This is a genomic window from Vibrio vulnificus CMCP6, from assembly GCF_000039765.1.
GTDB classification, from domain to species: Bacteria; Pseudomonadota; Gammaproteobacteria; order Enterobacterales; family Vibrionaceae; genus Vibrio; species Vibrio vulnificus_B.
Genome location: NC_004459.3, coordinates 1,672,215 through 1,787,557 on the forward strand (window position 1 = coordinate 1,672,215; position 115,343 = coordinate 1,787,557).

The window sequence follows — 115,343 nt, forward strand, 5'->3', positions numbered from 1 at the left end:
AAGACGGTGAAATTACCTTCGTTAGACGTGGCGGCGGCGGTAAGTTTGTAACTTACATGCCGGTATACGATCAGAAATTGCTGGACGACCTGATCAACCAAAACGTTAAAGTACAAGGTACGCCTCCAGAAGAGCAAAGCTTGCTCGGTACTATCTTTATTTCTTGGTTCCCAATGATTCTACTCATTGGTGTGTGGATATTCTTCATGCGTCAAATGCAAGGTGGCGGTGGCAAAGGTGCCATGTCATTTGGTAAGAGCAAAGCTCGCATGATGAGTGAAGAGCAGATCAAAACGACGTTTGGTGATGTCGCAGGTTGTGACGAAGCCAAAGAAGACGTTAAAGAGCTAGTGGATTATCTACGTGACCCAAGTCGTTTCCAAAAGCTGGGTGGTAAGATTCCAACTGGTGTTTTGATGGTAGGTCCTCCAGGTACGGGTAAAACCTTATTGGCAAAAGCCATTGCTGGTGAGGCGAAGGTGCCATTTTTCACTATCTCTGGTTCTGACTTCGTTGAAATGTTTGTTGGTGTTGGTGCTTCGCGTGTTCGTGATATGTTCGAACAGGCCAAAAAAGCCTCACCATGCATCATCTTCATTGATGAAATCGATGCCGTAGGTCGCCAGCGTGGTGCAGGTGTTGGTGGTGGTCATGATGAACGTGAGCAAACACTAAACCAAATGCTAGTAGAAATGGATGGTTTCGAAGGTAACGAAGGCATTATCGTTATTGCGGCAACCAACCGTCCAGATGTTTTGGATCCTGCACTACTGCGTCCTGGTCGTTTTGACCGTCAAGTTGTGGTCGGTCTGCCGGATGTACGTGGTCGTGAACAGATCCTGAAAGTGCATATGCGTAAAGTACCGCTAGCCGGTGACGTTGAGCCTTCTCTTATTGCGCGTGGTACACCTGGTTTCTCGGGTGCTGATTTAGCCAACCTAGTTAACGAAGCGGCGCTATTTGCTGCGCGTGGTAATAAACGCAACGTCTCTATGGTTGAATTTGAACTGGCAAAAGACAAAATCATGATGGGTGCAGAACGTCGCTCTATGGTGATGTCTGAAGAAATCAAAGAGTCAACGGCATACCATGAAGCGGGCCATGCGATCGTTGGTCGCCTTGTGCCTGAGCATGATCCTGTTTACAAAGTGTCGATTATTCCTCGCGGGCGTGCACTTGGTGTAACCATGTACTTGCCAGAGCAAGACCGAGTCAGTATGTCTCGTCAGCACTTAGAGTCTATGATTTCAAGCCTATATGGCGGTCGTTTAGCTGAAGAACTGATTTACGGTGTAGATCGTGTATCAACAGGGGCTTCAAACGATATCGAACGTGCAACTGATATTGCTCGTAAGATGGTGACACAATGGGGCTTCTCTGAAAAACTTGGTCCGATGCTTTATGCGGAGGAAGAAGGTGAAGTTTTCTTAGGACGTAGTGTGACACAAACTAAACATATGTCAGACGACACCGCAAAACTGATTGATGATGAAGTTCGTAAGTTGATTGACCGCAACTATGAGCGTGCAAGACAAATCCTAATCGATAACATGGATATCATGCACGCAATGAAAGATGCGTTAATGAAATACGAAACCATCGATGCTGGTCAAATTGATGATCTGATGGCTCGCAAAGAGACCATTCGTGAACCAGCGGGTTGGGGTGATCAAGCGGCGACGGAGAAAACGGAAAAATCAGAAGCAAAAGCTGAAGAGAAAACCGCAGAGCCGGAAGTGACTGCTCAGTCTCAACCAGATGAAGTTCAGCAGCCTACTGACAAAAAAGATGCAGAATAGGTTTTAATTAATAAGGAAACCCCGAGGCAACTCGGGGTTTTTGTATTTCTACTATGATTCTACGTTCCCAAAAAAAATCCTTAGATCTTTCATTCCCTGTTGTGATGGGAATTCTTAATGTCACACCTGACTCGTTTTCCGATGGAGGCCAATTTAATGCGCTTGATGCGGCATTGGCCCAAGCCGAGCGAATGATTGCTGCCGGTGTGAGTATCATTGATGTCGGTGGTGAGTCAACACGTCCAGGTGCGCCAGAAGTCTCATTGGAAGAAGAGTTGAAGCGCGTTATTCCTGCAATTCAAGCCATTCGGCAAAAGCACGATGTTTGGATCTCTATTGATACCAGCAAAGCGGAAGTGATGAAGCAAGCCATTGAAGCCGGTGCGGATCTCATTAATGATGTTCGCGCATTGAAGGAGCCAGGGGCCTTGGCAGTTGCCGCGAAAGCCCAAGTTCCGATTTGTCTGATGCACATGCAAGGCCAACCTCGAAGCATGCAGCATAACCCAAGCTATCAAGATGTATTAAAAGAGGTCAGCGAATTTTTGGAAGAGCGTGTTGCAGCCTGTGAAGAAGCCGGTATTGCAAAAGAGCTGCTTATTCTTGACCCTGGGTTTGGTTTTGGCAAAACCATCGAACACAATTATCATCTGTTAGCGCATTTAGAGGCATTTCATCAATTAGGTTTGCCGATTTTGGCGGGCATGTCTCGTAAATCGATGGTTTTTAAATTACTGAACAAAAAGCCTGCAGAGTGCATGGTGGCTAGTGTAACATGTGCGACGATTGCTGCTATGAAAGGCGCTCAGATCATTCGCGTTCATGATGTCGAAGAAACCGTTGAAGCGATGCGAGTCATTCAAATGATGCATAAAAATATCTGAGTAAAAAAGAATATAAGAAGGAATAAACATGTCGGATAAAAGACGTTATTTTGGTACAGATGGTGTTCGTGGGAAAGTAGGTCAGTATCCTATTACTCCCGACTTTGTACTAAAACTTGGCTGGGCTGCAGGTCGTGTATTAGCGAAGCAAGGAACGAAAAAAGTTATTATCGGCAAAGATACGCGTATTTCAGGCTATATGCTTGAGTCTGCTTTAGAGGCGGGGCTTGCGGCTGCGGGTTTAAAGGCGACTTTTACTGGGCCGATGCCAACACCTGCTGTGGCGTACTTGACACAAACATTCCGTGCTGAAGCTGGTATCGTGATCTCTGCTTCTCACAATCCATACTATGACAATGGCATTAAATTTTTCTCTTCTGAAGGGACAAAATTACCCGATGATATTGAGTTAGCTATTGAAGCTGAGTTGGATAAAGAAATCGAATGCGTAGAGTCTGCAGAATTAGGTAAAGCGACACGTCTCAACGACGCGGCTGGTCGTTATATTGAATTTTGTAAAAGTACGTTCCCTTCAGAGTTGAGCCTAGCAAAACTTAAAATCGTTGTAGATTGTGCCAATGGTGCAACGTATCACATTGCGCCAAATGTGTTTACTGAACTGGGTGCCGATGTTATTGCTATGGGCGTAACGCCAAACGGCACCAATATTAACCATGAAGTAGGCGCAACCGATGTACGCGCTCTACAACAACGTGTTGTTGAAGAGCAAGCGGATTTAGGATTGGCGTTTGACGGTGATGGTGACCGAATTATCATGGTCGATCACTTAGGTAATAAAGTCGACGGCGACCAAATTGCCTATATTATTGCGCGAGATGCATTGCGTCGTGGTGAACTTAAAGGGGGCGTAGTGGGCACCCTTATGACTAACCTTGGTATGGAAAATGGCCTCAAGCAACTGGGTATTCCATTTGTACGCGCTGCGGTTGGCGATCGCTATGTGATGGAAAAACTGTTAGAGAAAGGTTGGAAGATCGGCGCTGAAAACTCTGGACACGTAATTCTGCTGGATAAAGTAACTACTGGCGATGCCATTGTTGCCGCATTGCAGGTGTTGGCATCTGTTGTGGGCAGTGAACTATCACTAAATGAGCTTTCAAAAGGCATGACACTTTACCCACAAGTGCTCGAAAACGTGCGCTTTGCTGGACAAGGTAATCCACTAGAAGCCGAAGCCGTTAAAAAAACCGTGGAAGACGTTGAAGCCGATTTGGGCAGTAAAGGCCGAGTTCTGTTGCGTAAATCAGGCACCGAGCCATTAATTCGTGTGATGGTAGAAGGCGAAGATGGTGAACTTGTACAAAACAGTGCACTTAAAATAGCACAAGCAGTGAAAGACAACTGCTAAATTATCACAAGCTTATCTTCTAGGATGTGAAAGGAGCTACTTTGAAAGTAGCTCTTTTTTTCGGTTAAAATTGATATTTTGCCCCTTTTTTAACCGTTCAGTGCATTGTGTTCTTTTTTTTGTATTTTTCGCTTGTCATGAATGACACCTTTCGTTAGTATTGCTCGGCCTTCAGTTAGGAGGATGCTAGCCTTGTTCTTGCTTGCGTAACGCAAGTCAGAGAATGGCGCTGGCTCAACAATTTGGAACATAGGTGGAAAAATGTTTAGCGTTCTACTTGTGATTTACCTGTTGGCAGCGCTTGGTGTAATTGGCCTTGTGTTGATTCAGCAAGGTAAAGGCGCAGATATGGGAGCCTCGTTCGGTGCGGGCGCATCAAACACTGTTTTTGGTGCCAGCGGCTCAGGTAATTTCCTTACCCGAACAACTGCTATTTTAGCAACAGTATTTTTTATCGTGAGCTTAACGCTTGGTCGCATGTCGACTCATAAAGCAGAGTCTCAATGGGTTGACCCAACACAAGGTCAAGTTGTTGAACAAGTTCAAGATAACGTGAGTGAAGCTCCTGCTAAGTCAGATGAGATTCCTCAATAAGCGAAAGCTTTAAAATTGCCGAGATGGTGAAATTGGTAGACACACTAGCATGAGGTGCTAGCGCCTATGGTGTGAGGGTTCGAGTCCCTCTCTCGGCACCATTGATTTTACAAACTTGTAAATAACTGTGTTGAGCGTATAATGCTCAGCTAGTCGGACGCGGGGTGGAGCAGCTTGGTAGCTCGTCGGGCTCATAACCCGAAGGTCGTCGGTTCAAATCCGGCCCCCGCAACCAATTTTCGATTGGATGCAAGTTTGGTAGTGCTAACCACACTACAAGTTAAGCAACATCGGTTGTTTAACGTATCAGGGTCCAGCAACAAAAAACCCCGACTAATCGGGGTTTTTTGTTATCTGTACTTCTCGCTGGTGCGAGTTTTGTACAGATAGTGCTTGGTTTTTATATTGGGCTCTGAGCCCTTTTTTTATTTCTGGAGTGGTTTGAATGACTGGTTTAGAAAGACAACTGACAGAGATGCTTGAATCGGCAGTCGTTGCATCTGGTTATGAGTTAGTTGGATTAGAATTTATTCGTGCGGGTGAACACTCGACATTGCGTATTTACATCGATCATGAAAATGGCATTACCGTTGAAGACTGTGCAGAAGTAAGTCATCAAGTAAGTGCTGTGCTTGATGTTGAAGATCCAATTTCAGTGGCGTATAGCCTAGAAGTTTCTTCACCAGGTTTGGACAGACCACTTTTTAAACCTGCACATTATGAGCAGTTTATTGGTCAAGAAGTCAACGTTGTATTGAAAATGGCTGTAGCCAACCGTCGTAAATGGAAAGGTGAAATCCATTCTGTTGATGGTGAGGCCATTACACTGACGGTTGATGGTCAGCAAGAAGAATTCGCTTTGAGCAACATTTCCAAAGCTAACCTTATCCCTAAATTTTAGTTCCTGAACAAGTTTTCAGATTAGAGGCTAATTAAATGAGTAAAGAAATTTTAGCGGTAGCAGAAGCGGTATCGAACGAGAAAGCGGTACCTCGTGAGCGTATCTTTGAAGCTTTGGAGATTGCTTTAGCGACTTCGACTAAGAAAAAATACGAAATCGAAATCGATGTGCGTGTTGCTATCGACCGCAAAACAGGCGAATTCGTCACATTCCGTCGTTGGTTGGTGGTTGATGAAGTAGAAAACCCAACGAAAGAAATTTCGTTCGAAGCTGCTAACTACGACGATGAATCTGTTCAGCTTGGTGATTTCATTGAAGAAGAGATCGAGTCAGTAACGTTTGACCGTATCACTACTCAAACAGCAAAACAGGTTATTGTACAAAAAGTTCGCGAAGCAGAGCGTGCACAAATCGTTGAGCAGTTTATTGATAACGAAGGTGACCTAGTTACTGGTGTTGTGAAAAAAGTAAACCGTGAAACAGTTGTTCTTGATCTAGGTAACAACGCGGAAGCGGTCATTCTGCGCGATGACCAACTACCTCGTGAAAACTTCCGTCCGGGTGACCGTGTACGTGGTCTTCTATATAAAGTTGCACCAGAAGCACGTGGCTTCCAATTGTTCATCACACGTTCGAAGCCTGAAATGCTTGCTGAACTATTCCGCGTTGAAGTTCCTGAAATCGCTGAAGAAATCATTGAGCTTAAAGGCGCTGCACGTGATCCAGGTTCTCGTGCCAAAATCGCAGTGAAAACCAATGACAGACGTATTGATCCTGTTGGTGCGTGTGTAGGCATGCGTGGTGCACGTGTTCAAGCGGTGTCTGGTGAGCTTGGTGGCGAGCGTATTGACATTGTGCTTTGGGACGATAACCCAGCTCAGTTCGTTATCAACGCGATGGCGCCAGCGGATGTTGCATCCATCATCGTTGATGAAGATGCCCACTCAATGGATATTGCTGTTGAAGCGGGTAACTTGGCGCAAGCTATCGGCCGTAATGGTCAGAACGTACGTCTAGCGTCTCAACTAACGGGTTGGGAACTGAACGTAATGACGGTTGAAGATCTGCAGAAGAAACATGCAGAAGAGTCTCAAGCGTCAATCGACAACTTTATGAAATATCTAGATATCGAAGAAGACTTCGCTCAGCTGCTTGTTGAAGAAGGTTTCTCAACACTAGAAGAAGTCGCATACGTACCAGTAAACGAGCTATTAGAAGTTGAAGGTCTGGATGAAGATCTTATCGAAGAGCTACGTAGCCGTGCGAAAGATGCACTAACCACGATCGCATTAGCTCGTGAAGAGTCATTCGAGGGTGTTGAGCCAGCAGAAGATCTACTAAATCTAGAAGGTCTTGAGCGTGAAATGGCATTCAAATTGGCTGCGAAAGGTGTTGCATCACTAGAAGATCTAGCAGACCAAGGCATCGATGATTTAGAAGGTATCGACGGTCTAACAGAAGAGCGTGCAGGTCAGTTGATCATGGCAGCACGTAATATCTGTTGGTTCGGAGAAGAAGCATAATATTCAGCAAGGGGAGGAAGCGGCATGACACAACTTACAGTTAAAGCACTGAGTGAAGAAATTGGTACGCCAGTTGACCGCTTATTAGAGCAACTTGCTGATGCTGGCATGAAAAAATCGAGTTCAGATCAAGTTTCAGATGAAGAGAAGCAAAAACTGCTGACGCATCTGAAAAAAGAGCACGGCGACACCTCTGGTGACGCCGAACCAACTCGTTTGACTCTACAGCGTAAAACACGCAGCACGCTAAGTGTTAATGCTGGCGGTGGTAAGAGTAAAGATGTTCAGATTGAAGTGCGCAAAAAGCGTACCTACGTAAAACGTAGTGCAATCGAAGACGAAGCAAAACGCGAAGCTGAAGAAGCGGCGCAACGTGAAGCTGAAGAAGCAGCAAAACGTGCAGCCGAAGAAGCGGCGAAACGTGAAGCTGAAGAAGCAGCGAAACGTGAAGCTGAAGAAAAAGCGAAACGTGAAGCTGAAGAAGCCGCAAAACGTGAAGCTGAGAAGTCGGTTGATCGTGATGCAGAAGAGAAAGCGAAACGTGATGCTGAAGGTAAAGCAAAACGTGACGCTGAAGAAAAAGTTAAGCAAGAAGCAGCGCGAAAAGAGGCCGAAGAGCTAAAACGTCGTCAGGAAGAAGAAGCTAAGCGTAAGGCTGAAGAGGAAAGTCAGCGCAAGCTTGAAGAAGCTCGCGAGATGGCTGAAAAGAATAAAGAGCGTTGGTCTGCTGCAGAAGAGAATAAGGGTGATATGGAAGATACAGATTACCATGTAACGACTTCACAATATGCACGTGAAGCCGAAGATGAAGCAGATCGTAAAGAAGAAGAAGCTCGTCGCCGTAAGAAGAAGACCAAATCTTCTGCTAAAGCGAGCGAAAATGACGAACGTGGCGGTCCACGTGTACAACGTGGTGGAAAGGGTGGCCGTAAAGGCAAACTTTCTAAGCCTAAGTCAATGCAACACGGTTTTGATAAGAGCGCAGTTGTTGCGAAATCAGACGTTGTGATTGGTGAGACGATCGTTGTTTCTGAACTTGCGAACAAAATGTCGGTTAAAGCGACCGAAGTTATCAAGATCATGATGAAGATGGGCGCTATGGCAACCATCAACCAAGTTATTGACCAAGAAACAGCGCAGCTTGTTGCTGAGGAAATGGGTCACAAAGTTGTTCTACGCAAAGAAAACGAGCTTGAAGAAGCGGTACTTTCTGATCGTGACAACATGTTTGAAGCGGTACCTCGTGCTCCTGTCGTAACCATCATGGGCCACGTAGACCACGGTAAAACGTCAACGCTTGACTACATTCGTCGTACTCACGTTGCCTCTGGTGAAGCGGGCGGTATTACGCAGCACATCGGTGCATACCACGTTGAAACTGAGAACGGCATGATCACCTTCCTGGATACTCCTGGACACGCGGCGTTTACCGCAATGCGTGCTCGTGGTGCTCAAGCGACGGATATCGTTGTTCTTGTTGTTGCGGCAGACGATGGTGTAATGCCACAAACTGTAGAAGCAATTCAGCACGCGAAAGCGGCTGGTGTTCCACTGATTGTTGCAGTGAACAAGATCGATAAAGAAGAAGCAAACCCAGACAACGTTAAGAACGAGCTATCTCAGTACAACGTAATGCCTGAAGAGTGGGGCGGTGAGAACATGTTTGTTCACATCTCTGCGAAACAAGGTACTAACATTGATCAACTACTTGAGACAATCCTTCTTCAAGCTGAAGTTCTAGAACTAACAGCAGTGAAAGACGGTATGGCTTCTGGTGTGGTTGTTGAATCTCGCCTTGATAAAGGTCGTGGTCCGGTTGCAACTGTACTTGTTCAATCTGGTACGCTACGCAAAGGTGATATCGTTCTATGTGGCCAAGAGTATGGCCGTGTACGTGCGATGCGTGACGAAATCGGTAACGAAGTTAACGAAGCTGGCCCATCAATCCCTGTAGAGATCCTAGGTCTTTCTGGCGTTCCAGCTGCGGGTGATGAAGCGACTGTTGTTCGTGATGAGCGTAAAGCACGTGAAGTAGCTAACTACCGTGCAGGTAAGTTCCGCGAAGTGAAACTGGCTCGTCAGCAGAAGTCTAAACTAGAGAACATGTTCTCTAACATGGCGGCTGGTGATGTTGCAGAACTTAACATCGTACTGAAAGCTGACGTACAAGGCTCTGTTGAAGCTATCGCAGACTCACTAACAAAACTTTCAACTGAAGAAGTGAAAGTGAACATTGTGGGCTCTGGTGTTGGTGGTATCACAGAAACTGACGCAGTACTTGCTGAAGCGTCTAACGCAATCATCCTGGGCTTTAACGTTCGTGCTGATGCCTCTGCGCGTCGAGCTATCGAAGCGGCAAGCATTGATCTACGTTACTACTCAATCATTTACCAATTGATCGACGAAGTGAAACAAGCGATGAGCGGTATGCTTGCGCCTGAATTCAAACAAGAGATCATTGGTCTTGCTGAAGTTCGTGACGTGTTTAAGTCACCTAAGCTGGGCGCAATCGCAGGCTGTATGGTTACTGAAGGTCTGATCAAGCGTAACGCACCTATCCGTGTACTTCGTGATAACGTTGTAATCTACGAAGGTGAGCTTGAGTCACTACGTCGCTTTAAAGACGACGTTGCAGAAGTTAAGAATGGCTACGAGTGTGGTATCGGCGTTAAGAACTACAATGATGTTCGCGTTGGTGACCAAATCGAAGTATTCGAAACAATTGAGATCAAGCGTACGATCGATTAATTGACTAAAATTGCCGATAACTGGCAATTGTAGGTTGTTGAATACGCCATGGGGGGTTGGGATATCCACCCCCCATTCTTTCTATATAAGAGAAAAGATATGTCAAAAGATTTTAGCCGCACGCAGCGTGTTTCACAGCAGCTGCAAAAAGAACTTGCGATGATCCTGCAACGTGAAGTTCGTGATTCTCGTTTGGGTATGGTGACGATTTCCGATGTGGAAGTGTCACGTGACCTCGCTTATGCGAAAGTCTTTGTTACCTTCCTATGTGTTGGCGAACAAACACCTGAATCTTGTCTAGCCGCGCTACGTGAGCATGAAGTACATATTCGTATGATGCTAGGTAAACGCATCCGTCTTCGTTTGACGCCTGAAGTTCGCTTCTATTACGACAACACTTTGGTTGAAGGTATGCGCATGTCAAACCTTGTCACCGAAGTGGTCAACAAAGACAAAATCAAGCAAAAAGATGCAGGTCGTGAGGACGAAGAGTAATGGCTCGTCGTCGTAAAGGTCGCCCGATTGATGGTGTTATCTTATTAGATAAACCAACAGGAATGTCATCTAACGATGCTTTGCAAAAAGTAAAACGTCTTTACTTCGCTGAAAAAGCCGGCCATACAGGCGCGCTTGACCCTTTGGCGACGGGTATGTTGCCAATCTGCCTTGGTGAAGCGACAAAGTTTTCTCAGTTCTTGCTCGACTCAGATAAACGCTATCGAGTGATTGCCAAGCTAGGTGAGCGCACCGACACTTCAGATTCTGACGGCGACGTAGTGGAAACGCGCCCTGTTAACGTGACGCTTGAGACCCTAGAAGCGTGTATTGAGAAATTCCGTGGCGAATCTGATCAAGTCCCCTCGATGTTCTCAGCATTGAAATATCAAGGTAAGCCTTTATATGAATATGCACGTAAAGGCATTGAGGTGCCACGTGAGTCTCGTAAGATAACCGTCTATGAGATCACTCTTCACCGCTTTGAAGGTGAGGAAGTGGAAATGGAAGTGCATTGCTCAAAAGGTACTTACATTCGCACAATCGTCGACGATCTAGGTGAAATGCTTGGCTGTGGTGCCCACGTAACCATGCTACGTCGTACAGGTGTTGCAAAATACCCTTATGAAAACATGGTGACCTTAGAGCAGCTTAATGAATTGGTTGATAACGCCAATCGTGATGGTGTTGCACCACGTGAGGTGTTGGATCCACTGCTGATGCCGATGGATACCGCAGTTGAAGATTTGCCAGAAGTGAATCTGATCGCGGATCTAGCCGATATGGTGATGCATGGCCAAGCTGTTCAAGTCTTGGGTGCGCCTACAGAAGGCCAACTCAGACTGACCATGGGTGAAGAAAGACGCTTTATCGGTGTCGGTGAAATGAATCGCGATGGGAAAATTGCACCAAAACGTTTGGTGGTTTTTCGCGACGAAGAGTAGCGAAACAGAGCATAAATAAAAATACCGGCACAGAGGCTAATGCCGATCAGTTAAGAGATAAATGATCGGTTGAACGATCCTGCAGATGGCTTATAAAGGCTCTAAGTTTCTAAAACTTTGAGCCTTTTATTTTGCAATTAACTACAGCCCTAACACTCGCCAATCGTTATGCCCCCAATACTGAACAACTTGGAAAACTCAGTGACATTCTTTGCCCTGATTTCATCAACCAATGCTTAGAAGCTTCTGGTGTGGCCACTATTCGTAAACGTCGTATCCCTCTCGACATGGCCGTTTGGGCGGTCGTTGCTATGTCGCTTTACCGACAAGAGCCTTTGTGGTCAATTGTCTCCAAAGCGCAATTAATGTTGCCCGGGAAGCGAAGTCTGGTTGCCCCTAGTGCTATCGTTCAAGCGAGACAACGGCTCGGGGCTGATGCAATGAAAGAAGTATTTCATCAAAGCCAGAGCTTATGGAATGAAACAGCTGACCATCCGACTTGGTGTGGATTAAAACTCCTCGCTGTCGATGGCGTGGTATGGCGAACGCCAGACACTAAGGAAAACCGTGATGCGTTTCAATCTGCGTCAAATCAGAATGGTGAAGGTAGCTTTCCTCAGGTGCGTATGGTTTGCCAGATGGAGTTGACCAGTCACATGCTGGTCGCCAGTGCTTTCGCGAGTTACAAAACCAATGAGATGATATTGGCGGAACAGTTGATTGAAACAACACCAGACTACAGCCTCACAATGTTCGACAGAGGTTTTTACTCTCTTAGCCTTCTTCATCGTTGGGCAAATACAGGTAATGAAAGGCATTGGCTAATGCCAATGCGCAAGAATACCCAATTTACTGAAGTTAGAAAGCTGGGTCGCAATGATCGGATTGTCGAACTCAAGACAACGCCTCAAGCGAGAAAGAAGTCCCTGTCACTACCTGAAACCATCGAAGTTCGCCTGATAAAGAAAACTATCAAAGGGAAAGAAGTGAGTATCTTGACCTCGATGACTGATCATCGTCGTTATCCGCCAGCGGAAATAGCAGAGCTTTACAGTCATAGATGGGAAATCGAAGTGGGATATCGTGAAATGAAGTCTTCACTTCTGAACAACGAGTTCACACTGAGAAGCAAGAAGCCAGAGATGGTAAAACAAGAACTATGGGGCTTATTACTTAGCTATAACATTATTAGATATCAGATGGTTAACATGGCTAAAGCTGTGCCAGGCATCTACCCCAACCAACTGAGCTTCACAACGTGTGCTCACTCTATCATTCACGTAATTTTGGGGTTCTGGTTGGAGTCAGCGGGAACAATCCCTAAGCGCATTACTCACTTGCAAGAGGAGGCGATACACCATGTCTTGTCCATTAAACGAGAAGAGCGGATATATCCGAGAGCAATAAAACCAAAGGCAAAGAAATACCCCAATAAAAAAAGCCAGTCAGCTTAACTGACTGGCATTAGGCACAGAGGCCGGTATTTTTGTATTGCTCAAAGGGAGAATATTCCCTATAATTCGCGCTCCTCGTGTCGGCTGAATCAGAGATTGGCTGGCACAAATATTAACCTACTCTTATTAGGAGAGAATTATGTCTCTGAATGCAGAAACTAAAGCAGCAATCGTTGCTGATTACGCACGTGGCGAAGGCGACACTGGTTCACCAGAAGTACAAGTAGCACTACTAACTGCTTCTATCAACCACCTACAAGGTCACTTCCAAGCGCACAAAGGCGATCACCACAGCCGTCGTGGTCTTCTACGCATGGTTTCTCGTCGTCGTAAGCTTCTAGACTACCTAAAAGGTAAAGATCTAGCTCGCTACCAAGACCTAATCAAACGTCTAGGCCTACGTCGCTAATTAGTGACTGCATAGCACAGTTTGTCGAAAAAGGGGCTATATGCCCCTTTTTTGTATCTGCAAATCACCATCACCTTCATCGCTTTTTTCTCTCTTTACCGTTTTTGTTTCTTCATTTTATATTGTTTCTTCTGACATTAGCGTTCCGCCAATTTCCTAACTGACTCGCAGAGCGGAAACCTCACAGTGCAAAACGCTCAGAATCTTATTGTTGATGTTTTACACACCAATATGTTGTGTGCAAAATTTCGGCAATTCTGTAATGCCGTCAATGAGATACAAGATCATGTCAAAACCTGCAGCCACGATAGGTCATAATCATCTTTGTCCCAAAAAGACTGGGAAGATTCCTCACGTTGGAGGGCCGATCACGACAGGTTCAAGTAATGTCATGATCAACGGTGTGCCAGCAGCAAGAAAGGGAGATTCCATGGTTTGTGTGGGGCCTCCTGATAGCATAAAACAAGGCTCATCTTCCGTATTCATTAATGGTAAGCCAGCGGCTCGAATGTTTGACGCTACCAATCATGGCGGTGTCATTATTGGCGGTAGCCCTAATGTGTTTATTGGTGATGCTGGGTGCTATCCTGACTCACAAGACTCTGCAGTTGCAAGTAGCGACTCTCGTCCGCAAAGCAATGAAGATAAACAAGTAGCGCCACCAACAAAGCAAAGTAATTCTCTCTCAAACGAGCCTCAAGCTTCACCCTCATCTACGTCACATACGCCAGCGAATGGTTCCTCGACATCATCGGCTGTAGATAGCAATACCGTATATCCGGGTCTGTCGACAGATCAGAATCGTGAGCCGAAAACATTTTCCATTGTTCCTATTCGTTATGCGATTGATATGGAAAGGCAGACGCCTGAATCGGTACTAGGCCGCGGGCCTCTGTCAATATCGACACCCTACGTGCTACGTCAGTTGCGCGATGGATGGCTTTATATTTATGACGACCTCACTCAAGAGATAACGGAGTATAAAGTAGAAGGCGCATCACTTACTGGCGATGCAAACATCTATCTCGAAGGCACAACCCTGCATATCGCTTTCTCATTAATACAATGGACAAAGCGTATTGTTGATACCCTCAAACAAGATTCGAGTTTAAGACATCGATGGATGCGTCGAGTGGTTTGTATTGAAGGAGAACAGTGGCATGTTGGTGATGAATTGACGCTCGAACATGTTTCGGATATGGATACGTGTCCACACGATTTTATAATGAGCTCGGTTTCATTACGAGAGCCGCCTAAAGTAGATTCAGGAGATGAGGTAGAGAGTAACCCGACAGCAGACGCTATTATGAGTCAGCTCGTAACCAGCAAACCCACTTTTTCCGCAGGTGAGTGGCTAGGAAATGCTCAGGGGGACGTAACATTAGTTGTGGCGTTGGATGATGTGCTTTCTGATGTACTTGATCTCACTATCCCATTAAATGTGCCAATTATTGAAAACCTTTCAATAACGAAAGATGAAGACGAATTTCATAAGCTTGAGATGGCACGTATCGCGCGAAGTTTGGCGCGAGTGCAAGTGCCTGAATCGAAGTGGAGTTCAAACATCAATAAATCAACCTATCCTTATTTTGAAGCTGATTTACATGCCTATTTTAAGGAGCGCGAGGCGGATGTTACTGAATTAGTCGCAAAGCAACAAAAACAAAGTTATGTGAGCCTGAATACTAAGGAGCACTCTACACACGGCTCCAAAGGGCTAAAAATATTACGAGAACGCTGGGACTATGTGCCAGATGAACTTGATCATAAGCTCTGGTTTGAAAGACGAAAATACGTCGATGAAGTCAATTGGAAAAAACTGGATCGATTCAGTAACGAGATGGAATCCAAGTTGGGAGAGGCAGAGACGAAGATCGACCTCTATATGCGTGAGTTATACTCAGGCTTACAGGGGGCTGACGTCGTTGACCCTATGCGTTATGGCATAGATATCTACACACAAGAGGGTATGAATCACTACATTGTCCTCACCCATGAAATCTTTACCACCATGCAACTAGCGGTGCAAAACCGTGAACGAGAACTTAAAAAGTTAAATGAGTTTTTAGCGGGACGAAATATTCTCTCCTTTGCCCCCTATGGCGGCAGTGAATCCCTTAGCTTTGCGGTAACGCGAGAGCTGGATAATACCGAATCAATAAATCTAGTTCCCCACTATACCAATATCGTTGGGGCATTTGATAAATTAAAAGATCTGATGCAACACGGTACAGGACGCGATGCGATATGGGTGCGAGAACTAACCGAAGAAGCTCGTGCAGTACTCGATATATTGGGCAAAACTTTGAAAGGAGAGCTGAGTGACTATTTGAACCATTTGTTGCTCTATATCTATCCTGATCGTTTATCGAGTCCTCCCCTGCTGTTTGAAATAAAAAGGGCCATTTGGTGGTGTCGGATCAAACAGGAAGTACCGAGATTTAATGATGACTATATCAATGGAACGCAACGATTTCGGAAAGAGTTTAAGCAGTTGGTTAAAGAACTCTCTGATGAATATTACAAACTCGACAAGCACACAATATGGCCGGTCCGAAAATACAACCAGTATAAAAAACTGAGAACATCGTTACTTGAAAAATTGGTGGAACATCCGGACTTGATCTCTATTCGTGCCGACGAAAGTTTTCGCCAAAGTCGCAAGGCCTTACACGCGCGTTATATGCAGTTGGTTGGAGGAAAGTTTACACAAGCGAGCACTGCTTATAGCTCAGTTGGTGGTAACGCGGCATTAACGGTACTGCTCAATAGTATTAACTTAAATATGCTTAGTGGAACGCTAGGTGATACTGGAAAAGGCTCTGATGTACATAGCAAAGCACTTCAAGATGTTGGAATTGGACTGATGTGGCTAATTTCCGCTTCTGGAGATCTCACAAAAAATCTTGTTGGGTCGTATTTGTCTAAGTCAATATCTGATATGAAGACAAAAACAGTCATGGAAATTGCCTCTGCAAAAAGTATAAAGATTAGAGGGATAAGTGCCAATCGGATTTTTGTTTCTGCTCTTGTTACAGGGGCGATGTTTGGTGCTATAGCGTCGGCTTGGGAAATATACAAAAATAATCGTTTATTTCTACAATCAAACAATATATATGAGAAGGGGCTTTTACTACTTATTTCTTCTTCATATCTAGCTCAATTTGGTGTTTATATGGCAGTTTATATACGTGCTTCTATTTTAAACATAGCAGTTGGAAATTTACTTTTACCGTGGATGGTGACTGTCGGTGGATGGGTTGCAATAAGCACTGTATTTATTCAAATTTTATATGAAATCAGCAAAAAAAATGAAATTGAAAAGTGGCTATCTGAATCTACGTGGGGAAAGAGTAATGCTAAATGGAGCAAGGAGAAAGAGCTATTAGAGTACAAAAAAATAGCGTTGAAACCAATAGTAGAAATCAAAGAACAAGCTAGCGTGTTCCCTTATGGGATGGAAAAAACAACACCAAGTAGTGAAGGTTATTATCATGCGTCAACTACCAAAATGGCTGTTAATAGCCCGTTGTGTCGCTATGTATGCCGATTTTACGTTCCAGATCCAGAGCAAGGCATTGTTCTGACCATATTAAATAATGCGATTTTTATTCAAAAAAGTGGAAAATGGGAGCAGGAAGAAGGCCAATATTTCTATGAGATAGCGATGGAAAGTCGTACTGGTTTACGAGTAAATGTGACTTATGCTAGTGATGAAAGTGATATATGTTATCTAGTTTCAGGAAAAGGGGAAGGGCAATGTTCAGTTTCTTTCAATGATGGACGAGAAGTGAATGGTGATACATATCAAATTATAGGGCGTAAATAATGTCGATTTTTTACTCATTGGATGAGCAGGCGATAAAGCAAGAGATTGCTTATAAAAAAGAAAGGCTCTCTACAGAAGATATATTATTTTCTTGGGTTTGTACGCCTAAGAGATTTTTTGTTGAGGAGGTTTTTGTTTTTTCTATGATTATATTTCCATCCTTAATTTTTTTCTTTTCAGCTTCAAGTTGGGATGGGGTATTTTTTGCGTTTTTTATTACTGTATTCATGATTTTGTTTGGACTCTATATGAGATTTACTGTTTTTCAACCTAAAACGTATTGTTATGAACTCACTAAAGTCGGTATTCGGTATACCATAGAAGAGAATGTACATGAGAACTTTTACAAGTTTTCTCGCGCTGGAGGTAAATTAGCGGCTTTTGTCAGTGTTATTGCGGTTATATTTTTAGGGCCACTTGCATTAGCGGGAGCGGGTGCGGGGTTACTTCACGCGAGAGCTATGTCTAATCATAGAAAAAGGACAGAATACGAGGAGTATATTATTCCGAATAGTTTTCGTGTTAGGTATCAACATAGTCGCCAGCAGGTCGCATTAAACCCTAGGTTTGAGTTGGAAATGCAGGAAATAGGAGTATGGGAGATGACATCACCTCCGGGTATACATATAGACAAATCTGATCTTTATAAGTTGTTTTATTATCTTAAAAAAGAGTTTGACGTGATTGATATAAAAGAGGTCAATAGCTTTAAAGAACTTAAACTTGAATATTTAAATTAAACGATATGTTTTTTATAGTCTACATTCCTCGGTCGGACTCTAGGTTTTTATGGACATGGATGAGATGGTTTTTTACTCATTGGATGAGCTGGCGATAAAGCAAGAGATTGCTTATAAAAAAGAAAATCTTCCTACAGCAGATGTATTGTTTTCTTGGGTTTGTACGCCCAAAAGATTGTTTTTTGAGGAGTTGCATGTTTTATTGATGATTGTTGTACCTCCATTGTTGTTTATTCTTCAAATGGAAGAAGATGACAATTTTATTTATGCATTTATTTTTTTTGTAATTTTCTTTTTATTTGGGCTTTATTATAGGTTTACCATTTTTCAACCTAAAACATACAGCTATGAACTCACTAAAGTAGGCATTCGATATACCATAGAAGAGAATGTACATGAAAACTTTTACAAGTTCTCTCGCGCTGGAGGTAAATTAGCGGCTTTTGTCAGTGTTATTGCGGTTATATTTTTAGGGCCACTTGCATTAGCGGGAGCGGGTGCGGGGTTGCTTCACGCGAGAGCCATGTCTAATCATAGAAAAAGAACAGAGTACGAGACTCATATTATGCCAAATAGTTTTCGTGTCCGATATCATCGTGCTCGGCAGGAAGTCGCTATCAATCCAAGGCATGAGAAAGAAATGATGAGTATAGGTATATACAGTTTTGGAACTCGAGAAGACATTCACATTTCACCTGATAAATTGTATCAGTTACTCTTCTATCTAAAAAAAGAATTTGACGTAATTGATATCAAAGAGGCTAAGACACATAAGGAACTAAACAGAGAGTATCTCAATTAGACAAAATTATCTAGGTATATCTGAAAATGGATTTTTACTCATTGGATGAGCAGGCGATAAAGCAAGAGATTGCTTATAAAAAAGAAAATCTTCCTACAGAAGATATATTATTTTCTTGGGTTTGTACGCCTAAGAGATTGTTTGGTGAGGAAGTTCTAGTTTTTGGTATGATGATCATACCTTCGCTAATCGTTGCCTTATTAGTGCCACCAACTATTGAAGATTTTGTAGTGTGGTTTGGTATTACTGTAGTTATGGTTTTACTTGGCCTCTATTTGAGGTTTACTGAGTTTCAACCTAAAACGTATTGTTATGAACTCACTAAGGTCGGTATTCGGTATACCATAGAAGAGAATGTACATGAGAACTTTTACAAGTTTTCTCGCGCTGGAGGTAAATTAGCGGCTTTTGTCAGTGTTATTGCGGTTATATTTTTAGGGCCACTTGCATTAGCGGGAGCGGGAGCGGGAGCGGGAGCGGGAGCGGGTGCGGGGTTACTTCACGCGAGAGCTATGTCTAATCATAGAAAAAGGACAGAATACGAGGAGTATATTATTCCGAATAGTTTTCGTGTTAGGTATCAACATAGTCGCCAGCAGGTCGCATTAAACCCTAGGTTTGAGTTGGAAATGCAGGAAATAGGAGTATGGGAGATGACATCACCTCCGGGTATACATATAGACAAATCTGATCTTTATAAGTTGTTTTATTATCTTAAAAAAGAGTTTGACGTGATTGATATAAAAGAAGTCAATAGCTTTAAAGAACTTAAACTTGAATATTTAAATTAAACGATATGTTTTTTATAGTCTACATTCCTCGGTCGGATTCTAAGTTTTTATGGACATGGATGAGATGGATTTTTACTCATTGGATGAGCAGGCGATAAAGCAAGAGATTGCTTATAAAAAAGAAAGACTCCCTATAGAAGATATATTATTTTCTTGGGTTTGTACGCCTAAGAGATTGTTTGGTGAGGAAGTTCTAGTTTTTGGTATGATGATCATACCTTCGCTAATCGTTGCCTTATTAGTGCCACCAACTATTGAAGATTTTGTAGTTTGGTTTGGTATTACTATTGTTATGGTTTTACTTGGTCTCTATTTGAGGTTTACTGAGTTTCAACCTAAAACGTATTGTTACGAACTCACTAAAGTCGGTATTCGGTATACAATAGAAGAGAATGTACATGAGAACTTTTACAAGTTTTCTCGCGCTGGAGGTAAATTAGCGGCTTTTGTCAGTGTTATTGCGGTTATATTTTTAGGGCCACTTGCATTAGCGGGAGCTGGAGCGGGATTACTTCACGCGAGAGCTATGTCTAATCATAGGAAAAGAAAAGAATACGAAAGACATATTATGCCAGATAGTTTTCGGGTTAGATACCTTCGTGAACGTCAACAGATTGCTTTTAATCCAAGATTTGAGAGAGAAATGCGTTCAATTGGTATATGGGAGTACTCATCACCACTGGATATTTATATAGATGAATCATTTTTATATAAACTGTTTTATTATCTTAAAAAGGACTTTAATGTTATTGATATTAAAGATGCTACTGATTATATCGAACTAAAAGCAGATTTTTTAGACTAATTATATATTTTAAAGGAAATTTTCCAGATGGATTTTTACTCATTGGATGAACGGGCCATTAAGCGAGAGATTGATTATAAGAATGAAGAGATATCCAAAGCTGATGTGTTTTTTTCGTTGGTGACACTTCTGTGCCTGAAGCCAGAGTTACGTCGATATCCGAATATTGATGACTCATGAAATTATGTATCTTTGACGCCTGACCCATCATTTAGTTGGCAAGTCGCTCGTTTTTTAGTCTCCTACTTTGCTAGTTTTCTCAATGATGTCCGACAATCTTGACCTACCGAATAGCGTGTAGGTATGAAGTGGTTTATACTACCCAGCGTCTCAACCTTCACTGTTGAGCATTTACACCTCAATACATTGCCGTCAGTCTGTCGACCAATAGGTCGCGACTATTCCAAATAGCTTGCTTTCAGGCTCTTTGCACTAGTCGCGATATGCAATGTTTTGAGACCTAATACCAACGTCCGAATTTATTTTCGGCAACAAGGAATAATAATGTTCGAAAAACCAGTTGTTAAAACGTTCCAGTACGGTAACCACACGGTTACTCTAGAAACTGGCGTTATCGCACGTCAAGCAACCGCTGCTGTTATGGTTACTATGGACGACACTGCAGTATTTGTTTCTGTTGTCGGTAAGAAAGAAGCAGTTCCAGGTCAGGACTTCTTCCCTCTAACCGTAAACTACCAAGAGCGTACTTACGCTGCAGGTAAAATCCCAGGTGGTTTCTTCAAGCGTGAAGGCCGTCCTTCTGAAGGTGAAACGCTGACTGCTCGTCTAATCGACCGCCCAATTCGTCCTCTATTCCCTGAGGGTTTTAATAACGAAGTACAAGTTATCGCAACGGTAGTGTCTGTTAACCCAGACGTACAGCCAGATATCCCAACAATGATTGGTACCTCTGCAGCGCTTGCTATTTCTGGTATCCCATTCAACGGTCCTATCGGCGCGGCACGTGTTGGTCACATTGACGGTCAACTTGTACTAAACCCAAGCAACACTGAACTAAACGCATCTCGTCTAGATCTTGTTGTTGCGGGTACTGAATCTGCAGTGCTAATGGTTGAGTCAGAAGCTGACAACCTTACTGAAGAAGAAATGCTATCTGCAGTGGTATTTGGTCACGACCAACAACAAGCAGTGATCAAAGCAATCAACGAATTCGCAGCAGAAGTTGCGACGCCATCTTGGAACTGGGTTGCTCCTGAAGCGAACACAGCTCTTAACGAGAAAGTGGCGGATCTAGCAGAAGCGAAACTTGTTGAAGCTTACAAAATTACTGAAAAGATGGCTCGTTACGACCGTATCCATGAGATTGCGGCAGAGGTTAATGCAGTTATCCTTGCTGAAGATCCAGAAGCAGATGCAAAAGAAATTCACACTATCTTCCACGATCTTGAGAAGACGGTTGTGCGTCGTAGCATCATTGCTGGCAACCCACGTATCGATGGCCGTGAAAAAGACATGGTTCGTGCACTAGATGTACGTACTGGCGTTCTTCCACGTACTCACGGTTCTTCACTATTCACTCGTGGTGAGACTCAGGCGCTAGTAACGGCGACGCTAGGTACTCAACGTGATGCGCAAATCATCGACGAGCTAACGGGTGAGAAGAAAGATTACTTCCTACTGCACTACAACTTCCCTCCATACTGTGTAGGCGAAACGGGTTTTGTCGGTTCTCCGAAGCGTCGTGAAATCGGTCACGGTAAACTTGCGAAGCGTGGTATTGCTGCAGTAATGCCATCAATTGATGAGTTCCCATACACAGTACGTGTTGTTTCGGAAATCACAGAATCTAACGGTTCATCTTCAATGGCTTCTGTATGTGGTACTTCTCTAGCGCTTATGGACGCTGGTGTGCCAATCAAGGCTTCTGTTGCTGGTATCGCAATGGGTCTGGTTAAAGAAGGCGACGATTTTGTTGTTCTTTCAGATATCCTTGGTGACGAAGACCACCTAGGCGACATGGACTTTAAAGTTGCGGGTACTTCTACTGGTATCACTGCACTTCAAATGGACATCAAGATCGAAGGTATTACGAAAGAGATCATGCAAATTGCGCTTAACCAAGCTCAAGGCGCGCGTAAGCACATCCTATCTGTGATGGATCAAGCTATCTCTGGTGCTCGTGACGATATCTCTGAGTTCGCTCCTCGCATCCACACGATGAAGATCAGCGCAGACAAGATCAAAGACGTTATCGGTAAAGGTGGCGCAGTGATCCGTGCTCTAACTGAAGAGACAGGCACAACCATCGAAATCGAAGATGACGGTACTATCAAGATTGCAGCAACAGAAGGTGCGGCAGCGAAAGAAGCGATCCGTCGTATTCAAGAGATCACCGCTGAAGTTGAAGTGGGCGTAATCTACACAGGTAAAGTAGCTCGCCTAGCTGATTTTGGTGCGTTCGTAACGATTCTTCCAGGTAAAGATGGTCTTGTTCACATTTCTCAAATCGCTGACAAGCGTGTAGAGAAAGTGTCTGACTACCTAACTGAAGGTCAAGAAGTTCAAGTTAAAGTACTTGAAATCGACCGCCAAGGCCGCGTTCGTCTAAGCATGAAAGAAGCGGTAGAAAAGCCAGTTGAAGCAGAAGCGCCAGCGGCAGAAGAAGAGTAATCTTCACGTTGACACATACTTGTCTAGGGCTTTTCTCGCTTAAAAGCCTGAAAGCATGTTATAAAGGGGAGCATTGAGCTCCCCTTTTTATTTTCGCAGTCTTCACAGGAGTGCCTTTTAGTGAAATGGTTTCAAACCGTTAGTCTGTGTATCGCGTTGGCGACAACAGGCTGTGCATCAACCACCAGTGGCAACAAGAGTCAGTGGGTGTATCCGCCAATGGCAGTGCCATTGCAGGCGAGTGTCCAGCAAGAGGTGCAAATTGCGCGTTTGTCACAATTGCTGCAACGCACCGATCTCAGTGATGAAGTTCGTGCGAAAATGCATTACGAACGTGGTAACTACTATGACAGTGTCGGTTTGCGTGATTTAGCCAGACTCGATTTTAATCAGTCTCTGCAGTTAAACCCTGCACAGCCAGATATCTTCAATTTATTGGGCGTCTATTTCACACAAGTGGGTGAATATGATGCCGCTTACGAAGCATTCGACTCAACGTTAGAGCTAGATCCAAGCAATAGTTATGCGGAGCGCAATCGTGCTATCGCACTCTATTACGGCGGCCGTTTGGATCTGGCAAAAGAAGAGATGCAGAAGCATTATCAAGATGATCCGCAAGATCCGTTTCGTGTCCTTTGGCTCTACATCATTGAATCGGATCTCGATCCTGTTCAGGCCAAGGCGGATTTACTGACTCGCTATCAACAGCGCAGTGAAGAGTGGGGATGGGTGTTGGTTGCGTTAATGGGCGAGCAAGTGTCTGAGGAGCAAGCGTTCAAAGCGATCATTGATGCATCTCGTGAAAACGTGCTACTGGCGCAGCGTTTAACCGAAGTCTATTTCTATCTTGCTAAGCGCTACCAGCAGAAAGGCGACTTTGCCAATGCGATCTCATTGTATAAGTTAGCGATCTCTTTCAATGTTTATGAGTACGTTGAGCATCGCTACGCATTTTTAGAACTTGGGCATATATATCAGCAACTTCAGTCGGAGCGACTGGCTAAGGCACAAGCGAAAAGTACGCCATAGGCGAACAAAAAAACTCACCATTCAAAGCCCTCGACATCGATGATGATCGAGGGTTTCTTTTCTTTCCCGCTTATTCACGGTGGATAAAAATGTCCTCGGCTTGTTTTAGTGGATTGCTAATTTCAATAACAAGATTAAAATAGTTAGCCTTGCTAACTATTTTAATGGTTGAATAATGAGCCTCAGCACCCATCTCGAAAAAATGGAGCGCTTTGCGGCAAAAGTGTGGCGAAAGCACAGCAAAGACGATCCTATCTTGCAGTTGAGTTTTAGTGAATATGACTACCTGAAAGTGATTCAAAATGCGCAAGAACCGATACGCATCACGGATCTTGCGTTGGAAATGGAAGTTTCTAAACCTTCTGCGACCAATATGGTGACTCGTTTAGAGCGAAAAGGATTGGTGAGTCGAACTCATTGTCTGCATGATGCAAGAGTGAAGCGCGTGGCGCTGACAGAGAAAGCGCTGCACTATTTAGCACAGGAAGCGATGGTTTACCGCATATTGGCTGAGCAGGTCGCAGGGCAGTTGAGTGATGAAGAGCAGCAACAACTCGTCTCATTGCTCAGTAAAGCACTTACGTTTTAGTTTCTTATAATCGATGTCGAGCTTTCATTGATGAATACGTCTATTTATCGCCAATTTTGGCGCTATACCATACCGACCATTGCCGCCATGCTTGTGAACGGCTTATATCAAGTGGTGGATGGTATTTTTATTGGCCATTACGTTGGTGCCGCAGGGCTTGCGGGGATTAATGTGGCGTGGCCACTGATTGGCTCTATTTTGGGTATCGGTTTAATGGTGGGAGTAGGGACGGGCGCGCTGGCTTCTATCCGACTTGGTGAGAAGCAACCGCAAAAAGCGCAAGCCGTGTTGTCGACGGGCTTGGTACTGTTGCTGCTGATGAGCCCTGTGGTGTCGATTTTGCTCTGGTGTTTTGCGGATGACTTTCTGCGTTTGCAAGGCGCGCAAGGAGAGGTGTTCCAACTCGGCTTACAGTATCTCGACGTATTGGTGTTTTCTTGCTTGTTCACCTTGGGCTCGATCGCAATGCCGATTTTGCTGCGCAATGATGGTAGTCCCAATTTGGCGACGATGCTGATGGTGTTGGGGGCGATCACCAATATCGTTCTCGACTACCTGTTTATCGGTCTATTGCAGTGGCAGTTAACGGGGGCGGCAATCGCCACAGCATTGGCTCAAATGGTGGTACTACTGGTGGGGCTCAGTTACTTTTTTTCACGCAAAGCCAAACTGCGTTTGTCGAAGCACAATTTCTCGTTTCAATGGCGTTTGTTGCCACAAATTTTCGCTATTGGGACATCAAGCTTCTTTATGTACGCCTATGGCTCCATGATGGTGGCGCTGCACAATAGCTTGTTGCTGAGCTATGGTAGCCCAGTGTTGGTGGGGGCTTATGCGATCCTTGGTTACATCATAGTTGTCTATTATTTGATTGCAGAAGGAATTGCCAATGGTATGCAGCCATTAGCGAGTTTCTATCATGGCGCTGGACACAGTGACAATATCAAAAAGTTACTCAAAATTGCGATGAGCTCTGCGGTGCTGACGGGCATGGTGTTTATTGGTTTATTGAATCTATTCCCTGAGCAAGTGGTGGCGGTATTTAATGCGAACGACGCTGAACTGACTCAGCACACCATTACGGGGATACGACTCCATATGTTTGCCATGTTCTTAGATGGCTTTCTGGTGGTGACAGCGGCCTACTATCAATCGGTGAACCGTGGTGGAAAGGCGTTATTCGTCAGTATTGGCAACATGATGGTGCAACTGCCGTTTCTCTTCATTATGCCTAAATTGCTCGGTATTACTGGGGTTTGGCTGGCTTTCCCATTGTCAAATATTGCACTGACCTTAGTGGTGGCGGTTATGCTATGGCGCGATATCAAGCGAATGCCTAAAAATCAGTGGGTTGAAGCGTAGGTATATGGAAGAACATCGAAGAGTAGGAAAATAGAACGGTAAGATAACAAAGAGGGTGCAAGCCCTCTTTGTTGTTTTAACGGGATAAAGCTAGAGATTTTTCACCTCTAGGCCTGCAATTTGGTGCCAGTAGCCATTGCATTGACGGTCTTCGATTTGACGCGGCTGTGCGCCTTGTTCGTTGGCGCGAAATTGATCGACGGTCGTAAATGTCTCTAACCCTAATGGGCTGACACGCACCACATCCACCAATCCTTGCATGGCAGGGAGATCATTAATCAGGTTGTAGCAGTAACCGGATTGCGTCTGGATGCCATTGAGATTGAATACCGCTTGGCCTTCTTGGCTGTGCACTTGAATGCCCGTTGGGTATTTGATGCAGCAGGTTTCACAATCGTCTTTGGCTTTGTTTTCTGCACGGGCGGTAAAGCAGCGTGCGGAATAGGCGAGCGGCAAATAGCCATGGCTAAAGACTTCTACGTCAAATTGGTTGCGAATGCCCACTTCATCGCATTGGGTTAATACGTTTTGCAGCCATTCACGAGACAGCTCGACAGGCATGCACCAACGAATCATCCCTTGTTTAAGGAACAATTTAAGCGTGTGCGCATTGTATGTGTTGACTGCTGGGCCTACAACAAAGGGAACACGCTTTTCAAACGCCAACTGAATAGCCGATACGTCGTTCGCTTCAATGGCAAAGTCACCATTGTCGATGTACTTTTTCATCACGTTGACTTCGCTTGGGGCTTCGAGCAGTGCCATGGTAGAAAGCACCACTTGCTTGCCTGCACTGGAAAGCTCTTTCGCCAACTCAAACCAGTGCGCGGGTTTCATTTCACGGCGTTTAGAGCAGACCGATTCCCCCAAATAGATGATGTCGGCAGAGCTGTTTTTCGCTTGATGGTAAAAGTCTTCAACGTTCTGTTTGGGCCAGAAGTAAAGTAGCGGACCGAGTGAGTATTTCATCTTGTTTCCTTGAATCCTTATTGCCATTGACGATGATAAGCGCCGAGCGTGGTTTGTGTCCCTTCGGAGACATTCGCCAGTGCGGCATTCCAAGCCTCTTCCACTTGGTAGGCTTGCGGATTCGCTTGGTAACGATCAATCGCCGCACGCCAAGTTCGAGTCACTTGCTCGACATAGGCAGGGCTACGCTGACGGCCTTCGATTTTTACCGAGGCGACATTGGCGGCAAACAGTTCAGGCAGCAACGACAGCGTGTTGAGACTGGTTGGCTCTTCTAGTGCGTGGTAGCGTTTGGATTCCCCCTCTATGTGGGTATCAAAGCGGCCTTTACAGAGAGTCGGATAGCCTGCGTTCTCACCATGACCGTATTTGTCGATCAAAATGTTGTTGAGACGTGACTCTAACCCCGTTGGTGTTTCTTGCCAGCGCACATATTTGGCGGGTGAGCAAGCGCCGACGGTATTGGGAGACTCTCCCGTTAAATAGGAAGACAAGTAGCAGCGGCCTTCTGACATGATGCACAAGCTACCAAAGGCAAAAACCTCCAACTCTACCCCTTGTGGGATATTACGTGACAGTTGCTTCACTTGATGAATCGACAATACGCGCGGTAGTACAACGCGTTTAACATTGAAATTCTGCTGATAAAACTCGACCGCTGCGACATTGGTGGCCGAGGCTTGAACCGATAAATGCAGTTCAAGGTGAGGGTATTTTCGTGCTGCATACTCTAACACAGCGATGTCGGCAACGATCAGAGCATCGATACCCAATGCCGCCGCCATATCGACCGCATTTGTCCAACGCTCAAAGCCATCTGGATGCGCAAACGTGTTCAAGGCGACGTGAATTTTTTTCTGGTGATCGTGGACGTATTGAACCGCTTTCTCGAGTTTTTTCCCGCTGAAGTTCAGTCCAGCGAAATGACGGGCATTTGTATCATCTTTAAAGCCGATATACACCGCATCGGCACCGCAGTCGATGGCGGTTTTCAGAGCAGGAAGATTACCTGCTGGACAAAGGAGTTCCATATGCTCACTACAAATTGAGACGAAAAGGGTGTGGGCATTTTATGAAGGAATATGAATAGCAGAATTGATGTAAGTTAGGTTTGGCGCAATAAATTGAGATTTACCTCTTTTGGAGAGGGGAGAAGGTCAGTTTTTATGGCGACGATTTTGTGCAAATAGTTCTTCTATCTCATGTTTAGGCTGGGGGCGATGGAAATGGAACCCCTGGATCGAGTGACAACGCAAATTCGACAGGAGTGCCGCTTGTTGATGAGTTTCTACCCCTTCGGCCACGACGGTGAGATTGAGAGATTTGCCGAGATTAATGATGTTTTCAATCACCGTGACCTGCTTCGGTAAAACGTCAATGTCATTGATAAACGCGCGGTCGATCTTCAGTTCATCAATCGGGAAGCGGGCTAAATACGCCAGTGAGGAATAACCGGTACCAAAGTCATCGATGGAGAGTGAGAAGCCCAGTTTCTTAATCGCGTTGAGCATCTGAATGGTGTGGTCACTGTCACTCATTACCGCACTTTCAGTCAGCTCGAAAGTGATGCAGTTAGGGTCTAACTCCGTGGTTCTCAGGAGTTTTTCCATAAAGTCGATCAACTGAGGGTTGCCAAATTGCTCTGGCGATAAGTTAATCGCAACGCGACCAGGCAGAATTCCTTGGAGTTTCCAGCGTTTGACCGTGTTGAATACATCCCGCATGACCACACGACCTAAGTGCTCAATCAGGCCTGCTTTTTCAGCGACAGGAATGAAGGCCGCAGGGCTAATGTATCCTTCGACAGGGTGCTTCCAGCGTACTAACGCTTCGGCGCCATTAATGCTGAAGTCACGCGCATTAACTTTCGGCTGGTACCACACTTCAAGGCCATTTTGCTGTAGCGCTTTTTGCAGTTCGATCTCCAACCAAAGGCGCATACGCGCTTCTTTGTTCATCTGGTCATTAAACTTGATGAGACGGTTACGGCCGCGATCTTTGGCTTCGTACATCGCGGTATCGGCATTTTGCAGCAGCACACGTGCATCTTGGCCATCTTCAGGATAACGAACACTGCCGATAGAACAGGCAAGGCGCTTGCTGAAATGGTGTAAATCAAATGGCTGATTAATTAAGGAGATGATGCGCTCAGAGAGCAACTCGGCCATGCGGTTGTTTTCCGGCTCAGGCAAGATGACGCCAAACTCATCGCCCCCGAGATGACCAATCACCGAGTGTTGTGGCAACAGTCGTTTCAGACGAGCTGCCACTTCAAGAATCACTTTGTCACCAATGTGGTGGCCCAGCGAGTCATTGATGTTTTTGAAGTTATCGATATCGAGATAAAACAACAACAAGGGGGTTTGGCTCTTAATCAACTGCTCCAGACGTTTGGTAAAACCGAAGCGGTTGTAGAGCTTCGTCAGGGAATCGATATGAATATCATCGCTGTTTTTCACCGAAAGATGTTTTGGCGTTTCATCAGCGTCTTGGATCAAGATGATTTGAGATTGGTTGCCCAGCACGGTGGTGAAATCTGCATGCAACTGAACGCGGCGCTCAAAGCCACAACGTGCACTGGTCATACAGACAAACGCTTTTTCGGAAAGCAGTGAGCAGAGTTTATGGCTAAACACCATCTTGCTCTTCTCATCCATAAATAATCGACTGAGCTCTTCGCCAAGCAAGTCATGCTGCGAATTGAAACCAAGCAGCCTAGCCGCAGCGGGGTTTGCTGAGAGAATGGTGTCTTCTTCCACCAGCAGTAAACCATCGGGCAGTAGTTGCGTTAAACGAGAAAACTTGGTTTCTGACTCTTCTAGGGATTTGACGAGAATGTGTTTTTCAGAGGTATCAATCGCTTGAAAAAGAAGGTGAGAAATCTGTTCACCATCTTCCACAGGGGACAAACTAAAATGCAAACTGGTTTCAAGATCGGTTTCATCGAGGGTGATTTCGGCCTCAATACTTTCACCGAGCAGAGCTCGGTCGTAGTAAGGCTTTAGCTTTTGGTAAAAGTTGTCACCTAAAATTTGTGCATCATTCATCCCTATTAGCTCTTCCTGAGCTAACCCCGCAACGTCGCAATAACGTTCATTCACCAAGCAATAGTTATGTTGCTTATCAAGAATAGCGAAGAAAAAAGGGCTATTAGAAGTCAGTTTATTAAACCAATGGTGCATTTGCTTGGAAGGCATCAAAGTACTACCCGTCTCCAGAGAGCGTAATTAATCGTCCATGTCATGAAATCGCTGAAACGCAATCACTATAACTGTGATAATAGCGTTATTAAAGGCTTTATCAGTACAAGTGTGACAATATTTCATTCAAGGTCAAAAAAACGTCGCTGATTGTTATTATTTTAAACAACGCGATATGAAATCGTTTTTTGACGCACAACAGTAATTCATCACATGCTATCAACTAAGATAGTCGCATTTATGACAAAGTAACGGAAAATAAGCGTGATAAACAAGATTCGCAGTCAACTAGTTCAAAATGCCGCATCAATTTTGCGATCTCCAGTCCAGTTATTGCCTCAAATTGTACATAAAAAAGTCTTGCTTGAAGGGCTCAAATTGGTCTTCAAAGAAGCTTTAGAAGATGGCGATTTTGAATTTTTGGAAGATAAGTGGTTGAAGGTAGAGGTGAAAGATCTCAAGCTGCATTGGTTCATAAGTTATCAAAATGATCAACTTGTTATTGCCGAACAACCTGTTTCGGAAGATGTGTGCTTCTCAGGCAATTTAAATGACTTAGTGCTGATTGCTGGCAGAAAAGAAGATCCGGATACGCTATTTTTCCAACGTCGTTTGACGATTGAAGGCGACACCGAGCTTGGCCTAGAGGTTAAAAACCTAATGGACAGCGTTGATTTGGAGCAATTGCCAAAAGCCATGCAGTTGGCGCTAAATCAGTTAGCAGATTTTGTTCATAAAGGAGTACAATCGCCTCAAACACAAATTGGGGTAACAAATGCTTATTCGAACTGAAGCACCGGCCGATATATTGGTTATCGATAGTCTGCTAAAACAGGTATTTCCAACAGACGCGGAAGCCAACTTGGTCATGACACTAAGAGAGAATGGTCGTCTGACACTGTCGTTGGTGGCTTGTACTGACGAAGGGGAAGTGGTTGGCCATGTCATGTTTACGCCGATGACGTTGAATGGCGAAGAAAATGGCTGGCAGGGGCTTGCGCCACTGGCGGTCAAAGCGGAATATCAAAAGCAAGGCATCGCCGCATCGTTAGTCAAAGAAGGCTTAACTTCGCTGTTGGAGTTTGGTTATCCAGCGTGTTTTGTCTTGGGTGACCCTCAGTACTATCAGCGTTTTGGTTTTACTGCCGCCAGCGAGATGGGCTTTGAGTGCCAATGGCCAGTGCCAGAAGGTGCGTTTCAAGCGTTTGCCATGGCGGCGGGTGAGTTTGATGCCAAACAAGGGCGAGTGGAATACGCGCCAGAGTTCGCTGCTCTTTGATGGAATCGGCTTTGTTGCTGATTCAATGAATGATCCTTAACTTAGGTGCTCTATCCTAAGTTGAGGTGAATTCCCCAATCTCGTTATTACTTTCTTGGGCTTTTTTGTTAGTATGCCGCGGTATCTTTGAGTAACGAAACGATGACTGAAAACGAAAAGTTGTATTTACAGGAAATGGGTATTTCGCTTTGGCAATTGCATCATCCAGAACGGATGATGGGCTATGAAATGCCAACCTTTTCCCTGCCTGAAGAGTGCCAGTTACTGTTGATCGCACCGAGTTGCCCCATTTCGCAAACGGCACTATTTTTTGAAAAAGTGCTTAAAAGCATGCAACTTGAATTGTCTCAAGCAAGGCACATTACCCCAGAGCAATTAAGCACGCTCGAACCACATTCTTTGCAATGGGTTTGGTTTGCGGGCTGTCCTGTTCAACCTCTTCCTATGGTAGCTAAAGTGCTCCAATCGCCAGAGTTGGCTCAAATTGATGGTCATAATGAGCATCGTCGTGCGCTGTGGCAACAGATCCGTTCTTATGAGTAATCCAATATGAGTTGTATGATCGTTCCTATGTCTCAGGAGCACCTTGAGGCTGTTTACCATATTGAAGGTCGTGCACATTCGCACCCTTGGGCAGAGAGCTTGGTGAAGGATCTCTCCAGTCGCGGTGCGATGCATCGTGTATTGCTGGTGGATGGCGAAGTAGTCGGCTATTTCTATGCACAAAACATCGTTGGCGAGCTCACCTTACTTAACATCGCAGTGTGCCCCAAACAACAAGGCAAAGGCTATGGCCGCCAGTTGTTAGACGCATTTATTGATGAAGGTGAAGCGGCAAACGCGGAAAGTGCGTGGTTAGAAGTGCGTGAGAGCAATGTGAACGCCATTCATCTCTATCAAGAGATGGGTTTTAACGAAGTGGATCGTCGCCGCAATTACTATCCTACTCAGTCAGGGAAGGAAGACGCGATCATTATGAGTTACTTATTTGGTTGCTTTTAACTTTGCTTGAATGACTCTCTTGGTGCTGACGGCTTTCACGTAATTTCTGCGTGATCATCTCCACAGGGAGCGGCTTGCCAAAGAGATACCCCTGAAATTGTTCACAACCGAGTTCGACCAATGTGTTGAACTCTTCTTCTGTTTCTACCCCTTCGGCAATGACTTCTAAACTTAAGCGCTCAGCAATCATAATGATCGTTGAAACAATGGCTTGGTCGCTTTGATCAAGATGCAACTGAGTGACAAAGGAGCGGTCAATTTTCAGTACGTCCACCGCTAGATGTTTGAGATAGCGGAGTGAGGAATAACCGGTGCCAAAGTCATCGATCGAGATTTTGAGATCCAGTTCTTTTAGCTCTGCCATTTTATTGATCGCGCTTTCGACGTTTTCCAATAGCAAGCTCTCAGTGATCTCCAATTCAATATGCTCACCCGTGATATTGGCTTGTTTTAATGCATGAGTGATGTGTTCGACAAAGGCATTTTTAGAGAACTGCAATGGGCTAATGTTGATGGCAAGTCGATGGAACGTTTCAGGCAAAACTTGTTCTTTTTTCCACTGAGCGTATTGAAAACACGCTTGCTCAATAATCCAATCACCAATTTGCAGAATTTGCCCCGTTTCCTCTGCTATGGGCATAAAGACTCCGGGAGGAAGCACGCCTTTTTCTGGATGGTTCCAACGGATGAGGGCTTCCACTCCGATAATTTGTTGCTGTGCGTTGACCTGAGGTTGGTAGTAAAGCTCAAGTTGCCCTTTGTGCAGTGCTTCATGCAGCCCTTTCTCTATCTCCAAAAAAGACTCCACTTGCGCCTGCATTTCTGGTTCATAAAACATGTATTTATTGCGTCCGGCGACTTTGGCGCGATAGAGCGCCGTATCGGCCTGACGGAGCACATCAATGCTCGAGATGCCTTTGTCTGCAAACGTGGAAATACCAATACTGACCGTGCAATACAGTTGGTGATCGTCAATGGAATAAGGGTTTGAGATCAAGGTGAGCAACTGCTTCGCTTTGTTGGCGGCATCTTCTTTATTGAGTTTCGGGATCAAAATGGCGAACTCATCCCCACCAATGCGTGCGGCAATTTCTCCGGGTTGTAGCCATGCTTCTAGGCGTTTCGCAATGGTGCGCATTAAGTTGTCACCAATGGTATGCCCTAGGGAGTCGTTAATGGTTTTGAAACGGTCGAGGTCGAGATAAAACAGTACTCCTGGGTATTGCTCGCTTTGTGACTCTTTAAGGGTTTCATTGAGGCTTTTTAGCAGCAAGCTGCGGTTGGCTAAGCCTGTTAGGGTATCGAAGTAAGCCAATTGGTTGAGCTGACTTTCTGCTGCCGCGCGCGCTTGCCAGAGATTGTGAAATGAAAGCGCGAGTCGACCCAGTTCATCATTGTTGTTACCGGGAGGCAGTTCCAAGGCATTTTTTCGATTTTGCAGCGAATTCACCCAATTAATCAGCGTGATAATGGGCTTTGATAGCTTAAAGTAAAAGAAAAACAACAAGATAGAGGTGAGTAATATATTGCGAAACAGATCGAACAAGACAATTCGAGTTGATTTCTTAATAAAGGCATCGGCGATGCTAGAGCCATCAACCGAGAAACTCAATTCACCAACAATTGCATTGGCGTTGGGTTGATGCAGTTCTGTTTTGTAAAACGGTTGAGCGGGGGTCAGTATTTTAGACAACAGCTGAGTCGTTAGGCTCTGAGAATCAATTTCACGGTGCTTTTGGGTCAGCACGTCTCCAAAATCGTCGACGATTTTTACTCGGTAGATGGCATTGTCCATCATTAGGGTCGAGGCAACCTGCTCGGCGAGCAGATGATTCAGATGATATGCGGCTTGGCTGGCATTGGAATAGTTTTGCAGCAGCTTAAACTGGTAGTGCTCTTCAATACGGCGTTGCTCTTGGTGCAGATCAGCCAAAATGTGGTACAAGCTGAAACACAGTCCCAATACAACGGAAACCAGAAAAACGGTTCTGGCTTGCTTGAAAGCTAATGAATGCACTTTTTTGTTTCTAAGCATACTGATGACCGCAGTGAATTACTCTTTTAGTTATAGACGATATTTACCGTTTGGTTAATTCTCAACCTGAAATTAAGAATCAGTGCTGTTTCTCTAAGTTTGTGTCGAGTGTGCTGTATTATCATTGAGACAGAATGCAAACATCTCGGCTTTTTCGACGAGGAAATGGGATCACTTTGTATGCTTAATGATACTCGAGTAAATATTTATTGAGACGTAATGCGAAATCTTGAAAGGAATTCGAGAGCATTACAACGTCAGTAGTGGGGATGTAGGATGGTGAACCATGATGAACTTGAACGAAAAACCTTTCAACGCTCCCAACGCTTTGCTGGATCCAAACAGCGCACAAAAAGTACTTCAGTTAGTGGTGGTGTTAACGCTACTGACCTTTATTCCTCTCGCAATAAAGAATTTCTACATTGGTCACTGGTATCTTGCACTGCTGATGGTGGCCTTTGAGATCGGTTTTATTATCGAAGTCGTCGGGATTTGTTGCTTAAAACGAAGTGTGATTGGCCATCGTATCCCCCTTGGCTTTTTGTTGGCTTCGATTGTTTGCAGTGTGGCCATTTTTGGCACATTGGCGACCTATTGGGTATTTCCGATCATCATCGCTTTGGTGTTTATCATTCCTCACCATGACGCCATTGTGACTAATGTGCTGATGATTATTGGCTGCACTTGGGCTGCGGCGATGAAGCAAGACCTCGAGATTATGTATCGTTTTGCCATTGCCTTGGCATTTTGCGCTGTCATTGCCCATTTTGCCGTGTGGTTGATTGTTCGGTTACAGAGCAAGCTGCGTTATCTCTCGACACGCGATGTGATGACTGGGGCACTGAATCGACATCAATTGGATCTGTTTTTGCAGCGAGCACTTGATGGTCACAAGCGATACACTGCCTCATCCATTGCAATCATCGATATTGATTTTTTTAAGCAGGTCAATGACCGTTATGGTCATGATGTCGGTGATGAGGTGATCAATTTAGTTGTCGAGACGATTCAGCACAATACGCGGGAAGTGGATCTGCTGTTTCGCTTAGGAGGCGATGAATTTCTGTTGCTGTTTGAAAACACTTCGGCCTCGTCTGCATTGTTGATTGTCAGCCACCTTTGCCAAAAAGTACGTAAGCAAGCCTACCCAAAGCACGCTAGTGTGACGTTGAGTGCAGGTATTGCGGAATGTCTGGAGGGGGATGATGTTGAGTCGTGGTTGAAGCGAGCTGATGTTGCGCTGTATCAGAGCAAAGAGAATGGTCGGGATAGGGTGACGCTTTCCGAGCCGCACAATCTGCATCGTCACACAAAAGAGGAGACTGATTGGCCCTCGTTTAGGCAAACGACAACCGGTGATCATGTCAGTCGTTAGGATCAAAGTTGCCGATTGGTCGAGAATAAGCGAGAATACCGCGCAAAATTGAATCTACTCAGGAATCTGGTTAGTCACCTCACATGACGTGCACCGATTTCCGGCTCAGATAAAACACAGAAGACCAGTTTCATGTCAAATGCTCCTTTTTTAAGCGAAGTGTCTAAACGTAGAACGTTCGCGATCATCTCGCACCCAGATGCGGGTAAAACAACTATCACAGAAAAAGTCCTGCTTTTCGGACGTGCGATTCAAACCGCAGGTACAGTAAAAGGTCGTGGTTCTAGCCAGCACGCTAAGTCTGACTGGATGGAAATGGAAAAAGAACGTGGTATCTCGGTGACAACATCGGTGATGCAGTTCCCGTACAACGATTGCTTAGTGAACCTACTCGATACTCCGGGGCACGAAGACTTCTCGGAAGATACTTACCGTACGCTAACGGCGGTTGACTCGTGTTTGATGGTGATCGACGCCGCGAAAGGTGTTGAGGATCGTACTCGCAAGCTTATGGAAGTCACCCGTCTGCGTGATACGCCGATCGTGACCTTTATGAACAAATTGGACCGTGATATTCGCGATCCGATGGAACTGCTTGATGAAGTCGAGAGCGAGCTGAATATTGCTTGCGCCCCGGTTTCTTGGCCAATCGGTTGTGGTAAAGAGTTCAAAGGCGTTTATCACATCCATCGTGATGAGACCATTTTGTACTCAACGGGTCAGGGACACACGATTCAAGAGCAGCGTATCATCAAAGGTCTTGATAACCCTGATTTGGATGCTGAGGTTGGTGCGGATCTCGCTGAGCAACTGCGTGAAGAGTTGGAACTGGTTCTTGGTGCGTCTCACGAGTTTGATCAAGAGATGTTCCTAAAAGGTGAATTGACTCCGGTATTCTTTGGTACTGCATTGGGTAACTTTGGTGTTGACCACATGCTTGATGGTTTGACAGATTGGGCGCCAGCGCCGCTACCGCGTCAAGCCAATGAACGTGCAGTGGAAGCCACTGAAGACAAGTTCACTGGTTTCGTCTTTAAGATTCAGGCGAACATGGATCCTAAGCACCGCGACCGTATCGCGTTTATGCGTATTGTGTCGGGCACGTATACTCAAGGCATGAAGATGAATCACGTTCGCTTGGGTAAACAAGTGAACATTTCTGATGCCGTGACCTTCATGGCGGGCGATCGTTCTCGCGCGGAAGCTGCGTATGCTGGTGACATCATTGGTTTGCATAACCATGGCACTATCCAGATTGGTGACACCTTTACCCAAGGTGAATCGCTGAAGTTCTCTGGTATTCCAAACTTTGCGCCTGAGCTATTCCGTCGTATTCGTCTGCGCGATCCTCTGAAGCAAAAACAACTACTAAAAGGCCTTGTTCAGCTTTCAGAAGAAGGTGCAGTACAGGTATTCCGTCCTCTGCAGAACAACGATTTGATCGTGGGCGCAGTTGGTGTGCTTCAGTTTGATGTTGTTGTGGCGCGTTTGAAATCTGAATACAACGTAGAAGCGATTTACGAGAGTGTGAACGTAGCGACGGCACGTTGGGTTGAATGTGGTGATGCGAAGAAGCTAGACGAGTTCCAGCGTAAGAACCAAACTAACCTAGCACTGGATGGTGGCGATAACTTAACGTACATTGCCCCAACCATGGTAAACCTCAATCTTGCCAAAGAGCGTTTCCCTGAAGTGGAATTCCGAGCGACTCGTGAACACTAATCACGCTAATGTGCGCGTTTGGTTCGCATAATCTGTTTGCTAAGAGCCCTAAGTTTGTCGCTTAGGGCTCTTTTTTATCTGCGGTAAAAGACGATAATGAAAGGGCAATCATCACAGTAAGGAAGTGCACATGCAATGGTGGCGAAAGTGGTTAAAACGTTATGATAACTGGTGTAAAGAGATGGGATTAACGCCTGAACAAAAGCGCAGTTGTGTTCCGTACAAAAAAGATCCAGCGCGAGAAAAGAAAAGCGATGAAACTGTTTGATACGCATTGCCATCTCGATTTTGACGTTTTCGAACCAGCGCGCTCACAGCATCTTCAAAGAGGGCTTGAGGTCGGTGTAGAACGTTTGTTACTGCCATCCGTTGGTCCCGATAACTGGCAAAAAGTAAAAACACTGGCGCAATGGTCTGCAATGCCATCTGAACAGACTCGGCCTGCAATCTTTTATGCGTTGGGCTTTCATCCCTATTTTTTGACGTTGGATTATCAGCAAAAACAAAGTGCTCTTCTGGCTTTGTTGGACGAGCGTGACACTCGCTGTGTAGCCATCGGGGAATGCGGTTTGGATGATGGGGTTGAACAAGACACGGCATTGCAAGAGCAGGCGTTGAACTACCAGCTCGATTTGGCCAAGCAGTATCAACTGCCGGTTATTTTGCACAATCGACGATGTCACAATCGACTCATTCAATTAGTCAAAGCGGCTCGGCTACCAAAAGGCGGCGTTATCCATGCGTTTTCTGGTAGCTATGAGCAGGGAATGGAGTGGGTACGTTTGGGTTTTTATCTTGGGGTCGGGGGAACCATTACCTACCCCAGAGCGAACAAAACGCGCCAAGCGATCAGTCGACTCCCTTTAGAAAAACTGCTGCTTGAAACCGATGCGCCAGATATGCCGATATTTGGCTTTCAAGGAAAGCTCAATACACCCGCTCAGATTATTCATCCACTAAATGAGTTGGGTTTGTTGCATAATCAAACAAAGCAAACGATTGCCTCTCAAATCTGGAAAAATAGCAATTCTCTGTTCTCTATCTGTGAATGAAATCTAAAAAACTTGTTTAAAGAAAATCTCGTTCGGTATGTTATTGTGAGTTTACTCACAAATGGAGGTGAATTAGCGATGAATCTTATGGGAAAGTGTGAAGGTGGCATTACTTTAATTATTGGGGCATGAGTATAATGGCCCCCGCTTAATAGCTCCATTTTGTAACACGCCAATAAATAACTTAATAAGGAAGTCATAAACTATGAGCCTGTTTATGAGCCTAGTCGGTATGGCAGTATTGCTAGGAATTGCATTACTACTGTCAGATAACCGTAAAGCTATCAATCTTAGAACTGTGGCTGGCGCTTTTGCTATCCAATTCATCATCGGTGGTTTCGTTCTTTACGTACCATGGGGTCGTGATCTACTAGCGGGTTTCTCTGCTGGTGTTCAAAACGTGATCGACTATGGTAAAGACGGTACTGGTTTCTTGTTCGGCAGCCTAGTTAACTTCTCAGTTGACGGTATCGGCTTCATCTTTGCTTTCCAAGTACTACCAACACTGATTTTCTTCTCAGCACTTATCTCTGTACTTTACTACATTGGTGTGATGCAGTGGGTTATCAAGATCCTAGGTGGCGGCCTTCAGAAAGCACTAGGTACTTCTCGTGCCGAGTCAATGTCTGCAGCAGCTAACATCTTCGTTGGTCAAACTGAAGCGCCACTAGTGGTTCGTCCGTTTGTACCAAAAATGACTCAATCTGAGCTATTTGCAGTAATGTGTGGTGGTCTAGCGTCTGTTGCTGGTGGTGTACTAGCAGGTTACGCATCTATGGGTGTACCTCTAGAGTACCTTGTAGCAGCATCATTCATGGCAGCACCTGGTGGTCTACTGTTCGCTAAAATCATCAAACCAGAAGTTGATACTCCAAATGAAAGCTTGGAAGACAACATTGATGGTGGTGACGACAAGCCAGCTAACGTTATCGACGCAGCAGCAGGCGGTGCATCAGTTGGTCTACAACTAGCACTAAACGTTGGTGCAATGCTACTCGCATTCGTTGGTCTAATCGCACTAGTTAACGGCATCCTAGGTGGTGTTGGTGGTTGGTTTGGCATGGAAAACCTAACTCTAGAACTTATTCTAGGTTGGTTGTTCGCGCCGCTAGCATTCCTAATCGGTGTTCCATGGGCTGAAGCAACATTTGCTGGTTCTTTCATCGGTCAAAAACTGGTTGTAAACGAATTCGTAGCTTACCTAAACTTCGTACCTTACGTTGGTGATGCAGCACAAGTTGTTCCAGCAACAGGTCAAGTAATGTCTGAGAAGACTCAAGCAATCATCGCCTTCGCTCTATGTGGTTTCGCAAACCTTTCTTCTATCGCGATTCTACTTGGTGGTCTAGGTAGCCTTGCTCCTGCTCGTCGTCACGACATCGCTCGTATGGGTGTTAAAGCGGTTGCAGCGGGTACGCTATCTAACCTAATGGCAGCGACCATTGCTGGCTTCTTCCTGTCTTTCTAATTTAGTTAAGAGAAAGCATTTATAGACGCCGTTTAAATCCGCCCCGTAGCAAGAGATTGCTGCGGGGCGTTTTCAGTTTTTAGCGCCAGTGAAGGTGACGCATTGAGCAAACGTTCACTTGTGTGAGAGGCTGAGTTTTTTTGAGATACAAACCGTTTGCGCTCTATTTGGCACTACAGTTTTGCGATGAATATCTATAATGTAGTAATCAGACCAGAGGGATTAGGCCTTGCTGAGCCAATCACCTGCTGAATAGATGAGTTTGTAAGGGCAATGAAATGCCCAAACATAACAGAGTTGAATAACAAGGTAGGATGCCTTGCTTAACTTCTGATATGCAAGACACCGCAATCATAGATTGTTGTGCCATAGGCCAAATTGGTACTGTGCGGTGACAGGGATAGCAATTGGTAGTTGTAATGATTACCGAGTCTTCAAGGAACCAAGTCCGTTCATCAATGACTGTTTAGCAAAGACCTTTTTTGCTGTTTTATCGTTGTGATGTGAACAGAAAAAGGGGCTGAGTAGTGAAATTTTTGAATATTGATCGGAGATAGAAATGAGCGATTTGAAAGCAGCAGCGCTACGTGCACTGAAACTTATGGACCTAACAACGCTAAATGACGACGACACTGATGCAAAAGTGATCGCACTTTGTCACGACGCCAAAACGCCTGTAGGTAACACGGCAGCGATTTGTATTTACCCTCGCTTTATTCCTATTGCTAAGAAGACACTTCGTGAGCAAGGTACACCAGAAGTTCGCATTGCAACGGTAACGAACTTCCCATACGGCAATGACGACATCGAAATCGCAGTCGCTGAAACCAAAGCAGCGGTCGCTTACGGTGCCGATGAAGTTGACGTGGTTTTCCCATACCGCGCATTGATGGCTGGTGATGAGAAAGTGGGCTTCGAATTGGTTAAGCAATGTAAAGAAGCATGTGGCGACATTCTTTTGAAAGTCATCATCGAAACCGGCGAACTGAAAGAAGAAGCGTTGATCAAGAAAGCATCGCAAATCTGTATTGAAGCGGGTGCAGACTTTATCAAAACATCAACAGGTAAAGTGCCAGTTAACGCAACGCCAGAATACGCACGCATGATGCTTGAAGTGATTCGTGACATGGGCGTGGCTGAGAAAGTTGGCTTTAAACCTGCTGGTGGTGTACGCACTGCGGAAGACGCAGCGGCTTACCTAGCAATGGCAGATGACATCCTAGGTTCTGAGTGGGCGGATAATATGCACTACCGTTTTGGTGCATCTAGCTTGCTAACCAACCTACTAAATACATTAGAAGTAACAGACCAAGTCGCTGATCCTGCAGCGTACTAATTCTAATAACGTCTGAACGTGGTGTGAGAGCACCACGTTACCTTCTTATCCTACTTTTACCATGGCCCATTGGGCTTGGGAGGCTCTAATGTATTTACCTCAAGAAATTATTCGTAAAAAACGCGACGGCGAAGCGCTGACTGCCGACGAAATTAACTTTTTTATCCAAGGTGTGGCGAACAATACGGTCTCTGAAGGTCAGATTGCCGCGTTCGCGATGACCATCTTTTTCAATGAAATGACGATGCCTGAACGTATTGCCCTAACGTGTGCAATGCGAGATTCTGGCATGGTGATTGATTGGAGTCACATGAACTTTGGTGGCCCAATCGTTGATAAACACTCAACCGGCGGTGTGGGCGATGTGACCTCTCTAATGCTTGGCCCTATGGTGGCAGCATGTGGTGGTTTCGTGCCGATGATCTCGGGTCGTGGCCTGGGCCATACTGGCGGTACGTTAGACAAACTGGAAGCGATTCCTGGCTACAACATCACACCAAGTAACGACGTATTCGGTCAAGTGACCAAAGAAGCAGGTGTAGCGATCATCGGCCAAACGGGCGATCTTGCACCAGCAGACAAACGAGTCTATGCCACTCGTGATATTACGGCGACGGTGGACAACATCTCACTGATCACCGCTTCCATTCTGTCTAAGAAGTTGGCGGCAGGTCTTGAATCTTTAGTGATGGATGTGAAAGTCGGTTCGGGCGCCTTTATGCCGACTTACGAAGCTTCAGAAGAATTGGCGAAATCCATTGTGGCGGTGGCGAATGGCGCGGGCACTAAGACGACGGCGATTTTGACCGACATGAACCAAGTATTGGCTTCTTCTGCGGGTAACGCTGTTGAAGTTCGTGAAGCGGTTCGTTTCCTCAAAGGTGAATATCGTAACCCTCGTTTGCTTGAAGTCACGATGGCGTCATGTGCTGAAATGTTGGTACTTGGTAAATTGGCTGAGAATACCGAAGACGCACGTGCGAAATTGATGGAAGTACTGGATAACGGTAAAGCGGCAGAATGCTTTGGTAAGATGGTCGCAGGTTTAGGTGGTCCGGTTGACTTTATGGACAACTATGACAACTACCTCGATAAAGCTGAAATCATTAAGCCTGTTTACGCCAAAGAGACCGGTGTGGTGTCTGCAATGGATACTCGTGCTATTGGTATGGCTGTGGTGGCGATGGGCGGTGGACGCCGCGTTGCGACAGACAGCATCGATTACGCGGTAGGTTTTGATCAGTTTATCCGTTTGGGCGAAATCGCAAGCAGCGAAAAACCACTGGCGATGATTCACGCTCGTAACGAAGCGCAGTGGCAAGAAGCCGCGAATGCACTACAAGCAGCGATTAAGGTGGGTGGTGAGTACACACCAACACCAGACGTATATCGTCAAATTCGCCAAGAAGATATTTAATGACTATTGGGCCTATTACTGCCATGGGGTGGTAATAGGCCTGAGGAAGAAGCAATGAAAAGAGCATTTATTTTAGTACTAGACTCCTTTGGTATTGGCGCAACCGCAGATGCGAAAGAGTTTGGTGATGTCGGTTCAGATACCCTAGGCCATATTGCTGACCAATGTGAGCAGGGTTTGGCAAACAATGATCAACGCCAAGGGGCTCTTCGTCTGCCAAATCTGTCCAAACTCGGTCTGGCGATGGCGCACAAAGAGTCTACTGGTCGTTTTGCACCAGGATTAGATGCGGATGCAGAAATAATCGGTGCCTACGGTCATGCTGCGGAGCTTTCTTCTGGTAAAGACACACCGTCTGGTCACTGGGAAATTGCTGGCGTCCCTGTTTTGTTTGAATGGGGTTACTTCACTGACAAAGCCAACAGCTTCCCGAAAGAGTTAACGGATCGCATTCTTGCTCGAGCAGGTATTGATGGATTCCTAGGTAACTGCCACGCCTCTGGTACGCAAGTTCTGGATGACCTAGGCGAAGAGCACATGAAGACTGGTCAGCCAATTTTCTACACCTCTGCGGACTCTGTATTCCAAATCGCTTGTCACGAAGAGACATTCGGCCTTGACCGTCTACTTGAGCTTTGCCAAATCGCTCGTGAAGAGCTAGCAGACTACAACATTGGTCGTGTCATTGCGCGCCCGTTCATTGGTCCGGGTAAAGGGCAGTTTGAGCGTACCGGTAACCGTCGAGATCTTTCTGTTGAGCCGCCATCAGCGACCGTCCTACAGAAATTGGCTGAGGAAAAGCAAGGCCAAGTGGTGTCTATTGGTAAGATTGCGGATATCTACGCAAACTGCGGTATCACCAAGAAAGTGAAAGCAACAGGCATTCCTGCGCTGTTTGAAGCGACACTTGAGCAAATTAAACAAGCGGGTGACAACACCATCGTGTTCACCAACTTTGTCGATTTTGACTCTGCTTACGGCCACCGTCGTGATGTTGCGGGTTACGCAGCGGCACTGGAGTACTTCGATGGTCGTATCCACGAAGTGATGGAACTGATGCAAGAAGATGACATCCTGATCCTGACGGCTGATCACGGCTGTGACCCAACGTGGCCAGGTACGGACCACACTCGCGAGCACATTCCGGTGCTAGTCTACGGTCAAAAAGTTCCTGCTGGTTCACTTGGCCGTCGCGAAACGTTCGCGGATATCGGTCAAACTCTAGCGAGCTACTTTGGCACATCGCCAATGGATTACGGCAAAAACTTTTTGTAATCCAGAACTATAATTGAACTTATCGAATAGAGAGCGTGCCTCTCTATTCTTTTGTGATTGAAATACAAGGAAACGAAAACATGGCAACTCCACATATTAATGCTGAAATGGGTGATTTTGCAGATGTTGTACTGATGCCGGGTGACCCGCTACGTGCAAAATACATTGCAGAAACCTTTCTGGAAGACGTGGTTCAGGTTTGTGATGTACGTAATATGTATGGTTTCACTGGTACTTACAAAGGTCGTAAAGTATCGGTAATGGGTCATGGTATGGGTATCCCATCGTGCTCAATTTACGCCACTGAGCTTATCAAAGACTACGGTGTGAAGAAGATCATCCGTGTGGGTAGCTGTGGTGCTGTAAGCACGGACATCAAAGTACGCGATGTTGTGATCGGCATGGGGGCATGTACCGATTCCAAAGTAAACCGCATCCGTTTTAAAGGTCATGACTTTGCGGCGATTGCTGACTACAAAATGGTCAAAGCAGCGGAAGAGGCGGCGAAAGCGCGTGGTATCGATGTGAAAGTGGGTAACCTATTTTCTGCTGAACTGTTCTACACGCCAGATCCAGAAATGTTCGACGTGATGGACAAATACGGCATTGTCGGCGTAGAAATGGAAGCGGCGGGCATCTACGGTGTTGCTGCGGAATACGGCGCAAAAGCGCTGACGATTTGTACGGTTTCTGACCACATCAAGACAGGTGAGCAAACCACATCAGAAGAGCGTCAGAATACCTTCAATGACATGATGATTGTTGCGTTGGATTCTGTATTGCTTGGCGATGCAGAATAATTCGCTTCAAGAAAAGACATAAAAAGAAAGCCTGCACTCGTTGTGCAGGCTTTTTTATGAGGCTTTGGTCGATAAAAACCTTGGTCCATAAAAACCGTGGTCCATTAAGAAGGTTCTTTATGACTAAGCAGTAAGTTTTCGACTTTAGTTTGCGGTTTTTTACGCAAAATCAGAATAAACAGCATGCCACTGACAAAGCTCATCAAAATCATCAAAAACATGTAACGATCAATTTTGCGGTAGTGATGGTCAGAAAATGCCGTGACTTTACCGGTTTCAAACGTGATCCGAATGAAACCCACAATGCTGTTATCGGCAAAAACGGGTTCAACGAGCTGTTGGCGCCCAATGCCTGCTGTGGCAAGGGGGGTATCCAAACCCAGTACTTCTCTCGCAGTGAGTGCTTTGTCACTCGATGCTAAACGCACGCCTTCAGAATCATACACCGTCGCATCAAAAACCAAACGTTCTTTGGCCAGTTGATTCGTTAGCTTGAGCAGCTTCTCTTGGTCTTTTTGTACAATCATTTCGCTGGCAGATAACGCCGCTTGAGAGCTGAGCACTTTGGTTAAGGTTTCCAACTGCTGTGCTTGAATTTTTTCGTTACCTTTACTGATCACTACGCTGTTTTTAATGGTGACAAAAAACATGACACCTAGCAGCAGTAAAGCGATGACTCTTAGGGCATTTCGCAGTGAAAACAGAGACTCTTTCATATCGCGACATGAACTCTTTTAATATCTGAATAAATACAAGTTTGGGGCTTGCCTTTTTAAATTGCAATAGGGTAACGTTTGTGAAGGTTCATAAAGGATTAATACCATGGAAGCGTTAAAAACCTTGCCATTTAGAAGGCACACACAACTGTTAACTCGTTTGCCAGAAACTCGTTTTGCCACGCAATGGGACAAAAGTAAAGCTAACTGGATTGTTTATGCTGAGTATTTAGCGCCCGGACACTTTGAAGATATCGATTTTTTTACGGGGGGCTACAACCCGATTATTGATACTTGGAAAGTGGGCTACTACGAAGTGGCGCTTATGGCAGGAGAACTGACTCCTGAGCATGAAAAGATTCTTCAAGCGCTCCAACTTGATTACGCTTGCTTGACCGATGTGCCCGACCTCTCTAAGCCAGGGCTAATTGTGTTAGACATGGATTCCACAGCAATACAAATAGAGTGTATTGATGAGATCGCCAAACTGGCGGGAGTCGGTGAAGAGGTGGCGGAAGTGACAGAGCGCGCGATGCAAGGTGAGCTCGATTTTGAGCAGAGTCTGCGTCAGCGAGTAGGCAAATTAAAAGGAGCGGACGAGTCCATTCTCGACAGTGTTCGTCAGACATTGCCTTTCATGCCGGATTTGGTGGCATTAATTCACACCTTAAAAGGCTTTGGTTGGAAAACAGCCATTGCGTCAGGTGGCTTTACCTATTTTTCAGACTATTTGAAAGAGACACTGCAGTTGGATCATGCGCAATCGAATCAGTTGGAAATTGTGCAAGGTAAGCTGACTGGAAACGTCTTGGGTGAAGTGGTCTCTGCGCAAACCAAAGCGGATATTTTAATCGAGTTGGCGGAGCAGTTTGAGGTGGAGATGCACAACACCATTGCTGTCGGTGACGGGGCGAATGACTTGGTGATGATGAATGCGGCAGGGCTGGGTATCGCTTATCACGCTAAACCGAAAGTCGAGCAGCAAGCACAAGCGGCAGTGCGTTTTGCAGGGCTCGGCGGAATTTTGTGTATTCTTTCCGGTATTCTCGCCAAGCAACAAAAAATCAGTTGGCAAAGCAAACCGTAACAACTGAAGAATGTTAAATACAAACATGGGCAGAATCGTTCTGCCCATGATTATCTCGAAAGAAAAACTGTCTCAAACCAGCGCCACTGAGTCGCTTAATTTGTCAGTTCAAGTCGTACCAAAATCTCTTCTGTCACTTCCTCTATTTCACAATAGCCAACCAATGTTGCCAGTTCTTTTTCCAGTTTGCTGGCTTGATGCATGCTGAGTTGAGAAAGTTCATTCAGATCTTTTTGTAACAGGGAAGTCATCGGGCTGAAAATCGGTGAGGTGGACAGCCTCAGCACATAAAACTCACCCGACATCTGTGCTTTTTTAATAAATAGGATGCGTTCTTTGACACTATCAAACTCGTTCGTCAGCTTTGTTTGTACGGCTTTGATTTTGTCGCCAAATTTTGCCACTGCGATGTAAATGTCGTGATGGTGTGGTTCTGCCCCTTCAATCCGTTTCGTCGGATTGGCGATTAAGGTATTTGAACGGCCTTTATAGATGGGTTCTAAAGAGAAATTCTCTTTGTGCCCTAGCTTTGCCAATACCATTAAATGCTTTTCTAGGGGGAAGTTAACCCCGATGGCCTTGGTTCTGTAGCCCGATTGCATCTTACTGATGAACACTGGCGTGCTGACCATTTTGGACAGCAAAATGCCGTGCAACGATTCGAGCAGCTCATTACTTGGTAGGATCTCGTTTTGTGGTTTGAGCTTGTCTTGGTTGTGTTCGATGATGCTATTGAAAAACGCAATGGTTTTCATCGTTTGGCTGTTTTCATCAATCACCAGTTGCACTTGCTTGTTGTCTGGGCTGACACGAACCACACGATAAGGAATTTTGTCCAATGGCAGCTTTTTATCGTAGAGCTGCAGTTCATGTAGGTTGATCTCGATCTCTTCAGACGACACCAACTCAAGTGGCGCATCCAAGGTGAGACTCAAGCCTCGCTTGGATAGATCGATCGTCTTGCCTCTCATCGCCAAACCGTCTGCTTTGGTCAGCGTAAGCGGTGATTGAAAACGATAGCGAGGTTCTTTTCTACGAGACTGGGCATCAAAGAAAATCCCTTTTGGGGAGCCGATGATTTTCCGCGTATGACGAAAAGCATTTAAGGTGCTTGATGGCAGTCGAGGCTTTTCGGTAAAGAGATAGTCTGCGCCATTCGAGTTGTCCGCAATTTCTTGCAAAATCCCACAATGCGTTAACCCTGAAGAGGCTTCGGCTAATTCTTGCGAGAAGCTGCCGAGTTGTTGACGTTCGTTTTCACTGAGTTCAAAAATGGAAATACGGAATGCCCGCCAACTGGCTCGTTTTGCGCCAAGATGCCAAAACAGCTGTCTTTGTTCACGTGTGGCCTCGGGCATGAGCATGGAGTAGAAAAAGTTTTTCCCTTCATGTTCGTGAGTAAACGCATAAATAACGTTACTGGCACCTTTGAGCCCCGGTCGCATTAGCATCGACATTCGCTGTGAGTTAAACAGTGAACCAAACACCTGTTGATTTCGTTCATCATGCCAGTATTGCCAAATCGGCATATTGTTTGGCGTGAGCATCGCGAGCTTGAGCTCATCGCCTTGGAAAAACAGCGGTAAGTTACAAGTGTGCTTTAGATAAATATGCTCGTAGCCCCGCGTTCTTGCTCGAATAATTTTGTCTTGGTTATCGTGTCGGGCACGTTTGGCTGAGCTATTTAAAGACTCATCGATCACTCTTGAGACAACATTGGTGTCTGTCAGGCGTAAGCAACGAAGAAATTTAACTGCATCGTTTTCATAAGAATCTTCAACAGCCAAAACACGGTATTCAATCGGCTTATCAACGTGAGCAATTTGCGAGGTTTTGGCCAGTTCACTAAAGGTAATTTGAATCACTTCGCCAAGGCTGTAGTTAAATGCACTCGGTACTTTGAACTTCGCACCAGAAGCGGAAAGATCAACGCTGACGCCGTGGAGCAATTGCCCTTTTGATAACGTAATGTCGACTTGAGAGTGCACTCTGAGCCGCTTTTCTTGGCGTTTGAGATCGTAACCAAGATGGACTGCCTCGGCCTCAAATGGACTGCTGGCATCACTCAGCCCTTGGCTGCTGGCCGGTTGGCCGCCTTTGCCTAAGGCGCGGAAACTGTTGCGTGTGTTAATTAACGCTTCCCAAACGCCTTCGGTATAGCCACCAAATTTGCGCGTGTTTTTGTAGTAAGCATTAAAGGCGACATCATCAAACCAATGTTTGATACCGTCAATTTCGTATTCTCGACAATCGCCCTGTACTCGGCCTCGCAAGTCGATGCTCTTTTTGCAAGGCGCCATCACACGATTTAATTCCATTTTTACCAGTAATTTAGCGGAAGGAGGGTAGCCTTCGGTCAATTGACCAAGGACAAAATCAAAGTCTTCCGCGTGATAAACCGGGATAAGCCTTTCTGCGATTGAGAGAATTTCAGCTTGTTCCATTTTTTCTGTTAAAGTAGCTGCTTATTAAAAGAGTATCGGCAAAGTGTTAATAAACTTAAGTATAACAGCACATTGTTTGAGGTTTAACGGATCAGTGGTCTAACTAGGTCACAAGCTTGAGAATTTGAGGCAGCATGTCGAAAGCAAAACGCGCTTATGTATGTAATGACTGTGGAGCGGATTTTCCGCGTTGGCAAGGGCAATGTAATGCCTGTGGCTCATGGAATACCATTACCGAAGTGAGATTGGCCGCATCGCCAAGCGTTGCGAGAAACGAGCGTTTATCTGGTTATGCGGGCTCTGCGACAGAATCAAAGGTTCAGGTGTTGTCTGAGATTGATTTGCAAGAAGTTCCCCGTTTTTCCAGTGGCTTCAAAGAGCTTGACCGTGTCTTAGGGGGCGGTATTGTCCCTGGAGCGGCGATCTTGATCGGTGGTAACCCTGGTGCGGGTAAATCGACGCTGCTGTTGCAGACTATGTGTCAACTTTCCGCCAACATGAACGCACTCTATGTCACAGGGGAAGAGTCGTTGCAACAAGTTGCGATGCGTGCTTCTCGACTGGGCCTACCGAAAGAGCATTTAAAAATGCTGTCAGAAACCAATGTCGATAAAATTTGCCAAGTGGCTGAGCAAATTCAGCCTAAGATCATGGTTATTGACTCGATTCAGGTGATGCATGTCTCTGATGTTCAATCTTCTCCGGGAAGTGTGGCGCAAGTTCGCGAGTCTGCCACCGCGCTCACTCGTTATGCGAAGCAAAACAATGTGGCGGTATTTATTGTTGGCCACGTGACAAAAGATGGCACTTTGGCGGGGCCGAAAGTGTTGGAGCACATTATTGACTGTTCTGTGCTGCTGGATGGTGATGCAGATAGTCGTTTTCGTACCCTTCGCAGCCATAAAAACCGTTTTGGCGCGGTCAATGAGCTCGGGGTGTTTGCCATGACAGGGCAGGGATTACGTGAGGTGAGTAACCCTTCGGCGATTTTCTTGTCTCGTGGCGAAGAACAAACGTCAGGCAGTTCTGTGATGGTGATTTGGGAAGGCACCCGACCTTTGTTAGTGGAGATCCAAGCACTGGTCGATTACTCACAACTCGCCAACCCAAGACGTGTTGCCGTGGGCCTTGAGCAAAACCGTTTGTCGCTCCTGCTGGCGGTGCTGCATAAGCATGGTGGTTTACAAATGGCCGACCAAGACGTGTTTGTCAACGTTGTTGGTGGTGTGAAAGTAACGGAAACCAGTGCGGATCTAGCGCTTATTATGGCGCTACTGTCCAGTTTTCGAGATAGAGCCTTACCAAAAGATGTGGTGATATTTGGTGAAGTGGGCTTGGCTGGCGAAATTCGCCCTGTCCCCAGTGGCCAAGAACGTTTAAATGAAGCTTTCAAGCATGGCTTTAAGAAAGCCATCGTGCCGTTGGCGAATATGCCTAAAGGTGGGATTCCCGGAATGCAGATCCATGGGGTTAAAAAATTAGCCGATGCTATATCAGCCTTCGATGAATTATGATTTTTGTGAATTGAAGCATGAATTGCGTTGCTTTCTTTGCTGTGTGAAATTAGTCAGTTCTATTGAGATATTGCATAATGTATTTGGAGAATGACGTTTTTATGGATAGAAATGTTACTAAGATATCTTGGACTGTTTTTTTGTTTGTGCTTTTCAACTGTTTCGGCTGCAAAGGAGATGGCTGCCGTCGAGTTGCAGGCTATCCAGTGGTTTCAGGGGCCGCTTAATACCAGCCAGCCTACACCACTTTGGGTATCGCAATCATTGACCCCTGTTGAGGCTTTCAGCCTAACGGGGGGCGATCATGTCAGCTTACTTAACTTTGATGTCAACAAGCTGGGCTTGTATGTCATTGATTTCAGAAATTCCACGTTAATCGGTCGCTATCAACATTATCTTTATGATGCCAATAACCAGTTGGTGGCGTCTTCTCGAGGTGGGATTGACTCTCTTGAATCAGCACATTTCTTTTTGCGTCATGGGCAGGAAGTTCAATTGGCGCCCGGTCGATACTCTCTTGTCACGGCACAACGCTCACAGTTTAATATCGCGCCGCCCACCACATTTGTCATGGAGAAGAGTCTTTATCTCGAGGATATTCGTGTTGGGAATGCGATTACTCTCACTGGCATAGGCATTCTCCTTTCGCTGTTTTTCTATTATCTGGTTTTGTCGATTGCGCGCAAAAACTTGGTCGATTTTAGCTATGCGATGTTTATTCTCGGTAATTTATTGTTTAACAGCACTTCGTTATTGGTTGCTCATCATCTATTAGGTATTCAGTGGTTTGGTGGGGCAAGCTGGCCAATCTTATGCTCAAACATGGCTTACTTGGTGTTTGTCATGCAGTTACTAGAGGTGAAATCGAACGAAACGCCAATGGTTTACTACGTTGGCTGTGGATTGCTCGTTCTGTTTGCGATGTTCTTTAGTGCCTCTTTCTTCTTACCGAATTGGCAAAATGAATTTAATCGCCACGCCGTTGGTCTGTTTATTTCCTTCGGCATGTTTGCCGGTATTCGCATGATTTTCAAAGGGAGCAAAGTTGCTCGTTGGTATGTATTGGCTAACTTAGGCTTCTTTGTCTTGGCGGCGGTTGCTATTTCCCAAGAGCAGATTGCCGGTTTACAAACCATTTATATGTCTCATATCGGCCTTATTGCGGTTGTGGTTGAGGTGATGTTGCTTTCCTGCGTGGTTGCGTATCAAATGACCAGAGTGGAAGAGGAGCGCAATGCCGCTCTTGTTCATGCTCAACAAATGCTAGAGCTGGCAAGTACCGACACCCTGACAGGCCTACCTAATCGGTATGCTTTAGAAAATCGACTGCCTAAAACCAACAAAAATGAAGCGTTTATCTATCTCGACTTAGATGGCTTGAAAATCTGTAACGATCAGTATGGCCATGACATGGGGGACAAGCTGTTGCTGGTCTTCAGCGAGAAAATGAGAAAAATGCTTCCTTCCAACTGCGAGTTATTTAGGATTTCTGGCGATGAGTTTGGCGTTATTTTACCGAATTCTCACTTACAAGAGCTGGTCGATATGGTTCATTTTATTGATAAACAACTTCGTGAAGAGGTGGCGCTGTTTGTTGGTGTCAGCTTTGGCGTGGCCTATTTTAAAGATCATAAGAACTATCGCAAAACGATAGAGGAAGCCGATCACAACATGTATTTGTATAAAAGGAATAAACAATCACATGCGACTTAAACTGATTTTACCAATCCTAGCCACGATGTTAGTACCACTGGCTGCCGCTTTCTTCAAATATCCCGACACACATATTCCCCCTGGTTTTCTTGTTTTTCCCCCTCAATTTATCGTTGAAGAACCGAGCTTTAACCTGATTTATTTCTTGTTGATGCTCGTTGCTGTTGTTTGGGCACTATTAGTGCTGTTTTGGCCAGAGAAGGTGGGATTCAAACGCAATACACAACCGATGCCTTCACCGACTAGAGCCAATTTACCATGGTGGTTTTACATTGGACTGGGTGGAACGGTTTTATTTTGGTGGTTAATGTGGAGCAGAAGTGAAGCGATGTTACCTTGGGTGTACTATGCTTTCACGCCACTTTGGTGGAGCTTTATCATTCTGTTGGATGGTATCGTCTATCGATTTAATGGCGGCCGATCACTGTGCGCAACCAAACCGGGTCTTCTCCTATTTATGGCTGGCGTGTCGTTTTTTGGTTGGATGTATTTTGAGTACTACGATTATTTTGTATTAGAAAACTGGTACTACCCAAATGCAGAAAAAACGTCATTGAGCCGAGAAATGATATTGCTACTCTTTTGTTTCTCTTATACCACTGTGACGCCCGCTATTATGCAGTGGTACACCTTACTTTGTTCCTTTCCTTCCATCAGAAAGCGTTATCGTTTTGGGCCTGTTTGGCATCTCAAGCCGAATTGGCTTATCTACGGTGGATTGGCGTCGATCTTTCTCATGGTGTTCTTCCCGAAATTACTGTTCTGGGCTGTTTGGATTGGTCCGATGGCCGTCATGACCGGGGTACTCGAGCGATATGGCATTTGGAATCCCTTCCACGGCATTTTGACATCGGGTAATTGGACGGCAGCAGCCTTGGTTGGTATGGCTTCATTGATCAATGGCTTCTTCTGGGAAATGTGGAACTTTGGCAGCGCTCACCCAGACACGCAGTTGATCACCAATCCGAACTACTGGGTTTATGACATTCCTTTCGTAAACTTAACTTGGCTCCCTCTACCAACAGAAATGCCTTTGTTGGGCTACATGGGCTATGTGCCTTTTGGCATTCTTGTTTGGCAAGTGCTCATTTGGAGCGGAAAAATTATGGGGATTAATACTGATTTGCGAGAGGTGACTGATTGGTATTTGATTTCGGAGCAGAAGGCTCAATTTGACACTCCTTGTCGAGCGGAGGTCTAGATGAATCCGTTTAATCATGGTTGGACTCCTGACTCTGTTTGGCCTCGCATTCAGCAACAAGTCGAGAGTTGGTGCGACCCAAGCCTGCCTGATTTTGTTCCTCAAGACAAAAGAGTCGCTGTATTTGATTTGGATGGCACGCTTTGGTGCGAAAAACCCGGTATTAATGAACTGGCGTTTTGGCGCTCGGAGTTAACCAATGCTCTGACGCTGCCACAACATCAACAGCATCACCCCAGCATCAGCTCACTAATAAATAGTGTGCAGCCAGCAAGTCAACATGACAATCCAGTATTATTGGCTGAGCAATATGCCTCTTTATTTCGTCGAGTTTTCTCGGATATCACCGTCGAAGCCTATCAGCAGAAGGTGAAAACATGGCTCAGTGAGACGCGGCATCCAAGATTCCAAGTGAGCTATCAACAGCTCTTTTATACCCCAATGCTTGCGTTAATGGATTACTTACGGCGGCATAACTTTCGTTGTGTGATTAATTCAGGCAGTACAACAGCGTTTGTTCAAGCTTGGTGTCAGCCTTGGTTGGCTATTAATGAAGAAGATGTCATCGGTTCACAAATAGGCTTGTTTGATGAACCGCATTCGTTCGTTATTAATATTGGGCCGGAAAAGGTCAAACAGTTGAAAGCAAAATTTGCTATCAAACCATTAATGGCATTTGGCAATACGCTGGGTGATGCGGAACAGCTTCACTATGTATTGGAAGGGGATGATAGAGCGATCGCGTGCTGCATTCATCATGATGACTCAAACCGAGAGTATTCATATGCGTTTGACCCCCTATTTAAACTGGAGCTAAAAACGCGTTTACAGCGAGTGGATATTGTCTCTATTCGAGACCACTGGTGTGAGATTTTTGCGTTTGAAAATCCAGTGAAAAAAGAGAGAATCCCTTTTGCAATCTAGGTCTTGATGGGCTTTACTGAGGTGGAAGAAAATTTTTCTCACCTAATTGCACGCAAGGGTATCAGTCTTGACAGATTGTGATATACTCTGCGCGCACTTTATACCTTATTAACAGAGTAAGACAATGGCAGATTTATCAAAATACAGAAACATTGGTATTTTCGCGCACGTTGACGCGGGTAAAACCACTACCACTGAGCGTATCTTGAAGCTTACTGGTAAAATCCACCGTCTAGGCGAAGTACACGACGGCGCATCAACCATGGACTTCATGGATCAGGAAGCAGAGCGCGGTATCACTATCCAGTCTGCTGCGACTACTTGTTTCTGGAAAGACCACCGTTTTAACGTAATCGACACCCCGGGACACGTTGACTTCACTGTTGAAGTTTACCGTTCTCTTAAAGTTCTTGATGGTGGTATCGGTGTATTCTGTGGTTCTGGCGGCGTTGAGCCTCAGTCAGAAACTAACTGGCGTTACGCGAACGAATCAGAAGTATCTCGTCTGATCTTCGTAAACAAACTAGACCGTATGGGTGCAGACTTCTTCCGCGTTGTTGAGCAAGTGAAGAAAGTACTAGGCGCTAACCCTCTAGTTATGACTCTACCTATCGGCCGTGAAGACGAGTTCGTAGGTGTAGTTGACGTATTGACTCGTCAAGCATTCGTATGGGATGACTCAGGTCTTCCAGAAAACTACGAAATCAAAGAAATCCCAGCAGACATGGTAGATCAAGTTGAAGAATACCGTGAGATGATGATCGAATCTGCTGTTGAGCAAGACGATGAGCTAATGATGGCTTACATGGAAGGCGAAGAGCCATCTATCGAGCAAATCAAAGCTTGTATCCGTAAAGGTACTCGTGATCTAGCGTTCTTCCCAACGTACTGTGGTTCTGCATTCAAAAACAAAGGTATGCAACTTGTACTAGACGCAGTTGTAGATTACCTACCGTCTCCAACAGAAGTTGAGCCTCAACCACTGACTAACCCAGAAACGGGTGAACCAACTGGTGAAGTTGCAACAGTATCTGTTGACGCGCCTCTAAAAGCGCTAGCGTTCAAGATCATGGACGACCGTTTCGGTGCTCTAACCTTCATCCGTATCTACTCAGGTCGTCTGAAGAAAGGTGACACAGTTCTTAACAGTGCAACTGGTAAGACTGAGCGTATCGGCCGTATGGTGGAAATGCACGCAAACGACCGTAACGAACTTGAAGCAGCTCAAGCGGGTGACATCATCGCTGTTGTTGGTATGAAGAACGTTCAAACTGGTCACACTCTATGTGATCCTAAGCATGAATGTACTCTTGAGCCAATGATCTTCCCAGAACCAGTAATCTCTATCGCTGTTAAGCCTAAAGATAAAAACGGTTCTGAGAAAATGGGTATCGCGATCGGTAAAATGGTTGCAGAAGATCCATCATTCCAAGTTGAAACTGACGAAGATTCTGGCGAAACCATCCTTAAAGGTATGGGCGAACTTCACCTAGACATCAAAGTTGACATCCTGAAGCGTACTTACGGCGTTGAGCTAGAAGTAGGTGCTCCACAGGTAGCTTACCGTGAAACTATCACGAAAGCAGTTGAAGACAGCTACACGCACAAGAAGCAGTCTGGTGGTTCTGGTCAGTTCGGTAAGATCGACTACCGCATCAAACCAGGTGAGCCAAACTCTGGCTTCACGTTCAAGTCAACAGTTGTTGGTGGTAACGTACCTAAAGAATTTTGGCCTGCAGTAGAGAAAGGCTTCGAAGGCATGATGCAGAACGGTGTTCTAGCTGGCTTCCCAACGCTAGACGTTGAAGTTGAGCTATTCGACGGTGGTTTCCACGCAGTTGACTCATCTGCAATCGCATTTGAAATCGCAGCGAAAGGCGCATTCCGTCAATCAATGCCTAAAGCAGGTCCTCAGCTTCTTGAGCCAATCATGAAAGTTGACGTGTTCACTCCAGAAGACCACGTTGGTGACGTAATCGGTGACTTGAACCGTCGTCGCGGTATGATCAAGAACCAAGAAATGGGTGCAACTGGCGTTCGCGTTAAAGCAGACGTACCACTTTCAGAAATGTTCGGCTACATCGGTACTCTACGTACAATGACTTCTGGTCGTGGTCAGTTCTCTATGGAGTTCTCTCACTACTCAGCTTGTCCAAGCAACGTAGCAGAGCAAGTAATTGCTGAAGTTAAAGAGCGTAACGCTAAGAAGTAATTCTTAAGTTAACTCAATAACAATAAAACCCGCAGCGTGCCTGGGGGTTTTTCTTTTTTCTTCGCCTTTAATAACTATCAACCTTTAGCAACGGTGTGTCTTTAGTGACGATCAGTTTCTAGTAACGATCAGCGAGTGACCATTAATCTGAACGGTCTCTATTGCTCTTCAACCAGTTCACCGGTAATGGGATAGGTGTCTTGAAAACCTTCAATTTCCATAAGTAGCCACTGATGAAAGAGCTTTACTTTCTTGCGTTGGAAGTAACTCGAAGGGGCACAGATGTAGTAGCTATAGCGGGTTTTCATCGCAATATCTCCGATGCGGACCAGTTTGCCTTCTTGGATATAGCGTGCAGCCAATGAATGTTTGACGAGCGCCACGCCCTGAACGGCAAGAGCGCCTTCCAACACAAAATGAGATCCGTCATATTGAATGGTGGAATGGCCGCCCGTTAAACCTACACTTCTCATAAACGTTTCCCAGTCCATATCAGGCCAAGTATCTTCAATTAAATCCGCTCTCGTAATGTCACTTAAATCGTGCAAGTGATGCTGTTGTGCGTAGATTGGGTGACAGACTGGGTACACGAGATCGTCCATTAACCACTTTGTTTCTATATTGGGGTATTTTCCGCGCCCGTATCGAATACTTAAATCGATCTTGGAGCCTTCAAAGGTGACGAGTTGATTCGTGGGTTCTAGTAGCAGCGAAATCTCATTTTGCTGTTTCTTAAATGCAGTCAGCCTAGGGACTAACCAGTGTTGAGCGAAAGAAGGTAGGGTGGAGACGGAAAGTTGGTTGGGATTAGCATCCGAGCTGATCAAACGGACGCCTTCTTGAAGATGAGCAAACCCTTTTTGAGCTTGCTCGAAAAGCACTTTTCCTTCTGGAGTGAGGGTGACTTTTCGATGTTGTCGGATAAAAAGGGGGATGTTCAATGATTCTTCTAGCTGTCTTATTTGCTGGCTCACTGCAGCCGCAGACACAAATAGTTGTTCAGCTGCGAGTTTAAAACTCCCTGTTTGACATGCAACGTAAAAGTAATAAAGACCTTGCAAAGGTGGCATACGCTCTTTCACTTAAGTTTTCCTTAACTCAATGTCAATTTGTATCGTTTGAGGCTTTGTATTGATAGAGAGATTATTAGCCTTGAAAGACAAACAAAGCAAGGTGAAGTTATGGAATCCAATATCAATCATCACGCATTAACTCAAACATCAGAGTTGAGTTTGATTAAGAAATTATTGAATGAAATCGAGCGTTGGAGGCGCAATCATTCGACGAGATCTCATTTATCTCATCTCTCAGATCATTTGTATAAAGATGTGGGTCTAACAAAAGAGCAGGTACGTGATGAAGTCAAACGGAGCTTTTGGGATTGAGTATTAAGTCGAGGCTGACTCACAGCTTGGTGAGTCAGCTCGATATCAACGGAAGCTTAGGTGTGAATTAGTACAGGTTATTCTTCCCACACCACGAGCTTATCTTTTGGCCAGTTTTGCCCCACTTCGTGGTATTTCTGTTCCAAAACATGTCGTTTGATTTTTAACGTTGGCGTTAGGATGCCATTGTCGATACTCCAAGGGTCTTTAATCATCAACACCCCTTTGATCTGCTCGTGCGATTCGAGTTCCGCGTTCATTTTGGCAATCACACGTTTAGTTGTGCGTTCATAGCGATCGCGATCGAAGTTCGGGAAGTTATGCGGAACCACCAATAAGATTGGCGCTGGCAAGCCGAGGCCAATCAAACACATCATTTCTACTCGGCTGTATTCAAAGAGTTTATTCTCAATAGGGACAGGTGAAACAAACTTGCCTTTGGCCGTTTTAAAGGTGTCTTTCTTACGACCTTGAATGGTGAGATACCCTTCGGCATCCAGTCGACCAATATCGCCAGTGTGTAGCCAGCCTTCTTTATCAAAAGCTTCTTGAGTGGCAATGTCGTTTTTGTAGTATCCAGAAAATAGCCCCTTGCCACGAACCATGATCTCATCATCAGCTGCAATTTTGAGCTCAATACCGGGGCCTGCGTTGCCAACCGAGCCTATTTTGTCGGCTCTAAATGGGTAGTTTAAGGTGCTATAAGCGAACGATTCTGTCATCCCCCAAGCTTCGGTAATGTTCAAGCCAACACTGTGATACCACGCGAGTAAGGCTGGAGAGACTGGAGCAGAGCCACAACCCAGCACTCGGGCTTGATCTAGGCCAAGGCCATCGGCCAACTTCTTCTTAATCAAACCGCTGACAAATGGGATTTTGAGTAGGAAGTTGAGGCGTTTTTGGGGCAGTTTGTCTTGAATACGTTGCTGGAATAAGGTCCATAAGCGTGGTACAGAAATAAACAGTGTTGGACGCTGCATTTTTACGTCTTCGATAAAGGTATCCAAAGATTCAGGGAAGGCGGTAGGTACCCCTCCCATAATGGAAGAACCGAAGATATAGACGCGTTCTGTGATATGTGCCAGTGGCAAATAAGAGAACAATCGATCGTTGGGCTGAATGCCAATATGGTTAATTAACTGCTGAACAGACCATGAAAACGCACCATATGTGAGCATTGCCCCTTTCGGTAGACCGGACGTTCCCGAGGTGTAAACCAGTGACATCAATTTATCGTCGTAGTGCTGTGGCCTGTCGCTGCTCGGCTCCGATTGCAAAATGAGCGTGGTAAATTGGTATTGGCAATGCGGGGAGCTATCGTAGGGGAGAGCAATGCTTTTCACGTCCACCAGATCATCGATCACTTTCTGAGTCGCGGCGGCATCATCAAGTTTGCCGGCAATGAGGATTTTACTTTCACTGTGTGTGATGCAGTATTCAATTGTATCCGCTCCGGCGGTTGGGAAAATCGGTACGCTCACATAGTCACCTAGCATCATGGCTAAGTCACAAATAAACCACTCCGCGCAGTTTTTAGAGATCAGTGCGATTCTATCGCCGGGTTCCGCTCCCAGTTCTTTGAGTGCGGTGACTAAGCGAAGGGCTTTGTCGGCTACTTCTGAATAGGTGAATTCAACAAACTGTCGGTTGATGATCTGTTTTAGATATACCTCATGTGGGCGTTCCTTTGCCCATTTCAGGATCATATCGCTTGGGGTAGGGAGAGCAAGTTGCGGTTTGCTTAACTCGTTAGGTTGAATCATTCTCTAACTCCATGTTATTGGCAAAACAAGTATTATTTTTATGTTAATTTATTGTTAACCATAGCATGCTTTATGCTCATCAGAAATAAAAAAAACCGGATGTGAGACAAGAATTTGAGCTAGTTAGAAAGTCGATATTTCCCTGGACTTACCCCGGTTTTCTTTTTAAATATGCGCGAAAAATACGACACGTCTCGATAACCACATTGATAAGCGATAAAGGCGATTTTCGCATGGCGATCTTCGAGCAACAGCTGTTTGGCTAGATTGATGCGTTTGTTGGACAAGTAATCTCGGAAGCTGAGTCCAATCTCTTTGTGAAACACTTTAGAAAAATAGGTAATAGAGTAGTGGCAAAACGAGGCGGCGTCTTCTTCGCGAATGACATTGCTGATGTTGTTGTCGATGTGATTTAGCAGAGATTGTAACGCTTGGCTAATCATGGGATCGGCGGCTTGTGCAGAAGCGTTGCCACCGAGCTCTACATACCATCGTAGATTCATTCTTGAGATAAGCTGTTTCAACCATTCTTGGGTGTTTTGTAAAGACAGATTGAGATGGTCGAAAACGGCAGAGTGATAGTAAGAGCCCAACTCAATCGGCCGAGAGTGGATTAAAATCAACTTCTTATTGAGATTGATACTGAGTTTTAGCGCCGTCAGCAGTAGCGGGTACTGCTCTTCTGAATGGATGAAAAAAAAGGCAAACTGGGTACTCGGTTCACTGAGAATAGAGACGTCTGTGTCATGTTCAATCAGAGTGAACGTATTGAGAATAAGATCTTTTTCGGTTTTCTCAAGCAGGCGGACTGAGCTTCCCAGCCAATGAGCGGTACGTCTCACTTCCATGCTGATTCCCCCTCAAACTGAAATATGAATATCAAGCAGCTATTGTTTGCATTTCAAAGGGCGAAGAGTGTGTTGTCCCAAATTATCCCTTTGTGCCTCAGTGTGGTCACCTTGGTGGTGCTTTGCAGATTCTGCTCTCATACAAAAAGGTTAGTGCTGCCACAAAAAAGTGCCAACAAAAAAAGTGATCCTTTTGGTTTGTGCAGTGATAGGTGGTTCAAACAAACGCTAACGAACAGTATTTGCCTTTTATTTCATCTACTTTTAGTGATTAGACTTTAGTAGTGGTTGAGCGCTTTCTGCTCTCTAGTGATAGAAGGGCAATGAAGAATTTGCGTAAAGTCGTAAAAAAGTACTAGTAAAAGACAAAAAAGTCCTAACGTCTTTATTTAGCGACCTCTAACTTTAAAGGGCAAGTTCATTGCTTATGGAAGGAGAGACACAATGAGCAATCTATTACACAAAGCAAAAGCGTTTATGCAAGATGAAGAAGGTTTGTCGGTTGTTGAATACGTTGTGGGTGCAGCGTTACTGGTTGTTGCTCTAGGGCTAGTATTCAGTAACTTAGGCACCAATTTACAGAACAAGCTAAACGCGGCAGTCAGCTAATGTCGATCTATGAGCGAGTCTTTGCTCTACGTATGAGATGTTCAGGTTTCATATGTGATGAGGAAGGATTAAGTGTTGTGGAATACGTCGTTGGGGCGGCGCTACTGGTGTTAGCCATAGGGACTCTATTTTCTGGATACGACACTAAGCTAAATAACAAGATCGATGGTGCTCTTAGCTAGTCGCTGACATTCCACTCTAGGGAAGGAGGGGCAGGTGGTCATAAACAGTTTGATATGGTTTTGTTTGCTGGTGGTTGCCGTTTACGACGCCAGAGATAACCGAATACCAAATGCATGGCTTTTGCCCCTGACTCTTCTTGCTTGCTTACATTGGGTGGGCAAGGGGGATTTTAGTCAGCTGTTTTTAGCGATAGGTGCAGGTTCAATCTATTTTGGCAGTGGCTTGGTCCTTTTTTTCCTTAGGGCGATGTCTCCGGGTGATGTAAAGCTTCTTGGCGTAGTGGGTGTAGTGATCGGCTGGGATGCCATGGGCGCAGTTGCCTACTGGATTACACTTTCAGCCGGGCTCGTTGCGCTGTTTTTCATGATGCTTCACTACGCTCAATATCCTGACTCTTTACAGAAATTGGTTGGTCGATATTCGTTTCAAGCAATGTCAGGTCAGGTTCCTTTACTTTCTGTTTATCCATCAGAAGTGGTTGTTCAAGGAAAACTCACCATGCCGTTTGCACCCGCCGTTGTAATTGGGTTAGCGCTGTTTCATTACTTTTAGTATGAGCATATTAAGTAGGGGGCTTTCATGGCAGAACCCACAGCGAAACACAGAGATAAACTGACGCCTCAAGCCGCTCCACCGAAGGTGCCAACCTCATTAAATCAATTGAAAATTCCACCTGTCGTGGTTGAGAATTTGCTGATCAAGCAATTGGCAGCATACCCCAAATCGGACCTACTGACGTTGACGCGTTTGATGGGACTCAACAGCCATATTGTTGATGAAGTGCTGGCTGTTTTAAGAAAAAAATCCCTTGTTGAAGTTTTTCAATCGGATCCCGCTGCGTTTGGGGATACAAGCCATGGAACGCGGATTCTTTATGCTCTATCGGAATCGGGTATGGAAGAAGCGGACGATGCGTTTATTAAAGATGCTTATTTGGGCCCGTGTCCTGTTTCCGTGATGGAATATTCTGAGATGGTTAAAGCGCAAGATGTCCGGGCAAAAATCGTCAATCGAGCCGATGTGGAATACGCGTTTAAAGATGTCCTTGGTGCGCATCGTATGGTCGCTGTATTAGGCCCTGCCATTAATTCAGGTCGAGCGTTGCTCCTCTATGGTGATGCTGGCACAGGAAAAACCTTTGTGGCCACTCGGCTACTTAACTCTTTGAATACATCTGTGTTTATTCCTTACTCCGTCTATGCCGCAGGTAACATTATCAAGGTGTTTACCCCGCAGCATCACAAAAAAGTGGAAGAAGAAGACGCGCAGCAATCCATTGTTTTCAAAGACCAGTTTGATAAGCGCTGGGCGCTGTGTGAGCGACCCAGTATTCAGGTGGGTGGGGAGCTCACCATGGAAATGCTGGAAGTGAACCACTCTCAACACAATCGAGTCTGGATGGCACCCCTGCAAATGATGGCTAATAACGGCATCTTCATTATCGATGACTTGGGCCGTCAACCCATGCCGGTGGCGACACTGCTCAACCGCTGGATTGTGCCGATGGAGTATTTCTACGATTACCTCTCTTTGCCGAATGGCCAACAAATAACCATTCCTTTTATTCTCACGTTGGCGTTTTCGACCAACTTAGATCCAGAAAAAATCAGTGACCCCGCTTTCTTGCGCCGTTTAGGTTACAAGATTCAGTTCCAGCCTCTTATGAAAGATGAGTACCAAGAGCTATGGCAAATCATGGCGCGCGGAAAATCGCTATCACTTGAGCCGGGGTTGTTTGACCGATTAACCGAACTGCATGAGCAACATAGTGTTGGCTACTATCCCTGTTTGCCAAAAGACATAGCGGGTATCAGCCGCGATATTGTTGCTTTTGAAGAGTCAGAGCCCGTGATCACTCGGCAAGTACTAGAAAGGGCTTGGGAAGTTTACTTTACCGCGGATGGTAAAGGCGGAGGTGCACGATGAGTCGTAACCAAATTATTTTACTGTTTTTACTCTCAATTTTATTTGGTTTGGCGGCCGTATTTTTTGCCAAGCAGTGGATGGATAAGCAGCTGACGCCTCAACAAGATGTTGAAGTGGTTGAGCGAGAACCTGTGGTGATTGCGGCCATAGAAATTCCGGCTGGCAGTGTGATTGAGCCGCAGCACCTCACCACAAAACTGTTGGAAAAATCGTGGCGTGAGCTCTCGCAATATACCGATCCTAAAGAGCTGGTGGGGCAAATCGTTGCGGGAGCAATTTACCCTGGTGAAATCATCATAGAGCAGCGTTTGACCGTGCCTGGTGAGGGCTCGACGCTTGCTGCGTTAATTCCAGAGAACAAACGAGCCATTACCATTCGCGTAAATGATGTGATTGGCGTGGCGGGTTTCTTGCTGCCGGGAAACCGTGTTGATGTACTCAATACCGTCTCTTACAGCAAAGGTTCAGCGGTCACTAAAACCGTACTGAAAGATATTAAGGTGTTGGCGGTGGACCAAACGGCCAGAACCAAAGAGAACAAGCCGATCATCGTTCGAGCGGTGACATTGGAAGTCACACCGGATCAGGCGGAAAAACTGTTGAGTGCCAAGAGCAAAGGTGAAATCCAACTCACCTTGCGTAATCCACACGAGCCTGAGGAAAAAGTGGTTCGTCGTTATGTCGCCCCTAGTGTCACCATAATCAAAGGGACGGAGTCATCGAAGATTCAGGTAAAAGAATAAGGTGTGACGCATGAAAATTTTGATTTTAGTCTTTACGTTAGGCGTGCTGAGTGTCTTTACCGCTTACGGAGCGACACAAACGGGGAAAGTGGTCACGGTACCGCATCACAAATCGACGTTTGTTGCGTTGTCAGGTAAAGCAAAACGCGTCTCGCTTGGCGATCCTGAAGTGTTAGACATCGTGATGTTGAAATCCGATGAACTGTTCTTGATCGGTCGTAAGTTAGGCTCAACAAACCTAATGGCATGGGACAGCCGCGGGAACTTAATTGAATCGATCAACATTGAAGTCACACACGATCTCAATAGCCTCAAGCAAAAGCTTTATGAGTTTCTGCCAGAGGAACCGATTCAAGTCCACAGTGCGCAAAATCGCTTAATTTTAAGTGGTATGGTCAGCACTCAAGAAAAAATGAACATCGCTCTGCGTGTGGCAGAAACCTATGCGGCGGGGCAACAAGCGGATGAAGCCACGGCCTCGTTAAACAGTCAGGTAGAAAAAAGTGGCGTGATCAACTTAATGACGATCGGCGGTGCCCAGCAGGTGATGCTAGAAGTGACCGTGGCAGAAGTGCAGCGCAGCTTGGTCAGACGTTTTGACTCTAACTTCCACTTTTTCGAAAACAACGGCAGCTTCTCATGGGGGGCAACTTCCGCTGGCGGCATCATTGATGACATCGGTGGCGGTGTAGGCCCTATCTTCAACGTGCCGGGGATCGACAGCACCGGGTTATTGAGCACCTTCATTGATGGCGACACCCTGTTTACTTTTGCATTAGACATTGCCAAAGAAAATGGCGTGGCCAAAGTATTGGCTGAGCCGAATTTGACGGCGTTAAGTGGCGCGAAAGCGGAGTTTCTTGCTGGTGGTGAGTTCCCGATTCCAGTACCAGACAGCGATGGTGTCACCATTGAATACAAAGAGTATGGGGTGGGATTGAAGTTTGTTCCGACCATCTTGAGTGACAAACGCATCAATCTTAACTTGGCGGTGGACGTGAGTGAAATCGCGGCTTCCAATACGCTGACCTTAAGCCCGGGTGGCACCAATGCCAGCTATTTTATTCCCCCCATCACACGTCGCTCAGCGTCTTCAACCTTAGAGCTTGCGGATGGTCAAACCATCGGTATTGCGGGTCTCTTGAGTGAAAATGTACGCGATGTCAGTAGCAAAATGCCCGGCTTTGGCGATATTCCAGTCTTGGGACAACTCTTTAGTAGCCAAGATTATATTTCCGGTGAAACCGAACTGGTGATTTTGGTGACGCCAAGGCTCGCGAAGCCAATCGACCGTAGCAAAATTACGCTGCCGACCGATGCCTTTGTCGAACCGAGCGATCTGAAATATTACTTACTTGGTGTCGGTGCTTATATCGCAGAATCGCCCACCAACGCGAATGCGGCTGCGCAACCTGAGCCCGAGTTTCTACAAAATGGGCAGGGTGGCACTGAAGGTGAATTTGGTCACAGCCTGTAAGGAGAGAGAGATGAAAACCTATTTTGCACTACTTTTTATGGCTGTCTCTTTTTTAAGTGGCTGTGCAAATGATGCGCCTTTGGGCCAACATGTGGCTAAACTTAAAGCAGAGCAAACCTATAATCCAGACGCAACCCAGGAAAACCTGGACCTTATTCCTTACGGCAGTGGCGATAAAATGGACAGCGCTTATCAGCTTTACCTCGGTAAGAAAACTGAAAGCATGTCGAGTAGTAGTAGCCAAGTTATCAACGGTTTTAAATAACGGCCGTTAAGGATGCATTATGGACATGACCAGACACTGCAAGGGAAAACGTAAGCAACAAGGCTTAGTGCTGGTCTTGGTGACGGTAGCGATGTTGAGTTTTGTCATCATGGCGGCATTGGCGATTGACGTCACTCATCAAGTGGTGAATCGCACCAAATTGCAAAATGCCGTCGATGCGGCGGCCTTAGCTGCGGCCATGGTGGCAGACGCCACTCACGATACTCCCACCGCAACGGCGGCCGCCAAAACAACACTTAACTCCATGCATAGCGCCTCAGGAAACAGTGAGCTGGATATCGACTCGGCCACCTTCAGTATTGATTATTCCAACGACCCTTTGACGTTCCCCGATAGCAGTTTCAACAGTGATGAGGACATTTATGTCCGAATTTCGATTGATGATCTGAGCCTCAGCGAATTTTTTATGCAGGCGCTGGGGTTGAGTAAAACCGTCTCAGCTTCTGCAGTCGCAGGGCCAAGCTCAAGCATTAACACCATTAGTAACGTCGTGCCCATTGGCGTATGCAAAGGCGATGAGAGTGGTGGTATTTACGGTTATAACCCTGCTGAAGTTTATGTGCTTAAAGTGGGGGACTCGACCATGACCACCATGGGATCGGGTAATTACCACTTGCTCGACTTTGGCTCGGGGGCGGACACCGTGAGAGAGGCTTTAGGTGGTGGCTATGAGGGTACCGTACAAATCGGTGGCGATATTGGCACCCAGACTGGTGTGGCAGCAGGTCCGGTGGGGCAAGGCGCGAATACTCGCTTGGGGATCTACCAAGGTGGCGTTTCGAGTAGTGATTACCCCCCCGACTTTATTACCGAACAACCCGATACACCCGCGACGGTCGATACCGATGGCAATGTGGTTTATGACTATGCAACGGATTTGACCTATGCTGAATATAAGCTCAAAACCGAAGCGTGCATTGAAGACAGTAGCTCTGGAGATTGTGAGTCGGGTGGTCAGCCATGGCGACGTATCCTGCCCGTTCCAATGGTGGACTGTACGGGAAAAAGTGGCGGCTCGACGACCTATTCTGTTGTAGAGGTGGGCTGTTTTTTCTTGCTTCAGCAGGTCCCAACAAACAACTCGGGTTTAGGGCAATTGGTGTTTGGTGAGTTTGTTGACTCTTGTGTGGTGGAAAACGGCTCAATTGGCAACACACCGGGAAACCAAGGTGCTTATAAGATCGTCATCTATGAAGATCCAAACAATGGAGATTCGTGAGATGAAAAGAAAGATGAACAACCAAAAAGTGCGTGGGTTTGCCGCGGTCGAAATGGTCGCCACTCTGCCAGTGATTTTGTTGATTCTAGTGGGCGTGGTGGAAGTCGGGCATATGTTTACCCAGTACAACACCCTCGCCAAAGGAGTACAAAATGGTGCTCGTTTTGCTGTCAATGATGTCTATGGAACCATTACCTATGACCAGATTGCCAACGAAGCTGACATTAAAAACATGGTGCTACATGGCCAAGTCTCTGGCGGCAGCTACACCATTTTAGACAACTTAACCGCAGACGATATTACGGTGACCCATAATAGCGGCTATGTCACGGTGACGGCCTCTTACACTTACGTACCATCGTTTAGCAAAATTCCGTACACCAACACGGAATTAGGCATCACGTTCACAGCGTCTTCTGTGATGAGGAGCGGCTTGTGATGCGAGGTAAGGAATGGAAGAAAAAAAATAACCAAGGACTGGCAGTGATTGAACTGACCATTGTCTCAACTGTGTTGATGTTGGTACTGCTGTCAATCTTCTCCGTTGGTTACTACATGTTTTCGATGCAGATGATTAATGAGGCGACACGTAAAGCGGCACGCTTAGCAACGGTTTGCTATGTCACCTCAAGCGCGCACCAAAACATCAAAGACGCCGTCATTGATAGCAGTTTGCCCGGCAATTTCAGTGATCAGCATTTGCTGATTGAGTATCTCGACGCCAATGGCGATGTGGTCAGCGGGGACTTAACCGATAATGATGTTTTTATAACCATAAAATACGTTAGAGCTAGAGTGAGTAACTATCAATTTCAATTTGTTTCAGTTCTTAATTTTTTAGGAAACAACGGCTTAGTGACCATTCCGCAATTTGAAACCACGCTACCTGTCGAGAGTTTAGGGGTGGTGAGACCAACTAAAAACGATTCGGATGGTTCCACAACTGACTGCTAGGGGACGGTATATGGGAGAAGCTGTGAAGCTAAATAGGAACAATGATGAAAGTTTTGCTCGCTTAAAGACCAGTCTACATATCTGGGTGTTGTACAGTAGCGACCGATTTCAGCTTCATATGGGGGCGCAACTCAAGTTGTGCAAAAACCTCAGTTTTGATCTGATTTCAATGCACAACTTCAATGTCTCAGGGCTCACGCACGTGACGCCACCCGATCTTATTTTTGTTGAAACTGGGCCCAATTGGGCACAAAAAGTGCTCTCATTGCAAGAATATGAAGCTCCCAGTGACGATTTCGAAGCCTCGTTGATTGTGTTTGGTGACGAAAGTGACAATGGCGCATTGAAAATTGCTTTGCGTCTGGGCGCGGCTGACTTTGTTTCTGATAAAGCCTTAGTGGGGGACTTCTTCCACCTACTCAAAAATGTTTCCGATGAGAAGTTTTCCAGCCGAGAGCTTGGAGAATTGCACTTATTTATTAACACCAAAGGCGGCTGCGGTGCCTCGACACTGGCCTTGAATACCGCCTTAGAAATAGCCGGTTCGCATCCGGAGAAAGTGCTTCTGCTGGATGTGGACATTCCCTTTGGCGTCATCTCTGAATACCTCAACATTTCACCGCAATACAGCTTAACGGACGTCATCGAGCACTCTAAGGATCTTGACCACGATTCGCTCACCGCCATGGTGACCAAGATGGAGAGTGGTTTGCACGTGTTGGGTTTTTTCCACGAAAACACCGCAGAAGATTTTGATAAAGCGAAGGAAATTGGCCGGTTACTGCCTGTTCTTCGCGAAATTTATCCTTACGTCATTATCGATCTGTCCCGTGGGGTGGATCGGATTTTCTCGGCGGTGGTCGCGCCCGCGACCAAGGTTTTCTTGATTACGCAGCAAAACCTGGCCGCGATTAAGAACACCTCGCGCATCCTGCGCATGTTGACCTTTGAGTATGGTGTTACCCGAGAGCAGATCGAGTTGATTGTTAATCGATACGAGAAACGAGCATCAATCAAATTAAAAGACATTGAGCACACCATCACAGGCATTCCGGTTTTCATGATCCCGAATGATTACCGTGTTGCGATTGAAAGTGCCAATTTAGGGCGACCTTTTGTTGAGAACAAGAAAAACAGTGCGATTACCCGTTCCATTGTCGAGTTTTCTCATCACATCGCGAAACCTGAGGAAGAGAAAAAAAGTTGGCTCAAGAAAATATTTTCTTAGAGAGTGCGAAAATTTAGAAACGAAAGGACAAGGTTATGTTTTTTAAAAGAAAAAATATCAACCCAGAGTTTCAGGAAAAAGCAGCGGCACTAGAAGCGCAACCCAGTTCAACGATCAGTGATGAGGTTATATCTGACATTGAGTCCAATGTGCAGCCAATAGACTCAAACAGAGTCGAGCCGATGCAACAAGACAAAAAACTGCTGGAGCGTCAGGCGAAAGATAAAGCGGTTGAAGAGGCACGTAAACAACTCGAACAAGAGTTGGCGATTAAGCACTACTATCATCAGCGTTTGTTGGAAACATTGGATTTGGGCTTGTTGTCGAGTTTGGAAAAAGAGCGTGCGAAGAAAGATTTGCACGATGCCATCGTCCAGCTCATGGCGGAAGACCAAACCCACCCAATGAGCTCAGAAGGGCGTAAGCGGGTGATCAAGCAGATTGAAGATGAAGTGTTTGGTCTTGGGCCCCTAGAGCCATTACTGCATGACAAAACCGTGTCGGATATTTTGGTTAATGGTCCGAAAAACATCTTTGTCGAACGTCGCGGTAAGTTGGAAAAGACCCCCTATACCTTTTTGGATGATCGCCACTTACGCAACATCATCGACCGCATTGTTAGCCAGGTCGGGCGTCGTATTGATGAAGCCTCGCCCATGGTGGATGCGCGTTTGCTGGATGGTTCGCGAGTCAACGCAATCATTCCACCCTTGGCCCTCGACGGAGCCTCGGTGTCGATTCGTCGCTTTGCGGTCGACAAGCTCACCATGGACAACATGCTCGGCTACAACTCGTTATCGCCACAAATGGCTAAGTTTGTCGAAGCGGCGGTAAAAGGGGAGCTGAACATTCTGATTGCGGGTGGTACGGGCTCTGGGAAAACCACCACCCTCAATATCTTCTCCGGTTTTATCCCTTCCGATGATCGCATTATCACCATTGAAGACTCGGCAGAGCTGCAACTGCAACAACCGCACGTGGTGAGATTGGAAACGCGCCCACCCAACTTGGAAGGCAAAGGCGAAATTACTCAGCGTGATTTGGTGAAAAATGCGCTGCGGATGCGCCCTGATCGCATTGTGCTGGGGGAGGTGCGTGGTGCCGAAGCGGTGGATATGTTGGCGGCGATGAACACTGGTCACGATGGCTCTCTGGCAACCATCCACGCCAATACCCCGCGCGATGCGTTGAGCCGGGTGGAAAACATGTTTGCCATGGCGGGCTGGAATATCTCGACCAAAAACTTGCGTGCGCAGATCGCCTCCGCGATTCACTTAGTGGTGCAAATGGAGCGCCAAGAAGACGGCAAGCGTCGCATGGTGAGTATTCAAGAGATCAACGGCATGGAGGGGGAAATCATCACCATGTCGGAGATTTTCCACTTTAAACGTCAAGGGCTCGATGCCGATGGCAATATCCTTGGTTTTTACACCGCAACGGGAGTGGTGCCGGCTTGCCATGATCAATTAACGAAGCGTGGATTAGATTTGCCCTTCGAACTGTTTAACGAAAGCTTTTCATAGCGGGAGGCAAGCATGGATGACATTACCTATTTCTTCGTCCTGCTCTTTTTTGCTGTTGTCTTTATTTCGCAAGCCCTGATCCTGCCAGCGGCAGGCAGTAAGGCAAAACATAAAGAGCTCTCTCAGCGTTTGAAAGAGACGCAGATGAACTTGGATGAAGAGGCACGTTCTTTACTTCAAGAGCATTACTTAAAAAGCTTATCTCCTTTAGATCGCAGTTTGGTCAAAGTGGCGGCCTTTGCTTCGCTGAAAAAATCCATCGAACTCTCAGGGCTGGACTGGTCTTTGGCGCAGACATTGATGGTCTGTTCCATCATCAGTTTGACCACCATTGTCACTATGGTGATTCTGGCTCAACCTTGGTATCTCGCCGTTGCGGGCGGCTCTGCAATTTGGTTTGCCTTGCAATTCTTCCTGCAAAAACGCATTACCGATCGCCTCAATCGTTTTGAAGAACAATTGCCTGATGCGCTCGATATTATTCGCCGTATGTTGCAAGCCGGTCAGCCTGTGACTCAAGCGTTCAATGAAGTGGGCAACGAGATGGCACCGCCGATCGGCATTGAGTTCAAAAACACCTTCAATCTGCTTAATTACGGCTACGACATGCGTTTGGCCATTATGCAGATGGCGGAACGTACGCCGACGGTGTCGATGCTGGCGTTTTCCAGTGCGGTGTTATTGCAAAAAGAGACGGGTGGGAATCTCTCTGAAAACCTAGAAAAAGTGGGGAAAGTGCTGCGTCAACGCTTCAAATTGACGCGAAAAATCAAAACCATTTCCGCGGAAAGTCGTCTTTCTGCGTGGATTTTGGTGCTCTCTCCCTTTGTACTGTTTGTGGGGTTGATGTTCATTAACCCCGAATACGTGAAGCCCTTGTACCAAGATGAACGGGGGATGGAGCTGGTCACCATGGGGATCGTGAGCCTGTTCTTTGGCGCAATTTGGATTCGCAATATCATCAACTTCGAGGTGTGATATGGACGAGTTATTGGCTTCTTTTGGAGATATACAGTTTAACGAACAGTGGGTGTTGTTGGCACTGATCCTGATCTCCACCAGCTTGTTGGTGGTGACGGTTGCCGTGGTTTTTTCTGGCAACCGAGCGCCAGTGAAGAAAAAACTAGAACAGATCCACAAAGAAGTGTCAGGTAAGGCGCTGAAGAAAAAAAGCCGCAAAGTGGAAAATACTTTGGAGTCGTTAGCGCCGATTGTGGTCGGTAAGGACTCAAAAGAGAAAGAGAGCATCCGTAGCCAGTTGATGCACGCCGGTTTTCACAATCGTGATGCGTTGACGGTGTTCTACGCAATCAAAATCTTTTTTGCGGTGCTGGGTTTTGGCGGCGCGGCGGCGGTGTTCTTTTTATTGCCCGATATGGATAACAGCACGTTGGTGATGGTGGTTGCCGTTGCGGGGGGCTTATACATCCCCAACATCGGTTTGAATCATTTTGTGAAAAAGCGTCAACGTATGATCCGGGCAGGTGTGCCAGATGCGCTGGATTTATTGGTGGTGTGTACGGAATCAGGTTTGGGTTTTAACGCTGCGCTGAGAAAGGTGGCCGATGAGCTGGCCATTTCTCATCCGGAATTTGCCGATGAGTTAGATACGGTTTGCGCCAAAATCAAAGCTGGGGTTGAGATGTCGACGGCGTTTGAAGAGTTGGTAACGCGAACGGGTCTGTCGGAGATCAACGGCTTGGTTAATATGCTCTCTCATGCCTCCAAAATTGGTGGCAGTTTGTCGCAAACTTTACGCGATTACACTGAAGATTTCCGCGACAAGCGCAATCAGGAAGTGGAAGAAATAGCAGCAAAAATCCCGACAAAAATGATTTTTCCACTACTGTTATTTATATGGCCTTGTTTCTTTATTGTCGCCGTTGGGCCTGCGTTGCTATCGCTATCGGATGCGCTGGGGTAAGGGGGAAGGAATGAAAATGACAAAAACGCTATTGGGTTTGCTGGTGGCCATAACACTTTATGGTTGTGCGAGCCAGGAGCCGCAAGGTCCACAGTATGAGCTCAGTTTGTACGATGGTCGGCCGATTGATACGTTGACCTCTGACGTGATGCCTGTGTCTGAAAAAGAGGCGATCACACGCGGTGACGTGGCTCTGCGCAACAATAATAACGACTTAGCGCTGTATGAATACATTCGAGCGCTTTCATTTCCCGATGCACAATATCAAGACAAAACCTTGTACAACATCGGCCGTATTCATGAATCGCGCGGCAATATCGCTTTGGCGGAAAAAGCCTACACCATGGCGGTGGAATACAACCCAGACAATGTAAAAGCGCTGGAGCAATTGGGGGCAATTTACAGCAAACAGGGACGAGTGGATGAAGGAAAAAGCTATTTCTTACGTGCCTTGAATGCGGACCAAGTGCGCTTGAAAAACAGCAAAACCTTGGCGGGTGGTTTGATCATGGTGCAAGACATCAACCAATTAAAAGTGGACAAAGCCTCGCCCGCCATGGCTTACATGGGACTTGGCGTGCTATCCGACGTTGATTCACAACATAAGCTCGCGGAAGCCTATTACCTCAAAGCGCTAGAGATCAAACCTAATTCGATGAAAGGGATGATGAATCTCGGCTATTCCTATTACATGAGTGGCCAGTATGACAAAGCCGAGCGCTACACCTTAGCGGCGCTGGAAAAAGATCCCAATAACCAAAAAGGGCAAAACAACTTAGCTTTGATCTATCTTGGCAAGAATGAAGTGAAGAAAGCGATCAACATTTTCATGCGCAGCATGGGGGCTCCAGAAGCGCTGAACAATGTTGGCTACTTCTTGATTCTGCAAGGCAAACCGGACAAAGCGATTCCCTACTTGCAGCAAGCGATTGATAAAAAACCGTCCTATTACAAGCTGGCGAATGAGAACTTAGAGCGTGCTTTGGCCATGGTTCGTGAAGAGCAAGAAAAAGCGCAAGGTGAGGTCTCGACAACCATGGTGAAGCCTTAGCAAGATGATGTGAGGTTTCACTTCATGCCATAGTGGTTGTCGTCAAGCAACAAAGCGAGCTCAGGCTCGCTTTGTGTTATCTAGAATGCTTGTACCGAGAAACAGCAGTATTTAGAAACAGTAGCATTTAGAAACAGTAGTCTCTAAAAACGTGGCATTCGAAGGAGCCGCATGCCGCAATCACAGCATGCCCAGCGTGGCTCCTGAGAGCATGAAAAATAGCACTAGAGCCAAGATAGGCACTTTGATCTGCTTTTGCAGATAGAAGCCAATGAGAATCAAACCTACATCCAGCCCACTGCTCACGGCGCTGCTAAAGACAGGCTGATACAACGCGGCGACCAGCAAGCCAACCACCGCAGCATTGACGCCTTGCAACGCTCCTGAAACGCGAGGATTAGCGGCTAACTGCTGCCAGTTTTTCAGCACGCCGAGCATCAACAAGAATCCAGGCAAAAACACCGCCAAAGTCGCGACAATCGCGCCAAGAATGGGCGAACTTGGATGCAGTACATAACCAATATAAGTGGCGAAGGTAAACATCGGCCCCGGAACCGCTTGCGCGGCAGCGTAACCAGTTAGAAACGCATCTTGGCTGATTTGCTCTCCCACGATGTTTTGCAGCAAAGGCAGCACCACATGCCCGCCGCCAAATACCAAGCTGCCTGCTTGATAGAATTCGTTGAACAGTCGTACCAACGGCTGAGTAGTGGCGAGTAGCGGTAACAGCAGCAACAGAGCAGCAAAGATCACCAGTGGGGTCAGTGATGGTGTAAAGCTGTGCTCAGTGGCTTTGTTTTCACCTTTGAGTGCAATCACCCCAATCAGCGCCGCGAGGATCAGCACGGCCATTTGCGTGGCGATGCCTGAAAACACCAACAAGGCGACAGCGGTGGCCACGCAGATGCCAACGGTCAGCGGCGAGCGACAAAAGTTTTTATACATCCCCCAAGCCGCATCGGCCACCACCACCACGGCGAGCAGTTTTAAGCCGTGTACGACATTTTGAAACAGTGCGGTGTCGGTCACTTGGCTACTCACCAGCGCTAGTAGTAACATGATCACCACTGAAGGCAGGGTAAAGCCTAAGAATGCCGCGCAAGCGCCGGGCAGACCACCTTTTTTGTAGCCTAAACCAAAGCCGACTTGGCTTGAGCCTGGGCCCGGCAGAAACTGGCTCAGTGCAACCAACTGAGCGTATTCTTCGTCGCTAATCCATTTCAATTTTTCAACAAAGGTGTGGCGGAAATAGCCAATGTGCGCAGCAGGACCGCCAAAGCTGATCCAGCCGAGCCAGAAAAAAGTCTTAAAAATTTGCAGCATGTTGTACATCTCAACAAAAAGGTGAGCTCACTCTACGAAAGAACCTATAATGATTCAAATTGATAGTTTTCATGATTTGTATGAATTGTATGGGATGAAGTGTGGACGAGATTAATTGGAAGAATATCGACCTCAATTTGCTGGTGGTGTTCTCTTATCTATACCGTTATCGCAGTGTCAGCGTGGCGGCGGAAAAAAGCTTTGTCAGCCAATCGGCGATGAGCCACAGTCTCAATCGTCTGCGCGGTTTGTTTGATGATGTGCTGTTTGTCCGTAAGGGCCACAAGATGGAGCCCAGTGAGCGAGCGCATCAGGTTGCGCCGCAAATTCATCAACTGCTCAGCGTGATTTCGGGCGAGTTGTTGGCAAAGCCGCCTTTTTCACCCCAGGCGTTTGACGGTGTGTGCCGCATTGGGATGACGGACTACGCCGAGTTTATTTTCGCCCCCAAGCTGTATGATGCGATTCGCCAGCAAGCCCCCAAAGCGCAGGTCAGCTTTATCAACGTCAATCGTAATAACTACGTCAGTTTGATTGAACAGGAAAAGCTCGATGTGGTGATCGGCTCGATTCCTGTACTGGAAGAGCCATTTGAGGCGCAGCGCTTATACACCGAAAAGCACGTATGTTTGTGCGACCCCCAGCAAGTGGATGTGACGCGGATGAACATCGAACAGTTTGCCGCTATTGAGCAGGCGTTAGTGAGCCCAGATGGTCAGCTCTCCACGCAAGTGGATAAGCTGCTCGCCAGCCAAGGTTTAAGCCGCCGAGTGACGGTGGCCTCGCGCAACTTTCTTACCATCCGCAGCCTGTTATCTCATCGCGCTTTAATTGCTATCGTGCCGGAGAGAATGGCGCTGGCACAAGGCTTTGATGATCGTCTAACCTCGTTTGAACCGCCAATTGAGGTGGCGGATTTTGATATCTCGTTGGTGTGGCATAGCGCCACTGGCAACAGCGAAAAGGGCATGTGGTTACGTGAGGTGATTTGCCAGCAAATCCATTAAGGCTGCCAAGATTTCGCTAAGCAGTTATACCCCAACCAGAATTGCGTTTTGATGATCACCTCGCTGCGGTAAACCGGATAATTGTCCAATCGCTCCAAGGCGCGATAACCGACCGACACACTGCAACCGATAGCGATAATCAGTATCACGCCGTGCGCCCACCATCGGCGTGGTTTGTTGGCTGGCAATGGTAATGAAGCAGACGCAAGCGAGCAACGTGACCAAAACAGTGCGCAAGCGACAACCGCCATCAGTTGACTTAAAGGTGAATCGAGCACCCCAGACACCAAGCTGTACGCGATGCCGCTGAGCAGGCTGACGCCAAGCAACTTAGTACGTAACGAACGCTGCCTGATGGTGAGGTGCAACAGTGAGGCGATCAACGCTAGGTAGCACAGAGCGGACACCACGCCCCAATGCACCAACACGTTGAGAAGAGAGTTGTGTGGCCGACCGTGGTTGACCTCTTCACAGACAAACGCATCCCCGCCCAATCCGGTAAAGGTGAAGATTTGCCAAGAGTGTCGCCACAGCGCTAAGCGTCCAGGGCTGTCTGTTCGAATGTTGAGCCACTCAATCGGCCCACCAAAAATCATGCTGGGAAGTGGGGAAAGCAGCGCGAGTTTCACCAATGCGCCAACCACAGCGCTTTGCCACAACAGTTTCCACCAAATAGAGCGCAGATCTCTGGCGCAAAGCATCAGCAGCGTGAATCCACCCAGTATGGCCACCAGTGGTCCTCGCGCATCGGTTGAAAAACAAATGGCGAAATCGATCGCGAGGATCGCTCTTGGCACCACGCCACGTTTGCCGCGTTTCATCGCTATCGCGGCAAGATAAACGACAGGGAAGATGAGCCAAATATGGATCTGGTTGAGAAAACGCGGGTTAGCAAAGCCAAACAGAGTGAAGTTGTTGACGTTCAACTGGTGCACAATGCGGATCCAAAACGCCAGCGCAATGCTCAAAAACAGAAACGCACTGAGCCAAAGAGTGTATTCAAACCATCGGGCTTGCTGCTTTTTCACCACATCACGCAGTACAAACAGCATCAAAACCAATCCTGCCAAATAAAACCATTGCAAAACAGCGGCCAGTGGATAGCGAGCAAGCCATGTGGCCAGTAAGCTCGAAGCAATAAAAAGACTCAGTAAACCTCGGTGGAGGAGCGTGAGTGAGCACCAATGATCGATGATGCGCTGTCGCTGTTGAGTGGAGAACAGCACGATAAGCGTGGTGATCTGCAACAGAAACAGCACAAACAGGCGTTTGCTGTCGTAAAGCGGAAGCAGATCGTTGCGATCGAGAAACGGATTAAAACTAAACACCACCAATCCTAACAGGAGCAGTGTCAATAAGGCGCGCGTGTAAAATGGCGAAGGTGGCGTCACTCCATAGAGCCCTTTAAAACGATCAGCGATATTTAGAGTCTAGTCTTAGTGACTGGTTTTGCTTGGTTTTTTATAAAAAATGCCCTTGGCTTGGCAGCCAAGGGCATTGTCGCTGGTTGGTTTTAGCTGGCAGTAATACTTATTCAGCAGTAAAGAAATCGTTGTACAGCATGTACAAGTGCGCCGCACTCCAAGAGAAGTTTGGCGCGCCTTGCTGTTCACCCGTGAGCGGGTTGTAGTTCTCACGAATTGGGCCGTCTTGCACTAAGCCGTCAGCATGGTTGAAGAAGGCGCTGGCCATCGCCACCGCATCCTGGCGATAGCCGTATCGCTCCATGCCTTTTAAGCCAAAGTAGAATTGATCGACCCAAACGCGTCCACGCCAGTAAATATCGGGGCCAAATGCCGGGCTAGACAGCGCCGCCGTACCTAATGGCACATAGCTGTTGAACTCTTGCGGATCTTTCATCACTTTCACAACCGCATCGGCGTGAGCTTGGGTTGCAGCGCCATTAAAGAGCGGTGACCAACCTTCCGGCCCTTTGCCACGCTCGACAATGGGTTGGCCTGCACAGCCGTTAGCCAGTGGTTGGTCTTCAATGCGAATGTCGTAAAAGAATCCCGTGCTCTCATCAAACATACAAGTGTTGATGTAGTCAGCAAGCTTGTCTGCTTTGGCGCGAAACGTTTTTGCTTGCTCTGGCTTGCCAAGAAGATCGGCCATTTCCGCCAGATATTGGTTGTCACTGTACATGTAGCTGGCTTGGTCTACCGATTCTTGCAGTAGCGAGTAACCCAGTAAGGTGCCATCTTCCGCGCGGTTTTGCGCGAACTTCACCACCCAATCTGAGCGCTGGCCGCCATTGGCAAGGTAGGTTTCGAGCTGATCTTGGTCGATGAAGCCAAATACCGCCGCATCGTCTCGACCCGACTCCCAAGAGGCCGCCGTTTGTGCTGGGCTTTCAATGCGATCGTAATCGCCTTGCTTGAGCACTTTCTCATACGCCGCTTGGCCAGTGATGGTGGTGGTGCGATCGCCTTTGATGACCTCAAAGTACATCTCTCCAGCGGCGTTATTGTGGGCTTTGTCGCGCGCCGCGCCATACTCAGGTACGCCATTGCCATTGTGGTCTCGATTACGTAGCCACCAATCGTGGTAAGCGACCAGTTTCGGGTACATCTCCTCAAGCCACGCTTTGTCTTGGGTCGTCTTGTACACTTCCATTACCGCCCATGCTGCAAGGCTGGGTTTGGTGTTGCGCTCATTCCAGTTACCGCCATCGCCGCCGCGTTCTGGGCTGAGGTTATACGCCAGCAAATCGGGCACATAGCCAACATCCCAAGGACGAACCGCATCATCGGCTTGTATCTGATAAGCGAACATCGCGCGGATGTTGTTCTTCGCCACATCTGGGTTGAAATGCGCCATGGCGTAGGCTTGTTTCCAGCTATCCCACGGCCAAGTTTGGTTGCCAGAGAACCAACGTGCGGTCACCGATGGCGTCACCGAGTCAAACTTCATCGCCCCAGCAACACCACGCCAGTTGCCGTTCAATGTTTCCATTGCTTTCACCGCCACGCGTTCTTGCTCTGATGTGGCGTGCGGATTGGTTAAACCTTGGGTGAGATACCCTTCCCAACGCTGCTCAGACGCCGAAAGGTACGCTTGTGGATTGGCCAAGATGTCTTGAATCTTCGCTTGTTCCGCTTGATTTTCTTTGGCCGTCAGCACATGAGAGTAGGTGGTGTAAATCTTGGTAGAAGCGTTGATTTTCGCTGTCGAGGTAAATTGGTGACCATTTACTTGAGTGTTCATCTTCACGGACTTGTGGATTTGGTACTCAGACTCACCAGAGGTCAGCAGATCCCAGGTTGAGCGCACTTTGCCAAATGTCACGGTCAATCCGTCATCGGTGGCAACGAGGGTGCGGTGGTAATCTGGGTATTGCTCGTCGATGGTTTTATCGGATTGCGATTTGCCCTCTTTGGCGTGGTATTGCTCCAACAACTGACCATCCCAAACCAGTTCGAGCGGCGAATCCGTGATGATGTGGGTTTCTAGCAATGAGGTGCGATTTGAGACAAAACGCAGCGTCATTTCGACGGTCACCTCATCGGCCGTCAGTTTTTGCACTAACGCGCCCGGAAGGCTGTAGGCTTCCATCGTAAATTCAACTCGCTTGCCTTCTTTAAACACACTCAGGCGGTCAAAGTTATTGGCCATAAAGTTGATGTATTCTTCCGTCAAAAGTGCTGTACCGGGGAAGCCGCCCATGCCTTCTGCATTGTCTGGCAATAGGTGGCCGTGCCATGCGCCCATATCGAAAAATGGATTAAAGCGTTGGTGATCATCAAAGTCGTAATCGCGCATGTATTCAGGAGAACCACTGCGGTCGATCACATTTTTAAACTGCGAAGCACGCAGTGGTGCGCCGGTGATGGTGGTTGAGCAGCCGGCAGTTAGCATCGCCAGAGTCATAGCAGCAATAAGGGGTTTCATCTTCATAGAAAAGTCTCTGATAGGAGAAAAGGGTTAAGCGCCAAAGGGGATTGGCGCTTTTGTTATTTGCGTTATTGAGTTTGCGAGACGGTGTGCTCGGTCTCTTGTTGACGGGTGTTCATCATCTGCTTCTTCTCAAAGCGAGAGATCCACCACCAAGCGAGGCCAGAGAACACCGCGGTCATAAATACGTTGATAAAGAAGGCTCTGACTAAGTCAACCCCGGTTGGGAAGGCCGATGCCGTCATGCTGACAACAAAGATGGCAATCAGCACGGATACGATGCTCATCCCCACTTTGCGCGAACCCATGCGGAAATCTCGTGGGGTATCGTCGAACTTCAAGCGGAAGACAAAGTACGCCACCATGATGAAGATCGGCGGAAGCATTGCCGTTCCTGCGGTGAGGTTGATCGCTTGATTCATCATGTCTTGCACCGACTCCGAACCAAAGCCATTCACCACCAGCATCACGAACACAAAGGCAAACTGCCACCACGCCGCACGGACAGGAACGCCGTGTTCGTTCAGCTCGGTGGTTTTTTCACCGTACACGCCTTTTGGAATTTCGGAGAAGTGAATTTTCACCGGAGCCGCGGTCCACATCATCATTGAGCCAAACATCGCGATGAACAAAATGATGCCAACGAAACGGCCAACCAAAGTTGGCGAGATGCCAAAGTAATTCGCCATGCCAGTGAAAATTTCCACCATGCCGCCAGCGTAAGTGAGGTCTTCACGCGCAACAAACACGTTGACCAAGAGCGAGCCGATGGCGTACATCGCACCGATTACTACACCGGCGATGATGATCACTTTGATAAAGGATTTATGGCCGCCTTTGACGTCGTTAAGGTAAGCGGCTGCGGTTTCCGCACCACCTGCGGCTTGGAAAATCCAACACATGATGCCAAGGGTTGCCCAGTTGATGGTTGGGGTCATCGCTTGTAACGTGATGGGCTCGGCGGGTGTGTGGTCACCACCAAGGGCCATCAGCGCGCCCAATACATAAATGGCAAACAAAGCAAACACGCCATAAGCAACCATTTCAGAGATCTTGCCCAACCAACTCGCGCCTTTGGTAGAGATGTGAGTGGCGAAGGCAAACAATACAATCGAGATGAGTGACGTCACCATGGGTGAGAAGCTGTATTCGTAACCCAACATGGCGTAAGACGCATAGGCAATGACGTTAGGCAGTAAGGAAACAAACCAGAACAGGTTCACAAACCAGTAGAGAAACGAGCCCAAATAAGCGGCTTTGCTGCCTAAAGGCTTTTTCAACCAGTCATACATGCCGGATTCTGAGTTCTTATTGGCGGAAACAAATTCGGCAATAATGAACACGAATGGAATGAAATAGACCACGGTTGCTAAGAGAAAAATGGGGGCGGAGCTGAGCCCCAGTTCGATGTTGTTGTTGACGATATTGCGCACGTTGAAAACCGCGGCAAAGGTCATCGACAGCAAGGCAAATTTGCCTATGGTGCCACGCAGTGATTCAGACATAGTTCCTCCCGTATCCGTCTGCAGTAAAACAAAAAAATGGATCAGTGAATGAAAATAATCTGCCAGCCATTAGAGTTGTTATGGGGGCGGGCAGGGTGAAGGGCAGAGCGGTTTTCTCTGCCCAAGTTTTCGGTCATCAACCTAGACTGGTTGAGCGTCATTTATGGAAGGACGGCGCTTGGGCTGGCCTCTTTCGCGCGTTCTTCACTGTTGAGTGACTTTTCGTACTGGCTGTATTTCCACCAAGCAAAGCCAAGGAAAATCACAATGCCGCCAACGTTGTAGAAAATGATGGTCATGATGTCGGCCCCGGTTGGGAAGGTGGATGCCAAGAATCCAACCGTGAAGATGCCAATCAGAATCGAGACTGCAACGATCCCCGTCATGCGAGAACCCATTTTGAAATCGCGCTCGAGATGGTCGAGCTTGAGACGCAGATTCAGATACGCCAGCATGATGAACAGCGGTGGCAGCATCGACGCAGCGGCGGTCATGTTGATCACGGTGTTCATCAGATCTTGCGCGGTGTCTGAGCCCAATGTTGGGATCACCATGAGCGGTAGAACGATGGCGTATTGAATCCAAGCGGCACGCGCTGGCACGCCGTTTTCATTCAGTTCCACCGTTTTCTTACCAAAGATGCCTTCTGGAATCTCAGAGAAGAAGATCTTCACTGGGGTTGCGGTCCACATCAGTAGCGAGCCAAACATCGCGGTGAACGAAACCAAACCAACAAAGCGATTCATCATAATTTCAGGTAAGCCAAAGTAGCTCGCTAACCCTTCAAACACTTGCACGGAGCCGCCAGTGAATTTCAGCTCGCTGCTGGAAACAAACACGTTAATCAACACGGAAGCAACCGAGTAAAGCACACCGATGAAGATGCCAGCCACGATGATCACTTTGACGAACGATTTTGAGCCGCCTTTCACATCGTTGACGTAGACCGCGACCGATTCCGCGCCGCCGGCAGCCATGAAGATCCACGTGGTAATGCCGAGGAAGGCCCAGCTAAATTCTGGCACCATCGCTTCCACTGTGATTGGGTCTGCCGGTTGCACGCCACCTAGCAGAGCAGCGCCGGAGAGCAAGATGTAAGAGAGCGTTAGGAGCAGCATCAGTGAAGAGGTTACTGAAGTGATGGGACCCAACATTTTCGCACCATTGGTGGAGACGTAAGTGGCAAAAGCGAACAACAGCATGCTCAATGCGGTGGTGGCAAACGGGGTAAGAATGTACTCGTAGCCTAAAAACGCGTAAGACGCATAGGCGATGACGCGCGGCAGCAACGAGGTAAAGAAAAACAGGTTAACAAACCAGTAGGTGTAAGCGGAGATGAAAGCCCAACGGCCGCCCAGTGAACTTTTCACCCAAGCGTAAACTCCCGCTTCGGAGTTTTTATTGAGCGAAACGAATTCCGCGATGATCAAACAGAAAGGGATGAAGTAAAAAATGGTCGCTAAGAAGAACATCGGTGCTGACGCCAGCCCGATCTCGATGTTGTTGTTAATGACGTTATTGAAGCTAAACACAGCGGCAAATGTCAGGGACAAGAGGCCGAATTTACCTATGGTGTTCCGTTTAGTATCAGACATGTTTTTTCTCCGAAGAGGCACGTTATTTTGTAGGGTGGAGCGACAGTTCATGCTGTCGCTCTCGTCTTTATTTATCTTTATTGCTCTATTTTCTGCCGTGGCAGTGTTTATTTATTGAGGAAATAGCCATCCTCGATCGTCACTTTCAGCACCACTTTTTTCACCGCTTGGTTGCCGCAAAAACGGTAGGCTTTGTCGTTTTCAAAAATGGCCACTTGACCTTGTTGTAGCTGGCGCGTTTCTCCTTGGCCTTGCAGTTGTTCGCGATCGGTTTCATCACGATAAGGGGTAACGGTATCGAGTTCGGATTTGGCGGCAAACTCTACGGTTTCGCCGCCTTCGAGGTAGTAATGCACATCAAAGTAACGACGGTTTCCGGTAAAGGTTTCACAGCTTTGAGAGCTGCCTTCCACCAGCATATAAACCAAGGAATCACCAATCGAATGCATCACCCCCGGTTTGATATGGTTGAGGTTATTAATCGCCTCCACACAGCGGTTCCATTTACGACCGTTGCGATATACCTGTTTGAATTGCTCTAAGCTGTCTAACACGATCATGGGTTACGCCTCGTTAACGATTTTGGTATCGGTTGAAGTGAAAAATGCGTTGTCGAAATCATGGTTTGCCATGACTTGCGCGCTGCAATCGCCTGCTTGCAATGGCATCAGAGTGAGGCCGTAGCGGAATGCATCCATATACACGCGGTAAGAGTCGAGCACTTCACTGCCCCAAGAGTTTGAACCCAAGCCCATTACTTGATGGTCAAGGTTAAGCGTGATGTAGCCACTCTTTTCTAGCTCAATCGTATGTTGTGCTTGATGCAGGTTTTGGTTGGTGTAGAACCACGCACTGAAGTTAAGCTCTTGCTGAGGCTTGACCAACAAACCACTGCCATGACGGTTGGTGAGTGAGGCCCAGCGCACCTGTTGGCGGTTGCCGTTGTTTTGTGGGAACGGGTAGTTCTCGAACATGTCCTCGACGGTGCTGTGGTAAACATCAATGAGGTTGGCTTGGCGGCTGTCTTGATAGTTCTCTTCTGGGCCGCGACCGTAGTAACTCACTTGATCAAAGCTACCGTTAATGCCTAAATCCAAACCAATCACCGGAATCACGTGAGGGTAGTCGCCGTAGCGCTCGCCACTCAGTTCTACGTTCAAATGGCCTTGCGCGTTGATTTGGTAGCGATAGGTACAACGCATGCCAAAATCAAACACGGGTGGTGCCACAATGCTGGTGGTGGTGATCAGGATGGCATCTTCGCTCGCGTCCACGCTCAGCGTACGGAAGTGCTCTTGCATGATTTGCAGATGCGCAGGGTGCCACAACCCTTCGTACTCTTGTTTGTGGTTATCAATCATTGGTTTGAAGAAGTTCAATCTTGGCTCTGATTGAATCAACTCTTCACCATTCACACGCCATGAGGTCAGTTTGCCGTTTACTTTCGAGAAAGTGAGCGTGAAGTTATGACCTGTGATCACGTGCTCTAGGCGGCTTTCTTCAAGCACCAATGGTTGAACATTGTGGTTGACTAACGCAGGCAACGTGGCGGTGTTTTCTTTCAGTTGGAACTGGTACACAGCAATGTCGTGGTTGGCCTCGCTATACAAGGTGCGGCTGTCTTTACGTACGGTGAAGTTAATGAAGGCTTCGCGCTCATCCAATTCTGGCAAGTCAATGCTCACTTCACGAGCGCTGTTTGCGGCCAGTGCTTCGACTTTAAACGGCACGCTACGCAAGGTGTCGCCTTCGGCGCGAACTTCAGCAGTGATGGTGTAGTCATCGAGGTTGGTGAACCACAGTTTGTTTTCAACGATGAAGCGGTCATAGCACCCCTCAACGGCGCGGATTTTCACCGGCGCAATCACTTGCTTATATTCTTTCAGGCCAGGGCCCGGGGTTTGATCTGGGTAAATCAGACCATCCATACAGAAGTTGTAGTTGTTTGGGTAATCGCCGTAATCACCGCCGTATTTGTAGAACTCTTGACCGTGTTCATCACGCGCTAGAATGCCGTGATCACACCATTCCCACACGTAGTGGCCTTGAATGTGGGCATGCGCGTAAAACACATTTTGGTATTCGGTGAGACCACCTGGCCCGTTACCCATCGCGTGGGCGTATTCGCAGATGATGCGTGGCTTCTCGTGTGGATGCTCACCAAAGTAGTTCATCAGTTGCGCGCGCGAGTACATAGTGGAAATCACATCCACCACTTCGGCATCGCGGTCTTCTTCGTAGTGCACCAAACGGGTGTCATCAAGGGCTTTGGTTGCGGCGTACATGGCGCGGATATTACAGCCATAACCCGATTCGTTACCGAGTGACCACATGATGATCGATGGGTGGTTTTTCTGTGCATGCACATGGCGCACTGCGCGATCGACAAACACCGCTTCCCATGCTGGATCGTTGGTGATGCGATTGAGGTCGCCAACGTTGGCAAAGCCGTGGGTTTCCACATCGGTTTCTGCCATCACAAACAGGCCGTAAATATCACACAGCTCGTAGAAGCGTGGGTCGTTCGGGTAGTGCGCGGTGCGAACTGAGTTGATGTTGTGTTGCTTCATCAACATCAGATCTTTTTCCACGCGGTCCATGCCTACTGCACGACCTTTTAGGTGGTCGTTGTCATGACGGTTGACACCGTGCAGCATCACGTATTGATTGTTGATGTAGAACAGGCCGTCACGCACTTTGATGTCACGGAAACCCACGCGTTGTGGGATCACTTCCACGACCTTGCCTTGGTGATCTTTTAAGGTGATGAACAAGTGGTAAAGGTAAGGGTTTTCAGCCGTCCAATGCGTTGGGTTCACCATATCAATGGCGAAGCTGGCTGAATGGCGGTTTTGTATCGTCAGTGAATCGCATTGACCGCTGGCTACGACAGTGCCTTTGTCATGCAGCGCGTATTCCAGCGTGTAGCCAGACGCGATAGCGGTAGAAAGATTTTCCAATTCGACCTGAGCGCTGAGCGTCGCACTTTGGTAATCGTCGGCGAAATCAGTACGAACAGTCAGATCTTGGACGTGAACCGGCTCTTTGCCTATAAGGTAAACATCACGGAAGATCCCCGCCGTCCACCACATGTCTTGGTCTTCAATGTAAGTCGAATCGGCCCATTGCATCACGCGCACAGAGAGTAAGTTTTCACCTAGTTGTGCGTAGGAAGAAATGTCGAACTCTGCAGTAAGACGGCTGCCTTTACTAAAACCGACATAGTGGCCGTTGACGTACACCTCGAAGTAGGTTTCCACGCCATCGAACTTGATGATGGTTTGTTTGTCGTCCCATTGAGGACCCAAAGTGAAAGTGCGCTGATAAGCACCCGTTGGGTTGTCGGTGGGTACAAAAGGCACATCAATTGGGAATGGGAAACCTTCGTCGGTGTATTGAAGATCGCCGTGGCCTTCCATTTGCCACATGTTGGGTACGGTAATGTGCCCCCAATCGCTCATGGTTTGTGAGTAAAACTCATCAGGCACCAGCATTGGGTTGCTGAAGTAATGAAATTGCCACTGACCACTTAACAGCATAAAGCGGCTGCTCAACTCACGCTGAAAGGTTTGAGCTTGTTGAACGGTATCATAGGAGAAGAAGTACGCACGCGGCGCCATTCTGTTCTCATGTAAATGGAGGAAGTTTTCCCAGTTGTTCACGTTTTTTCTCCCCTCGGCGACTTCGATCAAAGGATCCGCCGACGTTCTGTTAAATAGAGATTTGGATATCTGGGAAATATATTAGTAAAACTTTTACTAAATAGAATTGGTGAAAACGTTTTACTTTAACCTGATCACGAATTCTAAGTGGGGAAGAGTGAAAGGTGTGATCCGAGTTAAAGAATAATGTTTAACCAGATTGAGCGGCTTTCGCGTGGCTGATGGGGGTGTTAGGTGAAGAGGAAAAACAGCAGTGAATGAGAAAGTATTTGAACTTTAGCTATTGAAAAATAGAGATAAAAAGAAAGCACGCTCAGCGTGCTTTGGATAAAAATGGTGTCACTGCTTTATGCCGCAGCGAAACGAGCGTCCAGCATTGGCGTGAGCACAGAAAGCCATTGCGCGTAAGCGTGCGAGTTGAGGTGTAGGTCATCGCAACTGCAATCAAGAGGCAGTGTCTGCTCTGGGCAGAGCGTGGCGTTGAGATCGATAAAACGCAGTGATTGCGCCTGACATATTTGCCCTAATTGACGATTTAACTCGCTGACCAGTGGGTTCAATGATGACATTCGCTCACCCACATACAGCGTGGACTGCACCCATACTTCAATGCCCTGTTCTTGCCAAATGACCAGCATTCGACGGTAATTTTCCGCGACTTGCTGCACCGAGTAGCCCTGCGCTAAATCGTTAATCCCTGCCATGATGCACACCAGTTTCGGCTGACACACCAACGTGGTGTCAATGCGTTCAAGCATGCCTGCGGTGGTGTCCCCCGCGAGTCCGCGATTCGCGACTTGAAAACCCGAAAAAGCATCGTGCCAAGGACCCCACTCGGTGATGGAATCGCCGTACATCACCAGCTCAACCGGTTTACTAAACGCTTTGTGGTTATCTTTGGTCAAAATAAAACGACTCATGCGGTGGGCCCTTTGGTTAAAGTCGAGCGTTTCAACTAAGTGGTCAAACTGCTCTGGTGTCACGGTGTGGCCCTTTTGCTCATCGGTGAGACTTCGTTCTATGGTCAGACTGAGCGCTTTGGTCAGAGATTCAATTTCCGTGACGTAGGGAGATAAGCGTGTAGTCAGCCCATGTTGTTTGCGTAACTGGTAAAGCTCCGCCAGCAGAGCATAAAAGCGCTTATCTGGGTTGGAGTAATAGAGTTTATGCAGATCAAGGCAGGCGTTTTCTTCCAGCTCTTTAAGCAGTTGCTCGTGGTTCATGCTTGGCTCCTCTCCTGCGTCGTTCCTCTTAGCTTGAGCTTGCTTGGCACATACACTTTAAGCGGCAGTGCTCGGCCATCACGCGCTTTTTCCACCAATAAGTTAACGCCTTGAATGCCCATCATTTCTGAGTGAATTCTCACCGTCGAGAGAGGAGGGAAAGTGAATCTGGCATTGGGAATGTCGTTGACACTGATCAGTGAAACGTCGCGAGGAATGTTGAGCCCATGTTCGAGCAAAGCGCGCAGCACGCCAATCGCGATGGAGTCGGAAGCGATAAACAGCGCCTTCGGATAATCACTGCGTTCTAACATGCTTTTTGCCAACTTGTAGCCAGATGAACTGGAGAAATCGCCACGATAAATGTCCGCTTCATTGACCACGCCTTTCAACTGACCATATTCAGCAAAGGCCATTTCGCGAATGTCGGCTTGGCCCGGTTCATCTTGACCACCAATAAAACCGATGCGGTCAAAGCCTTGGCTGATAAAGAAATCCGTTACTTCTTTACTGATTTTTACCAGATCAATATCCACGCTGTCGAAGTCGCCATGGTCATCGCTAAAATCGAGATAGCAGATGTTGTCGGTCATCTTGCTGGCGCGCAACATCGCGGCAGGCGTGGTTTTGCCAACCATAAGGACACCGGTGATCTTTTTCACGTCGGGGTCGATTTTGCTGTCGTAGCAGTTGGTTAAATCGATGCCGAGTTTTTCACACTGGGTTTCAATGCCATGGCGAATAGAGAGATAGTAAGGATCGTTAATCTCAGCTTCTGGCTTGTAGTTGTACAATGCCAGGAAATGATGGGCCGGCACGGCGGCAACGCTGTTCTTTTTCGCGCTGCTGGTTCGGTATTCCAATTTCTCCGCAATTTCTAAGATGCGGCGTTTGGTCTCTTCTTTGACACTCAGAGTCGGGTCTTCATTGAGCACTCGCGACACCGTGGCCAGGGAAACGCCCGCTTCCGTGGCAATATCTTTTAACGTAGCCATTCTTCTTCCTGTTGGCACAGCGCACTGTGCGGAGTGAATTCATCTGTTCTCTATTGTAATCAAGAGGCTGCGTGATGCATCCGTTTTTTTAGTAAAAATCGAGCCGTGAGTGTTTTTATGATACTGGCACGCGAGGTGTGTGGTGGAATGTCTTTCACTAAATCTCAGTGTAAAAAGGATTGTTTATGAAAATTAGTGAAAACGTTTACACTTTGCGAATTGGATCACGGAACCCGATCCAACATGCTTGGTAAGCTTTTAAATAAGCAAGGCCATTGAGCAAATTTGAGATCAGGAGAGGCAAGGGTGAACGTTTTAGTGACAGGTGGCATGGGTTACATCGGTAGCCATACATGTGTGCAGATGATGGCAGCCGGTATGGAACCGATCATCGTCGACAACTTATGCAATGCGAAAGTGGACGTGTTAAGCCGTATTGAAGCGCTCACGGGTAAGCAACCGACCTTCTACCAAGGTGACATTCGTGACGAAGCCTTTTTAGACTCCGTGTTCGCCCAGCATGATATTCAAGCGGTGATTCACTTTGCTGGCCTCAAAGCGGTTGGCGAATCGGTGGCAAAACCACTTGAGTACTACGACAACAACGTCAATGGTTCGTTGGTATTGGCGCGCTGCATGCGCAAAGCCGGGGTGAAAAGCATTGTCTTCAGTTCATCGGCAACGGTTTACGGTGACCCAGAAATCGTTCCGATTACGGAAGATTCACCAACAGGCGCCACCACCAACCCATACGGACGCAGTAAATACATGGTGGAGCAGTGTCTAAGCGATTTGTTCCACGCAGAAAATGACTGGAGCATCACCTTATTGCGTTACTTCAACCCGGTTGGTGCGCACCCATCAGGCAGCATGGGGGAAGACCCACAAGGCATTCCCAATAACCTGATGCCGTTTATCGCCCAAGTGGCCGTTGGTCGCCGTGAAAAACTCTCGGTATTTGGCAACGACTATCCAACCCCTGACGGCACCGGCGTGCGCGATTACATCCATGTGATGGATCTGGCCGATGGCCACATCGCCGCATTGAAATCGGTGGGGAAAACCTCGGGTTTGCACATTTACAACTTAGGCACAGGCAAAGGCTCGAGCGTGCTTGAGATGGTGGAGGCGTTCGCGGCCGCATGCGGTAAACCGGTACCGTACGAGTTATGTCCACGTCGCCCAGGGGACATTGCCGAATGCTGGGCAAGCACAGAAAAAGCCGAGCGTGAACTTGGCTGGAAGGCAACACGCTCGGTGGCGGAAATGACCGCCGATACGTGGAACTGGCAGTCAAACAACCCTAATGGCTATTCCCCTGCGTAATGACAGCCACCGCGTTGTCATCTGCGCTTCTCACAGTGTTGGGAAGCTGAGTTTGAAGAATTTTGAAGAGTTGAGTAAGTTCTATGTCGAATGTTGAGTTTAACCCTGTGGATCATCCACACCGTCGTTTTAATCCACTCACGGGGCAGTGGGTTTTGGTTTCCCCTCATCGTGCAAAACGCCCTTGGAGCGGTGCCGATGAAAAACCGGCCATTGATGAACTGCCAAGTTATGATGAGAAGTGTTTCTTGTGTCCGACCAACGAACGCGTCTCTGGCGATGTCAATCCAGATTACCAAGGCACCTACGTGTTTAAGAACGATTTTGCTGCCTTGATGGTGGACTCACCGGATGCGCCAGAGTCAGATAATCCGCTCTTCAAAACCCAAGGCGTGCGTGGTTTGAGCCGAGTCATTTGCTTCTCGCCAGATCACAGCAAAACCTTACCTGAGCTACCAGTGGAAAAAATCCGCGGCGTGATTGAGACCTGGAACGAACAAATTGAAGAGCTCGGCAAGGAATACATTTGGGTTCAAGCGTTCGAAAACAAAGGCGAAACCATGGGCTGTTCTCAGCCGCATCCACACGGTCAAATCTGGGCGAACAGCTTCTTACCCAATGAGATTGAGCGCAAAGAGCACAACCTAAAAGCGTATTACCAAGAACACGGCAGCAACTTGCTGGTGGATTACGTGCAAGCAGAACTCAAAGATGGCTCACGCACCGTGGTGGAAACCGAACACTGGTTGGCCGTCGTGCCTTACTGGGCTGCGTGGCCATTTGAAACCATGTTGCTGCCGAAAACGCACATTCGCCGTATGAGTGAACTTAGCGATGAGCAACGAGACGATTTAGCGCGAGCGATCAAGAAGCTGACCAGCCGTTACGACAACTTATTCCAGTGCTCATTCCCATACTCAATGGGCTGGCACTACGCGCCGTTTTTTGACCAAGGCACCGACATCGATCATTGGCAGCTTCATGCACTTTTCTATCCGCCACTCCTGCGCAGTGCGACGATTCGCAAGTTTATGGTCGGTTACGAAATGCTGGCAGAAAGCCAACGCGATCTCACCGCAGAGCAAGCCGCGCAGCGTCTGCGTGATGTGAGTGATGTCCATTACAAAGAATGCTATCCCCTTCCTACTTGAAGCTGCAGCGGTGTTGGCTGCATTCGTTCACCCCAATCACATAGCATATCTATGCTCATGGGGATTCACTCATTTGCCGCCTACCTGCAACTTCAAGTTGTTTGGGTATAAGTTTTTAAATTGAACTGATTACGAATAACGGGATAGCGCGATTTTACAGATAGAAGTTAGGCTCAACGCGCTATCCCACATCAAATTACTATTTTAAGAGAACGTCCCTATGTCTGAACTTATCCAAAATGTGAAAACCTCTTTTGAACAAGTGCTGGGTTACGCGCCAAGCCACATCATTCAAGCGCCTGGTCGTGTGAACCTGATTGGTGAGCACACCGACTACAACGATGGTTTTGTGTTGCCATGTGCCATTAACTACCAAACCGTGGTGGCAGCAGCAAAGCGTGAAGACAATATCGTGCGTGTGGTTTCAGTCGATTACGGCAACGCAGTGGACGAGTTCGATATCACGCAAGCCATTACTTTCCAGCAAGACAAAATGTGGGCGAACTACATTCGCGGTGTGGTCAAGTGCCTTCTTGCACGCGGTTACTCGTTCACAGGAGCGGATATTTCAGTCAGCGGCAACGTGCCTCAAGGTGCGGGTTTGAGCTCATCGGCGGCGTTGGAAGTGGTGATTGGCCAGACGTTCAAAGTGCTGTTCAATCTTGAGATAAGCCAAGCGGAAATCGCCTTAAACGGTCAGCAAGCTGAGAACGAATTCGTTGGTTGTAACTGCGGCATCATGGACCAAATGATTTCAGCGGAAGGGCGTGAAAATCACGCGATGTTATTGGATTGCCGTAGCTTAGAAACGGAATCGGTTTCGATGCCAGAAGAGATGGCCGTCGTGATCATCAACTCGAATAAAAAACGTGGTTTGGTCGACAGTGAATACAACACTCGCCGTCAGCAATGTGAAGAAGCGGCGCGCATTTTCGGTGTGAAAGCGCTGCGCGATGTGACGATTGAGCAGTTCAATGAGAAAGTTGCTGAGCTCGATGAAATGGTGGCAAAACGTGCCCGTCACGTCATCACAGAAAACGATCGTACTGTGGAAGCGGCGCAAGCGCTGCGAGCGCACGACATGAAGCGTATGGGCGAGCTGATGGCCGAGTCTCATGCCTCAATGCGCGATGATTTCGAAATCACGGTAAAAGAGATCGATACGCTGGTGGAGATCGTCAAAGAGGTGATTGGCGACCAAGGCGGTGTGCGCATGACTGGCGGTGGCTTTGGTGGCTGTATCGTGGCACTTGTACCACCAGCGCTGGTTGATGACGTGAAAGCCACCGTTGCAGCGAAATACCAAGCGGCAACAGGCTTAAAAGAATCCATTTACGTGTGCCAAGCCAAAGATGGCGCGGGTTTGGTTGAAGTGCTGTAGGACGGCGGGATGATTGCTCAATTGAACCAAACTATGACTGAGCAGGCAGCCTTTGATGGCCAGCCTGCCCAATTAGTGGAACTGTCAAATCGTGCGGGTATGTCTGTGACCTTAATGGACATTGGCGCGACTTGGCTAAGTTGCCAATTACCGTTGGCGAGCGGGGAGCGAAGAGAAGTTCTGTTAGGCGTGGGGACGATGCAGAACTTCGAGCGTCAGGCAAGTTACATGGGGGTAACCGTCGGGCGTTATGCAAATCGCATCGCCAATGGGCTTTTTTCGATTGATGATGTGGCGTACAAAGTTTCGGTAAACCAAGCGGGGAACTGTTTGCATGGTGGAGCGCAAGGTTTTGATAAACGACGTTGGCATATTGAATCGCAATCAAGTAGCGAAGTGACCTTTTCACTCGAATCTCCAAATGGCGATCAGGGGTTTCCCGGCCATCTTAGCGTTAACGTGCAGTATCAGTTGACCGACGAGAATCAACTGACTATTCGTTACTGGGCAACAACCGATGCCGTGACGCCAGTGAATCTCACTAACCATGCGTATTTCAATCTAATGGGGGCGGAATCGGGGCATGATTGCTTGCAGCATAAGTTGGTATTAAATGCCCCGTGCTATTTGCCGACCAATGACGTTGGCATTCCATTGGGTACGCTGCGAAGGGTTTCTGGCACCAGTTTTGATTTCAATACTGAAAAAGCCATTGGTGAAGTTTTGCTACAAGATGAGCAGCAACAATGTGCCAAAGGGTATGATCACAGCTATTTGTTTGAACGAGAGCGCGATGTGTCTCTGCCCGTTGCGTGTGTGACCTCGCCTGATGAGTTGATTCGTTTGTCTGTTTGTACCAACAAACCCGCCATTCAGCTCTACACGGGTAATTGGCTGGCAGGCACACCAAACCGCAGTGGTAGTGAATATCGAGACTACGCAGGATTGGCGCTGGAGACCCAATTTTTGCCTGATTCGCCGAACCATCCGGATTGGCCACAACCCAGTTGCCTGCTTTATCCTGGAGAAGAGTATCGTTACTTTACCTCCTATCATTTTGATTTTTAGTCGTTTAAATAAAAGGCTCTGCATGTTGGAGCCTTTTTCATTCTTTCCTCAAAAACAATCAATGCTCTTGGTTGCATATTTTTTAGTGATCCAGTTAACAAACTCAGTGTTGCCAGTGGCAAAGCGTTTCCCCTCTACCATTCTATAAAGAGCAATTATAAAAATAACAAATCTATCAGCCTTGAAAATCTGAGTCAGAATCTCTGTCGGGATGGGTACGTCATGTTGAAGCTAAGAAATATGAAAGTCAGCTATAAGCTGGCAATGATTGTTGCTGTCGGAATTTTAGGATTCCTACTCCTACTGTTTATCTCTGTTAATACTCTCAAAACGAACTTGATTGCTGAGCGTCACGCGCGGTTGAACGCCGTGATCCATACGGTGTTGTCACAAGTGGAATCACTCAGCCAAACATACGCCAAATCAGAGGCGCAAAATCTGGCCAAGGCGTTGATCTCAGCCACGCGTTTTGATGAAAACAACTATCTATTTGTCATTGATGAAAATCGCAATACCGTGGTTCATCCGATCAAACCTGAGTTGGTTGGCCAGCAGATGGGCAATGGCAGCGATGGTCAGTTTTGGTTCACTATGGTGGATTTAGGCCGAGCGGGGGGGACTGGCTCACTCACCTATCTGTGGCAAAACAGTCGCGGTCAACCTGCCGACAAACTCTCAGTGGTGCACGGTTTTGCTCCTTGGGGCTGGATCATTGGCTCTGGGATGCTATTGGACGATATCGAAGCGGCGGTGAATCAACAAATTTTGAAAATGGGCATGGCCACTCTTGCGATTGCCTTGGTCATGAGTGCGCTGGGGATGCTGATTAGCCGCGCGGTGATTGAGCCGTTAAACGCCATTCGCCAGAGTATGAAGCAAGTCGCGGCAGGAAATCTAACCGCTCAAGTGGCGGTGTTGGGTAAAGATGAATTTGGCCGCTTGGCACAGGACATCAATCAAAGTATCGGCTCAGTCAGAGAGGCGCTGTTTGAATCGGTTCAATCTGCTTCCGAGGTGGCTGATGCCGCGGTGCGCATTGCATCATCAGCGGAAGAGACCAGCCAAGCGGTGTTGAGTCAGCGAGACCAGTTGAATCAGTTAGCCACGGCAATGAATGAGATGAGTGCGACGGTGGCTGATGTGGCCGGCCACGCCGAGGACACCGCCAGAGATACGCTGGATGCGACCAAGGAAGCCAACTTGGGCGATAAAGACGTGCATTCCAGCGTGGACAGCATTAAGTCTCTGTCTGTTGAACTCGAAGTGGCCAATGATCAGGTCGCCAAGCTCAAAGAAGGGGTGATGCAGATCAGCGAATTCACCAATGTGATCAGCAGTATCTCAGAGCAGACCAATTTGCTTGCGCTCAATGCCGCGATAGAAGCCGCAAGGGCAGGAGAGCAAGGGCGTGGTTTTGCGGTGGTGGCTGATGAAGTGCGAAATCTGGCTGGGCGCACTCATCAATCGACCGATGAAATACAAACCACCATCAATAAACTGCAGCAGTTAGCCGTCTCTGCAGTGGAGGCGATGGAGAAAAGCCAATCACTGGCACAAAGCAGTGTCGCTCGAGCGGAACACGCGGGAGAAGATTTGCAATTGATCGTTGATCACATTCGTCACGTGAGCGATAAAGCAACGCAGATCGCCACTGCAGCGGAAGAACAAAGTGCGGTGGCAGAGGAGATGAATCGCAACGTCAGTGGTATCAATGACGCGGCGATGGAGATGTCGCAAGCGGCCAACTTCTTAGCTGAAGAGAGTGAAACCTTGGCCGATTTGTCGCGCCAGCTTGATCAGAAGATGACGCGATTTAAGCTTTGATGAGGCAAAGACTCTAAGAGAGCTTGGCCACAGAATCTCTTCTTACCAAAGTGGGTGAGAAGATCATGGTGCTGTGGTCGGCTTCTTGCTGGCGAGCCAAATCGATCGCCAGTCTCGCGGCTTTCTCTGCCATCATCTGTATTGGATAGCGCACGGTGGTGAGGCGAGGGCTGACATAGCGAGCAATCAAGCCATCATCGAATCCTATCATTGACACTTGCTCTGGCACCTTTAAGCCATTTTCATCCAATACCGATAGCGCACCCGCCGCCATGTAGTCGTTGTAAGCGACCACGCCGGTGATCGGCAGAGATTTTGTCAGCAGGTTAGTCATTGCCGTTTCCCCACCATCACTATTGGGCTCGCCTTGTTCGATGTACGCACTGGAGAGCTCGATGTGATTGTCTCTTAATGCGGCGAGATACCCAGCGATGCGCGCGTCGGCGTCTTCAATTTTGTGGCTCGATGAAATGCAGGCAATGTGTTGGTGGCCATGGCGAATCAAATACTCTGTAGCCAAATAGGCCCCTTTGTAGTTATCGAGGGAAATGCAGCGTTGCGCGATTTTTGGAATATGACGATTGATGATCACTAAGCTTGGCACTTCTTGCGCGTATGACAGCAACTCTTCATCGCTCAAGCCTTTCGAATGAATCACCAGTGCATCGCAACGGCTATTGATCAGCAGTTCAATGGCTCTGCGCTCTTCCTCGGCATTGTGATAGCCATTGCCAATCAGTAGATGCTTGCCATTTTCATGGGCCACTTCATCGACGGCTTTAATCAGCGTGCCGAAGAAGGGATCCGATACATCACCAACCAATACGCCCATGGTGTTGGTGCTTTGACTCACCAACGCTTTGGCGGCGGCGTTGGGGCGGTAGCCCAGTTTGGCCATTGCTTGAGTGACGGATTCAATCGACGCTTTACTGGCTTTGGGCGATTTATTAATCACTCGTGAGACGGTGGCGATGGAAACGCCAGCCTCGCGAGCGACATCTTTAATTGTGGCCATGTGTTACCTCATTTCTATGCTGCCCTCATTAAACCTCTGAACTGTAAATTAGGCAAATAACTGCGAGTTTTCATTTTAAAAATGCGATCTTTACCACTTGTAATATCAGGCTCTAATGATAGTGTAAACGTTATCTTTTTAGTAAAACTTTACTGAGGTTATCTTACATGGAAACGATCGCTTACGCTGATTTCGCCAAGCTGGAAATTCGTACTGGGAAAATTATTGAAGTCGCCCGTCATGCGAATGCAGACAAACTCTATATCGTACAAATTGATGTTGGTGAGAAAACGCTGCAAACCGTCACTAGCCTCGTGCCGTACTACAGCGAAGAAGAGCTGATGGGCAAACAAGTGGTGGTGTTGTGCAACCTTGCCAAAGCGAAAATGCGTGGAGAAACCTCAGAATGCATGTTGTTGTGCGCAGAAACGGACGATGAAAGCGAAAGTGTTCTCTTAACGCCAGAAAGAGCGATGCCGACGGGTGTGAGGGTTGTTTAAATTTTAAGCATAAGCATCAATATATATGTGTAGATTATGCTTTTGGTCTCATTATTCAATACTGCTATTTGTTGGCTAAGGGAGAATAATTATAATTCTTGGCGCTGTTTTTTGTTTTAACAGTATGAAATACAAGGAATTATAATGAATAAAATGTTGCCTATTCTGGCATTGGCTATGGGTACTGCGTTTCATGTAAACGCGACGGAAACAGAACAACCGCAATTAGGCCCAAAACAAGGTTGGTATCTCGGTCTTGACGCAGTAAAAGCGGAAGTCAGTTTCAATGATGTTGGTAGCCAGTCTTATGACTTAGATGTTGGTGCAGCGTTTACCGTTGGTTACGATAAGAAATTTACGAACAACTTCGTTACTGGTTTTGAATTTGAGTATGCGTACTTTGGTTCAAAGAAAATGGGTGAGACTCTGTCTAACTCAAACGTTGGTCAGGTCATGACGGATATCGAAGTGGCGTTTTCTGCTTTCGGATTCAATATGCGTCCTAAATACTATTTCGGTGATTCGAAATTCTATCTTGGCGGCTTATTGGGTTATGCATCAACGAAGCAAGAATGGCTGAGAACCCGAGATAATTTCCAATCAGCGACGGACAAAGAAAGCAGCGGCAGTGGCTTTAACTACGGTGTCGAAGTGGGGTATGAATTTGACTCAGGTTGGATGTTGCAAGGTGGTTACCGCGGCGTGGCAACGGATTTTGACGATGTAAACGTCGACATTAGTGCGCTTTATATTGGTGGTCGTTACAAGTTTTAATCGGCCTCATATGCCTATTTCAAAGGGAGCATCATGCTCCCTTTTGTATTATGAGCGCGTCAATCAATGGATAGTGATGTGACTCCACTCCAGCCAAATTGCCATATTTTGGCGCGTGGCGATCGTCTTCTTTAGGAAAATGCCAGCCTACGGTGTATTGCACAAAATGTTGGGCAAACGATTCGGAGATCTCTAAGCATCCCGCGAGTACCGTATCGACATAAGTTTGCATGATTGGGCTAAGAGGGCAGGGTGGTTGCGGATCGTCTTTTACATACACCCAAATTGGATGAGCACGATTGAATGAGTGGTCGGTTTCTATCTGATCCGGCGTAATCTCAATGCGATGGTAGCCTCTCTCTCGGCGATCGAACTCCGCGAGCGCACGATCATCAATTTCCAGTAGCACACCATTCACTTGGCTCTCGCCACGGTTCACAACCAACGGTGAGAGAATGTAGCTGTCGTCGACTTTGCCCCAATAGCGCACAAGGCCATGAGCAATCACCGGGATAGCCTCACCCGTTTGACCCGTCAATTGACGCGACGCAGCATTGATTAAGCTGCCATAACCAAAAATGTACATCTGTATTCCTTGAGCCATATTCCTAATGACCGTTATACCTAAGAGGTAAAATTTTTAAAGTTGTATTTTTAATGCATCTTTAGTGCTACACTGCATTTGTTGTGAATTTGCTCAGCATGTGGAGGGGGCGAAACGTGCTAAATATTACTGACAAAAAAGTGGAAGAAAAAATTCCCGCTTGGCTGAGATTGGGTTTTCGACCTTTCTTTTTATTAGGCTCGGTGTACGCCATTATCGCTATTGCGGTGTGGGTATGGATTTTTCAAACCGGTCAGCCAACACAACTCCAAGTGCCAGGACTTTGGTGGCATGTGCATGAAATGCTGTTTGGTTTTGCGATGGCGATTGTGGCTGGGTTCCTTTTAACCGCGGTACAAAACTGGACGGGCATCAACGGCACCAAACATTATCGTTTAGCACTGCTGGTGGCGCTGTGGTTGTTGCCGAGAATTTTGCTTTGGACGCCAACGCCACTGTGGTTAACCTCCAGCATTGAAGCGCTGTTTCTTGCTTTGGTGGCCTTTGAAATCGGTAGCCGAGTGGTGCAGGCCAAAGGTTGGCGTAATCTCTTTTTCGTCCCACTGTTTTTGTTGGCAATCGGTGCTAATTTTGCCAGCTATGCGACAATAAAAGGCATGCCGCCATTTACCTCTTCGGCGGTTTGGCAAGCGATGCTTTGGTGGTTCACCTTGCTGTTGTCGGTGATGGGGGCACGCGTGATCCCATTCTTTACCGCGCGTCGTTTTAACTTTGAAAAAGCCAATCCGATTGTTTGGCTCGATTGGGCGGCAAACTTACCTTTGGTGATGCTGTTTTTGCTCAGCTTTTTCCCAGTGACCATGGCACAGCTTGGCCAGCCGTTGATGGTGATCGCGGGTGTCGCGCAACTGGTGCGCTTTATCCGTTGGAAACCTTGGCTGACCCTAAGTGAGCCGTTGGTTTGGTCGTTGCACGCCGCTTATCTGTGTTTACCGTTGAGTCTGCTGTTGCGCGGTTTGCTGGATAATCCGTTCGCGTCACACAACCTGATCCACTTGTTTGCGATTGGGGCTTTGGCTGGGCTTATTCTGGCGATGATTGCACGTGTCACCATGGGGCACACCGGACGAATGATCTACCAAGGGCCGAATATGAGTCTGGCGTTTGGCGCACTCTTCCTCGCGGCTTTGGTGCGCAGTTTTGGCGTCATTTTTGCGCCAGCACAACTGTTTATCTGGATCGACATCAGTGCCGCGCTGTGGGTATTCGCGTTTACACTGTTTGCTGGAAGTTTGGTTATATGCTCGTGACGCCGCGAGCCGATGGTCACCCGGGCTAAGCTCTGCATGATATAAACAGCAAAGCCACTCACGAGGAGTGGCTTTGTGTTATTAAAAGCGTTTAAAAGCGTATTGACGTTGGATGTTAGAACCCGCGCATTTGAATGCGACGCAAGAACTCGGTCATCACGCGGTCATAGAGTAAATCGCCAAGGAAAGCATCTTCAACATGATGATCAATACTTGGGTTGTCGTTCACCTCAATGACATACACTTGGCCATCCACTTCCTTAAGATCGACACCATACAGCCCATTACCAATCAAGTTGGCGGCTTTTAGCGCCACATCAACCACGTTTTTCGGTACTTGTTTCAAATCCAAGGTTTCAAAACCACCGGACGACACTCGACCACTATTGTGATGTTGGTAGATCTGCCAATGGCCGCGGCTCATCATGTATTTACAGCTGAAAATCGCTTGGCGGTTCAAAATACCAATGCGCCAGTCAAAGTCAGTAGGCATAAAGGCTTGCGCCAAAATCAGCTCACTTTTTTCAAACAGCGCTGTGGCTTCTTTTTCTAACTCTTCTTCGTTACGTACTTTCACCACGCCACGTGAGAATGCGCCGTCTGGAATCTTCAACACCATTGGGAAATCCAGCTCATTGAGCAGGTCACTTTTCCATTCTGGGTCGAAGTTTTTCAAAATAACGCTCGCTGGCGCGGGCACTTTGTTGTTTTTCAGCAACTCCGTGAGAAAAACTTTGTTGGTGCATTTCATGATCGACTCTGAGTCGTCCATCACCACTAAACCAAGCTTTTCTGCCGTTTTGGCAAAACGGTAGGTGAAGTTACTGATGTTGGTGGTGCTGCGAATAAACAAACCATCAAACTCACCCAAACGAGAAATCTCATCTTTGGAGATGGTTTCTAAGTTCATCCCCAAACGCGATGCCGCGCGTTTAAAGCGTTTCAACGCTTGTGGGCATGAAGGGGGCATTTTTTCTTCTTCATCGATCAGCATCGCGATGTCGTAGCGATACTTTTTCTCTTGTTTTGGTTTACGCCAAACCTTGTTGGAGAACATCTCCAACGACTCAATAAAGAAGTTTTCTTCCGCGTCGCTGAGCTCTTGGAATGGAAAAGGCGCGACGGAGTCGATTTGCCAATGGTGCTGATTTTTGGTCATTTTTAATTCAATGACGGGCACCATAAATTGTTCAAACAGACGACGGGCGAGCTTCTCTAAACCTTTGTGTTCAGTACGGCCAAAGTAGATCTTACAGCGGATGCTGTCTTGCTCTTTCGCCAACTTGTTGAGCTTGAGGAATCCAGATGAAATCAGCAGAGGTTGAGTGATGTCATTAATGGCCGTCACCGTCGGGATGACGCGGTGGCCGCGAGCCCCCGCCATTAGCGAACAATAGTAACCGCTGCTCATGTAACCATAATCGCGACACAGGTTCACCACCTGCACGCTACGCTGATTGTGTTGCCAGTCACTGTCGAGATATTGGGCAACATCAACCACTTGTTCAGATGGGAAATACTGCTGCCAGTCACTAGCTTGGTCAGTCACAATTAAAAGATTTGCCATCTATTTCTTTCCTTAATAAACGAGCTATGATGAGGGTGCTTTCTCACTTATTCCTGAAGGTGTTACATGGATTTTCGTGTTGCGAAAATTGCCGATCTTGACGCGTTAAACCGATTGGAAAGGGAACTTTTCGTTGGTGATAGAATTGCACCAAGACAAATGAAGCGTTTCATCCAATCTGAACATGCCGTTTTGTTGGTGGCAGATAGTGGCCAACAGCTCGCGGGTTATGCACTGTTACTTTTTCATCAAGGAACACAACTCTCAAGATTGTATTCGATTGCCGTTAGACCTGAATTTCGGGGGCAGAAGATTGCTCAGTCGCTGATTGAACTCTGTGAGCAGTCAGCCATCGAACAGGGTTTCACTACATTACGCCTAGAAGTTCGTGAAGACAATAGTGCCGCAATAAATTTGTACAAAAAGCTGGGTTATCAAAAGCTTAAAATCCTTATTCACTATTATGATGACTTGAGTGATGGGATACGAATGCAGAAACGTTTGGCGCATTATGGGCCCAAAACTTTGCTGCCTATGCCGCTCTATGTGCAGACCACCCCTTTTACTTGTGGCGCGGCTTGTTTGTTGATGGCGTTTGCCCATCACGACGCCAGTTTTCAGCCATCACGTAAGCAGGAGTTGCAGCTTTGGCGCGAAGCAACCACCATTTTTATGGCCGCCGGACATGGCGGGTGCAGTGGGCATGGTTTGGCGTTAGCGGCTGCACGCCGAGGTTACACGGTAGAGCTGTGGAGTCATGCGAAATCGACGCCGTTTATTGACAGCGTGCGCGATGAAAATAAGAAGCAAGTGATTGAAATTGTGCATCAGGATTTCTGTCAGCAGTTAGAAGAATACCCTGTGAGCACCATTGAAGCGCCGCCATCGCAAAGCCAGTTGGAAGAATGGATCAGCATGGGCGCGAGCGTGTTGCTGCTGATCAGCACCTATCGATTTAATGGCAGCAAAGAGCCGCACTGGGTGCTGCTAAGTGGCATGAGTGAGCGTTTTTTCTTTATTCACGATCCCCACGCAGAATCGGAAGAAGAAGCGATGGCATCTGCGCACGTGACGGTGAGTAAAAAAGCGTTAGCGCAGATCATCGGCTTTGGTAAACAGAAACACACGGCCTGTGTGGTTATCCACCCAGACCGCGTAAAAGTGTAAGCATCACCAGAATTTGAGCCGCTTGAGTAGTAACACTTCGGCGGCAAAAATGACCACCAACCCAATACAGAACCATAAGAAGGCGAGTGGCGATTCCACACCGGGTATGCCGCCAATGTTGATACCGAGTAGGCCGGTGAGAAAACTGGTGGGCAAGAAAATACTGGCGATTAATGTAAACAGATAGCTGTTGCGGCTGATTTTGTCTTCGCGCAACTGCTGAATTTGTTCTTTGAGCAGCGCCAATTCACCCAGAAAGAAATCAATGGTTTCGTTAATGCGGGTAATGTTACTCAACGCGTAATTGAGCATCAGCTGCTTTTTCTCCAACAAACCCAGTTCGGCCATAGCGAAATCTGCAATGGCGTATTGCTGCGGGCGAATAAAGCGTTTGATCCTCAACAGCGCTTTTTGCACTTCAATGATGTCACCAATCTGATCGGTATCGAGTTCGAACTGCTCAATTTGTTCCTCAATATCCAACAAATAGTGCTGCATTTTGCCGGTTAAACCATCAACAATCGCCAGCAAAAGATCGGCAATCGCCGCGGGACCTTTTTGCTCAACCAGCGCTTCGCGAATTTCAGAAATGGCTTTGGAGGATGTTTTGCGTGTGGAGATCAGGGTGCCATTGAAATAGAGAATCCGGATACTGAGCATATCTTCCGGCACAGCGTTTTCATTCATATTGACGCCACGCAAGATCAGCATAAAGCTGTCGTCGTCATAACGATGGAAAGAAGGGCGCGTTTCATCAGCCAATAGATGGTTCACGGTACTAAGTGGCACTTGGTTTTCGAGTAACCAAGCGCGAATGTCTGGGTGATGGCGTTCACAGTGGTACCAGTGATTCGCTTTTATCGTTTGAAAGTTGTTATCTGGCTGGTTGGCTGGTGTGGTGGAAAAATCCCAGTGATCGATCAAAAATCCCATATCAAAGAGTCGCTTTGGTGATTGAAACTCACCCCAAGTTACGCGACTTGGGGGAGTTTGGCTACTCTAATCATTGTGCAAATATCTTAGGGAAAGATCAGCTCGCCTGTTGCAATTGAGGCGACTGAGCGGTGGTATGCTTTTTTGCGATGTAGTTTTCCACACTTTGCACTTGCTCTGGAGTGAGGTAGAGGCCCAGTTTGGTTCGACGCCATAAAATATCTTCACTGCATTGCGCAAATTCATGCGCCATCAGGTAATCCAATTCTCGCTGGTAAACCTCTGGGGCAAGTTCGATGCCCATTGCTGATACCTCTTCTGCCCCCGCGAGCAATTGGCGTGCATCGCTGCCGTATTGGCAGACATAACGGTAGGCTAAGGTTGCACTCAACCAAGGGTATTGTTGGCGCAACGCGTGGGCGAGCTGTTCTCGTGTACAGCTAAAATCACCGCCGGGGAGCGTTTGTTGCGCCGTCCACGGTGTGCCCATATGGTCGAAATAGGGCGCGAGTTTACGCATGGCAGACTCCGCCAACTTGCGATATGTCGTCAGTTTGCCACCGAAAATAGAGAGCAGCGGTGCTTGGTCAAGTTCTTGCTCCAGCTCGATGGTGTAATCACGCGTGATGGCTTGGGGGGAATCGGATTCATCATCGCACAGCGGTCGGACACCACTGTAAGTCCACACCACATCTTGTTTGCTCAGTTGGTGGACAAAATGCTGATTAACAATATCAATTAAGTAGTCAACTTCCTGTTCTGAAATCGCCACGTGGCGAGGGTCACCGGTGTATTCGACATCCGTTGTGCCGACAATTGAGAACTTATCCAGATAAGGAATCACAAACACAATCCGCCCATCGTTGTTTTGCAGGATGTAAGCTTGCGGATCGGGATGTACGCGCGGCACGACAATGTGTGAACCTTTGATCAAACGAATGTTGCGTGGTGATGGGCCATCTAAACTGTCATCGTAAAATTGTTTCACCCAAGGGCCCGCAGCGTTGACTAAGGCTTTGGCGTAACGCACAAACTGTTCACCATTTTGCTGATCTTCAATGGTGACTTTCCAAAGGCCGTCAACACGCTCAGCTTTGCTCACTTTGCAGTAATTACGCACTTCGGCACCATTGCGTTTGGCACTGATGGCATTCAGTAGCGTGAGGCGAGCATCGTCGACCCAACAATCGGAATACTCAAAGCCAATTTTCATTTCCTCTTTCAGCAGCCCAGTTTCGGCAAGGTTCACCTTGTGACTGCTAGGCAGTGTGGTGCGCTTACCTAAGTGATCATACAAAAACAGCCCGCAACGAATCATCCACGCCGGGCGAAGATAGGAGCGGTGAGGCAGGCGAAAACGCATTGGAAAGGCAATGTGCGGCGCTTTTTTGATCAGCACTTCGCGTTCCGCCAGAGCTTCGGAGACCAAACGAAACTCATAATGTTCCAAATAGCGTAAACCACCATGGATCAGTTTCGAGCTGGCTGAAGAGGTCGCCGAGGCAAAATCTTTGGCTTCAAAAAGTGCGACACTAAGGCCACGTCCTGCCGCATCTGCTGCGATGCCTGCGCCATTGATACCACCCCCGACAACTAAGATGTCGAGTGTTGATGTAGGTGTGGAGGAGTTGTTCTTCATTTGAGCTGACCTAATGTTATTTTTGTTCGAACGAGCATTTTTGAAACTTAAATGAGCATAACTTAAGTTTCGAATGAGATCAGCTATTATTTTCGTTTGTGCTCGTTTGTGTGATTTGAACACAAAAAAGCCCCGACACTCAGTGACGGGGCTTGGAAACACGTTTTAAATTTATTCGCCTGCGACAACGCAAGGGATCTGCTGCTCTTTCAAAATCGCCGTGATCTCTTCTGGTGGCTGTTCATTGGTGATCAGCATATTGATTTGCGAAATATTCCCCAGCTTAACCATCGCATTGCGGCCAAATTTACTGTGGTCAACGGCCAGATACACGCTGCGACTGTTTTCGATGATAGCTTGTTTCACGCGCACTTCATGGTAGTCGAAATCGAGCAGTGAGCCATCGTAATCGATGCCACTGATGCCTAGAATGCCGAAGTCCAAACGGAACTGCTTGATGAAGTCGAGTGTTGCTTCACCGACGATACCGCCATCACGGTTGCGAACTTCGCCACCGGCGAGAATCACTTTAATCTCAGGATTGCTCAGCAAAATACTGGCAACGTTGATGTTGTTGGTGACAACGCGCAGTTGCTTGTGGTTTTTATTCAGTGCTTTGGCCACCGCTTCTGGTGTGGTGCCGATATCAATAAACAGCGTTGCTCCATCGGGAATGTGCTGCACCAACTCTTCGGCAATCAAATCTTTTTCGGTGAAATGTTCTTTTTTGCGCGTGGAGTAAGAGGTGTTCTCTGAACTCAGTGGGATGGTCGCACCACCATGGTAGCGGCGAATTTTGTTTGCATCGGCAAGCTCATTCAGATCGCGGCGAATCGTTTGTGGGCTGACATTGAACTTCTCGACTAGCTCGTCGGTGCTCACGTAGCCTTGTTTTTTCACCATCTCGATAATTTGTTGGTGTCTTGGAATCTGTTTCACTTTGTCTCCCTGATGCCTCTGCCTCAATGATCCTTTTGGCAGAAATGCTGGCATTCGAAAATAATCACTCAGGCTATTGTGCGCTAAATGATGAGTTCATAGAAGTTGTCGAGGTCAAGAATTCGTGTGAAACAACAAAAAAGGGCGTCAAAAGACGCCCAAAATTGGGGGGAGGTGATTTTAATCTTCGAGATCGCGCAATTCAGACCAAGTTTGCGCACATTTGACTGCGCGTTTCCAGCCTTTATAGCGTCGGCTGCGTTTCTCTTCATCTTGATGAGGAAGGAAGCTGCGGTCGATCTCTGCTTTGCCTTGAAGTTCATCAATACTGTTCCAGTACCCCACGGCTAAGCCCGCTAGGTACGCAGCGCCCAGCGCGGTCACTTCGGTGACTTTTGGACGATGCACTTCGGTATCAAGCACATCAGATTGGAACTGCATGAGGAAGTTGTTGGCGACAGCGCCGCCATCAACGCGTAGGGCAGAAAGCTTAATGCCTGAGTCTGCTTGCATTGCGTCCAGTACATCACGGGTTTGGTAGGCAATGCCTTCTAACGTTGCACGGATGATGTGGTTTGAGTTAACGCCACGAGTGAGGCCAACAATGGTACCGCGAGCATAGGCATCCCAGTACGGTGCGCCTAAGCCCGTAAAGGCTGGCACCACATACACGCCGTTTGAGGTGTCCACTTTTGTGGCGAAGTATTCGGAATCGTGCGCATCGGAAATCAGTTTCAGCTCATCACGCAGCCACTGAATCGAAGCGCCGCCCATAAATACCGCACCTTCCAGTGCGTAGGCTGGCTCACCTTTTGGTCCACACGCGAGTGTGGTCAACAAACCGTTGCGTGAGGTCACTTTCTCTTGTCCGGTGTTCATCAACAAGAAACAGCCAGTTCCGTAGGTATTTTTCGCTTGGCCAGCTTCAACACACATTTGGCCGTACAGCGCCGCTTGTTGGTCACCCGCAATGCCTGAGATAGGAATACGCGTACCGCCTTTACCACCGATGTTGGTTTGGCCGTAAATTTCTGATGAGCGTTTTACTTCCGGCATCATTGACGCTGGAATGCCCATTTCTTCGAGCAGTTTGCTATCCCAACATAGGTCATTGATGTTGAACAGCATGGTGCGAGAGGCGTTGGTGTAGTCGGTGACGTGCACGCGGCCTTGGGTCATCTTCCAGACTAGCCAAGTATCGACAGTACCAAACAGCAGTTTGCCCGCTTCGGCGTCTTCACGTGCCCCTTCAACATTGTCGAGAATCCATTTTACTTTGGTGCCCGAGAAGTAAGGGTCAAGTACAAGGCCGGTGTTTTCGCGAATGTAAGATTCCAATCCGCGCGCTTTTAGGTCCTCACAGATGTCGGCGGTACGACGGCACTGCCAAACAATGGCGTTGTAAACAGGTTTGCCTGTTTCTTTGTTCCAAACGATGGTGGTTTCACGTTGGTTGGTGATACCGATGGCAGCCACTTGGTCACTGCGGATGCCTTTTTTACCCAATGCTTCAACGAGTGTCGAGCTCTGAGTGGCGTAAATTTCCATTGGATCATGTTCTACCCAGCCTGCTTGTGGGTAAATCTGAGTGAATTCGCGCTGGGAGACAGAAACGATGTTCGCGTCGTGATCTAAAACCACAGCACGAGAGCTGGTGGTGCCTTGGTCCAGTGCAACGATGTACTTCTGCTCAGTCATGGTAGGATCCTTTTGTTTCGTTATTACTATTTTAGTTAATTCTGTGTCGTTCAGTGCAAGCGGCTAATTACGCGCGTGCTTCTTTGGCTTCTTCTTCCGTTTCACATTGGTTCGGAATGGTGCAACCTGAGCCTACTTTCGGTAAGTATGCCGCAATCGCTTTTGGATAGAGCCAACCACCAAAACACGCACCGGCAATTGGCGCCAAAATCGGTACGATGAAGTAAGGAATGTCTCGACCACCGCTTAGGGCGTAATCCCAACCTGCGAAGTAAGCGAACAGTTTTGGTCCGAAGTCACGTGCTGGGTTCATAGCGAAGCCCGTTAGTGGACCTAATGAACCACCGATCACCGCAATCAAGATACCAATCAACAGTGGGTTCATCGCGCCACGCGGTGCACCATTATGTTCGTCACCTAAGGCGAGGATGGCAAACATCAACACTGCAGTAATGACAAATTCCACCGCAAACGCACCAAAGAAGGAGAGTGAAGCGTGTGGGTAGGTGGAGAAGATGCCTGCTGTAGCAAGGGCTTCTTGGCTGCTGCGAACAAAGTTATGCGCGATCTCGTAGTCAGTAAACAAGTTGCTGTAGAGGGTATAAACCAGAGCCGCAGAGCAGAATGCGCCCAGTAACTGCGCGATGATGTAAGGGACCACTTTCGCTTTATCGAAGCCGTGGAATGCCGCTAAGGCAATGGTGACCGCGGGGTTGATGTGCGCGCCGGATACCCCAGCCGTACAGTAAATCGCGATCGAGACACCAAAGCCCCACACGATACTGATTTCCCATTGGCCGAACTGAGCACCAGCAAGCACCAGTGCTGCCACGCAGCCAACACCGAAAAAGATAAGTAGCCCTGTGCCGATGAATTCGGCCAGGCACTCTCCGAAAAGAGTGTGTTTTTTGTTAGTCATGGTAAGCGTCCTTTAAGTTCACGTTATTTGTGCTTTTTATTATCTACTGCATGCACACAAGCTATTTTGCACATTTAAACGATTGCGAAAATAAACAAACACTCAAAATGCGCGTTCGAGCATAAATTCATTAATGAAAGGTAGGTTTTTTGTTAATTAAGTCATCATTTGAACTTTTTCACTCTTACGGATAAGAAGGCAGCAATAAATCAGCTTCCGTAAGCAATGTTAAAGGAGGTATAGGTGTGATGAATGAGTGTAAGTGGCTGTGAATATTACATTTAATTAACGTAAGCGTCTGAAGCTTGTTGTGGAAATGTGATATGAGTTTCGTTGTCTATTGCTGTTTGGATACGATCTCAGCAGATTGATACAGTTCTGGTCGTACCAATTGGAGTGAAAAGGAAAGCAAAGTGGTTGAGGGCAAATTTTCGAAAAAGAAAAGCCCTTCAGTGATGAAGGGCTCGAACTAACACTATCTCAGAATGCTCGAGATTAGTTGTTTTTGTGCAGCTCGCTGTTGAGCTCTACCGCAGTTTTGTTCGCCAAGCATTCAATTTGGCCAGTCACTGAGTTGCGACGGAACAGTAGGTCAGATACGCCTGCTAAATCGCGCGCTTTAACCATTTCAACTTCTTGGCCTGTGGAATCAAGCATGCGCACTTTAGATCCAGCGGTGACGTAAAGGCCAGATTCTACCGTACAGCGATCACCCAGTGGGAAACCAAGGCCTGCGTTTGCGCCAAGTAGTGAGTTTTCACCAATAGACACAACCACTTTACCACCGCCAGATAGGGTACCCATGATCGACGCGCCGCCACCAATGTCAGAACCGTTACCGACAACAACGCCCGCAGAGATTCGGCCTTCAACCATGCTTACACCTGTGGTGCCCGCATTGAAGTTAATGAAGCCTTCGTGCATGACAGTTGTGCCTTCACCAACGTGAGCACCAAGACGCACGCGAGACGTGTCCGCGATACGCACGCCTGTTGGTACCACGTAATCCACCATTTTAGGGAACTTGTCGACGCAATCGACAGTGAGTACACGGCCAGCTAAACGCGCTTCGATTTGGCGTTCTGCCAGTTCAGGCAGATCGATTGGACCTTCGTTGGTCCATGCGATGTTGTGCAATAGACCGAAAATGCCGTCCAGTACAGTACCGTGTGGTTGAACTAGGCGGTTAGAGATGAGTTGCAGTTTTAGGAAACCTTCAGCAACGGTTTGTGGCTGCTCGTCAGTAGCAAGAATAACCAGTACCAGTGGTTGTGTTGACTCTGCCGCTTTTGCTGCGAAAGAGGCGTTTGCTGCATCACCATTTGCTTGGAACGCTGCTGCCAGTTCTGCACTTTGCGCCGCAGAGATCTCGATAGCTTGGTTGCCTTGCTCGTAGCCCGCAACGGCTGCTAGAGCGTTGACTAACGCCTCGCTTGGGTTAAGAACTGGGTTTGGAAAAAACGCTTCGATGATTTTGCCGTCGCGGTTTTTGGTTGCCGTACCAAAGGCGAGAGAAAAGAAAGCCATAGTTGATCTCCATGTGTTGAGTCTTTGTCACGCGCCATTCACTGGCAAGCGCTGGAATTAAGTTATAGCCATCATAAAGAGACAAAAAAAGACTTTAAACCCCTCAAAGGGAGAAAGTCTGTAGATGGATACCCTTTGTCTTTTTAACGATATATTTCTTCGTATGGCTATTTTGTATTTTGTCGCCAAAATCAAAACCGCCGCACAGGGCGACGGTTTTATTCGACATGGGTTGCGAAGATTAAGCGGCGTCTTCTGCTGATTCGTCTTCGTCGGCTGCGTTATCCGCAACCGCGGCTAGTTTCTTTTCTTTCTTCGGCGTTGGGCGGCGTTTTGCGCCTAGCGCGTAAAGAAGCTCTTCTTTGTTCTGAGCGAGGAACATCGCCAAGTCTTCTTGTTTGCCTTCATCTTCAAGAAGATCGCTTTTACCTAGTAAGTCGAAAAGCTCATCTGCCATATCCAGCATTTTGTCGTATGCGTCAGCTTCCGCTTTAGAGGTAAAAGTCATTTTCTCTTCTCCGTTGCGTTCTACCACGTACTTGACGATAACAGCCATGGTTAATCCTCTAAGTTAAATAGTCCAGAATTTGTACTGTGTGTTTATACAGCTTTTCATCAGTAATGTCCATTGACTCGCGTCAAAATGAGAGCTGAATTCCGCTATCGTTCGGGATGCCAATGATGGCAAAAATCGATAAAGGCTTTAAGTAACGGACTTTGATACTTTTCTTTGTGCACCAGCAGCCAAAAGCGGCGCTTCATATCGAGCGGCATCGGGATCATTTTGACGCGACCATCTCGCACGGCATGGTCAGCCGAGAGACGGGATAAGCAACCAAGCCCAAGTCCTGCGGAAACCGAATTGATCAACGCTTCGGTGGTGTTGAGCTGAAAGGCTTCATGCCAATGTTCAATGCGTGGCGCGATGACTCGATGGAAAAACTCACGCGAGCCAGAGCCGGCTTCGCGCAAAATCCACTGACTGTTCTCCAGCTCAGTGAGTGAAATTGAGCCATTCAGTTCAAGGGGAAAATCGGGCGGACAAATCACACACATTTCGTCCTCGCTAAACTGGGTCGCATTCAGCTCGGGATGCAGTGTTTTGCCTTCAATCAGGGCGATATCAAGCTCGTAATCCACCAACATATCGCAGATCTGCGCCGAATTAGAAATGAACAGGCTCTGTGCTTGATGCTGGGTGTGGCGGCGAAAATCGCTGAGTAAATAAGGCGCAACTTGGTTGCCGATGGTGTCGCTGGCGCCAATACGAAGTTGGCCTGACAGTGTCATATCTTGATCAAACAGCGACTCAATCGCGCTGGCTCGGCTCAACAGCTCATCGGCCAATGGCAACAGTTTTTGCCCTTCTTGATTGAGAATCAAACGGTTATTAACGCGATCAAACAGATGATGACCAATTTGCTTCTCCAACTCGGACAGCGCCATGCTCACTGCCGCTTTGGAAAGAAAGAGACTTTCCGAAGCGGCGGTGAGCGTGTTGTGCTGAGTGATGGTGGTAAACACTTTGAGTTGTTTCAGAGAAATGTGACTTGCCATGCTCTCTCGTTAAATAATCTTGAACGTCGGTTCTAAATAATTAGATATCTTCAAACATTAAGCAAGCATAAAATAGCGCCATACAAAGATAGCCTTGTTGAGGTCGTGATGATTCAAAGAACAAAAGCAAAAGTAATGGGCGCTCCAACACCGATGGCAGGTTTGGCGCTTGGTATTGCGAGCTTAGGCTGGAGTTGGGAAAACTTGGCAACATTAAACGGCTATGGACAGTGGATAAGTGCGGCAATTGCCAGCGGTTTGCTGGTTATCTTGGCGGTGAAATTTCTCTTTCATCACCACTTATTGAGACAAGATTTAGCCCATCCAGTGGTGGGCAGTGTGGTGCCGACATTCGCCATGGCGACCATGGTGGTTTCCAATTCGATTGGCCACTTTTCACCGTTGCTGGGGGATACGATCTGGTCAGTGGCGGTGGCATTGCACATCGTATTTTTACTCAGTTTTGTCTATCACCGCGCGAAAGATTTCGAACTTCATCATATGGTGCCAAGTTGGTTTGTACCCCCGGTCGGTATTATCGTTGCTGATGTTTCTTTCTCAGGCAACCCAGTGCTTGCTCCCGTAGCGCACGGTGCTTTGGTGTTTGGTATGGTGGCCTACGCGGTGATGTTACCGGTCATGATCTACCGCTTTATGTTTACTCATGAAGTCCCTGATGCGGCTAAACCAACGATGGCGATCATGGCCGCACCAGCAAGCCTTTCATTGGCCGGTTATTTAACTGTGACGGCTCAACCTTCGCCAGTGATTATTGCGTTGCTATTTGGTATTGCCGTGCTGATGACGGCGATTATTTATCTCGCGTTTGTTAAGTTGCTTCGTTTGCCTTTTAGCCCTGGCTATGCGGCGTTTACTTTCCCAATGGTAATTGGTGCCACTGCGCTGTTTAAAATGGCTAACTGGATGCAACACGCAGGTTTGGGCAGCCACTATGTTGAACAAGTGAGAATGCTGGCTGGCGTCGAGCTATTGGTGGCCACCGTTGTGGTGGGATACGTCGCGGTGCAATACTTCTACAATTTAGTGGTGTTGCCAAAACGCAACGTGCTTGGAAAATTCGCCTAGTGTCGAATGGTGTAGAAGTGAAAAAACGCCTCGCAGTTCATCATGCGAGGCGTTTTTGTTTAGCGGCGAGAAAAACGGTCGTTAGCCCTTGTGATAGAAGCGCGACATCAGCTCCAGTGACTGCTGAATCACATTAACAGGCACTTTATGGTCCTTAACTATCTTCAATTGGTTGTTGAGCTGTTTTGAGTTCCCTGCGGGGTTAACCACCATCATCATCTCTTGGCCGACGAGTGCATAGTTGTAGTAGCTCCCCGCGATAAACCAATCTCGAGATTTGGTCGCGTCGAACAAGTTGTCGCCGACGCTGAAATCTGCGGTATTAATTTTATTATCAAAGAGCATTTCCATCAGCGTGGGCACCACATCAAAGTGGGTGGTGCGATAATCGTAAGTCTTGGCGGTTTGGCCAGGTGCGTAGATGTACAACGGCACGTGGATTTGCGCTTGGCTGTAATTGCCAGAATGCCCCCAATAGTTCATGCGATTATCGTTAAACTCTTCACCATGATCCGAGGTGATGACCACGATGGTGTTCTCCAAATCAATCTTGCTCAGTACTTTGCCGATTAAGCCATCAATGTAGTAGAGCGAATTCTTATAGCGATTATGGTACAGCTCAGCATCAAAATCGTTGTTGAGCAAGATATGATCCACGCGTTCCCAATACGGTGTGAATTTCGCACCTTCTGGTTCAGGAAATTCGGTGCCATGGGCAGAGTCGTAGAACAGAAAACCGAAATAGGGCTGATCACTTGGCTGCGCTTCAAAGGCGATAAAATCTTCAGTAATACGCGCGTCGCGTTCAACTTGTGTTGCTCCTGGCGTCTTCAAGCGCAGATCTTTGACGTTTTTAAAGACAGTGCGTGACAAAGGAGGGCTGGTCAGCGACGCTGAACCGAAGATCCCCATGCGATATCCGGCGCTTTGCAGGCTATCCATAAACACTGGAGCGGTTTGACTGGCGTAAAAACTGTCCCAATAGGTGGCAGGCAGGCTATAGAACAGGCTAAACATGCCCGCTTGGGTAGAATTGCCGCCACTCATGTGCTGCGAAAAGTTGGCCGTCTTTTGTGCAAATTGGCTGACGTTAGGCATAATTTCTGCCGTGGCGTCGCTGTGTCGCCAAGCGTCCACTAAGATAAACAGCACGTTGGGCTGTTTTGTTTGTGTCGGTAAGCTGACGGGCTCAAGTGGGTAGTCCAGTTGACTGCCCTCGACGTTTTTCAACTCAACGCGATTTTGCGCCGCAATCTTTTCATCGACAAAGCCGTTTTTGTACATGAAAGAGCGGGCGGTGAGTGGGTAATAAAGCGGCCAGTTATTGGTAAATTGGCTGACTTCATTGTCGTACAACGCATTTTTATACGCATGCACCATTTGGCTGCTCAGCAACATCACAAACCATAATGCGACAAAAGCGAATTTGAGTTTGCTGTTAGCGAGAAGCTTGCTGAGCCATACCGCGATGGCGAGGCCAATGAACATCACCGCAATCTCCGAGATGAAAATCAACCAACTTAACCAAGAGATATTGAAGACTTCGTTCCCGCCATCAAAAAACATGCGGATCAGCAAGCCATTGATATGAAATTTGTAGTGTTGGAAAACCGTGATATCGATCTTCAGCGCAATCACTAACAGAGCGGCAAGTGTGATGACGATGCCTTTGAACAGTCGAGTTGGCAACAGTGTCAGTGGAAGACTGAGCAGCATGATGGGTAAGCTGAGTAAACCGAGCCAGCCCAGCTGGGTTGCAATAAGATAGAAGCTTTGTAGTCCCGATAGATCTTGAGAGGGATCGGATGAGAGTACAAACGGGTAACAGGCGATGGACAGATAAACCGTGAAGCAAGCAAAAAAAGCAATCAGCCACGCGCTATTGGAGGAGAGTTTTCGCAACATCTTTTTGAATCCCATAGCGAGTTATAAATAATTTTGATAAAAACGAGCGGAAGTATAAAACAGTGTTTTTTAACTTTAAAGACGTGAAGCGTGTCACATTTGGTACGGAAGTGTAATTTTCTCCTGACAATGTCTTTTGCTGACAAACTGACCAAGAATCGCTACCGATATAACCTTTCTGGAAATCAGTGAGTTAGAACTATGTGGCCACTCAGCGAGCTGTGCTAAGCTAACGCTTAGTGATTGTCTTTCCGGAAGCTAACTCGTGTTTACTGTCTATCACTCCAATCAAGTGGATGTGCTCAAATCTCTGTTGGTGGAACTGATTCGCCTCAATCCTTTGCAAAATCCCTTCGACAAAGAGCAAATCTTGGTGCAAAGCCCAGGCATGTCTCAATGGTTGAAAATGGAACTGGCGAAAGAGTTTGGCGTGGCAGCAAACATCGAATTTCCGCTACCCGCGACATTTATCTGGGATATGTTTACCCACGTTTTGGCGGATGTGCCAAAACGCAGTGCTTTTAACAAAGAAGCGATGACGTGGAAGCTGATGCATTTGTTGCCGCAGCAACTTGCACTGGCGGAGTTCTCGCCTTTAGCTCGCTATCTTCAAGACGATGAAGAAGGTGCCAAGCTTTACCAACTGTCGGAAAAAATTGCCGATATTTTTGATGGCTATTTGGTGTATCGCCCTGAATGGATACGTGATTGGGAAGCGGGGAAGGCCGTG

General features: G+C 47.0%; 96 protein-coding genes, 2 tRNA genes and 1 pseudogene (2 of these 99 cut by a window edge). 69 read left to right on the plus strand and 30 right to left on the minus strand.

The genetic code is table 11. The features are described 5' to 3' along the window. The 22 genes from ftsH to VV1_RS08105 all read left to right on the plus strand — a co-directional run. On the plus strand, positions 1-1,799 hold the 3' portion of the coding sequence (ftsH, locus tag VV1_RS08000; RefSeq protein ID WP_039468633.1) for an ATP-dependent zinc metalloprotease FtsH. It extends 154 nt beyond the left edge of the window; the window shows 1,799 of its 1,953 coding nt (coding positions 155-1,953); its start codon lies off the left edge, out of view; the stop codon is at positions 1,797-1,799. 53 nt (positions 1,800-1,852) lie between these two features. Beyond that, positions 1,853-2,683 carry a dihydropteroate synthase gene (folP, locus tag VV1_RS08005; RefSeq protein ID WP_011079611.1) on the plus strand — a complete coding sequence of 277 codons (831 nt, stop codon included), beginning with the start codon at positions 1,853-1,855 and terminating at the stop codon, positions 2,681-2,683. 28 nt (positions 2,684-2,711) lie between these two features. Then, on the plus strand, positions 2,712-4,052 hold the full coding sequence (glmM, locus tag VV1_RS08010) for a phosphoglucosamine mutase (RefSeq protein ID WP_011079612.1): 1,341 nt from the start codon (positions 2,712-2,714) through the stop codon (positions 4,050-4,052). A gap of 261 nt (positions 4,053-4,313) precedes the next feature. Continuing rightward, positions 4,314-4,646, plus strand: coding sequence for a preprotein translocase subunit SecG (gene secG, locus VV1_RS08015; RefSeq protein ID WP_011079613.1), 333 nt, complete (start codon positions 4,314-4,316; stop codon positions 4,644-4,646). A gap of 17 nt (positions 4,647-4,663) precedes the next feature. Beyond that, positions 4,664-4,747 (plus strand) — tRNA-Leu (locus VV1_RS08020). Positions 4,748-4,804: 57 nt separating this feature from the next. Beyond that, positions 4,805-4,881, plus strand: a tRNA-Met gene (locus VV1_RS08025). Between the two features lie 210 nt (positions 4,882-5,091). Then, the gene (gene rimP, locus VV1_RS08030; RefSeq protein WP_011079614.1) at positions 5,092-5,547 is read left to right on the plus strand and encodes a ribosome maturation factor RimP; all 456 of its coding nucleotides are present in this window, start codon (positions 5,092-5,094) and stop codon (positions 5,545-5,547) included. Between the two features lie 35 nt (positions 5,548-5,582). Next, the gene (nusA, locus tag VV1_RS08035) at positions 5,583-7,070 is read left to right on the plus strand and encodes a transcription termination factor NusA (protein WP_011079615.1); all 1,488 of its coding nucleotides are present in this window, start codon (positions 5,583-5,585) and stop codon (positions 7,068-7,070) included. Positions 7,071-7,094: 24 nt separating this feature from the next. After that, positions 7,095-9,818 carry a translation initiation factor IF-2 gene (gene infB, locus VV1_RS08040; RefSeq protein ID WP_011079616.1) on the plus strand — a complete coding sequence of 908 codons (2,724 nt, stop codon included), beginning with the start codon at positions 7,095-7,097 and terminating at the stop codon, positions 9,816-9,818. Between the two features lie 99 nt (positions 9,819-9,917). Beyond that, on the plus strand, positions 9,918-10,313 hold the full coding sequence (gene rbfA / locus VV1_RS08045) for a 30S ribosome-binding factor RbfA (protein WP_011079617.1): 396 nt from the start codon (positions 9,918-9,920) through the stop codon (positions 10,311-10,313). Next, on the plus strand, positions 10,313-11,257 hold the full coding sequence (truB, locus tag VV1_RS08050; protein ID WP_011079618.1) for a tRNA pseudouridine(55) synthase TruB: 945 nt from the start codon (positions 10,313-10,315) through the stop codon (positions 11,255-11,257). Before rbfA ends, truB begins: the two co-directional genes overlap by 1 nt. Positions 11,258-11,388: 131 nt before the next feature. Then, positions 11,389-12,711 carry an IS4-like element ISVvu2 family transposase gene (locus tag VV1_RS08055; protein ID WP_011079619.1) on the plus strand — a complete coding sequence of 441 codons (1,323 nt, stop codon included), beginning with the start codon at positions 11,389-11,391 and terminating at the stop codon, positions 12,709-12,711. A 139-nt stretch (positions 12,712-12,850) separates the two neighbouring features. Next, complete coding sequence (gene rpsO / locus VV1_RS08060) at positions 12,851-13,120, plus strand: 30S ribosomal protein S15 (RefSeq protein ID WP_011079620.1); 270 nt, start codon at positions 12,851-12,853, stop codon at positions 13,118-13,120. Positions 13,121-13,406: 286 nt separating this feature from the next. Then, entirely contained in the window at positions 13,407-16,949 is a 3,543-nt protein-coding gene (locus tag VV1_RS08065; protein ID WP_043920943.1) for a PAAR domain-containing protein, read from the plus strand. Further along, the gene (locus VV1_RS08070; protein ID WP_011079622.1) at positions 16,949-17,689 is read left to right on the plus strand and encodes an immunity protein TsiV2 protein; all 741 of its coding nucleotides are present in this window, start codon (positions 16,949-16,951) and stop codon (positions 17,687-17,689) included. Before VV1_RS08065 ends, VV1_RS08070 begins: the two co-directional genes overlap by 1 nt. A gap of 49 nt (positions 17,690-17,738) precedes the next feature. After that, entirely contained in the window at positions 17,739-18,491 is a 753-nt protein-coding gene (locus tag VV1_RS08075) for an immunity protein TsiV2 protein (protein WP_011079623.1), read from the plus strand. 26 nt (positions 18,492-18,517) lie between these two features. Next, the gene (locus VV1_RS08080; protein ID WP_011079624.1) at positions 18,518-19,282 is read left to right on the plus strand and encodes an immunity protein TsiV2 protein; all 765 of its coding nucleotides are present in this window, start codon (positions 18,518-18,520) and stop codon (positions 19,280-19,282) included. Positions 19,283-19,331: 49 nt separating this feature from the next. Further along, complete coding sequence (locus VV1_RS08085) at positions 19,332-20,087, plus strand: immunity protein TsiV2 protein (protein WP_011079625.1); 756 nt, start codon at positions 19,332-19,334, stop codon at positions 20,085-20,087. A 504-nt stretch (positions 20,088-20,591) separates the two neighbouring features. After that, positions 20,592-22,718: a polyribonucleotide nucleotidyltransferase gene (pnp, locus tag VV1_RS08090; RefSeq protein WP_011079626.1), complete on the plus strand. Its 2,127-nt coding sequence runs from the start codon at positions 20,592-20,594 to the stop codon at positions 22,716-22,718. 120 nt (positions 22,719-22,838) lie between these two features. Then, a complete protein-coding gene (gene nlpI / locus VV1_RS08095) occupies positions 22,839-23,747 on the plus strand; it encodes a lipoprotein NlpI (protein ID WP_011079627.1) in 909 nt (302 codons plus the stop codon). A 175-nt stretch (positions 23,748-23,922) separates the two neighbouring features. Then, entirely contained in the window at positions 23,923-24,336 is a 414-nt protein-coding gene (locus tag VV1_RS08100) for a MarR family winged helix-turn-helix transcriptional regulator (RefSeq protein ID WP_011079628.1), read from the plus strand. Between the two features lie 30 nt (positions 24,337-24,366). After that, complete coding sequence (locus tag VV1_RS08105; RefSeq protein ID WP_011079629.1) at positions 24,367-25,698, plus strand: MATE family efflux transporter; 1,332 nt, start codon at positions 24,367-24,369, stop codon at positions 25,696-25,698. Positions 25,699-25,788: 90 nt separating this feature from the next. Here VV1_RS08105 and VV1_RS08110 read toward each other — a convergent pair whose 3' ends face one another. The 3 genes from VV1_RS08110 to VV1_RS08120 form a co-directional block, all read right to left on the minus strand. After that, positions 25,789-26,667 carry a U32 family peptidase gene (locus VV1_RS08110; protein WP_043920944.1) on the minus strand — a complete coding sequence of 293 codons (879 nt, stop codon included), beginning with the start codon at positions 26,665-26,667 and terminating at the stop codon, positions 25,789-25,791. A gap of 17 nt (positions 26,668-26,684) precedes the next feature. Further along, positions 26,685-27,698 (minus strand): ubiquinone anaerobic biosynthesis protein UbiU, encoded by a 1,014-nt coding sequence (gene ubiU / locus VV1_RS08115; protein WP_011079631.1) that lies wholly within the window; start codon positions 27,696-27,698, stop codon positions 26,685-26,687. Positions 27,699-27,824: 126 nt separating this feature from the next. Then, the gene (locus VV1_RS08120) at positions 27,825-29,864 is read right to left on the minus strand and encodes an EAL domain-containing protein (RefSeq protein ID WP_011079632.1); all 2,040 of its coding nucleotides are present in this window, start codon (positions 29,862-29,864) and stop codon (positions 27,825-27,827) included. Between the two features lie 267 nt (positions 29,865-30,131). Between VV1_RS08120 and ubiT the strand changes: the two genes are divergently transcribed. The 4 genes from ubiT (at position 30,132) to rimI (ending at position 32,148) form a co-directional block, all read left to right on the plus strand. Then, positions 30,132-30,659, plus strand: coding sequence for a ubiquinone anaerobic biosynthesis accessory factor UbiT (gene ubiT / locus VV1_RS08125; RefSeq protein ID WP_011079633.1), 528 nt, complete (start codon positions 30,132-30,134; stop codon positions 30,657-30,659). After that, positions 30,643-31,146, plus strand: a complete 504-nt coding sequence (locus VV1_RS08130) for a GNAT family N-acetyltransferase (protein WP_011079634.1) — start codon at positions 30,643-30,645, stop codon at positions 31,144-31,146. The genes ubiT and VV1_RS08130 overlap by 17 nt, the downstream gene beginning before the upstream one ends. Positions 31,147-31,287: 141 nt before the next feature. Next, positions 31,288-31,689, plus strand: a complete 402-nt coding sequence (locus VV1_RS08135) for a DNA polymerase III subunit psi (protein WP_011079635.1) — start codon at positions 31,288-31,290, stop codon at positions 31,687-31,689. 6 nt (positions 31,690-31,695) lie between these two features. Continuing rightward, a complete protein-coding gene (gene rimI / locus VV1_RS08140; RefSeq protein ID WP_011079636.1) occupies positions 31,696-32,148 on the plus strand; it encodes a ribosomal protein S18-alanine N-acetyltransferase in 453 nt (150 codons plus the stop codon). On the opposite strand, the gene VV1_RS08145 is transcribed toward rimI, so the two are convergent. Beyond that, positions 32,120-34,183 carry a putative bifunctional diguanylate cyclase/phosphodiesterase gene (locus tag VV1_RS08145; protein ID WP_011079637.1) on the minus strand — a complete coding sequence of 688 codons (2,064 nt, stop codon included), beginning with the start codon at positions 34,181-34,183 and terminating at the stop codon, positions 32,120-32,122. The two genes, rimI and VV1_RS08145, sit on opposite strands and share 29 nt — an antisense overlap. Positions 34,184-34,469: 286 nt before the next feature. Between VV1_RS08145 and VV1_RS08150 the strand changes: the two genes are divergently transcribed. From VV1_RS08150 to deoD, 9 genes are all read left to right on the plus strand, one after another. Beyond that, on the plus strand, positions 34,470-35,558 hold the full coding sequence (locus VV1_RS08150) for a GGDEF domain-containing protein (RefSeq protein ID WP_011079638.1): 1,089 nt from the start codon (positions 34,470-34,472) through the stop codon (positions 35,556-35,558). Between the two features lie 132 nt (positions 35,559-35,690). Continuing rightward, positions 35,691-37,280 (plus strand): peptide chain release factor 3, encoded by a 1,590-nt coding sequence (prfC, locus tag VV1_RS08155; protein WP_011079639.1) that lies wholly within the window; start codon positions 35,691-35,693, stop codon positions 37,278-37,280. 130 nt (positions 37,281-37,410) lie between these two features. Beyond that, positions 37,411-37,548: a DUF5363 family protein gene (locus tag VV1_RS24820; protein ID WP_013571192.1), complete on the plus strand. Its 138-nt coding sequence runs from the start codon at positions 37,411-37,413 to the stop codon at positions 37,546-37,548. Continuing rightward, on the plus strand, positions 37,535-38,332 hold the full coding sequence (locus VV1_RS08160; protein WP_011079640.1) for a TatD family hydrolase: 798 nt from the start codon (positions 37,535-37,537) through the stop codon (positions 38,330-38,332). Before VV1_RS24820 ends, VV1_RS08160 begins: the two co-directional genes overlap by 14 nt. 205 nt (positions 38,333-38,537) lie before the next feature. Next, complete coding sequence (locus tag VV1_RS08165; protein ID WP_011079641.1) at positions 38,538-39,800, plus strand: NupC/NupG family nucleoside CNT transporter; 1,263 nt, start codon at positions 38,538-38,540, stop codon at positions 39,798-39,800. A gap of 559 nt (positions 39,801-40,359) precedes the next feature. Then, positions 40,360-41,136, plus strand: coding sequence for a deoxyribose-phosphate aldolase (gene deoC / locus VV1_RS08170; protein ID WP_011079642.1), 777 nt, complete (start codon positions 40,360-40,362; stop codon positions 41,134-41,136). A gap of 88 nt (positions 41,137-41,224) precedes the next feature. After that, positions 41,225-42,553: a thymidine phosphorylase gene (gene deoA, locus VV1_RS08175; RefSeq protein WP_011079643.1), complete on the plus strand. Its 1,329-nt coding sequence runs from the start codon at positions 41,225-41,227 to the stop codon at positions 42,551-42,553. 54 nt (positions 42,554-42,607) lie between these two features. Beyond that, a complete protein-coding gene (locus tag VV1_RS08180; RefSeq protein WP_011079644.1) occupies positions 42,608-43,828 on the plus strand; it encodes a phosphopentomutase in 1,221 nt (406 codons plus the stop codon). A gap of 80 nt (positions 43,829-43,908) precedes the next feature. Continuing rightward, entirely contained in the window at positions 43,909-44,628 is a 720-nt protein-coding gene (gene deoD / locus VV1_RS08185; protein ID WP_011079645.1) for a purine-nucleoside phosphorylase, read from the plus strand. Between the two features lie 104 nt (positions 44,629-44,732). On the opposite strand, the gene VV1_RS08190 is transcribed toward deoD, so the two are convergent. Beyond that, positions 44,733-45,344: a YtjB family periplasmic protein gene (locus VV1_RS08190; RefSeq protein ID WP_011079646.1), complete on the minus strand. Its 612-nt coding sequence runs from the start codon at positions 45,342-45,344 to the stop codon at positions 44,733-44,735. Positions 45,345-45,450: 106 nt separating this feature from the next. On the opposite strand from VV1_RS08190, the gene serB reads away from it, so the two are divergent. Next, the gene (gene serB, locus VV1_RS08195) at positions 45,451-46,431 is read left to right on the plus strand and encodes a phosphoserine phosphatase (protein ID WP_011079647.1); all 981 of its coding nucleotides are present in this window, start codon (positions 45,451-45,453) and stop codon (positions 46,429-46,431) included. A gap of 95 nt (positions 46,432-46,526) precedes the next feature. On the opposite strand, the gene VV1_RS08200 is transcribed toward serB, so the two are convergent. Continuing rightward, positions 46,527-48,875, minus strand: a complete 2,349-nt coding sequence (locus tag VV1_RS08200) for a PilZ domain-containing protein (RefSeq protein ID WP_011079648.1) — start codon at positions 48,873-48,875, stop codon at positions 46,527-46,529. A 134-nt stretch (positions 48,876-49,009) separates the two neighbouring features. Here VV1_RS08200 and radA point away from each other — a divergent pair, with 134 nt between their 5' ends. The 5 genes from radA to fusA all read left to right on the plus strand — a co-directional run bounded on the left by radA (position 49,010) and on the right by fusA (position 56,439). Beyond that, entirely contained in the window at positions 49,010-50,389 is a 1,380-nt protein-coding gene (gene radA / locus VV1_RS08205; RefSeq protein WP_011079649.1) for a DNA repair protein RadA, read from the plus strand. Positions 50,390-50,566: 177 nt separating this feature from the next. Beyond that, positions 50,567-52,102 (plus strand): diguanylate cyclase, encoded by a 1,536-nt coding sequence (locus tag VV1_RS08210; RefSeq protein ID WP_043920945.1) that lies wholly within the window; start codon positions 50,567-50,569, stop codon positions 52,100-52,102. Continuing rightward, entirely contained in the window at positions 52,092-53,303 is a 1,212-nt protein-coding gene (locus tag VV1_RS08215) for a hypothetical protein (RefSeq protein ID WP_011079651.1), read from the plus strand. Before VV1_RS08210 ends, VV1_RS08215 begins: the two co-directional genes overlap by 11 nt. After that, on the plus strand, positions 53,304-54,227 hold the full coding sequence (locus tag VV1_RS08220; protein ID WP_011079652.1) for a haloacid dehalogenase-like hydrolase: 924 nt from the start codon (positions 53,304-53,306) through the stop codon (positions 54,225-54,227). It begins immediately after the preceding gene. 124 nt (positions 54,228-54,351) lie between these two features. Then, positions 54,352-56,439: an elongation factor G gene (gene fusA, locus VV1_RS08225; protein ID WP_011079653.1), complete on the plus strand. Its 2,088-nt coding sequence runs from the start codon at positions 54,352-54,354 to the stop codon at positions 56,437-56,439. Positions 56,440-56,597: 158 nt separating this feature from the next. Here fusA and VV1_RS08230 read toward each other — a convergent pair whose 3' ends face one another. Next, positions 56,598-57,521: a LysR substrate-binding domain-containing protein gene (locus VV1_RS08230; protein WP_011079654.1), complete on the minus strand. Its 924-nt coding sequence runs from the start codon at positions 57,519-57,521 to the stop codon at positions 56,598-56,600. Between the two features lie 99 nt (positions 57,522-57,620). Here VV1_RS08230 and VV1_RS08235 point away from each other — a divergent pair, with 99 nt between their 5' ends. After that, entirely contained in the window at positions 57,621-57,824 is a 204-nt protein-coding gene (locus VV1_RS08235; protein WP_043920946.1) for a DUF1127 domain-containing protein, read from the plus strand. A 77-nt stretch (positions 57,825-57,901) separates the two neighbouring features. On the opposite strand, the gene VV1_RS08240 is transcribed toward VV1_RS08235, so the two are convergent. Together VV1_RS08240 and VV1_RS08245 are read right to left on the minus strand one after the other, a co-directional pair. Continuing rightward, positions 57,902-59,587 (minus strand): AMP-binding protein, encoded by a 1,686-nt coding sequence (locus VV1_RS08240; protein WP_011079655.1) that lies wholly within the window; start codon positions 59,585-59,587, stop codon positions 57,902-57,904. A gap of 119 nt (positions 59,588-59,706) precedes the next feature. Next, a complete protein-coding gene (locus VV1_RS08245; protein ID WP_011079656.1) occupies positions 59,707-60,435 on the minus strand; it encodes a helix-turn-helix transcriptional regulator in 729 nt (242 codons plus the stop codon). 444 nt (positions 60,436-60,879) lie between these two features. On the opposite strand from VV1_RS08245, the gene VV1_RS08250 reads away from it, so the two are divergent. The 15 genes from VV1_RS08250 to VV1_RS08320 are packed head-to-tail and all read left to right on the plus strand — an operon-like array spanning position 60,880 to position 73,558. Continuing rightward, positions 60,880-61,044 carry a Flp family type IVb pilin gene (locus tag VV1_RS08250; protein WP_043920947.1) on the plus strand — a complete coding sequence of 55 codons (165 nt, stop codon included), beginning with the start codon at positions 60,880-60,882 and terminating at the stop codon, positions 61,042-61,044. Continuing rightward, on the plus strand, positions 61,044-61,226 hold the full coding sequence (locus VV1_RS08255) for a Flp family type IVb pilin (RefSeq protein WP_011079657.1): 183 nt from the start codon (positions 61,044-61,046) through the stop codon (positions 61,224-61,226). The genes VV1_RS08250 and VV1_RS08255 overlap by 1 nt, the downstream gene beginning before the upstream one ends. Before the next feature lie 34 nt (positions 61,227-61,260). Beyond that, positions 61,261-61,779: a prepilin peptidase gene (locus VV1_RS08260; RefSeq protein WP_011079658.1), complete on the plus strand. Its 519-nt coding sequence runs from the start codon at positions 61,261-61,263 to the stop codon at positions 61,777-61,779. 27 nt (positions 61,780-61,806) lie between these two features. Then, on the plus strand, positions 61,807-63,153 hold the full coding sequence (locus VV1_RS08265) for a DUF8689 domain-containing protein (RefSeq protein ID WP_011079659.1): 1,347 nt from the start codon (positions 61,807-61,809) through the stop codon (positions 63,151-63,153). Beyond that, the gene (gene cpaB, locus VV1_RS08270; RefSeq protein ID WP_011079660.1) at positions 63,150-63,896 is read left to right on the plus strand and encodes a Flp pilus assembly protein CpaB; all 747 of its coding nucleotides are present in this window, start codon (positions 63,150-63,152) and stop codon (positions 63,894-63,896) included. The genes VV1_RS08265 and cpaB overlap by 4 nt, the downstream gene beginning before the upstream one ends. 10 nt (positions 63,897-63,906) lie before the next feature. After that, positions 63,907-65,373 carry a type II and III secretion system protein family protein gene (locus VV1_RS08275; protein ID WP_011079661.1) on the plus strand — a complete coding sequence of 489 codons (1,467 nt, stop codon included), beginning with the start codon at positions 63,907-63,909 and terminating at the stop codon, positions 65,371-65,373. A gap of 10 nt (positions 65,374-65,383) precedes the next feature. Further along, on the plus strand, positions 65,384-65,638 hold the full coding sequence (locus tag VV1_RS08280) for a hypothetical protein (RefSeq protein ID WP_011151044.1): 255 nt from the start codon (positions 65,384-65,386) through the stop codon (positions 65,636-65,638). A gap of 19 nt (positions 65,639-65,657) precedes the next feature. After that, positions 65,658-66,878, plus strand: a complete 1,221-nt coding sequence (locus VV1_RS08285) for a pilus assembly protein TadG-related protein (protein ID WP_011079663.1) — start codon at positions 65,658-65,660, stop codon at positions 66,876-66,878. After that, positions 66,865-67,317 (plus strand): TadE/TadG family type IV pilus assembly protein, encoded by a 453-nt coding sequence (locus tag VV1_RS08290; protein ID WP_011079664.1) that lies wholly within the window; start codon positions 66,865-66,867, stop codon positions 67,315-67,317. The genes VV1_RS08285 and VV1_RS08290 overlap by 14 nt, the downstream gene beginning before the upstream one ends. Continuing rightward, positions 67,317-67,832, plus strand: a complete 516-nt coding sequence (locus VV1_RS08295; protein ID WP_011079665.1) for a TadE family protein — start codon at positions 67,317-67,319, stop codon at positions 67,830-67,832. The genes VV1_RS08290 and VV1_RS08295 overlap by 1 nt, the downstream gene beginning before the upstream one ends. Continuing rightward, positions 67,810-69,060: a CpaE/TadZ family protein gene (locus VV1_RS08300; protein WP_011079666.1), complete on the plus strand. Its 1,251-nt coding sequence runs from the start codon at positions 67,810-67,812 to the stop codon at positions 69,058-69,060. Before VV1_RS08295 ends, VV1_RS08300 begins: the two co-directional genes overlap by 23 nt. Before the next feature lie 35 nt (positions 69,061-69,095). After that, positions 69,096-70,583: a TadA family conjugal transfer-associated ATPase gene (locus VV1_RS08305; protein ID WP_011079667.1), complete on the plus strand. Its 1,488-nt coding sequence runs from the start codon at positions 69,096-69,098 to the stop codon at positions 70,581-70,583. 12 nt (positions 70,584-70,595) lie between these two features. After that, the gene (locus VV1_RS08310) at positions 70,596-71,561 is read left to right on the plus strand and encodes a type II secretion system F family protein (protein WP_011079668.1); all 966 of its coding nucleotides are present in this window, start codon (positions 70,596-70,598) and stop codon (positions 71,559-71,561) included. Position 71,562: 1 nt separating this feature from the next. Next, complete coding sequence (locus tag VV1_RS08315) at positions 71,563-72,507, plus strand: type II secretion system F family protein (protein WP_011079669.1); 945 nt, start codon at positions 71,563-71,565, stop codon at positions 72,505-72,507. A 10-nt stretch (positions 72,508-72,517) separates the two neighbouring features. Then, on the plus strand, positions 72,518-73,558 hold the full coding sequence (locus tag VV1_RS08320; protein WP_011079670.1) for a tetratricopeptide repeat protein: 1,041 nt from the start codon (positions 72,518-72,520) through the stop codon (positions 73,556-73,558). A 180-nt stretch (positions 73,559-73,738) separates the two neighbouring features. Here the strand turns inward: VV1_RS08320 and chrA are convergent, their stop codons facing one another. Next, complete coding sequence (gene chrA / locus VV1_RS08325) at positions 73,739-74,881, minus strand: chromate efflux transporter (protein ID WP_130194648.1); 1,143 nt, start codon at positions 74,879-74,881, stop codon at positions 73,739-73,741. Between the two features lie 101 nt (positions 74,882-74,982). Here chrA and VV1_RS08330 point away from each other — a divergent pair, with 101 nt between their 5' ends. Further along, the gene (locus VV1_RS08330) at positions 74,983-75,888 is read left to right on the plus strand and encodes a LysR family transcriptional regulator (protein WP_011079672.1); all 906 of its coding nucleotides are present in this window, start codon (positions 74,983-74,985) and stop codon (positions 75,886-75,888) included. On the opposite strand, the gene VV1_RS08335 is transcribed toward VV1_RS08330, so the two are convergent. From VV1_RS08335 to ebgR, 8 genes are all read right to left on the minus strand, one after another. After that, positions 75,885-77,216 (minus strand): O-antigen ligase family protein, encoded by a 1,332-nt coding sequence (locus tag VV1_RS08335; protein WP_225470447.1) that lies wholly within the window; start codon positions 77,214-77,216, stop codon positions 75,885-75,887. The two genes, VV1_RS08330 and VV1_RS08335, sit on opposite strands and share 4 nt — an antisense overlap. 202 nt (positions 77,217-77,418) lie before the next feature. After that, positions 77,419-79,785, minus strand: coding sequence for an alpha-glucosidase (gene ygjK, locus VV1_RS08340; protein ID WP_011079674.1), 2,367 nt, complete (start codon positions 79,783-79,785; stop codon positions 77,419-77,421). A 65-nt stretch (positions 79,786-79,850) separates the two neighbouring features. Then, a complete protein-coding gene (locus tag VV1_RS08345; RefSeq protein WP_011079675.1) occupies positions 79,851-81,287 on the minus strand; it encodes an amino acid permease in 1,437 nt (478 codons plus the stop codon). Positions 81,288-81,448: 161 nt separating this feature from the next. Continuing rightward, positions 81,449-82,882 carry an amino acid permease gene (locus VV1_RS08350; RefSeq protein WP_011079676.1) on the minus strand — a complete coding sequence of 478 codons (1,434 nt, stop codon included), beginning with the start codon at positions 82,880-82,882 and terminating at the stop codon, positions 81,449-81,451. Positions 82,883-82,989: 107 nt separating this feature from the next. Further along, a complete protein-coding gene (locus VV1_RS08355; RefSeq protein WP_011079677.1) occupies positions 82,990-83,442 on the minus strand; it encodes a beta-galactosidase subunit beta in 453 nt (150 codons plus the stop codon). 3 nt (positions 83,443-83,445) lie between these two features. Next, a complete protein-coding gene (gene ebgA, locus VV1_RS08360) occupies positions 83,446-86,544 on the minus strand; it encodes a beta-galactosidase subunit alpha (RefSeq protein ID WP_011079678.1) in 3,099 nt (1,032 codons plus the stop codon). A gap of 347 nt (positions 86,545-86,891) precedes the next feature. After that, the gene (locus tag VV1_RS08365; protein ID WP_011079679.1) at positions 86,892-87,767 is read right to left on the minus strand and encodes an SGNH/GDSL hydrolase family protein; all 876 of its coding nucleotides are present in this window, start codon (positions 87,765-87,767) and stop codon (positions 86,892-86,894) included. Next, entirely contained in the window at positions 87,764-88,762 is a 999-nt protein-coding gene (gene ebgR / locus VV1_RS08370) for a transcriptional regulator EbgR (RefSeq protein WP_011079680.1), read from the minus strand. The genes VV1_RS08365 and ebgR overlap by 4 nt, the downstream gene beginning before the upstream one ends. Before the next feature lie 306 nt (positions 88,763-89,068). On the opposite strand from ebgR, the gene galE reads away from it, so the two are divergent. The 5 genes from galE to VV1_RS08395 all read left to right on the plus strand — a co-directional run bounded on the left by galE (position 89,069) and on the right by VV1_RS08395 (position 95,512). Further along, on the plus strand, positions 89,069-90,088 hold the full coding sequence (galE, locus tag VV1_RS08375) for a UDP-glucose 4-epimerase GalE (protein WP_011079681.1): 1,020 nt from the start codon (positions 89,069-89,071) through the stop codon (positions 90,086-90,088). Between the two features lie 83 nt (positions 90,089-90,171). Further along, a complete protein-coding gene (locus VV1_RS08380; protein ID WP_011079682.1) occupies positions 90,172-91,239 on the plus strand; it encodes a UDP-glucose--hexose-1-phosphate uridylyltransferase in 1,068 nt (355 codons plus the stop codon). 220 nt (positions 91,240-91,459) lie between these two features. Next, on the plus strand, positions 91,460-92,620 hold the full coding sequence (gene galK, locus VV1_RS08385) for a galactokinase (protein WP_011079683.1): 1,161 nt from the start codon (positions 91,460-91,462) through the stop codon (positions 92,618-92,620). Between the two features lie 9 nt (positions 92,621-92,629). After that, a complete protein-coding gene (gene galM / locus VV1_RS08390; RefSeq protein WP_011079684.1) occupies positions 92,630-93,688 on the plus strand; it encodes a galactose-1-epimerase in 1,059 nt (352 codons plus the stop codon). Positions 93,689-93,910: 222 nt separating this feature from the next. Then, a complete protein-coding gene (locus VV1_RS08395) occupies positions 93,911-95,512 on the plus strand; it encodes a methyl-accepting chemotaxis protein (RefSeq protein WP_011079685.1) in 1,602 nt (533 codons plus the stop codon). Positions 95,513-95,525: 13 nt separating this feature from the next. Here the strand turns inward: VV1_RS08395 and VV1_RS08400 are convergent, their stop codons facing one another. Then, entirely contained in the window at positions 95,526-96,527 is a 1,002-nt protein-coding gene (locus tag VV1_RS08400) for a substrate-binding domain-containing protein (protein WP_011079686.1), read from the minus strand. 167 nt (positions 96,528-96,694) lie between these two features. Here VV1_RS08400 and VV1_RS08405 point away from each other — a divergent pair, with 167 nt between their 5' ends. Both VV1_RS08405 and VV1_RS22975 read left to right on the plus strand, forming a co-directional pair. Then, positions 96,695-97,027, plus strand: coding sequence for a tRNA-binding protein (locus tag VV1_RS08405; RefSeq protein ID WP_011079687.1), 333 nt, complete (start codon positions 96,695-96,697; stop codon positions 97,025-97,027). Between the two features lie 144 nt (positions 97,028-97,171). Next, positions 97,172-97,801 (plus strand): outer membrane beta-barrel protein, encoded by a 630-nt coding sequence (locus VV1_RS22975; RefSeq protein ID WP_011079688.1) that lies wholly within the window; start codon positions 97,172-97,174, stop codon positions 97,799-97,801. Between the two features lie 31 nt (positions 97,802-97,832). Here the strand turns inward: VV1_RS22975 and VV1_RS08415 are convergent, their stop codons facing one another. Beyond that, complete coding sequence (locus VV1_RS08415; RefSeq protein ID WP_011079689.1) at positions 97,833-98,387, minus strand: gamma-glutamylcyclotransferase family protein; 555 nt, start codon at positions 98,385-98,387, stop codon at positions 97,833-97,835. A 134-nt stretch (positions 98,388-98,521) separates the two neighbouring features. Here VV1_RS08415 and VV1_RS08420 point away from each other — a divergent pair. Further along, positions 98,522-99,705, plus strand: a pseudogene (locus VV1_RS08420) (NnrS family protein). Between the two features lie 86 nt (positions 99,706-99,791). Here the strand turns inward: VV1_RS08420 and VV1_RS08425 are convergent. Continuing rightward, positions 99,792-101,243, minus strand: coding sequence for a RimK family ATP-grasp domain-containing protein (locus VV1_RS08425; RefSeq protein ID WP_011079691.1), 1,452 nt, complete (start codon positions 101,241-101,243; stop codon positions 99,792-99,794). 66 nt (positions 101,244-101,309) lie between these two features. Between VV1_RS08425 and VV1_RS08430 the strand changes: the two genes are divergently transcribed. Then, complete coding sequence (locus VV1_RS08430) at positions 101,310-102,410, plus strand: GNAT family N-acetyltransferase/peptidase C39 family protein (protein WP_011079692.1); 1,101 nt, start codon at positions 101,310-101,312, stop codon at positions 102,408-102,410. A 3-nt stretch (positions 102,411-102,413) separates the two neighbouring features. On the opposite strand, the gene VV1_RS08435 is transcribed toward VV1_RS08430, so the two are convergent. The 8 genes from VV1_RS08435 to VV1_RS08470 form a co-directional block, all read right to left on the minus strand. After that, positions 102,414-103,343 carry a zinc transporter ZntB gene (locus VV1_RS08435; protein ID WP_011079693.1) on the minus strand — a complete coding sequence of 310 codons (930 nt, stop codon included), beginning with the start codon at positions 103,341-103,343 and terminating at the stop codon, positions 102,414-102,416. A 97-nt stretch (positions 103,344-103,440) separates the two neighbouring features. After that, positions 103,441-104,982 carry a glycerol-3-phosphate dehydrogenase gene (gene glpD / locus VV1_RS08440; protein WP_011079694.1) on the minus strand — a complete coding sequence of 514 codons (1,542 nt, stop codon included), beginning with the start codon at positions 104,980-104,982 and terminating at the stop codon, positions 103,441-103,443. A gap of 171 nt (positions 104,983-105,153) precedes the next feature. Beyond that, positions 105,154-105,921, minus strand: coding sequence for a DeoR/GlpR family transcriptional regulator (locus tag VV1_RS08445; protein ID WP_011079695.1), 768 nt, complete (start codon positions 105,919-105,921; stop codon positions 105,154-105,156). Positions 105,922-106,101: 180 nt separating this feature from the next. Further along, complete coding sequence (glpK, locus tag VV1_RS08450; RefSeq protein ID WP_011079696.1) at positions 106,102-107,619, minus strand: glycerol kinase GlpK; 1,518 nt, start codon at positions 107,617-107,619, stop codon at positions 106,102-106,104. A 67-nt stretch (positions 107,620-107,686) separates the two neighbouring features. Beyond that, complete coding sequence (locus VV1_RS08455; protein WP_011079697.1) at positions 107,687-108,538, minus strand: MIP/aquaporin family protein; 852 nt, start codon at positions 108,536-108,538, stop codon at positions 107,687-107,689. A gap of 495 nt (positions 108,539-109,033) precedes the next feature. Then, the gene (gene dapD, locus VV1_RS08460) at positions 109,034-110,065 is read right to left on the minus strand and encodes a 2,3,4,5-tetrahydropyridine-2,6-dicarboxylate N-succinyltransferase (protein ID WP_011079698.1); all 1,032 of its coding nucleotides are present in this window, start codon (positions 110,063-110,065) and stop codon (positions 109,034-109,036) included. A gap of 241 nt (positions 110,066-110,306) precedes the next feature. Beyond that, the gene (locus VV1_RS08465) at positions 110,307-110,621 is read right to left on the minus strand and encodes a YebG family protein (RefSeq protein WP_011079699.1); all 315 of its coding nucleotides are present in this window, start codon (positions 110,619-110,621) and stop codon (positions 110,307-110,309) included. A 104-nt stretch (positions 110,622-110,725) separates the two neighbouring features. Next, a complete protein-coding gene (locus tag VV1_RS08470) occupies positions 110,726-111,622 on the minus strand; it encodes a LysR substrate-binding domain-containing protein (RefSeq protein WP_011079700.1) in 897 nt (298 codons plus the stop codon). 108 nt (positions 111,623-111,730) lie between these two features. On the opposite strand from VV1_RS08470, the gene VV1_RS08475 reads away from it, so the two are divergent. Beyond that, a complete protein-coding gene (locus VV1_RS08475) occupies positions 111,731-112,708 on the plus strand; it encodes a TDT family transporter (protein WP_011079701.1) in 978 nt (325 codons plus the stop codon). Positions 112,709-112,789: 81 nt separating this feature from the next. Here the strand turns inward: VV1_RS08475 and VV1_RS08480 are convergent, their stop codons facing one another. Further along, positions 112,790-114,613, minus strand: a complete 1,824-nt coding sequence (locus VV1_RS08480) for a DUF3413 domain-containing protein (RefSeq protein ID WP_011079702.1) — start codon at positions 114,611-114,613, stop codon at positions 112,790-112,792. A 265-nt stretch (positions 114,614-114,878) separates the two neighbouring features. Between VV1_RS08480 and recC the strand changes: the two genes are divergently transcribed. Beyond that, positions 114,879-115,343, plus strand: partial view of an exodeoxyribonuclease V subunit gamma gene (gene recC / locus VV1_RS08485; protein ID WP_011079703.1) — the beginning only. Its footprint extends 3,024 nt past the window's final position; 465 of the gene's 3,489 nt are visible here — the first part of the coding sequence; its start codon is at positions 114,879-114,881; its stop codon lies beyond the right edge, outside the window.

Coding starts and splice junctions, on each gene's coding strand:
- folP (WP_011079611.1), top strand. CDS start 1,853: ATGATTCTACGTTCCCAAAAAAAATCCTTAGATCTTTCATTCCCTGTT.
- glmM (WP_011079612.1), top strand. CDS start 2,712: ATGTCGGATAAAAGACGTTATTTTGGTACAGATGGTGTTCGTGGGAAA.
- secG (WP_011079613.1), top strand. CDS start 4,314: ATGTTTAGCGTTCTACTTGTGATTTACCTGTTGGCAGCGCTTGGTGTA.
- rimP (WP_011079614.1), top strand. CDS start 5,092: ATGACTGGTTTAGAAAGACAACTGACAGAGATGCTTGAATCGGCAGTC.
- nusA (WP_011079615.1), top strand. CDS start 5,583: ATGAGTAAAGAAATTTTAGCGGTAGCAGAAGCGGTATCGAACGAGAAA.
- infB (WP_011079616.1), top strand. CDS start 7,095: ATGACACAACTTACAGTTAAAGCACTGAGTGAAGAAATTGGTACGCCA.
- rbfA (WP_011079617.1), top strand. CDS start 9,918: ATGTCAAAAGATTTTAGCCGCACGCAGCGTGTTTCACAGCAGCTGCAA.
- truB (WP_011079618.1), top strand. CDS start 10,313: ATGGCTCGTCGTCGTAAAGGTCGCCCGATTGATGGTGTTATCTTATTA.
- rpsO (WP_011079620.1), top strand. CDS start 12,851: ATGTCTCTGAATGCAGAAACTAAAGCAGCAATCGTTGCTGATTACGCA.
- VV1_RS08065 (WP_043920943.1), top strand. CDS start 13,407: ATGTCAAAACCTGCAGCCACGATAGGTCATAATCATCTTTGTCCCAAA.
- VV1_RS08070 (WP_011079622.1), top strand. CDS start 16,949: ATGTCGATTTTTTACTCATTGGATGAGCAGGCGATAAAGCAAGAGATT.
- VV1_RS08075 (WP_011079623.1), top strand. CDS start 17,739: ATGGACATGGATGAGATGGTTTTTTACTCATTGGATGAGCTGGCGATA.
- VV1_RS08080 (WP_011079624.1), top strand. CDS start 18,518: ATGGATTTTTACTCATTGGATGAGCAGGCGATAAAGCAAGAGATTGCT.
- VV1_RS08085 (WP_011079625.1), top strand. CDS start 19,332: ATGGACATGGATGAGATGGATTTTTACTCATTGGATGAGCAGGCGATA.
- pnp (WP_011079626.1), top strand. CDS start 20,592: ATGTTCGAAAAACCAGTTGTTAAAACGTTCCAGTACGGTAACCACACG.
- VV1_RS08100 (WP_011079628.1), top strand. CDS start 23,923: ATGAGCCTCAGCACCCATCTCGAAAAAATGGAGCGCTTTGCGGCAAAA.
- VV1_RS08105 (WP_011079629.1), top strand. CDS start 24,367: ATGAATACGTCTATTTATCGCCAATTTTGGCGCTATACCATACCGACC.
- VV1_RS08110 (WP_043920944.1), bottom strand. CDS start 26,667: ATGAAATACTCACTCGGTCCGCTACTTTACTTCTGGCCCAAACAGAAC.
- ubiU (WP_011079631.1), bottom strand. CDS start 27,698: ATGGAACTCCTTTGTCCAGCAGGTAATCTTCCTGCTCTGAAAACCGCC.
- VV1_RS08120 (WP_011079632.1), bottom strand. CDS start 29,864: ATGCCTTCCAAGCAAATGCACCATTGGTTTAATAAACTGACTTCTAAT.
- VV1_RS08130 (WP_011079634.1), top strand. CDS start 30,643: ATGCTTATTCGAACTGAAGCACCGGCCGATATATTGGTTATCGATAGT.
- VV1_RS08135 (WP_011079635.1), top strand. CDS start 31,288: ATGACTGAAAACGAAAAGTTGTATTTACAGGAAATGGGTATTTCGCTT.
- rimI (WP_011079636.1), top strand. CDS start 31,696: ATGAGTTGTATGATCGTTCCTATGTCTCAGGAGCACCTTGAGGCTGTT.
- VV1_RS08145 (WP_011079637.1), bottom strand. CDS start 34,183: ATGCTTAGAAACAAAAAAGTGCATTCATTAGCTTTCAAGCAAGCCAGA.
- VV1_RS08150 (WP_011079638.1), top strand. CDS start 34,470: ATGATGAACTTGAACGAAAAACCTTTCAACGCTCCCAACGCTTTGCTG.
- prfC (WP_011079639.1), top strand. CDS start 35,691: ATGTCAAATGCTCCTTTTTTAAGCGAAGTGTCTAAACGTAGAACGTTC.
- VV1_RS24820 (WP_013571192.1), top strand. CDS start 37,411: ATGCAATGGTGGCGAAAGTGGTTAAAACGTTATGATAACTGGTGTAAA.
- VV1_RS08160 (WP_011079640.1), top strand. CDS start 37,535: ATGAAACTGTTTGATACGCATTGCCATCTCGATTTTGACGTTTTCGAA.
- VV1_RS08165 (WP_011079641.1), top strand. CDS start 38,538: ATGAGCCTGTTTATGAGCCTAGTCGGTATGGCAGTATTGCTAGGAATT.
- deoC (WP_011079642.1), top strand. CDS start 40,360: ATGAGCGATTTGAAAGCAGCAGCGCTACGTGCACTGAAACTTATGGAC.
- deoA (WP_011079643.1), top strand. CDS start 41,225: ATGTATTTACCTCAAGAAATTATTCGTAAAAAACGCGACGGCGAAGCG.
- VV1_RS08180 (WP_011079644.1), top strand. CDS start 42,608: ATGAAAAGAGCATTTATTTTAGTACTAGACTCCTTTGGTATTGGCGCA.
- deoD (WP_011079645.1), top strand. CDS start 43,909: ATGGCAACTCCACATATTAATGCTGAAATGGGTGATTTTGCAGATGTT.
- VV1_RS08190 (WP_011079646.1), bottom strand. CDS start 45,344: ATGAAAGAGTCTCTGTTTTCACTGCGAAATGCCCTAAGAGTCATCGCT.
- serB (WP_011079647.1), top strand. CDS start 45,451: ATGGAAGCGTTAAAAACCTTGCCATTTAGAAGGCACACACAACTGTTA.
- VV1_RS08200 (WP_011079648.1), bottom strand. CDS start 48,875: ATGGAACAAGCTGAAATTCTCTCAATCGCAGAAAGGCTTATCCCGGTT.
- radA (WP_011079649.1), top strand. CDS start 49,010: ATGTCGAAAGCAAAACGCGCTTATGTATGTAATGACTGTGGAGCGGAT.
- VV1_RS08210 (WP_043920945.1), top strand. CDS start 50,567: ATGGCTGCCGTCGAGTTGCAGGCTATCCAGTGGTTTCAGGGGCCGCTT.
- VV1_RS08215 (WP_011079651.1), top strand. CDS start 52,092: ATGCGACTTAAACTGATTTTACCAATCCTAGCCACGATGTTAGTACCA.
- VV1_RS08220 (WP_011079652.1), top strand. CDS start 53,304: ATGAATCCGTTTAATCATGGTTGGACTCCTGACTCTGTTTGGCCTCGC.
- fusA (WP_011079653.1), top strand. CDS start 54,352: ATGGCAGATTTATCAAAATACAGAAACATTGGTATTTTCGCGCACGTT.
- VV1_RS08235 (WP_043920946.1), top strand. CDS start 57,621: ATGGAATCCAATATCAATCATCACGCATTAACTCAAACATCAGAGTTG.
- VV1_RS08240 (WP_011079655.1), bottom strand. CDS start 59,587: ATGATTCAACCTAACGAGTTAAGCAAACCGCAACTTGCTCTCCCTACC.
- VV1_RS08245 (WP_011079656.1), bottom strand. CDS start 60,435: ATGGAAGTGAGACGTACCGCTCATTGGCTGGGAAGCTCAGTCCGCCTG.
- VV1_RS08250 (WP_043920947.1), top strand. CDS start 60,880: ATGAGCAATCTATTACACAAAGCAAAAGCGTTTATGCAAGATGAAGAA.
- VV1_RS08255 (WP_011079657.1), top strand. CDS start 61,044: ATGTCGATCTATGAGCGAGTCTTTGCTCTACGTATGAGATGTTCAGGT.
- VV1_RS08265 (WP_011079659.1), top strand. CDS start 61,807: ATGGCAGAACCCACAGCGAAACACAGAGATAAACTGACGCCTCAAGCC.
- cpaB (WP_011079660.1), top strand. CDS start 63,150: ATGAGTCGTAACCAAATTATTTTACTGTTTTTACTCTCAATTTTATTT.
- VV1_RS08275 (WP_011079661.1), top strand. CDS start 63,907: ATGAAAATTTTGATTTTAGTCTTTACGTTAGGCGTGCTGAGTGTCTTT.
- VV1_RS08280 (WP_011151044.1), top strand. CDS start 65,384: ATGAAAACCTATTTTGCACTACTTTTTATGGCTGTCTCTTTTTTAAGT.
- VV1_RS08285 (WP_011079663.1), top strand. CDS start 65,658: ATGGACATGACCAGACACTGCAAGGGAAAACGTAAGCAACAAGGCTTA.
- VV1_RS08290 (WP_011079664.1), top strand. CDS start 66,865: ATGGAGATTCGTGAGATGAAAAGAAAGATGAACAACCAAAAAGTGCGT.
- VV1_RS08295 (WP_011079665.1), top strand. CDS start 67,317: ATGCGAGGTAAGGAATGGAAGAAAAAAAATAACCAAGGACTGGCAGTG.
- VV1_RS08300 (WP_011079666.1), top strand. CDS start 67,810: ATGGTTCCACAACTGACTGCTAGGGGACGGTATATGGGAGAAGCTGTG.
- VV1_RS08305 (WP_011079667.1), top strand. CDS start 69,096: ATGTTTTTTAAAAGAAAAAATATCAACCCAGAGTTTCAGGAAAAAGCA.
- VV1_RS08310 (WP_011079668.1), top strand. CDS start 70,596: ATGGATGACATTACCTATTTCTTCGTCCTGCTCTTTTTTGCTGTTGTC.
- VV1_RS08315 (WP_011079669.1), top strand. CDS start 71,563: ATGGACGAGTTATTGGCTTCTTTTGGAGATATACAGTTTAACGAACAG.
- VV1_RS08320 (WP_011079670.1), top strand. CDS start 72,518: ATGAAAATGACAAAAACGCTATTGGGTTTGCTGGTGGCCATAACACTT.
- chrA (WP_130194648.1), bottom strand. CDS start 74,881: ATGCTGCAAATTTTTAAGACTTTTTTCTGGCTCGGCTGGATCAGCTTT.
- ygjK (WP_011079674.1), bottom strand. CDS start 79,785: ATGAAGATGAAACCCCTTATTGCTGCTATGACTCTGGCGATGCTAACT.
- VV1_RS08345 (WP_011079675.1), bottom strand. CDS start 81,287: ATGTCTGAATCACTGCGTGGCACCATAGGCAAATTTGCCTTGCTGTCG.
- VV1_RS08350 (WP_011079676.1), bottom strand. CDS start 82,882: ATGTCTGATACTAAACGGAACACCATAGGTAAATTCGGCCTCTTGTCC.
- VV1_RS08355 (WP_011079677.1), bottom strand. CDS start 83,442: ATGATCGTGTTAGACAGCTTAGAGCAATTCAAACAGGTATATCGCAAC.
- VV1_RS08365 (WP_011079679.1), bottom strand. CDS start 87,767: ATGAACCACGAGCAACTGCTTAAAGAGCTGGAAGAAAACGCCTGCCTT.
- ebgR (WP_011079680.1), bottom strand. CDS start 88,762: ATGGCTACGTTAAAAGATATTGCCACGGAAGCGGGCGTTTCCCTGGCC.
- VV1_RS08380 (WP_011079682.1), top strand. CDS start 90,172: ATGTCGAATGTTGAGTTTAACCCTGTGGATCATCCACACCGTCGTTTT.
- galK (WP_011079683.1), top strand. CDS start 91,460: ATGTCTGAACTTATCCAAAATGTGAAAACCTCTTTTGAACAAGTGCTG.
- galM (WP_011079684.1), top strand. CDS start 92,630: ATGATTGCTCAATTGAACCAAACTATGACTGAGCAGGCAGCCTTTGAT.
- VV1_RS08395 (WP_011079685.1), top strand. CDS start 93,911: ATGTTGAAGCTAAGAAATATGAAAGTCAGCTATAAGCTGGCAATGATT.
- VV1_RS08400 (WP_011079686.1), bottom strand. CDS start 96,527: ATGGCCACAATTAAAGATGTCGCTCGCGAGGCTGGCGTTTCCATCGCC.
- VV1_RS08405 (WP_011079687.1), top strand. CDS start 96,695: ATGGAAACGATCGCTTACGCTGATTTCGCCAAGCTGGAAATTCGTACT.
- VV1_RS22975 (WP_011079688.1), top strand. CDS start 97,172: ATGAATAAAATGTTGCCTATTCTGGCATTGGCTATGGGTACTGCGTTT.
- VV1_RS08415 (WP_011079689.1), bottom strand. CDS start 98,387: ATGTACATTTTTGGTTATGGCAGCTTAATCAATGCTGCGTCGCGTCAA.
- VV1_RS08425 (WP_011079691.1), bottom strand. CDS start 101,243: ATGGCAAATCTTTTAATTGTGACTGACCAAGCTAGTGACTGGCAGCAG.
- VV1_RS08430 (WP_011079692.1), top strand. CDS start 101,310: ATGGATTTTCGTGTTGCGAAAATTGCCGATCTTGACGCGTTAAACCGA.
- VV1_RS08435 (WP_011079693.1), bottom strand. CDS start 103,343: ATGGGATTTTTGATCGATCACTGGGATTTTTCCACCACACCAGCCAAC.
- glpD (WP_011079694.1), bottom strand. CDS start 104,982: ATGAAGAACAACTCCTCCACACCTACATCAACACTCGACATCTTAGTT.
- glpK (WP_011079696.1), bottom strand. CDS start 107,619: ATGACTGAGCAGAAGTACATCGTTGCACTGGACCAAGGCACCACCAGC.
- VV1_RS08455 (WP_011079697.1), bottom strand. CDS start 108,538: ATGACTAACAAAAAACACACTCTTTTCGGAGAGTGCCTGGCCGAATTC.
- dapD (WP_011079698.1), bottom strand. CDS start 110,065: ATGGCTTTCTTTTCTCTCGCCTTTGGTACGGCAACCAAAAACCGCGAC.
- VV1_RS08465 (WP_011079699.1), bottom strand. CDS start 110,621: ATGGCTGTTATCGTCAAGTACGTGGTAGAACGCAACGGAGAAGAGAAA.
- VV1_RS08470 (WP_011079700.1), bottom strand. CDS start 111,622: ATGGCAAGTCACATTTCTCTGAAACAACTCAAAGTGTTTACCACCATC.
- VV1_RS08475 (WP_011079701.1), top strand. CDS start 111,731: ATGATTCAAAGAACAAAAGCAAAAGTAATGGGCGCTCCAACACCGATG.
- VV1_RS08480 (WP_011079702.1), bottom strand. CDS start 114,613: ATGTTGCGAAAACTCTCCTCCAATAGCGCGTGGCTGATTGCTTTTTTT.